The sequence below is a fragment of the Planktothricoides raciborskii GIHE-MW2 genome, assembly GCF_040564635.1.
Lineage (GTDB): Bacteria > Cyanobacteriota > Cyanobacteriia > Cyanobacteriales > Laspinemataceae > Planktothricoides > Planktothricoides raciborskii.
Genome location: NZ_CP159837.1, coordinates 1,953,775 through 2,069,117 on the forward strand (window position 1 = coordinate 1,953,775; position 115,343 = coordinate 2,069,117).

At 42.8% G+C, this 115,343-nt stretch carries 94 protein-coding genes (2 of these 94 only partly in view); 55 read left to right on the forward strand and 39 right to left on the reverse strand.

Going from position 1 to position 115,343, the window contains the following annotated elements; genetic code table 11:
* Window positions 1-145 carry the 5' portion of a serine/threonine-protein kinase gene (locus ABWT76_RS08220; protein ID WP_054464538.1) on the reverse strand. It extends 1,115 nt beyond the left edge of the window, so only the first 145 of its 1,260 coding nucleotides appear in the window; its start codon is at window positions 143-145; the stop codon falls past the left edge of the window.
* Between the two features lie 424 nt (window positions 146-569).
* On the opposite strand from ABWT76_RS08220, the gene ABWT76_RS08225 reads away from it, so the two are divergent.
* Window positions 570-2,279: an ABC transporter ATP-binding protein/permease gene (locus ABWT76_RS08225; RefSeq protein WP_354635921.1), complete on the forward strand. Its 1,710-nt coding sequence runs from the start codon at window positions 570-572 to the stop codon at window positions 2,277-2,279.
* 56 nt (window positions 2,280-2,335) lie between these two features.
* Here the strand turns inward: ABWT76_RS08225 and ABWT76_RS08230 are convergent, their stop codons facing one another.
* Window positions 2,336-2,536 (reverse strand): hypothetical protein, encoded by a 201-nt coding sequence (locus tag ABWT76_RS08230; protein ID WP_156331479.1) that lies wholly within the window; start codon window positions 2,534-2,536, stop codon window positions 2,336-2,338.
* Between the two features lie 1,263 nt (window positions 2,537-3,799).
* Here ABWT76_RS08230 and ABWT76_RS08235 point away from each other — a divergent pair.
* The 5 genes from ABWT76_RS08235 (at window position 3,800) to ABWT76_RS08255 (ending at window position 9,742) form a co-directional block, all read left to right on the forward strand.
* Window positions 3,800-4,648 (forward strand): cyanophycinase, encoded by an 849-nt coding sequence (locus ABWT76_RS08235; protein ID WP_054464541.1) that lies wholly within the window; start codon window positions 3,800-3,802, stop codon window positions 4,646-4,648.
* Between the two features lie 184 nt (window positions 4,649-4,832).
* Window positions 4,833-7,484 (forward strand): cyanophycin synthetase, encoded by a 2,652-nt coding sequence (cphA, locus tag ABWT76_RS08240; RefSeq protein WP_054464542.1) that lies wholly within the window; start codon window positions 4,833-4,835, stop codon window positions 7,482-7,484.
* A 195-nt stretch (window positions 7,485-7,679) separates the two neighbouring features.
* Window positions 7,680-8,420, forward strand: coding sequence for a phycocyanobilin:ferredoxin oxidoreductase (locus tag ABWT76_RS08245; protein ID WP_054464543.1), 741 nt, complete (start codon window positions 7,680-7,682; stop codon window positions 8,418-8,420).
* Window positions 8,421-8,533: 113 nt separating this feature from the next.
* Window positions 8,534-8,839 (forward strand): acylphosphatase, encoded by a 306-nt coding sequence (locus ABWT76_RS08250; protein WP_054464544.1) that lies wholly within the window; start codon window positions 8,534-8,536, stop codon window positions 8,837-8,839.
* 189 nt (window positions 8,840-9,028) lie between these two features.
* A complete protein-coding gene (locus ABWT76_RS08255) occupies window positions 9,029-9,742 on the forward strand; it encodes a Uma2 family endonuclease (protein ID WP_054464545.1) in 714 nt (237 codons plus the stop codon).
* A gap of 111 nt (window positions 9,743-9,853) precedes the next feature.
* Here the strand turns inward: ABWT76_RS08255 and ABWT76_RS08260 are convergent, their stop codons facing one another.
* On the reverse strand, window positions 9,854-12,226 hold the full coding sequence (locus tag ABWT76_RS08260; RefSeq protein WP_354635922.1) for a hypothetical protein: 2,373 nt from the start codon (window positions 12,224-12,226) through the stop codon (window positions 9,854-9,856).
* 506 nt (window positions 12,227-12,732) lie between these two features.
* On the opposite strand from ABWT76_RS08260, the gene ABWT76_RS08265 reads away from it, so the two are divergent.
* Window positions 12,733-12,900, forward strand: a complete 168-nt coding sequence (locus ABWT76_RS08265; RefSeq protein WP_156331480.1) for a hypothetical protein — start codon at window positions 12,733-12,735, stop codon at window positions 12,898-12,900.
* 82 nt (window positions 12,901-12,982) lie between these two features.
* On the opposite strand, the gene ABWT76_RS08270 is transcribed toward ABWT76_RS08265, so the two are convergent.
* Complete coding sequence (locus ABWT76_RS08270) at window positions 12,983-14,155, reverse strand: esterase-like activity of phytase family protein (RefSeq protein WP_231636557.1); 1,173 nt, start codon at window positions 14,153-14,155, stop codon at window positions 12,983-12,985.
* Window positions 14,156-14,401: 246 nt separating this feature from the next.
* Between ABWT76_RS08270 and ABWT76_RS08275 the strand changes: the two genes are divergently transcribed.
* Entirely contained in the window at window positions 14,402-15,661 is a 1,260-nt protein-coding gene (locus ABWT76_RS08275; RefSeq protein ID WP_354635923.1) for a tetratricopeptide repeat protein, read from the forward strand.
* Between the two features lie 205 nt (window positions 15,662-15,866).
* Here ABWT76_RS08275 and ABWT76_RS08280 read toward each other — a convergent pair whose 3' ends face one another.
* From ABWT76_RS08280 to btpA, 3 genes are all read right to left on the reverse strand, one after another.
* Complete coding sequence (locus ABWT76_RS08280; protein WP_354635924.1) at window positions 15,867-18,104, reverse strand: CHASE2 domain-containing protein; 2,238 nt, start codon at window positions 18,102-18,104, stop codon at window positions 15,867-15,869.
* Between the two features lie 206 nt (window positions 18,105-18,310).
* Window positions 18,311-19,267, reverse strand: coding sequence for a vitamin K epoxide reductase family protein (locus ABWT76_RS08285; RefSeq protein WP_054464547.1), 957 nt, complete (start codon window positions 19,265-19,267; stop codon window positions 18,311-18,313).
* 264 nt (window positions 19,268-19,531) lie between these two features.
* A complete protein-coding gene (gene btpA / locus ABWT76_RS08290; protein ID WP_054464548.1) occupies window positions 19,532-20,347 on the reverse strand; it encodes a photosystem I biogenesis protein BtpA in 816 nt (271 codons plus the stop codon).
* A gap of 309 nt (window positions 20,348-20,656) precedes the next feature.
* On the opposite strand from btpA, the gene ABWT76_RS08295 reads away from it, so the two are divergent.
* Window positions 20,657-21,598, forward strand: coding sequence for an SGNH/GDSL hydrolase family protein (locus ABWT76_RS08295; RefSeq protein WP_354635925.1), 942 nt, complete (start codon window positions 20,657-20,659; stop codon window positions 21,596-21,598).
* Window positions 21,599-21,936: 338 nt separating this feature from the next.
* Here the strand turns inward: ABWT76_RS08295 and ABWT76_RS08300 are convergent, their stop codons facing one another.
* The 6 genes from ABWT76_RS08300 to ABWT76_RS08325 all read right to left on the reverse strand — a co-directional run bounded on the left by ABWT76_RS08300 (window position 21,937) and on the right by ABWT76_RS08325 (window position 27,023).
* Entirely contained in the window at window positions 21,937-23,064 is a 1,128-nt protein-coding gene (locus tag ABWT76_RS08300) for a Gfo/Idh/MocA family oxidoreductase (protein ID WP_354635926.1), read from the reverse strand.
* A gap of 710 nt (window positions 23,065-23,774) precedes the next feature.
* Window positions 23,775-24,125, reverse strand: coding sequence for a phenylpyruvate tautomerase MIF-related protein (locus ABWT76_RS08305; RefSeq protein ID WP_054464551.1), 351 nt, complete (start codon window positions 24,123-24,125; stop codon window positions 23,775-23,777).
* A gap of 88 nt (window positions 24,126-24,213) precedes the next feature.
* Window positions 24,214-24,693: a flavin reductase family protein gene (locus ABWT76_RS08310; RefSeq protein WP_054464697.1), complete on the reverse strand. Its 480-nt coding sequence runs from the start codon at window positions 24,691-24,693 to the stop codon at window positions 24,214-24,216.
* Between the two features lie 320 nt (window positions 24,694-25,013).
* On the reverse strand, window positions 25,014-25,169 hold the full coding sequence (locus tag ABWT76_RS08315) for a zf-TFIIB domain-containing protein (RefSeq protein ID WP_231636561.1): 156 nt from the start codon (window positions 25,167-25,169) through the stop codon (window positions 25,014-25,016).
* Complete coding sequence (locus tag ABWT76_RS08320; protein WP_354635927.1) at window positions 25,136-25,339, reverse strand: zf-TFIIB domain-containing protein; 204 nt, start codon at window positions 25,337-25,339, stop codon at window positions 25,136-25,138. Before ABWT76_RS08320 ends, ABWT76_RS08315 begins: the two co-directional genes overlap by 34 nt.
* 205 nt (window positions 25,340-25,544) lie before the next feature.
* Entirely contained in the window at window positions 25,545-27,023 is a 1,479-nt protein-coding gene (locus ABWT76_RS08325; protein ID WP_354635928.1) for an NB-ARC domain-containing protein, read from the reverse strand.
* Between the two features lie 961 nt (window positions 27,024-27,984).
* On the opposite strand from ABWT76_RS08325, the gene ABWT76_RS08330 reads away from it, so the two are divergent.
* The 11 genes from ABWT76_RS08330 to ABWT76_RS08380 all read left to right on the forward strand — a co-directional run bounded on the left by ABWT76_RS08330 (window position 27,985) and on the right by ABWT76_RS08380 (window position 38,196).
* Window positions 27,985-28,938 carry a hypothetical protein gene (locus ABWT76_RS08330; RefSeq protein WP_354635929.1) on the forward strand — a complete coding sequence of 318 codons (954 nt, stop codon included), beginning with the start codon at window positions 27,985-27,987 and terminating at the stop codon, window positions 28,936-28,938.
* Between the two features lie 8 nt (window positions 28,939-28,946).
* Complete coding sequence (locus tag ABWT76_RS08335; RefSeq protein ID WP_354635930.1) at window positions 28,947-31,667, forward strand: helicase HerA domain-containing protein; 2,721 nt, start codon at window positions 28,947-28,949, stop codon at window positions 31,665-31,667.
* A gap of 2 nt (window positions 31,668-31,669) precedes the next feature.
* Window positions 31,670-32,530 (forward strand): hypothetical protein, encoded by an 861-nt coding sequence (locus ABWT76_RS08340; RefSeq protein ID WP_354635931.1) that lies wholly within the window; start codon window positions 31,670-31,672, stop codon window positions 32,528-32,530.
* 275 nt (window positions 32,531-32,805) lie between these two features.
* On the forward strand, window positions 32,806-33,444 hold the full coding sequence (locus ABWT76_RS08345; protein ID WP_354635932.1) for an ARC6/PARC6 family protein: 639 nt from the start codon (window positions 32,806-32,808) through the stop codon (window positions 33,442-33,444).
* A 377-nt stretch (window positions 33,445-33,821) separates the two neighbouring features.
* Window positions 33,822-34,169: an STAS-like domain-containing protein gene (locus ABWT76_RS08350; protein ID WP_354635933.1), complete on the forward strand. Its 348-nt coding sequence runs from the start codon at window positions 33,822-33,824 to the stop codon at window positions 34,167-34,169.
* Window positions 34,169-34,774, forward strand: coding sequence for a hypothetical protein (locus ABWT76_RS08355; RefSeq protein ID WP_354635934.1), 606 nt, complete (start codon window positions 34,169-34,171; stop codon window positions 34,772-34,774). Before ABWT76_RS08350 ends, ABWT76_RS08355 begins: the two co-directional genes overlap by 1 nt.
* Window positions 34,775-35,021: 247 nt before the next feature.
* Window positions 35,022-35,207, forward strand: coding sequence for a hypothetical protein (locus ABWT76_RS08360; RefSeq protein WP_354635935.1), 186 nt, complete (start codon window positions 35,022-35,024; stop codon window positions 35,205-35,207).
* Window positions 35,208-35,289: 82 nt separating this feature from the next.
* Window positions 35,290-37,212 carry an ATP-binding protein gene (locus tag ABWT76_RS08365; RefSeq protein ID WP_354635936.1) on the forward strand — a complete coding sequence of 641 codons (1,923 nt, stop codon included), beginning with the start codon at window positions 35,290-35,292 and terminating at the stop codon, window positions 37,210-37,212.
* Window positions 37,213-37,222: 10 nt separating this feature from the next.
* On the forward strand, window positions 37,223-37,309 hold the full coding sequence (locus ABWT76_RS08370; protein WP_231636582.1) for a hypothetical protein: 87 nt from the start codon (window positions 37,223-37,225) through the stop codon (window positions 37,307-37,309).
* Window positions 37,310-37,556: 247 nt separating this feature from the next.
* The gene (locus ABWT76_RS08375; RefSeq protein ID WP_054464558.1) at window positions 37,557-37,847 is read left to right on the forward strand and encodes a nucleotidyltransferase family protein; all 291 of its coding nucleotides are present in this window, start codon (window positions 37,557-37,559) and stop codon (window positions 37,845-37,847) included.
* Complete coding sequence (locus ABWT76_RS08380) at window positions 37,840-38,196, forward strand: DUF86 domain-containing protein (RefSeq protein WP_054464559.1); 357 nt, start codon at window positions 37,840-37,842, stop codon at window positions 38,194-38,196. Before ABWT76_RS08375 ends, ABWT76_RS08380 begins: the two co-directional genes overlap by 8 nt.
* 206 nt (window positions 38,197-38,402) lie before the next feature.
* Here the strand turns inward: ABWT76_RS08380 and cobM are convergent, their stop codons facing one another.
* Both cobM and lgt read right to left on the reverse strand, forming a co-directional pair.
* On the reverse strand, window positions 38,403-39,260 hold the full coding sequence (gene cobM / locus ABWT76_RS08385; protein WP_242052964.1) for a precorrin-4 C(11)-methyltransferase: 858 nt from the start codon (window positions 39,258-39,260) through the stop codon (window positions 38,403-38,405).
* Window positions 39,261-39,300: 40 nt separating this feature from the next.
* Window positions 39,301-40,194 carry a prolipoprotein diacylglyceryl transferase gene (gene lgt / locus ABWT76_RS08390; protein ID WP_199317216.1) on the reverse strand — a complete coding sequence of 298 codons (894 nt, stop codon included), beginning with the start codon at window positions 40,192-40,194 and terminating at the stop codon, window positions 39,301-39,303.
* 445 nt (window positions 40,195-40,639) lie between these two features.
* Between lgt and rlmN the strand changes: the two genes are divergently transcribed.
* Complete coding sequence (gene rlmN, locus ABWT76_RS08395) at window positions 40,640-41,689, forward strand: 23S rRNA (adenine(2503)-C(2))-methyltransferase RlmN (RefSeq protein ID WP_354636392.1); 1,050 nt, start codon at window positions 40,640-40,642, stop codon at window positions 41,687-41,689.
* Between the two features lie 69 nt (window positions 41,690-41,758).
* On the opposite strand, the gene ABWT76_RS08400 is transcribed toward rlmN, so the two are convergent.
* The gene (locus ABWT76_RS08400; protein WP_054464561.1) at window positions 41,759-42,919 is read right to left on the reverse strand and encodes a PP2C family protein-serine/threonine phosphatase; all 1,161 of its coding nucleotides are present in this window, start codon (window positions 42,917-42,919) and stop codon (window positions 41,759-41,761) included.
* A gap of 428 nt (window positions 42,920-43,347) precedes the next feature.
* Here ABWT76_RS08400 and ABWT76_RS08405 point away from each other — a divergent pair, with 428 nt between their 5' ends.
* The gene (locus ABWT76_RS08405) at window positions 43,348-43,785 is read left to right on the forward strand and encodes an ATP-binding protein (protein WP_231636565.1); all 438 of its coding nucleotides are present in this window, start codon (window positions 43,348-43,350) and stop codon (window positions 43,783-43,785) included.
* 152 nt (window positions 43,786-43,937) lie between these two features.
* Here ABWT76_RS08405 and ABWT76_RS08410 read toward each other — a convergent pair whose 3' ends face one another.
* Window positions 43,938-44,120: a hypothetical protein gene (locus ABWT76_RS08410; protein ID WP_054464563.1), complete on the reverse strand. Its 183-nt coding sequence runs from the start codon at window positions 44,118-44,120 to the stop codon at window positions 43,938-43,940.
* Between the two features lie 1,226 nt (window positions 44,121-45,346).
* Here ABWT76_RS08410 and ABWT76_RS08415 point away from each other — a divergent pair.
* The gene (locus ABWT76_RS08415; protein WP_054464564.1) at window positions 45,347-46,054 is read left to right on the forward strand and encodes a PEP-CTERM sorting domain-containing protein; all 708 of its coding nucleotides are present in this window, start codon (window positions 45,347-45,349) and stop codon (window positions 46,052-46,054) included.
* A 174-nt stretch (window positions 46,055-46,228) separates the two neighbouring features.
* Here ABWT76_RS08415 and ABWT76_RS08420 read toward each other — a convergent pair whose 3' ends face one another.
* Together ABWT76_RS08420 and ABWT76_RS08425 are read right to left on the reverse strand one after the other, a co-directional pair.
* Window positions 46,229-48,478: a polysaccharide biosynthesis tyrosine autokinase gene (locus ABWT76_RS08420; protein WP_354635937.1), complete on the reverse strand. Its 2,250-nt coding sequence runs from the start codon at window positions 48,476-48,478 to the stop codon at window positions 46,229-46,231.
* Between the two features lie 185 nt (window positions 48,479-48,663).
* A complete protein-coding gene (locus ABWT76_RS08425) occupies window positions 48,664-50,262 on the reverse strand; it encodes an SLBB domain-containing protein (protein WP_072160621.1) in 1,599 nt (532 codons plus the stop codon).
* 613 nt (window positions 50,263-50,875) lie between these two features.
* On the opposite strand from ABWT76_RS08425, the gene ABWT76_RS08430 reads away from it, so the two are divergent.
* The 8 genes from ABWT76_RS08430 to ABWT76_RS08465 all read left to right on the forward strand — a co-directional run bounded on the left by ABWT76_RS08430 (window position 50,876) and on the right by ABWT76_RS08465 (window position 60,416).
* Complete coding sequence (locus ABWT76_RS08430) at window positions 50,876-52,282, forward strand: O-antigen ligase family protein (protein WP_354635938.1); 1,407 nt, start codon at window positions 50,876-50,878, stop codon at window positions 52,280-52,282.
* A 312-nt stretch (window positions 52,283-52,594) separates the two neighbouring features.
* On the forward strand, window positions 52,595-53,947 hold the full coding sequence (locus tag ABWT76_RS08435) for a flippase (protein ID WP_354635939.1): 1,353 nt from the start codon (window positions 52,595-52,597) through the stop codon (window positions 53,945-53,947).
* Between the two features lie 59 nt (window positions 53,948-54,006).
* Window positions 54,007-55,455 carry a hypothetical protein gene (locus ABWT76_RS08440; RefSeq protein WP_354635940.1) on the forward strand — a complete coding sequence of 483 codons (1,449 nt, stop codon included), beginning with the start codon at window positions 54,007-54,009 and terminating at the stop codon, window positions 55,453-55,455.
* Window positions 55,456-55,611: 156 nt separating this feature from the next.
* Window positions 55,612-56,787 (forward strand): glycosyltransferase, encoded by a 1,176-nt coding sequence (locus ABWT76_RS08445; RefSeq protein ID WP_354635941.1) that lies wholly within the window; start codon window positions 55,612-55,614, stop codon window positions 56,785-56,787.
* A gap of 1 nt (window position 56,788) precedes the next feature.
* Complete coding sequence (locus ABWT76_RS08450) at window positions 56,789-57,913, forward strand: glycosyltransferase family 1 protein (RefSeq protein ID WP_354635942.1); 1,125 nt, start codon at window positions 56,789-56,791, stop codon at window positions 57,911-57,913.
* Window positions 57,914-58,000: 87 nt separating this feature from the next.
* On the forward strand, window positions 58,001-58,885 hold the full coding sequence (locus ABWT76_RS08455; RefSeq protein ID WP_054464572.1) for a glycosyltransferase family 2 protein: 885 nt from the start codon (window positions 58,001-58,003) through the stop codon (window positions 58,883-58,885).
* Window positions 58,886-59,274: 389 nt separating this feature from the next.
* Window positions 59,275-59,559: a hypothetical protein gene (locus tag ABWT76_RS08460; protein WP_190876946.1), complete on the forward strand. Its 285-nt coding sequence runs from the start codon at window positions 59,275-59,277 to the stop codon at window positions 59,557-59,559.
* Window positions 59,556-60,416 (forward strand): PIN domain-containing protein, encoded by an 861-nt coding sequence (locus tag ABWT76_RS08465; RefSeq protein WP_354635943.1) that lies wholly within the window; start codon window positions 59,556-59,558, stop codon window positions 60,414-60,416. Before ABWT76_RS08460 ends, ABWT76_RS08465 begins: the two co-directional genes overlap by 4 nt.
* A gap of 14 nt (window positions 60,417-60,430) precedes the next feature.
* Here the strand turns inward: ABWT76_RS08465 and ABWT76_RS08470 are convergent, their stop codons facing one another.
* The 4 genes from ABWT76_RS08470 to ABWT76_RS08485 form a co-directional block, all read right to left on the reverse strand.
* Complete coding sequence (locus tag ABWT76_RS08470) at window positions 60,431-60,721, reverse strand: hypothetical protein (RefSeq protein ID WP_354635944.1); 291 nt, start codon at window positions 60,719-60,721, stop codon at window positions 60,431-60,433.
* Window positions 60,681-61,043 (reverse strand): DUF6972 family protein, encoded by a 363-nt coding sequence (locus ABWT76_RS08475; RefSeq protein WP_354635945.1) that lies wholly within the window; start codon window positions 61,041-61,043, stop codon window positions 60,681-60,683. Before ABWT76_RS08475 ends, ABWT76_RS08470 begins: the two co-directional genes overlap by 41 nt.
* A 123-nt stretch (window positions 61,044-61,166) precedes the next feature.
* Window positions 61,167-61,337, reverse strand: a complete 171-nt coding sequence (locus ABWT76_RS08480; protein ID WP_354635946.1) for a hypothetical protein — start codon at window positions 61,335-61,337, stop codon at window positions 61,167-61,169.
* Between the two features lie 165 nt (window positions 61,338-61,502).
* Complete coding sequence (locus ABWT76_RS08485; protein ID WP_054464574.1) at window positions 61,503-62,177, reverse strand: formyltransferase family protein; 675 nt, start codon at window positions 62,175-62,177, stop codon at window positions 61,503-61,505.
* 397 nt (window positions 62,178-62,574) lie between these two features.
* Between ABWT76_RS08485 and ABWT76_RS08490 the strand changes: the two genes are divergently transcribed.
* From ABWT76_RS08490 to ABWT76_RS08515, 6 genes are all read left to right on the forward strand, one after another.
* Entirely contained in the window at window positions 62,575-63,987 is a 1,413-nt protein-coding gene (locus ABWT76_RS08490; RefSeq protein WP_054464575.1) for an NB-ARC domain-containing protein, read from the forward strand.
* Window positions 63,988-64,546: 559 nt separating this feature from the next.
* Window positions 64,547-67,180, forward strand: a complete 2,634-nt coding sequence (alaS, locus tag ABWT76_RS08495; RefSeq protein WP_354635947.1) for an alanine--tRNA ligase — start codon at window positions 64,547-64,549, stop codon at window positions 67,178-67,180.
* A gap of 235 nt (window positions 67,181-67,415) precedes the next feature.
* On the forward strand, window positions 67,416-67,757 hold the full coding sequence (locus ABWT76_RS08500) for a DUF433 domain-containing protein (RefSeq protein ID WP_190876956.1): 342 nt from the start codon (window positions 67,416-67,418) through the stop codon (window positions 67,755-67,757).
* Between the two features lie 100 nt (window positions 67,758-67,857).
* Window positions 67,858-68,079, forward strand: coding sequence for an antitoxin TumA (gene tumA, locus ABWT76_RS08505; RefSeq protein ID WP_190876958.1), 222 nt, complete (start codon window positions 67,858-67,860; stop codon window positions 68,077-68,079).
* 6 nt (window positions 68,080-68,085) lie between these two features.
* On the forward strand, window positions 68,086-68,463 hold the full coding sequence (gene tumE / locus ABWT76_RS08510) for a toxin TumE (protein ID WP_190877035.1): 378 nt from the start codon (window positions 68,086-68,088) through the stop codon (window positions 68,461-68,463).
* 17 nt (window positions 68,464-68,480) lie between these two features.
* Window positions 68,481-68,621: a hypothetical protein gene (locus tag ABWT76_RS08515; RefSeq protein ID WP_354635948.1), complete on the forward strand. Its 141-nt coding sequence runs from the start codon at window positions 68,481-68,483 to the stop codon at window positions 68,619-68,621.
* Between the two features lie 50 nt (window positions 68,622-68,671).
* Here ABWT76_RS08515 and ABWT76_RS08520 read toward each other — a convergent pair whose 3' ends face one another.
* A complete protein-coding gene (locus tag ABWT76_RS08520) occupies window positions 68,672-69,184 on the reverse strand; it encodes a sterol desaturase family protein (RefSeq protein ID WP_054464580.1) in 513 nt (170 codons plus the stop codon).
* 300 nt (window positions 69,185-69,484) lie between these two features.
* On the opposite strand from ABWT76_RS08520, the gene ABWT76_RS08525 reads away from it, so the two are divergent.
* Window positions 69,485-71,320, forward strand: a complete 1,836-nt coding sequence (locus tag ABWT76_RS08525; RefSeq protein WP_354635949.1) for a fatty acyl-AMP ligase — start codon at window positions 69,485-69,487, stop codon at window positions 71,318-71,320.
* 86 nt (window positions 71,321-71,406) lie between these two features.
* Here the strand turns inward: ABWT76_RS08525 and ABWT76_RS08530 are convergent, their stop codons facing one another.
* Window positions 71,407-72,366 carry a M28 family peptidase gene (locus ABWT76_RS08530; protein WP_322096594.1) on the reverse strand — a complete coding sequence of 320 codons (960 nt, stop codon included), beginning with the start codon at window positions 72,364-72,366 and terminating at the stop codon, window positions 71,407-71,409.
* Between the two features lie 746 nt (window positions 72,367-73,112).
* Between ABWT76_RS08530 and ABWT76_RS08535 the strand changes: the two genes are divergently transcribed.
* Window positions 73,113-73,835 carry a COP23 domain-containing protein gene (locus ABWT76_RS08535; protein ID WP_054464583.1) on the forward strand — a complete coding sequence of 241 codons (723 nt, stop codon included), beginning with the start codon at window positions 73,113-73,115 and terminating at the stop codon, window positions 73,833-73,835.
* 563 nt (window positions 73,836-74,398) lie between these two features.
* Here the strand turns inward: ABWT76_RS08535 and ABWT76_RS08540 are convergent.
* The 3 genes from ABWT76_RS08540 to ABWT76_RS08550 form a co-directional block, all read right to left on the reverse strand.
* The gene (locus tag ABWT76_RS08540; protein ID WP_072160622.1) at window positions 74,399-75,838 is read right to left on the reverse strand and encodes an LCP family protein; all 1,440 of its coding nucleotides are present in this window, start codon (window positions 75,836-75,838) and stop codon (window positions 74,399-74,401) included.
* Window positions 75,839-76,178: 340 nt separating this feature from the next.
* Entirely contained in the window at window positions 76,179-76,709 is a 531-nt protein-coding gene (locus tag ABWT76_RS08545) for a hypothetical protein (RefSeq protein ID WP_313890566.1), read from the reverse strand.
* Entirely contained in the window at window positions 76,706-78,388 is a 1,683-nt protein-coding gene (locus tag ABWT76_RS08550; protein ID WP_197285201.1) for a S8 family serine peptidase, read from the reverse strand. The genes ABWT76_RS08545 and ABWT76_RS08550 overlap by 4 nt, the downstream gene beginning before the upstream one ends.
* Before the next feature lie 101 nt (window positions 78,389-78,489).
* Here ABWT76_RS08550 and rpe point away from each other — a divergent pair, with 101 nt between their 5' ends.
* Window positions 78,490-79,197 carry a ribulose-phosphate 3-epimerase gene (gene rpe, locus ABWT76_RS08555; protein ID WP_054464584.1) on the forward strand — a complete coding sequence of 236 codons (708 nt, stop codon included), beginning with the start codon at window positions 78,490-78,492 and terminating at the stop codon, window positions 79,195-79,197.
* Between the two features lie 138 nt (window positions 79,198-79,335).
* Here the strand turns inward: rpe and ABWT76_RS08560 are convergent, their stop codons facing one another.
* Together ABWT76_RS08560 and ABWT76_RS08565 are read right to left on the reverse strand one after the other, a co-directional pair.
* A complete protein-coding gene (locus ABWT76_RS08560) occupies window positions 79,336-80,085 on the reverse strand; it encodes a DsbA family protein (RefSeq protein WP_054464585.1) in 750 nt (249 codons plus the stop codon).
* A 133-nt stretch (window positions 80,086-80,218) separates the two neighbouring features.
* Window positions 80,219-83,968 (reverse strand): ATP-binding protein, encoded by a 3,750-nt coding sequence (locus ABWT76_RS08565; protein WP_054464586.1) that lies wholly within the window; start codon window positions 83,966-83,968, stop codon window positions 80,219-80,221.
* Window positions 83,969-84,364: 396 nt separating this feature from the next.
* Here ABWT76_RS08565 and ABWT76_RS08570 point away from each other — a divergent pair, with 396 nt between their 5' ends.
* From ABWT76_RS08570 to ABWT76_RS08590, 5 genes are all read left to right on the forward strand, one after another.
* Entirely contained in the window at window positions 84,365-85,312 is a 948-nt protein-coding gene (locus ABWT76_RS08570; RefSeq protein ID WP_082348718.1) for a circadian clock protein KaiA, read from the forward strand.
* An 86-nt stretch (window positions 85,313-85,398) separates the two neighbouring features.
* Window positions 85,399-85,713 (forward strand): circadian clock protein KaiB, encoded by a 315-nt coding sequence (gene kaiB, locus ABWT76_RS08575; RefSeq protein ID WP_054464588.1) that lies wholly within the window; start codon window positions 85,399-85,401, stop codon window positions 85,711-85,713.
* Window positions 85,714-85,843: 130 nt separating this feature from the next.
* Complete coding sequence (kaiC, locus tag ABWT76_RS08580; protein ID WP_054464589.1) at window positions 85,844-87,409, forward strand: circadian clock protein KaiC; 1,566 nt, start codon at window positions 85,844-85,846, stop codon at window positions 87,407-87,409.
* A gap of 713 nt (window positions 87,410-88,122) precedes the next feature.
* Window positions 88,123-89,565 carry a DUF697 domain-containing protein gene (locus ABWT76_RS08585; RefSeq protein ID WP_354635950.1) on the forward strand — a complete coding sequence of 481 codons (1,443 nt, stop codon included), beginning with the start codon at window positions 88,123-88,125 and terminating at the stop codon, window positions 89,563-89,565.
* Window positions 89,566-89,638: 73 nt separating this feature from the next.
* Entirely contained in the window at window positions 89,639-90,214 is a 576-nt protein-coding gene (locus ABWT76_RS08590) for a Uma2 family endonuclease (protein WP_190876967.1), read from the forward strand.
* An 80-nt stretch (window positions 90,215-90,294) separates the two neighbouring features.
* Here ABWT76_RS08590 and ABWT76_RS08595 read toward each other — a convergent pair whose 3' ends face one another.
* The 4 genes from ABWT76_RS08595 to ABWT76_RS08610 form a co-directional block, all read right to left on the reverse strand.
* Window positions 90,295-90,924, reverse strand: a complete 630-nt coding sequence (locus ABWT76_RS08595; protein WP_354635951.1) for a Uma2 family endonuclease — start codon at window positions 90,922-90,924, stop codon at window positions 90,295-90,297.
* Window positions 90,925-91,289: 365 nt separating this feature from the next.
* Complete coding sequence (locus tag ABWT76_RS08600) at window positions 91,290-91,844, reverse strand: hypothetical protein (RefSeq protein ID WP_354635952.1); 555 nt, start codon at window positions 91,842-91,844, stop codon at window positions 91,290-91,292.
* 292 nt (window positions 91,845-92,136) lie between these two features.
* Window positions 92,137-93,285, reverse strand: coding sequence for a DUF4407 domain-containing protein (locus tag ABWT76_RS08605; RefSeq protein ID WP_354635953.1), 1,149 nt, complete (start codon window positions 93,283-93,285; stop codon window positions 92,137-92,139).
* A gap of 299 nt (window positions 93,286-93,584) precedes the next feature.
* Window positions 93,585-93,839, reverse strand: a complete 255-nt coding sequence (locus tag ABWT76_RS08610; protein ID WP_354635954.1) for a hypothetical protein — start codon at window positions 93,837-93,839, stop codon at window positions 93,585-93,587.
* Window positions 93,840-93,934: 95 nt separating this feature from the next.
* Here ABWT76_RS08610 and ABWT76_RS08615 point away from each other — a divergent pair, with 95 nt between their 5' ends.
* Window positions 93,935-94,798 (forward strand): DUF4384 domain-containing protein, encoded by an 864-nt coding sequence (locus tag ABWT76_RS08615; RefSeq protein ID WP_354635955.1) that lies wholly within the window; start codon window positions 93,935-93,937, stop codon window positions 94,796-94,798.
* Window positions 94,799-94,917: 119 nt separating this feature from the next.
* Window positions 94,918-98,688 carry a CHAT domain-containing tetratricopeptide repeat protein gene (locus ABWT76_RS08620; RefSeq protein ID WP_354635956.1) on the forward strand — a complete coding sequence of 1,257 codons (3,771 nt, stop codon included), beginning with the start codon at window positions 94,918-94,920 and terminating at the stop codon, window positions 98,686-98,688.
* A gap of 120 nt (window positions 98,689-98,808) precedes the next feature.
* Here ABWT76_RS08620 and ABWT76_RS08625 read toward each other — a convergent pair whose 3' ends face one another.
* Window positions 98,809-99,306, reverse strand: coding sequence for a DUF29 domain-containing protein (locus tag ABWT76_RS08625; RefSeq protein ID WP_354635957.1), 498 nt, complete (start codon window positions 99,304-99,306; stop codon window positions 98,809-98,811).
* Window positions 99,307-99,575: 269 nt separating this feature from the next.
* Here ABWT76_RS08625 and ABWT76_RS08630 point away from each other — a divergent pair, with 269 nt between their 5' ends.
* Window positions 99,576-99,812 (forward strand): type II toxin-antitoxin system Phd/YefM family antitoxin, encoded by a 237-nt coding sequence (locus tag ABWT76_RS08630; RefSeq protein ID WP_054464600.1) that lies wholly within the window; start codon window positions 99,576-99,578, stop codon window positions 99,810-99,812.
* Between the two features lie 146 nt (window positions 99,813-99,958).
* Here the strand turns inward: ABWT76_RS08630 and ABWT76_RS08635 are convergent, their stop codons facing one another.
* Window positions 99,959-100,159: a hypothetical protein gene (locus ABWT76_RS08635; protein ID WP_054464601.1), complete on the reverse strand. Its 201-nt coding sequence runs from the start codon at window positions 100,157-100,159 to the stop codon at window positions 99,959-99,961.
* Between the two features lie 256 nt (window positions 100,160-100,415).
* Between ABWT76_RS08635 and ABWT76_RS08640 the strand changes: the two genes are divergently transcribed.
* Complete coding sequence (locus ABWT76_RS08640) at window positions 100,416-102,473, forward strand: ATP-binding protein (RefSeq protein ID WP_197285202.1); 2,058 nt, start codon at window positions 100,416-100,418, stop codon at window positions 102,471-102,473.
* Between the two features lie 106 nt (window positions 102,474-102,579).
* On the opposite strand, the gene ABWT76_RS08645 is transcribed toward ABWT76_RS08640, so the two are convergent.
* Window positions 102,580-103,065, reverse strand: coding sequence for a DUF29 domain-containing protein (locus ABWT76_RS08645; RefSeq protein ID WP_054464602.1), 486 nt, complete (start codon window positions 103,063-103,065; stop codon window positions 102,580-102,582).
* A gap of 447 nt (window positions 103,066-103,512) precedes the next feature.
* On the opposite strand from ABWT76_RS08645, the gene ABWT76_RS08650 reads away from it, so the two are divergent.
* On the forward strand, window positions 103,513-104,928 hold the full coding sequence (locus ABWT76_RS08650; RefSeq protein WP_054464707.1) for a GTP-binding protein: 1,416 nt from the start codon (window positions 103,513-103,515) through the stop codon (window positions 104,926-104,928).
* A 126-nt stretch (window positions 104,929-105,054) separates the two neighbouring features.
* Window positions 105,055-108,099: a hypothetical protein gene (locus ABWT76_RS08655; protein WP_354635958.1), complete on the forward strand. Its 3,045-nt coding sequence runs from the start codon at window positions 105,055-105,057 to the stop codon at window positions 108,097-108,099.
* Window positions 108,100-108,195: 96 nt separating this feature from the next.
* On the opposite strand, the gene ABWT76_RS08660 is transcribed toward ABWT76_RS08655, so the two are convergent.
* Both ABWT76_RS08660 and ABWT76_RS08665 read right to left on the reverse strand, forming a co-directional pair.
* Window positions 108,196-108,630 carry an HNH endonuclease gene (locus ABWT76_RS08660; protein ID WP_054464603.1) on the reverse strand — a complete coding sequence of 145 codons (435 nt, stop codon included), beginning with the start codon at window positions 108,628-108,630 and terminating at the stop codon, window positions 108,196-108,198.
* The gene (locus ABWT76_RS08665; RefSeq protein ID WP_054464604.1) at window positions 108,623-109,024 is read right to left on the reverse strand and encodes a hypothetical protein; all 402 of its coding nucleotides are present in this window, start codon (window positions 109,022-109,024) and stop codon (window positions 108,623-108,625) included. Before ABWT76_RS08665 ends, ABWT76_RS08660 begins: the two co-directional genes overlap by 8 nt.
* Window positions 109,025-109,262: 238 nt before the next feature.
* Between ABWT76_RS08665 and ABWT76_RS08670 the strand changes: the two genes are divergently transcribed.
* The 4 genes from ABWT76_RS08670 to ABWT76_RS08685 form a co-directional block, all read left to right on the forward strand.
* Window positions 109,263-113,225 carry a helicase gene (locus ABWT76_RS08670; RefSeq protein ID WP_190876975.1) on the forward strand — a complete coding sequence of 1,321 codons (3,963 nt, stop codon included), beginning with the start codon at window positions 109,263-109,265 and terminating at the stop codon, window positions 113,223-113,225.
* A gap of 240 nt (window positions 113,226-113,465) precedes the next feature.
* Window positions 113,466-115,085: a CTP synthase gene (locus ABWT76_RS08675; RefSeq protein ID WP_054464606.1), complete on the forward strand. Its 1,620-nt coding sequence runs from the start codon at window positions 113,466-113,468 to the stop codon at window positions 115,083-115,085.
* 57 nt (window positions 115,086-115,142) lie between these two features.
* Window positions 115,143-115,316, forward strand: a complete 174-nt coding sequence (locus ABWT76_RS08680) for a hypothetical protein (protein WP_156331489.1) — start codon at window positions 115,143-115,145, stop codon at window positions 115,314-115,316.
* A protein-coding gene (locus ABWT76_RS08685) for a hypothetical protein (protein WP_054464607.1) crosses the window boundary here: on the forward strand, window positions 115,267-115,343 show its 5' end (the start). It continues 349 nt past the right edge of the window; the window shows 77 of its 426 coding nt (coding positions 1-77); its start codon is at window positions 115,267-115,269; its stop codon lies beyond the right edge, outside the window. Before ABWT76_RS08680 ends, ABWT76_RS08685 begins: the two co-directional genes overlap by 50 nt.

Here is a 115,343-nt window from a genome sequence, read left to right on the forward strand (position 1 = left end):
ATGTACGACCAAAACCTCCCGCACCAATGAGTTTAATGGCACGATATCGCTCTTTGAGTAATAACGGGGATCCGCAATTTAAACAAAATTTGGTATCAGGGGGATTTTCGGGACGTTGACACTGAGGATGAAGACAATAGGTCATGGTGGTTACTGAGTTGTAAATTTTCCGATCGCCAGAGAATAGCTATTATCTGTCTGACTTGTGCAGAAATCTTGTGCAGAAATATTTAAGGATTCATTCGATCTACTGACCAATAGGCTATTTGATTAAAATAGATTTCACATTAGGAGGTTAAAGGCTAAAACATATCGGCTAACGCGACAGATCGATCGCTGTTTCACTTGAATCATCTTCTATTATATATCGGATTGTTGCTTAAATAACAGATAATCTTGATTTTTTTTCAATTGGTTGCCTATTCCTGGCGATCGGCTTATATGGTTACCTTAAAATGCGATTATCAAAGACTATTTTTTTAATTTTTTTTATTTATATAGGGTTTAAGCAATAAGAGTATAATCGCTATTTTTTATGTTAATTGATTGATGATTTAGGTTTCAAAGCAATGAATAAAATTAAAAAATTTTTCCAAGAATTAGCTAATATTGTTTTACCTTATTTTATGTCGGAGAAAAAATGGCAAGCATGGCGAATTTTTAGCCTAATGATGATTTTGATGTTAGGATTTAGAGGCTTGTCCGTGGTGAACAGCTATGCAATGAGAGACTTAATGACTGCGGTGGCGGACAAAAACTCTTTAGAGTTTCCTCAAGCCTGTTTAAAGGTTTTCGCGGTCTTTACGACGTTGGCTGTTTTCATGGTATTTTGGCAATATACCCAAGATTTACTGCAAATAAACTGGCGAAAATGGCTGACTAATGATATTTTGAAAAAATATTTTGCTCAACAAAATTATTACAAAATACAATCCGAGCATACAATTGACAACCCCGATCAACGAATTTCTCAAGATGTGAATAATCTGATTCGCTTAACCATTGACATTATTGGATTAATAGTTGGAGAAATTTTAGAAATTGGCGCTTTTGTGACAATTTTGTTGACTTTAGATATATTTTTAGCCAAATTAGCAATTATCATTGCGATCGCCCGCACAGTAATTACTTTAATAATTGGCAAAAAATTCAGTTTTCTTAAATTTAGAGAGTTGCAATTAGAGGCGGATTTTCGTTATGGGCTGGTGCATACGAGAGATCATAGCGAGTCGATCGCCTTCTATCACGGTGAGGAGTACGAATATAATAAGATTAGTCAAAGATTTGTCTATGTAGTCAAAAATTTTTATCAGCTAATCGGGGTCAAAAGAAATTTAAACTTATTTACCAGAACTTCCGGATTTTTCGTCAGTAATTTACCGATAGTATTTTTGGCTCCCCGATTCTTTGCTGGGGAAATAGAATTTGGTGAGATTACTCAAGCATCTGGAGCTTTTATGTCAATTTATGGCTCTTTGTCACTGATTGTAGACCAATTCGATCGCCTAACTGACTATAAAGCAGAAGTAGATCGTTTAGGCACCTTGGTCGAGGTGCTCTCGAAGCCACCGAAACTCGAACAGTCGGAATTCCCAACGATTAAAACAGTAGAAAAAAATTGTATAAATCTCAAAAATGTTACGTTACAAACTCCTGATTACCAAAGAACCTTGGTGACAGATTTATCCGTGGAAGTTCCACCGGGTCAAGGCTTATTAGTGGTGGGACATTCGGGAGTTGGGAAAAGTTCGTTAATGCGATCAATCGCCGGGTTATGGAATTCTGGAACGGGATGTATTATGCGACCAAAACCAGAAGAAACTTTGTTTTTACCTCAACTTCCTTACATGGTTATCGGCGATCTCCGCAGTCAGTTGTTATATCCGAAAACGGATAAGATAGTGAGCGATACCCAACTGCAAGAAGCCCTGGAAAAAGTCAACCTGGCCGATTTAACCGAAAGAGTTGGGGGCTTTAATGCTGAATTAAACTGGCCCGATGTTTTATCCTTGGGAGAGCAACAGAGATTAGCATTTGCTCGGTTACTGATTGCTCAACCTCCCTATGCAATTTTAGATGAATCAACCAGTGCTTTGGATGTCGAAAACGAGAAACGTCTTTATCATCTACTCAAACAAAAAAATACCACTTTTATCAGTGTGGGTCACCGACCTACTTTAGTTCAGTACCATCAATTAGTATTGAAGTTAATCGGAAATGCTAATTGGCAGCTTATTTCTGCTCAAGAATATCATCCCGATGAGATTGATTTTGGCTAAAGGTTACTACGCGATCGCCCGGTGCGGTATCGGTTCAGGGACATGAATAATTGTCACTAATTGCCTGAATTACCATCGGCAGTCAACCAGGACGGATCGGATTCGCCAGCAATGCTTAACTCACCCGATGAATCAAATTTTTGGCAGACTGATGGTAAACATTCCCAGGCGCGATCGCCAGATAGGGTCTGGGAATTGCCCTGACCTAGGAAACCTCTGAAGATTCTCCTCTGTTTCCCAGAGGCAACTTCTACCATTTACAAAAAATTATGCAACAGTAAGTATTTATATTGTAGGGTGGGCAGGAATTCAAGCATCATATATGGTAGGGTGGGTAAAATATGCCTGCCCACCCGAAGAATGTTAAAGGTTGTTGGATGAATTTTTGTAAATGGTATTCCTTTGATAACTCTAAAAAACTGCCGAAAGGTAGTCCTAGAGTCAGGAAGTCATCACTCATGGTCACGGCGAAAGTTTATCAGTCATTGTTGACCAAGTTAACGAATCTTCATGTTGAGGCCGAAAGAATTTGGGGAAAGAATGCTACATGAGTGATTTCAGAACCGATGGCTTTCCTGATTTCAAATTCAGAGAAACTTAAAAATTGAAGCCAAAGTTAAGAATTGAAGATTCTGTGCTTGATGTGACGATTGATCGGCGCACTTGGTGGTAAAATACCCTCAAAGTTACTCCTAAAATTATTGAAAAAGCGCTATGCACCCGTCACCAACTGTTTTTTGGCCAGTTCAATGGCTGGGAAAACGCCGGAAATAAGCCAGAGTACCTGCTGAAATTTCAGCGAGTGGATTTTCGGTAAATGCCACCGGGACGGGATTGTAAACGCTTAAGCTAATTATATAGTTCTGGAGCAATTAGAGGAGCCGCACAATGGCAAAGTGTCTGCAAGAGTGCTGAAATCAATCGGCTAACTCCAACTGAGTATCGGAACAAAATCAATGATAGTGAGGGGATTTACCGTTCGGTAAAAATATGCTCGCGGAAAATCTTGATTTCGTTTCGGCGAGTCATGGCGCCCATAAGAGTGGTTGAACAGGGCTGAGAATTCTGAACAGCTAGAGTCCCGTGTGGGGTTTAATTCTTCTGTCCGATCGCCTGCGAAACCCATTCGCGCCATTCTAGTCAACCGCCCCGATGATAGTTTCGGTAAGATGAGAGTTTCGGTAAAGCGTCACGTTTTATTGTATGATTTTCATCCCACTAATAAAGCGTAAACCGGGCTTTGATTCAGATATCCCTTTGTTTGACCTGAATAGGTAGAGTTATTAATCATTCTCGCGCCCCTATTATATTTTGAACAGGCCAATCTTGGAGTGGAAATATCTCGATTCCGCCAAAGGCGGATCGCTACCGCGAATCGCATCTGTGGGTTCCATTGATCCGGACTCCAAACAGACATTACGGTGAGCCACTGGAAATCACGAAAACAATCTTTCCTCGTAAAAAAATTTCGGGGTTCTGTAACCGAAGAGCAATTGAAAAGGCCAATAGCAGTATCATCCATGCAGCAGTTAGAATTAAACTCCCTTACACAAAAAATGCCCCCACCACTTAAAAACACGGTCATGGTGATTGGGGGGGCAGAAGACAAGGTTCATGGCCGAGAAATCTTGCATACATTTTTTATGCGTTCAGGCGGTACAGAGGCAAAGCTGGCAATTATTCCCTGTGCATCCAGAGAACCAGAAGCAATCGGTAGTCGCTACCGGGAAATCTTTCAGGATATGGGGGCGCAACGCATAGAGGTGCTCGATATCCGCGAACGCACTGAAGGGGAAGATCCTCGTTGGCAAGAGTACCTGGAACAATCTACAGGGGTGTTTATGACCGGCGGGGATCAACTGAGGCTTTGTGCTTTGGTGGCGGATACACCGTTAATGGAAAAGTTGCGGATGAAAGTACGAGAGGGTAGCATTGTCCTCGCGGGGACCAGTGCCGGAGCAGCAGTCATGGGTCATCACATGATCGCTGGTGGGGGTTCCGGAGAATCTCCTAATCGTTCTTTGGTGGATATGGCCACCGGCTTAGGAATTATTCCTGAAGTGATTGTGGATCAACACTTTCAGAACCGAAATCGGATGGCTCGCTTATTGAGTGCGATCGCCTCTCATCCCAACCGCATCGGCGTAGGCATTGATGAAGATACTTGTGCCATGTTTGAAGCTGATGGCATCGTCGAAATTATGGGCAAAGGCACGGTGACAATCATCGATCCAGGCCCAGCGTTATACACCAATGAGGGTCATATCGGACCGAATGATCCTCTGAGTTTGTATAACCTACGGGTGCATATCCTTTGCCACGGCGATCGCTTCAATATAGCTACAAGAGAAGTGATTCAACGATCATAGGACGGATAAAAAAATAACTCCCTTGGGCTGTTTGGGGACATAGCTTTCCCCAGCCCTAGTGGTTTATCTCCCAATCAGAGATAAATGTTCCTAGTGAACAGTTATGCAACTCAAAAACACCCCACACTCGATTACAGCCAAGCTTTCGCTTGCTCAAAAAAGCGCATCACCCTCTGGGACAGCGATGAAAATACTTAAAATCCAAACATTACGTGGTCCGAACTATTGGAGTATTAGACGCCACAAACTTATTCTCATGCGTCTTGATTTAGAGGACTTGGCAGACAAACCAAGTTCAGAAATTCCTGGCTTTTATGACGGACTGACTGAGACTCTCCCCAGTTTAATCGAACACTACTGCTCTCCTGGCTGTCGCGGTGGATTTCTCAGCCGAGTCAAAGAGGGCACCTATATGGGTCATGTGATCGAACACATTGCCCTGGAACTGCAAGAACTAGCCGGAATGAATGTTGGCTTTGGTCGAACTCGCGAGACTTCTACTCCTGGTATCTACCAAGTCGTCTTTGAATACATCGACGAACAAGCCGGTCGGTATGCCGCCAGAGCCGCCGTTCGGATGTGTCGGAGTATCGTGGATACCGGCAAGTATCCCGCCTCAGAACTGGAACAGGATTTACAAGACCTGAAAGAAATCTATGAGAAAGCTTCCCTGGGGCCAAGTACAGAAGCACTTGTGAAAGAAGCCCACTATAGAGGGATTCCCTGGATGCCCTTAAGTGCTAGGGCGATGATCCAGTTAGGATATGGCGTCTACCAAAAACGGATTCAAGCTACCCTGACGGATTTTAGTAGCATTCTGGGGGTAGAACTCGCCTGTGATAAAGAAGGCACCAAAAGAATTCTCCGGGATGCGGCTATTCCCGTCCCCAGAGGAACGGTGATCCATTACCTAGATGAACTGGAAGACGCGATCGATGAAGTCGGAGGCTATCCTATCGTCCTCAAACCCCTAGACGGCAATCACGGACGGGGGATTAGTATTAATGTCAAGTCCTGGGAGGAGGCGGAAGAAGCCTACGATGCGGCCAGCAATGCGTCAAAAACGAAATCAGTGATTATCGAACGCTACTACACGGGTCGAGACCATCGCCTCTTAGTGATCAACGGGAAACTGGTTGCGGTCGCCGAACGGGTGCCCGCCCATGTGGTAGGAGATGGGTCGTCAACGATTCAAGAACTGATCGAGCGAACCAATCAGGATCCCCGCCGAGGCGTCGGCCATGATAACGTGCTCACCCGCATTACCGTTGACCGAAACAGTGAAATTCTCCTGGAACGCCAAGGCTGTCGCCTAGACACGGTGTTAGACAAAGGCGAAATTTGCTATTTACGGGCTACGGCGAACCTGAGCACGGGGGGAATTGCGATCGATCGCACCGATGAAATTCATCCGGAAAATGTCTGGATTGCCGAACGAGTTTCTCGACTGATTGGCCTAGATATTTGTGGCATTGATCTAGTGACACCAGATATCAGCAAGCCCATGGGAGAAAACGATGCGGTGATCGTCGAAGTCAATGCCGCCCCAGGATTTCGGATGCACGTTTGCCCCAGTGAGGGTCTGCCGCGAAATGTAGCCGCAGCGGTGATGGATATGCTATTTCCCCCAGGCACTCCCAGCCGCGTGCCGATTTTAGCGGTGACGGGGACAAACGGCAAAACCACCACCACGCGATTGCTGGCTCATATCGTCAAGCAAACCGGGTCTGTGGTCGGCTACACCACCACCGATGGCACTTATATCGGCGATTATCTCCTGGAAGCTGGGGACAATACCGGCCCCCAAAGTGCCGAACTGATTCTCCGCGACCCCACCGTAGAAGTGGCGGTGTTAGAAACAGCCCGTGGCGGGATTCTCCGCTCTGGATTAGCCTTTGACGCTTGCGAAGTGGGGGTGATTCTGAATGTCTCCGCTGACCATTTGGGATTGGGCGATATCAATACCATCGAAGAAATGGCCAAAGTCAAGGCGGTGCTGGCAGAAACCGTTATTGCTTCCGGTTATGCAGTCCTGAATGCCGACGATCCCCTGGTGGCAGCAATGGCTCGCCAGATCAAAGCCCAGGTCGCTTATTTCTCGATGAATCCAGACAATGAGCTACTGCGGAGCCACACCCGGGCTGGCGGTTTAGGCGCATTGTATGAGAACGGCTATCTGTCAATTCTGAATGGGGATTGGACAATTCGCCTTGAAGAGGCGGTAAATGTGCCCCTGACAATGGGTGGTCGGGCGCCGTTTATGATTGCCAATGCGTTGGCGGCTTGTTTGGCAGCCTTTGCTCATGGGGTGGAAATAGAAGCCATTCGCGCTGGTTTGGCCACCTTTGAAGCCTCCAGTAAACAAACCCCCGGTCGGATGAATTTGTTTAATTTGGGCGATTATCATGCCCTGATTGACTATGCCCATAATCCCGCTGGCTATCAAGCGGTGGGTGAGTTTGTCCGCAATTGGCCAGGGGAACGGATTGGGGTCATCGGGGGTCCAGGCGATCGCCGCGATGAAGACTTGATCGAACTCGGTAAACTCTCAGCGGAAATCTTTGACTGGATTATCGTTAAAGAAGACAACGATAACCGAGGTCGCCCACGGGGGGATACCGCCCGCTGTATTATGGCAGGCATCGAGCAAGTCAGCACCAAAGCTCGGTATGAAACCATCCTGGATGAAACCAAAGCCATTAACACGGCCTTGGATCAAGCGCCCAAAGGCAGTCTCGTAGTAATTTTTCCCGAAAGTGTTAGCCGCTCCTTAAAAATGATTTCGGAACGTCAACCAATCGAGCAAGAAGCAGCGCCGTCTACGCAGAATAGCTGAAAAGTGCGTTTCCAGATCGAAATCCAGCCCGAAGAAGCTTTTCAGTTTATGTCCGTTTAAAATCTAACTGCTATAATAGACCGGCTTTAGGCCGGTCTTTTTGATCGTGGCAGTCACCATAGCATATATGATCGTTCTTGTGCGGGAAGTTTTTCCCCTTTTTTTCCAGCATGATTATTTTAAGTGGCAAAAACTGTGACAATCACTTCTATTTCTTCAATTCGGACAGAACAACACCCTCTGATCCGCAAATTAGCAGACTGCATTGAAGGAGTCTGGCAACGTTATTTAGATTTATCTCCCTACGATTTGCCTGGGGATTTAGGCTATGTGGAAGGGCGATTGGAAGGAGAAAAACTGAGAATTGAAAATCGCTGTTATCAAACCCCGCAGTTTCGCAAGCTGCATTTGGAATTGGCAAAAGTGGGGACGCAATTAGATATTTTGCATTGTGTAATGTTCCCCAATCCTAACTATCCTTTGCCCATGTTTGGCACAGATTTGGTCGGTGGTCGGGGCAAAATTAGTGCCGCGATCGCTGATTTATCTCCCACCAGTCCCACCCTGACTTTGCCCCCCCCTTACATTCAACTATTAAAAGCTTTACCAGAAATTCATTTCTCCCAACCCCGCGATTTACCAGAATGGGGAGATATTTTCTCAGAATTTTGTCTATTTGTCCGACCCAATAGTGAGGGGGAAGAAGAATTATTTCTCTCTCGTGTGGAGTCTTATTTAGAAATTCACTGTCAGATGGCTTTAGCTATGCAACCCGTCGCCGACGAAGAAAGGTTACAGATTATCGCCGGACAAAGAAATTATTGCAGTAAACAGCGTCAGAATGATAAAACTCGGCGGGTTCTGGAAAAAGCTTTTGGGGAAGAATGGGCAGAATCTTATATGACGAATGTACTGTTCGATCTTCCCGAAGATTAGTTGTTATTTTACGGTTTTTCTGTCAGAAAATTAGCTTTTAGGTTTTAGGTTTTTAAGGTTTAATCTGCCTAAGATTTGATCGATAATTTTTTTCGTTTATTTTCTTTATATCAATGGAAAATCTATCACCTCGTCAGCGAAAAATTGCCGCGCGTGTTTTAATTTCTGGCAGAGTTCAGGGGGTTTTTTATCGCGCATCCACCCAAGAAGCTGCACAACTTAAAGCGGTGCATGGTTGGGTGCGAAATCTCCCTGATGGCCGGGTAGAAGCCTTTTTTGAAGGAACAACAGAAGCGGTTGAAGCGATGATTCAATGGTGTCACCAAGGCCCACCGGGAGCGCGAGTTACTAAAGTGGTTGTGGAATATCAGGAATCTCAAGATTTGCCCGGATTTGAAATTCAATATTATCCCCGTTAGGGTAGTGAATGGTTAGCCTAAAAGCTATCATTAAAAGAGTTGGTTAACAATGGAAATAATTAACCACCACCATTCAATAGGTATTATAGCAAGGTTCAGAGATGAGTCGGTGTAGAAGGCGATCCGAATTTCGGTCGGATCGCCTACAATAAACTAAATTCCCGCTCAACGATTCTATGAGGTTGCATAATGACTGTCCTACCTCAGACCTCAGTTGCTGAGATAAAAATTACCTGGCCGAAACTTCCAGAAGACTTTGTACTCCCTGACGACCCAGTGGAAAATTTAGAACATCCTTTATTAGCGAATGCCCTCCGTCAATCTTTGACTCCAGAGTTATGCCAAGACGCCCTAATTACCGCTAACTTTGCATTGTGTGCTGCTATTGATAATCGCCCTATTTGCAAAGCCCCCGATTGGATGTATGTTCGTCCCGTTGCCCCTTGGTCAAATCCTGAACCTCGTCGCAGCTATACTCCTCAGACTGAAGGACCAGTGCCATTAATCGTGATAGAATTCTTATCAGATACTTATGGGGAAGAATATTCCGTAGAATTTCAAAAGCGCATTGGCAAATGGTACTTTTATGAACAAATTATTAAAGTACCCTTTTATGGGATATTTCACCCCCAAAGCGCCGATCTAGAATTGTACGCTTTAGAATCCAACGGATATCAAATTCAGATTCCTGGTGCTAATGGTTTATATTGGATTCCCGGACTAGAGTTATTTTTAGGAGTCTGGCAGGGAACCCGTGACAACCGTACAGGCAATTGGTTGCGCTGGTGGGATGCTGATGGTGAACTGCTTCTATGGCCCGAAGAACGGGCTGAAAAAGAGCGCCAGCGGGCGGAAAAACTAGCGCAACGGTTGCGTGAGTTGGGCGTAGATCCGGATAGTTGATATCATAGATTCGGAAAATTCACCGATAAAATTTACCACAAAGACACAAAGGACACAAAGGGAGATTTCCCTATGTGTCCGCTGTTGTTAAATATGGAAATTAATGGATGCTTAACCTGGGGAATATTGTTGACCCAGTTCTCGGAGTAATTTAGTCAAACTATCCTGCTCTGATTCATTGCTTAACATTTTGACTAAATCTGCCATCTTGAATAAGTCCTGCTTAAATTGCTCATCAGATAGCTGTGACACTAATTTTTCTGGGAAAAAACGGACTAAATCAGGATTATTAGACCATAGTTCCAGGACATTCTTTAATTGGGGAAATTTCTGAATTGACTGATTGTTAGTTAAAACAACTAGAGCATCTTTTAGCTTAGACAATTGATCTTTTTTGATTTGATCGGAAACCAAATCGCCTAACTTCGGTTGAGCATCGGTAATCTTGACTAATTTTTGGATCTGGCGTAAATTACTTTTGTAATTATCGTCAGATAAAATGTCAATTACCTGGCTCAACTGAGACAATTCTTCTTGTTGTTGTTTGTCAGCAAACAGAACACCTAATTGTTTTTCTGTCTTGACAAATGTGGCTAAATCCTGGTAATTAATAGAGTTATTGTTCCAAATAATTCTGTCATCAGCAAACGCAATTCCTCCTTGATAAAACCCAGCACTGGTATCTATCAAAGCAATAACTTTTTCGTTATCGTTGACAGGCAACCATTTTTCTAAAGCCTTTGAGAGCTTATCCAAGGGAATATTAGGAGCAGAGAAAGCATTGGTAAAGCTGTATTTTCCCTGTACCTGATTTTGCAGAAATTGTTTGATATCACCGGGTATTTCTTCTTCCGTATAGGTGTAGGTTCGAGTTTCTACCTCGGAAAGCACTGATTGATCCCGTTTCTTGGCATTTTTGAGGAATGACCAAACTAAAAATGCTGTACCGGATGCAACCGCTGCCGCACCGCCAGTAATTGCAGTAATTCCACCAAGAGCGGCGATCGTCGCAGTCGTTGCCGCCGCACCGGATAAAGTTCCGGCTACGCCCAAAGCACTCGCCGCAGTCCAAGCGGCCAAAACACTTGTAGCGCCAGTAATTGTTCCTGTTCCGATCGCAATTCCCAGGTTTTTTTGGTCTTCACCATCCATTTTTGAGACTAATGCGATCGACAGCATTCCGGCGGCTCCGATCAGGGCGGCTCCTCCGGTAGCTACAGCTAACCCACCGAGCATTCCCAAACCCCCGGCAGCCACAGAACCACCACCCAAAGCAGCTAACGTGGCATTGGTCGCCGCCCCTCCAGATAATGTGCTAATTAGAGTACCCGTACCGGCTGACGCTCCACCTGCACTGAGCAAATTTGTCGATACCGGGACGATCGCTCCTCCGATCTTTCCAGCGTTTTGCACTTGGTTTTTGACCTTTTCACTTTTCTGGACAAGCACCTGAACTTTTTGCTTCAAGTCTTCTTGATTATCTAAATTCTGCTCCTTGGCGATCGCATAAACCGCTTTAGCATTATCTGGAATATCCGCTTGAGCGATAAATGAGTTTAAGGCTTTTAAGGTTTCTGTATCTTCTACCGTCTTGCCGTCGCGTACCTGCTCATAAATTAACAGGTAATTGACTTTTTGTTCGTCGGTTAGTTTTGGACTTTGCGAAATCTCGTTGACTAAAATAAGATCGACGGTTAAAGCCCTTGATGTAGCACTGGCTAACTGATAAGTTCCCTTAATTTCTGATGGCAAGTTTGAATCAGCAACAATTGTATCTAAAGCCGTGAGAGCGTTAAAGTCAGGAACAGGTTCATCCGCACGCACATAAGCAAAAGTTGCTCGAATTAGTTTCTTCTCTTCTGGACTCAGTGTAAAGTTTTCTAAGGTAGAGTCAATGGTTTTCTGAATTCCCACTAAACGCGAATTGGTACTAGCAAGTTGATAGCGCTCTTGAATCTTGCTGTCCAGTTTAGAAGAAGCGATCGCATAATCCAACAAATATAAAGCGCTCAGATCGCTAACATACTCACCATCCTCAATTTGCTCATAGACTGATTTACATTTTTCTTGGCTTGATTCTGGGCGAATAAATTGAATATTTTTCTCAATTTCCTGATAAATTTTATCGTCTATTTTTGTTTTTTTGTCATACAATGTATGCAACAGAAGCGTAATATCTTTACCCTCTGAACCACGCCCCTTGATAGCCATCTCTTGGCCATCTTTGATTTTGGCGGGAATTTTCACCGATAAGTCATCTCCCGATCTCAGAGTCACGCTCTGCTGTCCTCCGCTTCGGGCTATTATATACGGAACAAAAATATGATAAGTTTCTGATGAACTGTTGCTGTTGCCTAATCCTTTGCTATCCGCTTGAGCACTCAGGGGATTAATTAGGTCTTTTGTCAGCAAACCCAAAGTTCCTAAAGCGATATAGCTGAGAAAATCACGACGATTTAGAGGAGAACTATTTTGTTTCAGCATAACTAATATCTGAAGAAGTATGACGGTTAATTCTAGTTAAGCATCTGGATTTATAACATTGTTTCCCTGAACCGTGACCAAGCAGGAATCAAACCTAAATTTTTTAGCTAGATTTCAACGATTGGATCGAGGCTATTCTTACCGCTGACTGGCAAACAGACCATAGAAACCGGGCTTTTAGCAAGTCTTACCGGATGAAAGCCTATATTTTGCGTTGATTTACTCGATTTTTCAGTTAGTTCCCGGATCCAAATGACTAAACCCATCCATAGCTATGTTCTCATAAAAAGTGACATAAATTTTAACAACCTATTAAGTTAGCAAATTCTATGGATAAATTCTACAATAGGACTTACAGCGTTTTTCAGACTAATAAACCACGGTAGGGCGAATGGCCATTCGCCCTTGTACGGGCGAGCAAGCGAATCGCCCCTACGGAATGCTTCGCCCCTACAGGTGTTTGTGGTTTATTCAATAGAAAATTGCTGTAGGCAACGACTCTATATATGGGGTATTGGTGTGTCACCGTCTGGGAACAACACCCTACAGATAGCTATGGGCAAATTCTCTCAGGAAAAATCGTGGTTCTAGGAACGCAAGCATTGCGGGCGCAAGCATTGCGGGTGCAAGCCGAAGCGCCCCTACGGATGCAAAACAACCTTATGGCGCTATGAATATGTTAATGAGGAAGGCTTTGCCATGACCGGAAAGAAAATTTTTACTAATGATGATGAGATGTTTGCTTGTCAACTACCCCTAATTTTTCTTTAAACGAAATAGCAAAAATTGCGTCATTTGATCGGCATTAAAATTATCATCGCTGACCAAAATTAAACTTTGACTGCCATCGGGCAAACGCGGCCCCAGAGTCATCGCCTCTAAGTTATCTAAAGTAATTCCTAAATCCTCCAGATTTAACAGCAAGCTTTTCTGGATGGGTTGGACTTTATTTTCTAAGCCAATAAAACTGGGAATACTACTGGTATCTGTTGCCCCACCCAGATTTATTTGAAAAATTTGCGCGTTGTACCCTAAAAATCCAAAAGATCGCTCCAAACTCAATAAATGACCCCCCGGATCTAAAGCTAATAATTCCGATAAGCTATGAATTAAACTCCAACGGGGGTCTTGGCTCATGGGGTAAGCGTATTCGCCAATTAATAACGGTGGCCCATCACTAATTAAGTAATGCAATAGACGGTTAATCACTGGTTGTTCGGGATTAGTGGCGTCTTGGTCTTGTTGTAGGGGTGATTCCGTGGCGGTAAAGATGCGGAACGGATCCACGGTGGCATCCCCAAACCCTCTGGGATTGATGGTCAAAGATTCAAACCCAAGATTATCTTGAACTCCGAGGGTTTGTTCTGAACCTTTCGCATCTGGGATATAACTTTGGGGAATGGGCAAGGCAGAGACAAACTGCCCAGTTTCCCGGTTGAACTCATGGATAAATGGGGGAATGCCCCGATCGCTCACTCCTTCGCTGGAAATAAATAGACTATTGGGCGCAGCAAAGGCAATCCCTTCTGGGTTAATTTCTCCCCTGGGATAGGGTTCCCCGTCTTCTTTAGTGAGAAATGTCACCGCTTCCACTTCCAGATTTTCGATCCGGGGGGCGGTAGGGATCTCTGAGTTTAGATTCAACTTTAAAGTGTAAAAACGGGCTGGGGCATAGTCTCCGCGATCGTCAGAAATAGCGTAGAAGCGATCGCGCTGCCGGTCGTAGGTAATTCCCGACAAACCCCCCACGGGAGTTTTGGCAAATGATTGTTTCGGGAGTTGGTAGGCGTCGAGAAATTCTAAAGACCAATCCAAAAACATTCTTTCTTGGGCAGAAACTTGCGGAATACTACAGCCGACAAGGAATATTAAGCAGGTCAGTATGCCTGTGAATACCCCAGAAATTAGTTGACGATTTTCTCGCTTCACCGAAATCCTCCCAAAATTGTTGCATGCATCAGAATCTATGTCAGACTGACGCGAAATCGCGAAATACTTAGATATTGTATATTGTGGATTGCTAGGTAATGACCACGTAGCTTTTATGTTACCTTTTAAATACCACTAGCGCCAAAATTCACCCAAAACTAAGCCAAAACTAAGCCAAAACTAAGCCAATATTCAGCCAATATTCAGCCAAAACTAAATTTTGTACATAAGGATTAATCGCCCTGGATGAACCATAAAACGCTGCGATTCCGCGCAGCGGATCCCTTACGGGAATCGCTGACGGCTTTAAGTTTGAGTTTAACTTTAACTCAAACGATCTTGCTGTTTGGATTGCTCACACCGTTGATGGCAGTCGCTCGTCAACCGTCCCAATTAATTGAGAGTAATCCCCTCTTATCCACAGAACCGGATCCACTATTGCCCAATCCGCCGAAAAATGGAGAACTGGTATCCCCGGAAAGAGAAATTTTAGCTCAGGCTTTGGATCAATTAAATCTGGAAGCAACCGCTCAGTTAGCAGCGGGAAATACTCCCGTAGCTTTTGCGATTTGGAATCGAGAATTAAGATTGCGACGCTATTTAGGTCCGATGGATGAGTTAGCAGCTTTGAGTCGGGTAGGTGCGATCGCTTGGCAACAAGAGGACAGTACCCAGTTACGCATCATTACACGACGATTAGAAAACCTGGAGGTGGATCATTGTCCACCAGCCAAAAATTCCTGTGGACTGGAATTTTTAACCGCCTTGGTTCAGGGTTATGAATCAGTAAAAGCGCGAGATTTGGCCATTAAAGTTTATCAAACTATGTTGGCGGATGCCCAAAATCGGCAGGATATTGAGACTACTAAAAATTTATGGAGTGCGATCGCCCGTCTTGCTTTGGAAAAGCTGGATTATGTAGCCGGAGCAATGGCTTATGAGCAGTTATTAGCGATCGCGGAAACTGAGGGAAATCAGCCCCAAATAATTAACTATGTAGAGCAACTGAGTTATATATACTCCCAAGCCAAACAATACCCACAGGCGATCGCCATGCGGCAGCGGTTAGTACAGTTTTATCTCAATGTTCAAGACTTAAGATTAATCCCCGAATTAAAACTCGTGATCGGGCAGGACTATCAAATCTTAAATCAGCTAAACTTAGCCATCAACAATTATCAAGAAAGCTATACTTTAGCCTGGACATTGCAACAGTTTGCCGTCGCCAGAGAAGCCTTAATTAAAATTGCCAATATTTATCAACAAGCTGCGGAATTAGAAAAAGCAATCCAAGTCTATGAAGCCTTAGTAATTGTCGATCAACGCGCCACTAATTTTTATGGGTTAATGACGACCTATTGGCAACTGGGTAAACTCTATAGAATGCGGGAAAATTACCCCCAGGCGATCGCGGCTTTTCAAAAAGGCTTACAAATTTCTCAGCAATTTCAGTTCACCGATCTTCAATCGGACTTTCAACAAAATCTAGAAGAACTGCAACGGTAATGTTATTGGTTGATGGTTGTTGGTTGGTTGTTGTTGGTTGATGGTTGTTGGTTGTTTGTTGGCAAACCGCGAACAACAATCAACAAAAGAATCCCTACCCAAGAACCAAGAACAAAAGAATCCCTACCCAAGAACAAAAGAATCCCTACCCAACAAACAACAACCATCAACCAACAACAATCAACAATCAACAATCAACAAATCCTTATTTTTCCATTTGATCAATTTCCATCAGCTTAGACTTAGAAATGCTTGAGTAAAATTTGTACTGATTTTTACCGAGTTCTTTTGCTGCATACATTGCTTGATCCGCCGCCTTAACCAAATCATCGGGAAGCTGACTATCTTCCGGGTATAAACTAACCCCAATACTGGCTGTAACTTTAGCGGTATTGTTTCCATCAACTAAAATCGGTTCTGTCACCATCGCTAATATTTTTTCCGCCACGATCGCCACATTACTGGTCTGAGCAATTGCGGGTAAAATCACCGTAAATTCATCCCCCGCTAAACGAGCAACCGTATCAGTTCCCCGCAAGCAATTTTTCAATCTCTGAGCCACGGTTTTGAGCAGGACATCACCGGCATCATGGCCATAGCGATCGTTAATCAGTTTAAACCCATCTAAATCTAAAAACATCAACGCCACTGACTGCTGATTAAATTCCGCCCATTCTAAACTTTGCATCAACCGTTCGTAAAAGAGTTTCCGATTAGGTAAGCCAGTTAGGGCATCGTGATAGGCAATATAACGCAGACGATTATGGGATGTTTGTAATTCTTCATTAGAACGAGTTAATTCTGCCGCAGTTCGCCGCAGTTCTTCTTCCATTTGTTTTCTTTCAGTGATATCTCGCAGCACCCCGACTAAAAATAAATTTCCCGCCGCATCTTTATGCAGCGATCGCTTCGTAGCCATGAAATAAGTATTGCCTAGAGAATCGGTAAATGTCTCTTCATGTTCGCTGGATTTCCCACTCAGAAAAACCAACTCAGCTTGTTCCCAAAAAATATCCGCTTCTTTTTCTGGGAAAAACTTTTCCTGCGACCCATTAATTAAAGTATCAATCGAATGGCCAAGTAAATTGGCAAATGCTTGATTAAGCACAATCCATTTATGATTTCTATCTTTAACAAAAATCGGATCAGCCACCGTGTTAATAATCCCTTGTAAAAAATCTTTAGAACGTTTCAGTTCTTCCTCCAGGTGAGCCAAATATCCGGTAATTACAATTGCTGAACCGGCTAAAGTTAGACTGGCAGGAATCAAAGGCAACCACCAATTTACCAGAAACGCTAGATAGCAAATCAACAATAAACCGATTTCTAACAACAGAATCCCCGCCAAGTTGAGATAGGGCGATCGCCAGCGCCAACTCAGATAAGCGCCGATCGATGACCAAGCAAAAATCCAGATCCATTCCACTGGGTCTGGCCAGAATTTAAGCAATAAACTCTGGCCATCGATCGCCGCATTAAGCAACTGACTCAGAAAATTTGCATGGAGTTCAACTCCAGCCATTTTATCCGGTTTTTTAAAAATATTTGCACTATAAGGTGTTGAGAAAAAATCTTTCAAACTTTTAGCCGTATTCCCAATCAGAACAATACGACCTTTAATTTCCTCTGGTGGAACTTTATCTTCTAAAACATCGCTAAAAGACCAAGTAGGAAAACCCCCCTCAATTCGGTAAAAATTCACCAACAGTTGATATCCGCCATTATCCGCTCTAACATAAGCGCCATCGTTAGGTTTAAAAGGACGCAACACGGTTTTTCCTAACTGTAGCTCCCACGGATTGTTAGCGGATTGTATCAGTTCAATGCCTTCCTGTTCGAGATATTTAAAAGCTAACTGAAAAGCAAAACTTCTATGGGCTTTGTTATCGGAAGTCCACCAATAAATTAAGTTTTTCCGCAAGATACCATCCGAATCAGTCTGAGTATTATTAAAACCGATTTGTTCGAGGGGAAGACCAGGGGGCGGTGAAACTTCAAAGTTATACTCATCTTGAGCCGCAACTTGTCGAATCCCGATAATATTGGGCATACGGGCAAATACTTCTTGTAATTCAGCATTACCCGGTTCTACCGGCAGATCCCGAAAAATATCCAGACCAATTAATCTAGCACCTTGGGCATTTAATTTCTTTAGTAATGCTGCCATAATTTCATCGGGAATTGGATACTTACCAATCTTGCGTAAATCTTCCTCATCAACTCCAATAATCACAACCCGATTCTCTTGGGACTCTGCGGGTTTCCAGCGAAACAACTGATCCAGGGCGGCTAATTCCCACCCTTGCAATATACCCGTTAATCTGATCAGGACAATACAAGTAGCCACCCCAAATGAAGTTAGCAGAACTCGACTCTGTGGCTTAATGAACTGCTTCAGAGTTGACCAGATATGTTTTGGAGATTTCTTTTCCTTGACGATCATTGAAAACCCAATTAATAATTCGGCATTGAGCAATTTGTTTTATAGGCGGCATTCGATTCAGGCAAGCCCAAGAATGCTTTTTCTGGTGAATAGTTGTGAAATCAGCTCAAGAAATCCGCTCAAAATCGATTGAGAGGAACCCCAATGATTCAGAGCGAACAACATAGATGCCCTGAGTCATTAAAACCAGCCAGTTGGTTGTTGGTCTACTGATAAGGAAAAGGATGGATAAATCCGCGATCGCCCTGATAATTAGATAAATCCGCTAGAGTTTCTAAACGTTGCACCCCTGCATATACTTGACCATTAATCTGCCAGCTAGGATATCCTGCAAGTCCAGCCGCTTTGCACATTTGCGGACGAGCATTTTTGCCCTTGGGATCGCATTCCACATAATCGATTAGGGCAAAAGCTTGCTGACCAAAAAGTTCTTTTTGTTCATGACAATGGGGACACCAATAAGCCCCATAATTTTTGGCTCCAATTGCAGTCAAATGCCGAGCTAAATCCATTTCTGCTTTTCCCGATTTATTAGTAATTGGCAGCCCAATTTCCCCTGGGATATTCACCGCTTCACTGGATGAAGCGGTTGAAGAATCTGCCGTTGGCGTTACATTGGCGTAAATTCCGGTGACTCCAACCAGTGTCACCATGCCAATGACGCAGCCGGTCATAAATAGTTGCCCTGGATCCAGCCAATTCCGACCAATGATGGTCAAGGTAAACAGGGTCACGGAAAAGATAGCTGAAGCGATACAGTATGGACATAATGCCTGAATTTTAAACAGCATCACATACATGAGATAGCTGCTAAATACCAGCATGGCGACACCGAGACTAAACATCAGCAACCAAGTGGTTTCTTGGACTTTAGACTGAAAAGATTTATCGGTTTTTTGCCGCAACAACCAGGGCAAGAAAGCTAAGAATGCCATCGCGATATAGGCTAATAACCCATAGAGGGTTAAAGGCAGACCAAAGACTGTGGCATAGTCACTTTGCAAAACTTCTTTACACCCACTGGTGGGACAAACATCCGCAGCAGTTCCCGATAACTCAGCCGCTGTTAGCCATGCGGTTTCTAGGCAACCCACTAAGGCGATCGCCCCAATTAAATGACGCGACCATTGATGAATCCAAGGAATAGATTTTCGACTTGTCATTCTCCCCCCAAATTAAATAATCGATACTGGGCGTGACATCTTTCTCGATTCTGACATATCTCACATATAGAAGTAGAGAGCGCGGTGAATGGTTCCAGATTTGAGATGAACAGACTGCACATCTAAATCGGACATTTTACCGGCTCTCTAGGATTTCTTTTGCTCTGTGGTTGCGGGAAATGCTGCTGGAAATGGTTCAAATTTTATTTCCAGGGGCAGCAGGGGGCTATGAACGGCTATCTAACTTAATTTGCCCTGCTTAAACTAACATCCGCTCGGTTTGATCGATCGCGCTGCTTCCACAAACTGACTCACCCGTAAGGGGTCGATCGGTTGGTCGATTTGACCGTGGCGTTTGAGCGAATTAGCGACAATCACACCATCGGCAGAGGGTAGCAGAGTGGCAATATTGTCCCAATTGGCGCCACTGCCAATGAAAACCGGAGTCTCTGCGGCGGCTATCTTAGCAATTTCTAGGTCTTCGAGTACAGGAGGGCTACCTGTAGCCCAGCCAGAAATAATGACGGCATCAGCTAAACCTCGCTCAATAGTATCTTTGACGGCATGAGTGAGATTAGTCGATTCTAATGCTTGAGCGTGTTTGACGAGAACATCGGCGAAGATTTTCACCTCGGATCCGAGTTCCCGTCGGTAACGAAGCAGTTGATGAGCTTGTCCTTCAATTAAGCCTTGGTCAGTAGCCATGACACCTGTAAGAACATTCACCCGGATGAATTGGGCGCCCACACAAGAGGCGATCGCCAAACCACTGTGAGCGTCATTTCGCAGGACATTAATCCCAATTGGCAGAGTAACTAAATTCATTAGCTTTTCTACCAAGATCGTCATCGCACTGACAACGGCTGGGTCTACAGTACCTTTGGTAAAAGGAGCGTCGAAAAAATTTTCGACGATAATCCCATCGACTCCACCAGCGGCTAAAGCGGTCGCTTCGCGCTCCGCTCGCTCGATCACTGTTTTGAGATTGCCACTCCATCTAGGAGAAGTGGGCAGTGGCAATAAATGGACAACACCAATGATTGGCTTGGGGGTTTTGAATATCTGCTGAATTAAGTCCACGTGCTTTCCATTCGGACTCGGCTTTTCAATAAATTAACCCGTTAAATACGAGTTAACACCTAAACTTTTTTAGAGTTTAAATCGATAAATGATTATATTGGTACTATAACCCTAGATGGATCAACCTATTTCTACTTCAGTCCGAGAAAAAGCTGAAATCCGCTTTGATTGGCCGATTTATCTGGGAATCGCCAAATTTTTTTCTGCTACCCAATTCCATCGGTGTAACCGAGCCAGCATTCCGAGGGAAGATCAGTGAATATTCCACTTATTATTTGCACAATTTTTTTGATAATTTTGGGGTTTTTTTTGGCAGGCGAAGTCCTCTTACGACTGAGATTTGGCTTGGGAACCCCTTTGATTTACTTGCCTGACCCGGAAATTGGCTATATTCTCGCGCCCAATCAACAAGTCCGTCGGTTAGGCAATTTAATTGCAATTAACCAGTATTCGATGCGGAGTCCGGTCATGGAAAAATCTCCCCCAGAAGGAACATGGCGGATTTTACTCCTGGGGGATTCGGTGGCCAATGGCGCCTGGTGGACCGACCAAGGTCAGACGATTTCCGCACTTATGACCAATCAGTTACAAGCAACTTGTTCAGCAACTTTATCCGCAGGGTCAACGGAGAGAACATCATCAAATGTCAAAAATATCCAGGTGGAAGTCCTCAACGCTTCTGCAAATTCTTGGGGGCCAAGGAATGAGTTAGCCTTTTTACGCCGGATGGGGAGTTTTGGCGCGAAGGTGGTGGTTTTACTGATTAATACCGATGATTTATTTGCGGCAGCCCCTAGTTCTCTCCCGGTTGGGCGCGATCGCAACTACCCAGACAAAAAACCTGCCCTAGCCTGGTTTGAACTATTCACTCGTTACATATTACCCGCCCCCAAAGTTCCCACCGCCCCCAAAGAACCGGGGGATCCGGTCGATCGCAACCTAGAAGCCATTCGACAAATCAAACTCTTAACCCAAGAAAGCAATAGTCATCTACTGGTGGCCATGACGCCACTCTTGAGAGAAACCGGCAACCCAACCACCCCACGGGACTATGAACAGAAAGCCAGGGCTAGGATACGGTCGTTCACCCAAGCCGAAAAAATTTTCTACCTGGATTTTTTACCAATTTTCAACCGCCAAGAACAACCAGCCAGCTTATACCGGGATCACATTCACCTCAGTCCCACCGGCAACCAGCTTGTCAGCCAAACCCTCTGCCAAATAATTCAACGAGAAACCGGGTTTCTATAACAATTTTGGTGGCCTCACCTACGATTTTTTAAAGTATCGTAGGGTGCGTTAGCGACAGCGTAACGCACCATATTCTATGTCTTACGCAGTAGCGAAGTATCGTAGGGTGCGTTAGCGACAGCGTAACGCTTATTTCTATAAAAGAAAGCGCAAAGTATCGTAGGGTGCGTTAGCGACAGCGTAACGCTTATTTCTATAAAAGAAAGCGCAAAGTATCGTAGGGTGCGTTAGCGACAGCGTAACGCACCATATTCTATGTGCAGCATTTAACCTTCTCAAATCTGTTCATAGTATCGTAGGGTGCGTTAGCGACAGCGTAACGCACCATATTCCATATCTTACGCAGGCACCGCCACGGGGTTAACACACTCCAGATTTGGCGAACTCCAGGCTTGGCCATCCAAAGCCATCTGCTCAATCACACTAGCCAAACGCAAAGCTTTAAGGGCTTGTTGACCGCCCACCGAAGGTTGCTGTCCACCCCGGACGCAATTCACAAAATGCTCTAACTCAGCGTGCAGGGGTTCTATATTGCTGGTGTAAACTTTTTCAATCAAACCATCTTGGCGATAAAGCACTTGACCATAGTCCGTCATATAGTCCGCCGTAGTCTGCCGATGAATCAGAATTTCATTATTCAGAAAATCCGCCTCAGTCAGGGAGTTGTGGCAATGAGCCATCAAACGGCGAATTTTGCGATGAGTCACCTTGCTGGCAGTTAGAGTGGCGACAACTCCATTGGCAAACCCCAGGGTGGCAGTGACATAATCCACGGGTGGGGCAGACTGTGCTTGCCTAATGGGCCAATGAGGGGTTTTCTTTTCGGCTTGATTGTGGTAAACCCGCGAACCGCTGGCCGTTAAGCGAATCACTGGAGAACCCACTAATTCCAACAGCAAATCAATATCGTGAATCATTAAATCCAAAACCACGGAGACATCGTTAGCGCGATGAGAATATGGACTCATGCGATGGGCTTCTACAGCCAGTAACTCCTCGGTTTTCAGGACTTTACTGAGTTCTTGGAAAGCTGGGTTGAAGCGTTCAATGTGACCCACTTGCAGGATACAGCCCGAATCCGCAGCGGCATTAACTAAAGATTCGGCTTCCGCAATACTAGAGGCAATTGGCTTTTCAATTAAAACGTGAACCCCTGATTGTAGACAGGTCATGCCGACGGAGTGATGCAAGCGAGTGGGGACGGCAATACAGACCGCTTCTACATGGGGCAGCAAGTCCTGATAGTCTTCAAAAAACCGAATGCGATATTTGCTGGCGATGTCTAGACCTCTTTCCACATTGATATCCGCCACACCGACTAATTCAATATCTTTCAGCAGACTCAGAACACGAGTGTGATGTTGTCCCATGTTGCCCACCCCAATTACGCCAACTCTCAGGGGTTGAGGTTGACTGCGTACATGAGAATTGATCGGTCGGGTTAAAATGTAATTATTGTTTTGCATTTTTGGTTTTTACTCCTCACACCATAAACAATTTGCCTGTCACGAGGCATTCGGGATCTCACACCACTTGTGATAGTAACACAATGTATCTCTTTGTAAAGAATTTCAAAGTTACCTGGAAGTTCCTTAAGCAAAGGGAGAATAGATGGACAAAATTAATCGTAGTTATTTCTGAGCGATCGCTCTGATTAATTTTTTTTGGTATCAACTGACACTTCTATCTGTACCTTTGGACTTGAGAGAGAATCCGGAAAATTCATGCGGTGCCGGAAAATTAATTTTTTGTATCCTAGTTATCAGTGAGATAGTTGGGAGAGCTTGGTTGCGGTTTAAGGGGGCGCGATCGCGCCCCCTGCCAGAGGCATATCCCTGTATTTCTTATTGGCTTGACCATCCCATTTACTCGGTTATCAATCAATCAGATGAATCAATCAGCGGATTTTTAATTTTTTTACTTATTTTATGGATTTTTCTCAATTACTAGGTTTATTTCGGCGCAAGTAGGGGCAGTTCGCGAACCGCCCATAATGCTTTTTTTATTAAAACCGGTATAATTTATAATTTATTCTTTTTGCCATAAAAAAATAGAGATTTGCGGCAACAAATCTCTATTTTTTATGTTTAATAATTCATCCCCAAAAAGAAACCGGGTTTCTAAAATAACTTTTGCCGGAAATCGGAAATCTGATCAATAAATCCGGTTTCTGTAGTTAGAAAGTAGAACCATTCCAGCCCCACATCGAACCTTTGGCGTCATTAAACTCAATATAAATGCGATTTTGGGGAACCCCCAGAGATTGATTAATTTTTTGGCAAAAATCCTCACTCATACTTTGAGTTTGAGTCGAAGTCATACTGCCAATACTTTTAATTTCTATGTAACAAACTGGGTCGGTTGTTCCCGCAAAGGTCATCGGCACATCTGAGTCAAAAGCAGTCATTACATAAGACTCTGGCTTACCCAGATGTTTGGCTAAACTCGCGGAAAGGGTTTTAAGTAAACTTTCCACCTCTGTTTTTGGCGGAGTCGAAACCGTGGTTTTTACTGCGATCAAAGGCATAAATCAAACAAGCAATGATGGACTAAGGAAAATTCAGAATCGCGAGGTAGCCGCGCTGAATGGATTTAATTAAAATACTCGGATTTTTTTATCCACCGTAATTCCATCCGGTACTTTCCAGCAAGAGGGGCTCACCCTCTCGGTGAACTCCGGCAGCAATCACTTCTCCGACATAAACGGTATGATCGCCATGTTCCACGGAACCCACGACTTTGCACTCTACATAGCCCAAAGAGTCGGAGATAATAGGACAGCCAGTTTCTCCTATGTAGGATTCCACGTCTTCAAACTTATTGCCCACCAGACGCTGAGGCTTAAAGAATTTTTGCGCCACATCTTTTTGACCAGCTTCGAGGACGCTGAGGGAAAAAACCCCACTGGCTTTGATCATGGCGTGAGAAATCGAGTCACTTTTGACGCAGTTGACGACCAGAGGGGGCTGAAAGGAAGCCTGCATCACCCAACTGGCGGTAAACCCGTTGACATTTTCCCCGTCACAGACTCCACAGATGTAAAGCCCGTGGGGGATTTTCCGCAGAATTGTTTTTTTGGCTTGTTCGTCTAGCAAGGGATTCAGTAGCTCCAAGGATATGACATTGCACAGTTTACCAAAATTATTATCTCCAGATGCGACTCTTGGGCGATCGGGCCCGGTGCCGAGATATCGCAATCAAGTTCCCGCTACCCAACTAAGTAGACGGGCAGAAATAAATGCATCACAGACCAGATCAGAAGAAAAACTGTCATTCCCGCGCAGGCGGGAATCCAAAGCCTATCGGCGGAGAACGAAAAGTGCAATTGATTATGTTCACCTACTTATAAACATCACCCACCGATATCGGTGGGCATTTTCCGAGGAATTCGATAAATCGCCAGAGTATCATTAAGTTAGCTAAAGAAATTTTTAATGGTTTCAAATACCGTTTCTTCTTTGTAATCTTTGAATTCTCCCGCATCAAACCACATCCCATAGCAAACGGGACATTTTTCATAAAAAATATGGGATTGTTTCAAGTCCGTATTTTGGTCATCTTGGTTTGACATTTGGGACAGTTAATTTCTCTGGTTTGATTAAATTTTTGGCCGGTTTGCGGATCTCCTACATCGATACTTTCAGCCCCTTTGATTTCCTTGAGTTCTTGGGCTTCGAGAGAATCAAACCAAATTCCCTGACATTCCGTACAACGGTCTACAGTAATGCTGGCATAGACCACTTCGGATAAAGTTCCTTGGCATTTCGGGCTTCGGAAGTTGAGTCATTATTTTTGCCTAATTTTTAGCTTCATTATTCCCACTATCTTAACATATATATTGCTGGATATCACCCCCACCACCGGGAAATTAAATCTGCTGGATCCCAATTCGAGCCTTTTAGGATTAAATCCACAGTATCATTCACCATTTCTGGGTTTATTAACATTACTCAATAAATTGATAAATTTTGTTATATTTCCGATTAAAATACTGCCGCATTACGGGTTGAAGGGTAAATCGAGTAATTTTTTGGGCTGTTTCTTTGGTAATCAAGGAACGACGGATTAAGGATTGCATGGCATCAGGAAGATTAGCAGGGGAAATGGGGAGTATGTCTCGCAATTTAGCCAAAGAAAGCGATTCCGACTCTGCGGCTAAAGCAGAAATAACCTGTTGTTCTAATTCCGATAAGCGATCGCACTGCTGTTGTAACCTAAATTGCAAATCTTCCGGTAAAAATAACGGGTCATAATCAAATAATTCCTCCACGTTGCCGCCAAACAAATCGGTAATCATGGTAGCAACTATTTTTAACCAAAGGGGGTTTCCTTGGTACTGATGAATCAATTTGTCCCAGTGGCGATCGGGGATTAAACCTTGTTGGCTTAAAAGTTCTCTAGCGGGTGCAATACTTAACCCATTTAATTGTAATGAATGACAATATTGATTCGTGGATTCTACGTCAGCAATTTCTTTAGGTGGTTCTGAACTAATCAGCAACAAGCAAGATGAGTGAGAGAGTTCAGCCACTTGTTTAAATAGGCAGCCATAATCCTCATAACCAGTTCGGTAATAACCCGCGAATTTTCCCCTATCGAAAAGCATTTCTACATCATCGAGAATCACCAAACAGCGAAACTTGCGGAAGAATTCTAGCAGTTCCGATATCGATTCCTTCCGGTGCGATTCTGTTACGGAGATTCGCGGGTTTCCCAATAAAGAGTAAGTAGGATAATTTGAGCAAAATTGCCGGATACTTTGCTGAAGTAATTCTAGGGTTGGGGCAGAACGCAAACTGCGCCAAATTACATAATCAAATTTATCTTTAATTTGCTCGATTAACTTCACTGCCAGGGTAGTTTTGCCGATGCCACTAATACCCAAAAGTTCTACCAAGCGCGATCGCTCTTTTACTATCCAATTTTCTAATAAACTGAGTTCATCTTGCCGTCCGTAGCAAGCAAAAATTTCCGGGGCTTCACTTAAATCTTGACAGGGGATATTCTCAGGGGAAGGCAGGAGAGAAAGGGAAGAGATATTTAACTGAGTTTCCAATTCATGCAATAAATCGCGATCGCTGGGCTGAGATATTTCTAAAGATTCCCAATCATTTGCCACCTCATTTCTCTGTGCAAAAGCTTTACCAAACTGTAAGACAAAAGAAAATCGCCATCGTCTTTCTAATGCCGAGCGAAAATTGCCTTTATTAACAGCTTCACCCAAGATATCAGAGAGTGCCTGCCACAACTTAAACCCCACTTCTTTCACATACACTTCAGAACGGTGGTGTGCCTCGGCAATTTCCCGATATTTATGATTATCCCAAGCCCCGCGCAAAATAGCCTGTTGCAAACTATCCAGGTGTTTTCCCGTCATTGCAAATATCAGATGGTCAGCAAATTCCAAGACTTCTTCGATATCCATTTCCCTGGTATATGTCAATAGTTTGGCGTATAGCAATTCTCTCTCCTGATGAAGTACAGATTAAAAACCTGTCATTCCCGCGCAGGCGGGAATCCATCTTTTTATGTAGACAGAGAATTTATCTATTATAACCAACTAAATCCACCTTTTTCCACCCCACCCAGCTAAATCCACCTTTTTCCACCCTATTTTGGGTCTAAAATTCCCTACTTTATCCAGCTTGATCCATCTAGACAAATTTTCTAGATTTATCGGATAATAAGTATCCATACTATTCTTAGGATTTGTAACTGTTGCCGGGAAAATCCCAGTTTAATCGTAGGGGCGAAGCATTCCGGCAGAAGTTCGATGGTTAAAAGCAAAAATTTATTCCCGGAATGCTTCGCCCTTAGATGCTGAAAAACCGAGATGAATTACAGTCAATATCACGCCCTTATATGCTGAACAACTAATAATTTATCTCCCAGACTTCGTAGGTTGGGTTGAGGAACGAAACCCAACATTGCTAAGTAGGTGAACATAATTAATTGCACTTTTCGTTCCCCGCCGATAGGCTGTGGATTCCCGCATTCGCGGGAATGACAGTTTTTTTTCTCATGGGGTCTGCGGTGCATTTATTTCGGCTCGTCTACTTATTAGGGTTGAGTTGGGTTTCCTGGCGTCAACCCAACCTACAATTTTACAGTGGAGTGACGCATGACCGTAATAAATTGCTGCTTTTAACCACAAATATCTCCCAGAATGTATCCCCGGATTAAGGGCGAAGCATGACCGTAATAAATTTCTGCTTTTAACCACAAATATCTGCGGTCATGCTTCGCCCCTACAACAAAAAAAGCCCCCATTATTAAGGTGCTTTGGGGCGATCGAACAAAATTTTATCCGCAAAAAAAGCCCCCCTTATTAAGGGCGGTTGGGGCGATCGAACCAATTATCTAATTAACTCATTCAGGATTTAACCATGATGACATCAGACGATTACGACAAAATCATCAAACAAAAAATTGCCAAGGGAGAAATCGTGAAAGTGCCTCCCAAGACGCCGCCAATTCTGATTGAAAATTGGGTCGTCTGGGAATATACCGCCTGTCTCTATACCAATGGAATTATCCTCACAACTGCTGAGTTACACAATTGGTTGAAAGCGGAAATGGAACATCAGCAAATTCCCGTAAATATCTTTTTTGCTAACAACGCTTGCTGGGTCATAGAAGGGGCAAGAGGTCGAGCAAAAGTGGATGAAGATTTCCGCCCCAGAGTGGTCGCGAGTCTGACCAATTCTCCTTATACAGATATCCAATTTATTGCCGGACTTGATTATTTTGGCGACTACTGGGTTAACTTCCAAATGATGTTAATTGTCCAGCCAGAAGAAATTGAAGACCCACCTCGTCCCGTTCCTCCACTCCGTCCTCAACCGCCTAAAGCACCCAATGTGACTTCTCCAATTCCTAATGCGGCGTTAGTAGTTATGGCATTCGTCGCTGTGGGCTTAACATTTTCGGGAAATCAAGGGTTAGGATTTCTGGGATTTCTGGGAATTGTCGGAACAGGAATTATTTGGTTTATCAGTAAAATTTCCAGGGAAGCCGCTGCTGAGTATGAGAGAAAGCTCGCTCAGTACAATCGAGAAGAAAAAGACTGGAAAGAGCAAAAAGAACAAGCCGAGAAAGATTGGCACCGAGAATTAGACAAAATTGCCATCGAAAGAGAAGAACTGAAGAAAAATCGGCTGTCTCGCAGTTTTAAATGGGATGACTTGAGAGTATTTCACGAAGTAATGTCGCTCTCCGTGGCCAGAGTTATTCACAAAAATCTGCTGCAAAAAGGCGCCACGGTGAAAGAAACCCAAGAACTGAATAAAAATGAGGAAATTATTCCGAAAAGCAAAAAAGATATTTTTGATGATTTCTAGGAAACATTATGCTCAGTTTAACCCCTATATCTTCTGGAGTTCGCTATTGGCGTGGGTCGGCAGTCAGCAAAGGACAGCCGCAAGAAATTGATGAATATCGCAGCCATGAAATTAATGTTTATCGGCTAAAGGCGATTCCTGATTTTGCTTCCGGTCGCTTTAAACTGATGGAACATTTAGACCCATCGGCACGAGTAGGCTTTGTGGTGAGTTGGCAAAAAAACTTGCTCAAAAGTTTGGCCTATTTTAGTTATTTGCAATCTGCTGATATTCAGCAACAGGATATTTCCTGCGGTTATAGTTTGAGAATTATTTATCAACCGAGTCGGGAGATATCTGGAACGAGTACGGAGATTTATTTGTTGGCTAGAGTTGCCAGTAATGACCCCAGTCTCACCGCTAGGGTTCAACGTCAACAAGCGGAGTATTTCAATAGTAGTCTGCGATCGCCCCTATACCAATTTGAATACATTGAGAGCGATCGCGACCTGCCTTGGTTGAAAAACCAGGACGCGGTATCTTGTTATGAAATTATCAAATCTGAAGAAGTTTTTCAGTGGCTAGAAGCAGATAAAAAATATTTTTATTCTCCGGGTAATTTCTCAGTGAATAAGGGCAATAATATGATGGCTTTATTCGAGCAAATCCAAGGATATCGCCATCAAGTTTGCATTGACCTGACCCTAGTTCCTACGCAATTAGAAGCCTACGAGAAAAAGGTGGTTTCCCGATATCTAGAAGCGTTATCCGAGGCCGGACGAGGCATCCGCGAGGAAGAAGTTGACCCCGATAGCAATACTCAGAAAGCGAAGACCGTCTATGAGGAAATTAAAAAAAAATATTATTCGGGAATTATCTTTCTTTCTAGCTTTAGAGTTTTCTCTCCGAGTCGAGAAACCTGCCAAAATGTTGCCAGTCAATTAGCGGCTTCTTGTACCGCAAACACTGTCAGTCCCAGAATCATTGAAGTCAACGATACGAGATATGCGGTGCAAACAGCTTTACAAGTGAATATTAATGACGAAATCGCTGTTTCTGGGATTTGGAATGTGAGGGGAAATAGACCGGATGGTTTCCCCGGTGGGCCAGAAACCATGAAGCGATTTCATCGCATTGTAGACTTAGATGAAGCCTCGGCTTTTTTCCGGTTGCCAGTGCCCATTAATCAACCCTGTCCGGGGGTGCGCTACGATAGCGGTTCGGCATTTGTAGCCGAAAAATCTAAAGGGCAAACGATTAATATCGGTCATTACTATCGCAATGTCAAAACCAATGAAATTTGCGATTTTGATATTGAACAATTAAAAACTCATCTGTTAGTGGTGGGTGGTTCTGGCAGTGGGAAGACTACCACAACTTTTAATTTACTCACCCAGCTTTGGGGTAAACATGGGATTCCCTTTATGGTGTTCGATCCCAAGGTGACACCGGAGTATCGCTATTTAAAACGACTCCCAGAATTTGAGAAAGATTTGCTGATTTTTACTCCCGGTCAAGAGTTTATTACCCCTTTGCGGATGAACCCTTTTGATGTGATTCCCGGAATTCCGGTACAGGAGCATATTTCTCGGATATTTGACTGTTTTATGGGGGCATTGCCTCTAGAAAATCCTCTCCCGGCTTTTATTCAGGAAGCGATCGATTATCTGTATGAAAAAAAACGATGGCAGCTTGCTTACAGTCAGGGAGGAGATTTGGACAAAAATGGGCAATCTTTAGAAGTTCCTACGATGCCAGAATTCTATGACAAAGTTTTGGATTTAGCCCAAAAAAATTATGGCAGCGACAAGGAGGTGGGCGATCGCATTAAAGGAGCACTGAAAGCCAGACTTTATCGACTGGTTGCCAACAGTGGCATCGGGTTAATGTTTCAAGCAAGTCGCCCTCTGCCATTAGCGGATTTGATGAGTAAACCAGTAATTTTTGAACTCGGCGGACTGAACAAACAAGAACAATCGTTATTTTCCTTATTTATTTTAGTGTTTGTATTCGAGTATGTCCGCGCCGTCCGGGTGGGTCAGTTTCAGCCACAACGAGAAGGGGAACGAGCCACAGACCTCGATTTACGTCATGTTTTGCTAGTAGAAGAAGCCCACAATCTTTTGGGTCAAATGTCCGCTTCCGGTTCCGGTGAAGAGGGCAATTCCAAAAATGAAGTGATTGATAAGTTTGCTCAAATTATGCGAGAAATGCGGGCAGGGGGGGAAGGGGTCATTGTGGTTGACCAGTCTCCCGCAGCTTTGGCGCAGTCGATTGTGGATGCGACAAATTTAAAGTTAATGCACCGTTTGCCCTCGCCGGGCGATCGCGAATATCTCGGCAGTGCCATGTGTTTAACCGAAGGAGAAGCACAATTATCCGGCATTTTTTCTCCGGGAGAATGTTTTTACTATGTGCCTGGTTGGGATGCGGCAAAAAGAGTGGCCACCGATAACTTTAAGGCGAAACCGGGAGTGCAAGAAAAATTAGCACGGCCTTTTAAAGATGAAGAAGTGATTCAGGCAATGGATGACTTTATGCAGCAGGACAGAGCATCTTTAATTTCGGGCTTGAAAGCGATCGTTAACCAGCTATCGGCAAATATTTCTGGATTAAAGGAAATATTAAACAGTAGCCAGGTAGAAGCGGTCAAAGAAGGGTATAAAGCGCAGATTAAACAAAAACAAAAACTACGGGACAGCTTTGAAAAACAACTTGATATATTATCCCAAACCCAGAGGAAACAATAACCATGAGTGATTTCAAGAAATCTAAAAAATCCGCTGACTCAAAGCGCTCTCACTCAGACAGTTCTGGGACAGACCTTGATGCTTTGTGTGAGGAAATTGAGGAGGCAGACCGAGAGGCTACGGAGCAAATTGAAATTCTAGAAATTAAGATTCAAGAAATTGAAGGTCTGGAGGAGAAGCTAAACTCTGTATCAGAAAAATTGAGTGGAATTGAAGGAGATGCATTGGAAAAGGCCAGAGAAGAAATTCTGAGAGAAATAAGCGAAAAAAGAGCGGCGGCGGATGAGTGTGAAAGGAAACTAAAAGAAATTCAGGATGATCTGGTTGAAAAACGGTCGGAAATTGCCAAAGAAATCGGGCACCGCGATGAAGCACTATTGGACATTGAAAGTGCCCAAGAAAAGTGCGATGCGGATCTCAGCGATGCTAAAGATGCCGTGAATGAAGAAAAGGAGAAATTTGAAGAGGCTCAGAACAAAATAGGGGAAGTCCTTGAAAAAATTGATGAAGCGCTTGCGGGTTATCAAACAAAAAAGTTTGAAATGTTGGCTTCTCAAGCGAACAGATTCTTGAATTCATCAATTGACAATATTTCTCAAACCGCCAAAAATTCTGTGGCAGGATTTATGCTATTTACTGGTCTGGTTAGCGCAATATTAGATGTGAATAACCGTGTATTTGCTGCGATATTTCCTGATTCAACTTTTTCGACGATTAAAGAAATGTCTAATAAAAATGAAGAATGGGCAAGCATCTCTAGTTCAGAATGGTTAGATATAGACTCGGTAATGGAAACAAAACGAGAAAAAAGACGCGATGCTGCTAATAAAAATCGTAAAGCAAACTCAATTAGTAGCAAATAAGTGTTGTCGATCCCCCCTAACCCCCCTGAAAAAGGGGGGAACCGGAGAAAAACCCCTTAAAAATGGGGAGAATCGGAAAATTATTGTCAACTGAATTATTCCTCATTTTGACACGAGGCAGAGCCTCACTCTGGGGCATTCCCACGCAGAGCGTAGGAACGAGAGATATGAAGTAAAAATTTATGCCTCTGGCTCTCCCCTTTTTAAGGGGGGCGGGGGGATCAAAGAGGTAGAGGGAAATCAAAACTAAGCTGAATCTTAATCAATGTAAAACTATGAACAACGAACAAGAAGAAAAGCGTAAACTTTGGAAAATATACGGCATTTTAATGGGCGTAATGGTCGGTGGTGCGGTGTTAATTTTGGGCACCCAAGCCGCTTGGAATGCCATCCAACGGCATTCGGCAAAATCTACAGAAGCAGAAACATCCGCCGAACCAGAAACTCCCTCAAATTCATCGACTTTACCCAACCCTCCGGTCAGTAGCCAATATAATAGTCAGCCGACTCAGCCGACTATTCCTAGTGGTTTAAGTCAGCAAGAAGCAGTGAATTTAATTAATCAATGGTTACAAGCTAAGGGGAAAATTTTTGCTCCCCCGTTCGATCGCCAGCTACTTGCCCAATATACGCATACTCAAGGAAAGCTTTACCAAGATATTGTTAAACTACAAGGGCCTATGGATTGGCTGAGAAGCACAGGTTCTTATTATACTTTTAACCAATCTCAAATTATAGAGGTTATTGAGTTTTCTACTTCGGGTGAATTGCCTGTGTTAAAAGTGAAAATTTCTGAAAATATGGTTTTTTATAATGGCGAACAAAATAAGCGGGAGACCAAAGCTTCTACTAATAGTTATACTTATACTTTTCGTCAACAGCAAGGAAGTTGGAAAATTGAGGATTATCAGTAAGGCTAGTTGAACAGAGTAATCATTAGCGCGATCGCTCTTTTTATTTCTCCTAAATAAATCGATAAATTCACCACAGAACTCTGTCGGACACAAAGATTAGTCTGAGTCAGGAGGCGCGATCGCTTATAAGATCAACCATGCTATATTTATCATTGGTGAAGACTAACATCGAAATCATTGTGCCGCCACACAACAGACAGGAACCCTTTGCACGGTTATTTCTCCGAATTATCGAGATGTGGCATCTGTCACCAAAATCGAGATACTTTTTTTCAGGAAACACTGGTGAACATCACACTCCAATGTGACGAAGCTCGTTACATCCTAGCGTCTGAGACCGATGACCAAGAGCTATTTTTCTAATGGGAACCCAAAATATGAGACACCAGATCCACGACCTAATAGGATTTGCTTGCATGACCCCCGATGAAGGCCAGAAGGTCTATGATTTGATTTACCCAGAACTTTTGGCCGATCGCCCGGTAGAACTTGATTTTGCTGGAGTGGAAATTTTTGCCTCTCCCTTTTTCAACTTTGCCATTGGGCAGCTACTCAGAGATATTTCCCCAGATACCTTAAACCGTCTGCTGAAATTTTCTCACCTGAATGCGATCGGTAAACAGGTACTCAAGCGAGTCATTGAAAACTCAAAGCAATATTATGCTAATGAAAAGACTCGCAAGACAGTAGACCAAGTTTTGAGCGAACAAGCAAATAGTCTCTAATGGCAGTTAACTATACAGTTCAAGCGGAAGTCGTTGATATTCGGTCTGACACACCGAAAGAAGATGATATTTTTCTAGTAGACACTAATGTTTGGTACTGGCTGACTTATACTCAAGCCAGTCGGTCAGCATTGCCTTACCAAATTACCGACTATCCGAATTATATATCAAAAGCTCTTAGTAGGAAATCACTACTGTTATATTGTGGTCTTTCTTTATCGGAGTTAGCCCACAATATTGAGCAAACAGAAAGAGAAATATTTAATTCTAATTTAAGACCCAAGGAATATCGTCATAATTATCCCACCGAAAGAGCGAATGTTGTGGCTGAAATTCAAGCCTCTTGGAGCCAAGTTACATCGATCGCTGTCTCCACAGATATCACGATTAATGAAGCAACGACTAAAACCGCTTTAACTAGATTTTCCACCCAACCACTTGATGGTTATGATTTGCTGATTTTAGAAGCAATGGAAAAAGCCGGGATTATTCAAGTTATTACTGATGATGGTGACTATATAACTGTTCCTGGTATTAGGGTATTTACAGCTAATCAAAATGCGATCGCAGCGGCAAGTAACCAAAACAAGCTTTTAATTCGCTAACTGTTAAATAGTTGCGCGATCGCTCTTTTTATTTCCCCTCAATAAATCGATAAATTAACCACAGAGACACAGAGGACACAAAGATTAGTCTGAGTCAAGAGGCGCGATCGCTTATAAGATCAACCATGCTATATTTATATCTGGTGAAGACTAAGATCGAAATCACTGTGCTGCCGCACAACAGACAGGAACCCTTTGCACGGTTATTTCTCCGAATTATCGAGATGTGGCAAAAGGGAAAATTGTTGTGATTACAGACATGATCCGCTCTTTGTGGGAGTCGGCTGGTTATGTTCTTTATGATAAAGCTTACTCAAGTCGCCGAATTCAGCAAAATCAAACTCCTCAAATGGCTAGAATGAATAATCAGGCTAAAGCTAATCAAATTATGCTGACTGACATTACAGAAATTTTGACATTTCGCAGGCTTTGATTTGGTGAATATCATGGCCAATTCCAGGCAGATATTGATGCAATGATTAACAATAAATTTAATCAAAGGTTTAGCGAATCGTATGAAAGGATTGAGTTTCAGTGAAATTTGGGAAAAATTATCAAGCAATGACGAATCAGTTTTAATAGAGGCTAAACGTGCATCTGACATTGGAAAAAGTGTGATGGAAACCGTTTCGGCCTTTGCTAATGAACCAGGACGCGGTGGCGGATATCTCATCCTGGGAGTAGAAAAATCGGAAGATGAATCCCCTGAAGATTACAAGATAACTGGAATTTCTAACTCCGATCAAATTCAATCCAATCTTGCTAATCAATGCCGCGAAATGTTTAATGTGGCGATTCGCCCACAGATTGAGGTAATTAGTCACAACGGCACAAACGTCATCTTGGTTTTCATCCCAGAAGCTCAACCCCATGAAAAGCCTGTTTATATAAAAAATAAAGGTCTTCCTAGGGGTGCTTTTCGCCGTATCGGATCGACAGACCAACATTGTACGGATGAGGATATTGCTCTTTTCTATCAGTTACGTCAGCACCGTACTTTCGATGAAACTCCTGTACCTGAGTCTAGTTTAGATGATTTTGACCCGCAGGCGATCGCCGAGTATAGACGGATCAGAAGTAATATCAATCCTAACGCTGCTGAATTAAACTACAACGACTCTGATTTGCTCTACTCTATAACTGCCACAACTAAACATCAAGGACAAATATGTGCAACTATTGGAGGAATTCTTTTATTTGGAAAGGTAGCAGCTTTAAGGCGGTATTTTCCCATGAGCCGTATTGACTATATCATAGTTGAAGGACGTGAGTGGGTTCCTGACCCAAATAATCGATATCAAACCGTTGAGATTCTTGAGCCGTTATTACTATCGATACCAAGGCTAATCAGCCTTGTTTTAAACGATATTCCCAAAGCATTTACCCTGGGAGATAACAACATTTATCGCCAAGAAGTACCAGTAATTCCGCGAACAGTTATTCGGGAAGCGATAGTCAATTCTCTGATGCACCGTAACTATCGTACACGCCAACCCGTACAGGTAATTAGATTTTCCAATCGCCTGGAAATTCATAATCCAGGTTATTCCCTAAAGTCTTTCGATTCGCTGGGAGAACCTGGTTCCATTACTCGTAACGAAAAAATAGCTGCTGTTTTGCATGACGTAGGTATTGCGGAGACAAAAGGTACAGGGATCCGCGTTATGATTGATGAAATGCATAGGGCAAATCTAACCATTCCTTTATTTGAATCAATTTCAGAGAAAGATTGTTTCACGGTGAAACTCTTAGTTCATCATCTATTAAGCTCTGAAGATGTAGAATGGTTAGCACAATTTAAGGATTATTCTCTTAACGACGATGACGCAAGAGCACTAATTATAGCCAGGGAAATTGGCGTAATAAATAACTTTATATACCGCTCTATCAATTGCGTGGACACCCTAACGGCTAGTGGACGCTTAAGACATCTGCGGGATTCGGGCTTGCTAGAACAGAAGGGAAAAGGCTCTGCAACTTACTATATCCTTAGACCCAATCTGTCAGGGGAAGGCTTACCTGGCACCATCGTGGCACAAGATAGTCCTTATCTAGCGAGTAGCCCTGTAGATAACAGCTTATCTAGCGGGTTAGCAGTCCAAGACAACCCTAATCTAGCGGGTAGCCCTATACATAAGGGTAATGAGCAAAATTACTTGGATCGGATGCCAGACAATCTGAGGGACGCTGTTGAGCAACTGGGAGAACGAGCGGATCCGCAAAAAGTAGATTCTGTAATTCTGATGCTTTGCGAGTGGCGTGATTTGTCTTCTTCTGACCTGGCTGGGATTCTTGGGCGCAGTCAAGTTTACCTGCGAAGTAACTATCTCAACCGTCTGATCGGTACGGGTCAGCTTGAATATATTCGGCCTGAAAGTCCCAGCGATCCGCATCAAGCCTACCGAACTCGGAACTTTTGGCCGCCCGGTAGAACTTGATTTTGCTGGAGTGGAAATTTTTGCCTCTCCCTTTTTCAACTTTGCCATTGGGCAGCTACTCAGAGATATTTCCCCAGATATTTACCCCGTCTGCTGAAATTTTCTCACCTGAATGCGATCGCTCTTTTTATTTCTCCTAAATAAATCGATAAATTCACCACAGAACTCTGTCGGACACAAAGATTAGTCTGAGTCAGGAGGAGCGATCGCTTATAAGATCAACCATGCTATATTTATCATTGATGAAGACTAACATCGAAATCCGCTAGAGTTACATCACCTAACTGGAAAAAATAGCTGACATTTAATCAATATCACAGCAGAAAAATTTGACAAAAAATATAATGAAAAAACAACAAGCGATCGAACTCCTTAGCAAGAGTAAAACTCTACTCCAAGAAAAATACGGAGTCACTACCCTAGCTTTATTTGGTTCTACTGCGAGAGATACCGCCACTGAAAATAGTGATATCGACATCCTAATAGCCTTTGAAGGAAAAGCAGACTCTAAACGCTATTTTGGCTCTTTATTTTATCTCGAAGACTTGCTCAAATGCCCTGTAGATTTGATTACAGAACCAGCCCTACGCCAGGAACTAAAACCTTATATCGAGGCAGAAATAATTTATGTCTAATACATCACAAAGAGAATGGCGATTTTATATTGATGATATGATTTGTTTCGCAGAAAAGGTTTTACGTTATACCAAAAACCTCGATCAAGAAACCTTTATTAACAACGAACCTTACTACGATGCAACCCTGAGAAACTTAGAACTTATTGGGGAAGCCGCCACCCACATTCCCCAAGAGATTAGAGTCAATCACCCAGAAATACCCTGGCGACAAATTATTGCCACCCGTAACCGCATTATTCATGGCTATTTAGGTATTGACAATGATATTATTTGGAGTATTATTACTGACGAAATTCCCGATATAATTAAAAAATTGCCAAAGGTAAAAGAAGAAAATTCAATTTAGCGAAATTCAAGGATTTTTCCATTCGCTCAAAATCCTCGAATATCTTTTTATTTCCCCTCGATAACTCGATAAATTAACCACAGAGACACAGAGGACACAAAGATTAGTCTGAGTCAGGAGGAGCGATCGCCTATAATCCGCGATCGCTCTTTTTATTTCCCCGAAATCAATCGACACATTTACCACAGAGACACAGAGGACACACATCACTGATGACTAGAGACAGGCCGAAATATATGGCTATGTTCGGGATGGTAGAGGCGCGATCGCACTTCGGAAAATTGTGCAGAACATTGCCTATTTTCTAGCCATTTTAACGCGGGACTAACTACATACAACGTAGTTTTAATTAAATTTTCTGCGATCGTCACAGTTGCCATTTCTGCCAAAGGCACCACCACGATTTTTTCATCAGGCCATCCCAGACGATAACAAATCGCCACAGGGGTATCTTCTGGATAATGTTGTAACAGCTTTTCCTGAGAATCTTCTACATGGCGAGCACTCAGATACAAACAAAGACTCGCTTGGTGAGCCGCTAAAGAAGCTAATTCTTCTGTATCAGGCACCGATGAAGCCCGCCCAGATACACGAGTCAAAATAATAGTTTGCACCAGACCGGGAACAGTCAATTCTACATTTAATTTCGCGGCAGCAGCTTGAAACGCACTAATTCCAGGGATAATTTCAAAGGGAATTTCTGCCTCAGCCAAAGCTTGCATTTGTTCGCCGATCGCACTATACAAACTGGGATCGCCAGAATGTAAACGAATCACCGATTTACCTGCTTTCACCCGTGAAATCATCATGGGCAAAATATCTTCCAGGGTTTTATTTGCCGTGGGAATTTTTTCCGCATCTGCCCGACAAAATTGTAAAACTTGCGTGGGGACTAAGGAGTTGGCGAATAAAATCACATCTGCTGCCATGAGTAATTTTTGGGCTTTGACCGTGAGTAAATCCGGATCTCCTGGCCCAGCGCCGACAATATACACCGCTGGTTTGAGCCCAGCTACAGATGGAATAGACTTAGATTTCTGAGATTCAGACATTGATTCAGACATTCGATGCTAATTTTTATGGTTGATAAAGATTTCTCAGTAGTTATTTTTGCGGCGACTCGCGGGAAATATCCCATGTTTGCCGATCGGGGGAAACCACATCGGGCAAAGGACGATTTAATTTGTAAAGCCAGATTAATCCCGCTAACCCCAAGGTAATGCCGAACAGACTAACCATTTGCGCCATTTTCAGCGGCCCAAACATTAAACTATCTGTGCGTAAGCCTTCAATCCAGAATCGCCCCAGGCTATAAGCGGCTAGATAGACTAAAAATAAGGTGCCCGCTTTTAAGGGTTTTTTGCCGGGAAACTTTCTAAAGAATAAGGACAACAGTAGGGCAAATACCATCAAATTCCACAGCGACTCATAAAGAAAGGTGGGATGGAAGTAGTCAAACTGTCTCATTTCCAGGGGTAGATGAAACCGATTTTCTGGGGGAATATAGAGTTTCCAGGGTAAGTTGGTGGGATCGCCGAAGGCTTCGGAGTTAAAGAAATTGCCCCACCGCCCGATCGCCTGTCCCAGAATTACCGAAGGGGCGACTAAATCGGTCAGTTGCCAGAAAGATATTTTTTGCAGACGGGCAAATATTAAAGCGGCTAGGATGCCTCCCAACATAGCGCCGTGAATGGCAATCCCACCTTTCCAAATGGCGATGATATCTCCTGGGTTTTGGGCATATTGTGGCCATTCAAATAGCACATAGTACAGTCGGGCAGCGGGAATAGCGCCGACTACCAGCCAAATGGCTAAATCACCAATTAAGTCTGGGTTAACCTGGCGTCGCTGGGCTAAATATTGGGAAAGGGTGACACCAATTAACACCGCTGAGGCGATTAAAAGGCCATACCAACGAATGGTTAATGGCCCAAGGTGAAAGATAATCGGCCCTGGGGAGGTGAATTGAAATCCGATGGGAAGAGAGTATATATCCATAATGATATTGAATTTAATCTTTAGCCAAGGCAGAGTGACGCCCTTGTTCAGCATAAAATATTAATGCCACCTAGCATGGTGATTAAATATGACCAAACGCGCGATCGCTCATAAAAACTCTGTCTCGAAAAGTCCCGTGATTAAAAAGTCCGTGGCTAAAAGTCCTGTCCCGAAAAGTCCCGTGACAAAGAAGTCCGTGGCTAACAGTCCAGTGCCGAAAAGTCCCGTGCGGAGGGGCAAAGGTGCAGAGGGGCAGGGAAGCGGAGGAGCAGAGGGGCAACGGAAAACTCCGGTTGCTAAAACTCCGGTGCCGAAAACTCCTGTTGCTAAAATCTCCCTGCGGAAAAAGTCCGTGCTGAAAAAGTCCGCCTCAAACGCAGAAACCCCCAAAAATCAAAAACGGCATCATTTCCGAGGTGCCAAGTCCAGCCACGACCAGCCAAAAATTCAACCCAGACCACTACCCCAGACCAAATATGAGAACAACATACCGCTTTTAGGATTATCTTTATCCCAGTTGACCGAGTGGGTACAACAACAAGATCAACCCGCTTATCGGGGTAAGCAGCTACATCAATGGATTTATCAACAAGGGGCAAAAACCCTCGAAGACATCACGGTGTTTCCCAAACAGTGGCGGGAAAATCACCAGGATGTAGCGATTGGGCGATCGCAAATTTTGCATCGTTCTGTGGCTTTAGACCAAACCGTTAAATATTTGCTGCAATTAGCCGATGGGCAAATTATCGAAACCGTGGGCATTCCCACACAAAAGCGGTTAACCGTTTGCGTCAGTTCCCAGGTGGGTTGTCCTATGGCTTGTGATTTTTGCGCCACCGGCAAAGGAGGCTTTACCCGGAATTTAGCCGTCCATGAAATCGTGGATCAGGTGTTAACGGTGCAAGAAGATTTTGGCCGTCGCGTCAGCCACATCGTATTTATGGGCATGGGTGAACCCTTACTCAATACCGAGAATGTTTTAGCGGCAGTACGCTGTCTTAATGAAGATGTCGGAATTGGACAGCGCCATCTGACTATTTCTACCGTGGGAGTGCGCGATCGCATTCGCAAACTCGCTCAATATCAAGGCCAATTTACCCTAGCGGTAAGCTTGCACGCTTCCAATCAAGCCATACGGGAAAAACTGATCCCCTCGGCCAAACATTCTCCTTTAGATCAGCTAATGGCAGAATGTCGGGAATATGTCAACATCACCGGACGACGGTTGAGTATTGAATACATTTTGTTAGCCGGTTTAAACGACGCCCATGCCCACGCCATAGAACTGGCCAATCTCTTACGCGGGTTCCAATGCCACGTTAACCTAATTCCCTATAATCCGGTAAAAGAAGCTGACTATCAACGTCCCAGTCCCCAAGAAATCCAAGCTTTTGTGGACGGGTTACAACAGCGACATATCGCCGTCAGCGTCCGCTACTCGCGAGGCTTAGAAGCTGACGCCGCTTGTGGACAACTGCGAGCCTCTCGTCGTTAAAAGTTCGGTAATCGGCGGTGATGTGTCTCTTGAAAATTGGTAGAGTCATCCCTGAGTCTCTGGATCTAGTTAGGTAAACATTACCTGTAAAACTGATAAGTCGTCATCAAAAATCCGCTTGGGATTGAGATTCCTTAAATAATCCAAAAGATGATCCAGTTCCGTCTGATTTGTTTCTCGATAGTGACTGAGTATCTGCACAAATTCCTCTAAAGTCCACAGATTGCCGTCGCGTTGAGTAATTTCATAAGCGCCATCGCTATAAATATATAAGGTACTCAACGGAGGCACTTGACAAGATTTCTGCATATACTCAATATCTGGAAACATCCCAACGGGCATTCCCGGAGTTTTCAGTTGCTCAACGGTTAACGGGGTATTCCGGCCACCAGACAGCAAAATTGCCGGGGGATGACCGGCGCAAGAATAGGACAACTCGCGAGTGGAGAGATGATACACGCCGTACCAGATGGTAAAGTATTTGTCCTGGTGCATATCCATCTGGAAGGCTTCATTTAAAGCCGTGAGCACGCGAGCGGGTTCAGAAAAAGCCACTCCAGGCAAAGAACGGGTACGCAGTAAGTGCGACATAGCCACCGAAGGCAGGGTAGAACCCAGACCATGACCAGAAACATCCAGTAAATACATCACCAAATGCTCATCATCTAACCAATAGTAGTCAAAACAATCTCCTCCTAGTTGCCGGGAAGGAATAAACCGACTGTTAATGGTGACAGCAGCGGTTTTCATCGGTGGGGGTAGCTGCGATCGCACATATTCTGCCCCCTCTGCCAACTGTGCCTCCAAACGATGATTAGAATCTGCCAACATCTGGTTAGAAGAACGCAAATCTGCCGTGAGTTGATAGATTCTCAACCCCGCTCTCACTCTGGCATTGAGTTCATCGGGACGAATGGGTTTAGAGAGAAATTCATCCGCCCCAGTATCCAAACCCATCACGCGATCTTCCGTTCCCCCACGGGAAGTCAACAAAATAAAAAAAGTGGTCGAGAGATCGGGATTAGCCTTAACTTGGCGACAAACTTCTAGTCCGTCCATGATCGGCATCATCCAATCACAGATAATCAGAGCCGGACGGACTTCTTCCGCTCGCTCGACTCCTTCTTTACCATTTTCGGCTACGGTGACGCCATAACCCTGCTTTTGTAAAGCTCTGGTTAACACCACCCGAATCGTCGGGTCATCATCAATCACTAAAATCTGAGTCATGGGGCAGGGAAATTAGGATCATTCGCTTAAAATTGGATCTAACGTTAAACATAGCAATAGATACTACATTCCACAGCATCTAGTTCAACCAGTCGATTAAGATGAGGGTGGATCGGTCTGGTCATGGTAATTTCTGTTTAATCGGGGGAAACCCCTGGGTAAAATAGCGTCTCAACGCTTGGATTAAAAGCTTTTGAGCAACGTCCCTTCTATACCAGACCGACAAGGATTTAATCGCTGTTTAAAGAAAAATCAGGCCGGGATGAGAATTTATTTTCACCAAAATATAAATTATCGTGCCATTCTAAGAAGAGGGATAAAATTTAGACGATGTTCTATTGTATGATATCTAATAATTAATTTTGAAATCACGTAGCAAAAACTCTCAAAAATAGGGGGGTCATCAAATCATCGTGGATTATAAAGATGTGAAAAAACTACCAGTACCCCAAAAATTCACCCTGCATCTCACAACAGAAATTCAGTTACTCAACGAAGTTTTGTCATGGTTTGATCAGTTTGATTGTCCCCCTGTACCGAATAGAACTTGGATGCAATGTCAGTTAGCCTTAGCTGAGGCATTTACGAATGCTGTGCGTCATGCTCACGCAGAAATGCCAAGCAATACGCCAATTGATCTTGAAGTCTCTATTTTACCTGAGTCTTTGGAAATCCGGATTTGGGATTGGGGTCCAGGATTAGATTTAGCCGCAAAACTGAAAGCCCTGAGTCAGAACAGAGATAAAGATGCTGAAGGGGGACGGGGTTTGCTCTTAATCCAACTCATTGCGGATCATATGAGTTATACAAAAACTCAAGATAATCGGAATTGTTTCTTGATTGTTAAGCACTACGATAATAGTTAATCGTGAATCCGTATCTGACGCGAACCATCCTGAAACTTATGAAAAAAATAAGAGACAGCCTGATGGCGTCTCTTATTTTGGTGATGGTTTGTTTTAAAGAAATCGTCTTATTATAAAATCGGCGATCGCTCTGCCCTAACTAATGAAAATTTTTAGTGGCTATGGTCATAAATTCCTGGAGCATGAGCTTCGAGCACCTTGCCAGTGCGAACACTACTCAGCATAAAGTAATCACAGAAAGGACATTGGGTTTGGCTTTCTTCGCGCTTAATAAAGTAGTAGCGTTCGGCGAGATTTCCACAGTTTGGGCAGCGAATAGCTTGTAATGTTTGCATTTCAAAACCTCGGTTTTCTTTGATTCCAAATTTGAGTCCAAAAAGTGCTAATCAACTCAGGAAATAGAAACCATCAGGATGCTTGGGTCATCAAGCAGATAATCCCAAGGGTTTTTATGGGTTTATGGCGGCGGTTTCTATTTTTGATTGACAATCTGAAAAGTCTTGACCAATCTATGTGTGAAATCTATGTGTGAAATCTATGTGTTCAAGGTCAGAGAATTTTCAGTTTCCCAAAATCATCAAAAAAAAAATTAAATAAATTTTTGCCCATTAAGGCGAATCTCTGACAGAAGAAAAATTTAATGTTATTAGTCCTGTCGAGAGACTGGTGTTCGGAAAATTAAACAGATTTTTTGGTTTTGCTAGATTTACTGGTTTCGCCAAAGGACTCAACCGTTGGGAGTTTATACGTGGTCAAAGGTGTAATTTCTTGACAAACTCTTTTCGACTGGTGAACCTTTGGACAGACTGATTATCTCAGATATTTGACAATCCTGTCAACCTTAATTATTATTTGGGATCAATCGAAAAACAGCGATAACGGTTACATTCGTTAATGATTTTTATCACATAACTGTGATTTTTTTCATGTTTTCCTCATATATAAGGCAATTTTTGCTGGAAAATTTTAGGCTATTTAATAAAAATTCATAAAAAGTTACACAGTCGTCCCACTAAACCTGATTACCTTGCAGAAATCTTAAGGAAAATTTTAGATTTCTCAGGGGCAGAAATTTAGAAGTAGCAACATATGATTGATTCCTGATTCTATGATTCCCGATCCTAGTTTAGCCCCAATTAAATTACTGAATGGTAATTACCCGATGACTCAACTCGGATCGATCTCTGCAACGATGGGACGAACCCCCTAGTGCCGTTGACACCTCTAACTCTAAAGGGTCAATTGCCTCACACCATACTAAATAGCTCACTAAATATTGCTTTCCCGTTGATTCAGTTCTCAGGACTTTCGGTAAATTCCGTATATTTACGGAGATGTTCCATTATTTTTAAAGAGTATATAAACTCTGGCAAAATCCCTTGTCACTTAGGGAAAGTTAGTGCATTAATAGATATAGAAGCAAAAAATCTCAAGAATCCAATCTAATCTTGGGATGTAACCAGTTATCTTCAAATAAGCTTATAGAGCCTTAGCGGCACTGCATCTATATCAGTCCTAGATCAAGAACCAAGTCCTAGAAAAACAACGGAGAGTGACAAACATGAAATCACAAACAAAATTTTTTACCACTGCCGCAGCCACCGCGATCGCTGGTCTAGTCTCCGCAGCCCCAGCACAGGCTTTTAGTTTTAACAACAGCGGCATTTCATTTAACGAAGATACCACCGTCAACTTTGATTTTTTGGAATCCCACGGTTGGTTCAAGTCCAATTTTGGCGTGATCGATTCCACCGGCAAACAAACCGTGCTATTTGCTGAAACCAAACGAAGTGATGGATCTGGACCAGACAACCAAGGAACCGTTGGAAACACTGTGCTCAACGCCTCTGCAAAATTCAAGTTTGAAGCGGGCAAGCAGTACGCTTTCTTTTTGGACAGTGGCACAGATGTTTGGCGTGACTATGATGTTTACTCCACCGACTCCAAGAATGCCAGTTTTCTCGGGTTTGCCAACCAGTTCAAGTTTTTACAAGGGACATCCGTACTCAGCGATCTCAATTACAAGTATTACAGCACCAGCGTGAATAGCGCCCTTGGTCAAACGGCTGGAATTCAGAATGCGAACCCCTTTGCCGGGCCTGTTCTAATTGCTGTTGAGGATTCCGGTGTAAACGGCCACAGAGACTTCAATGACTTCATGGTGACCGCTCAGGTGGCGGTGCCAGAACCTGCGACATTAGCAGGCTTGGGACTGGTAGCAGGTGCAATGGCGATGTCTCGCCGTCGCAAAACCAATCACAGTGCTTAAATCAGGATTTCACCCTGAGATGATACTGGGATAGTGGTATCACTCCACCAAGTTATCACCATCTCAGTATAGCTCCGGGATAGAGTAAATTCTTTGAGGATGCCACAACTGCAAAAAAGTGGCATCCTCTTTTTTTGGGGGCTCTCGCTCAAAATCAAGCGCCTTTGTGGTAGTTTACCCTTTGACCCCATTGGCTACTACACCCAAGACCCTGGCACCAGAAATTTTTAATCCTTCTTGTGCTTTCTTTACCAGAGAACGGTCTGTCTTGGCGAGTCGAGTAACCAAAACGAGGCCATCAGTTTGTGCGGCGAGGAAGTTGCCGTCGGCCAAGCCTACCAGGGGTGGGGTATCGTAGATTACCAAGTCGAAAAAGTCCTGAAATTGCTCCATCAGAGATTGCATCTTTTTGGAAGAGAGCAGTTTGATCGGGTCTTCTGGAACCGGACCTGCGGTTAAAACAAATAAGTTATCATCATTGGGCGATCGCTGGATCACATCATTCAGGCTAATGTCAGTAGCGATCGCATCGCTGAGTCCCTGCACATTCGGCACACCAAACTTATTATGAATCTTGGGAGAACGCAGATCCGCGTCTACCAGTAAAACCCGCTGACCGATCGCGGCGGCGGTTTTCGCTATATGCACTGCCACCGTAGACTTACCCTCCCCAGCGGTAGCCGCCCCAATGACTAAAGATTGGATGGGGTTCTGATAACTGAGCAACCGAATATTGGTATAAAGAGAACGGAACGCTTCCAGTATGGGAGAAGTGCTGTAGGTCTGAATTTGCGCCTTAGTCGCCAGCAGCAAACTGAGACTTGCCTGATTTTTTTCCAAAGCCAGACCAGTTACAGGGGCAAGTTGCTTCCGGCGATCTGAGGATCTTTTCTTCAGGTCTTTAGCGAAAGGAATGATCCCCAGCAGGGGTAGTTTAGTGGCGCCTCTGAGTTCTTCCGGTGTATGGAAGACCGAAATCAGCACCTCTACCAGAAAACCCCCCCCGACCCCAAGCAACATACTGACAATCACTGCCACGATTAACTGGCGCTTCGTTTGCGTCACCGTGATCGATATCGGTTGGCCATTTTGATCCCTGGGTACAGCAGGTTCCTCAATCACTTGCCACCCGACGCTCTCTTTTTGTCTGGCTAAATCAATCTCCAAGGCTTCTCGTTTGGCCAAAAATTCTTTCAGGTTTTTCGTACTAACTTCTAGCTCACGCTGCAAATCATCATACTCGCGGGCAACGGCTGGCAGTTGTCTAAGTTGTCGGGTTAGCTCAAGCTCAGTTTCAGCCAGCTTTCGTTCGTTAGCCTCTAGTTCCTGGATTTGACCAGCCACGATTTTTAGATAACCTTGGGCTTGTTCGCGAGCCAACTCTTGCAAATTTTGCTGTTTTTCCCGTATTTGCTGCATTGGTTCGCTATCTTCAAAAAATAGCGCTGACTGTACAGCGATGTCGCTTTCTATTTTCTGAAGCTGTCCAATGACAACTTCGTATGCTTTAGGATCTATGGCCAAAATTGAGATTAAATTACCTTCAGCAAACTGTTTTTCCAGGTTAGCGAGTTGTATTTGCGCCAGAGCTAGGTTTCTTTGGGCATCGACTCGCTGTCTCTGAATACTAAGCACCTGATCGGTGAGGGCGCGACTGGCAGTTTCTGGGATCAGCACGTTGTAATTTTCCCGCAGTCTTTGCATTTCTTCTTGCAAAATATCCACTTGAGATTTTAGCTCAGGCAGCTTTTTATCAATAAATTCAATATTATTGCGGATGTCTTTCATCCGCTCTTCTTGGCTGTAGTCTAAATAAGCTTCTTTGAGATGTTCTAAAACGGTTTCAATCCTTTTCGGATCTTGATCGTTATAGCGAACTACCAAAATTTTAGTCCCTTGTTCCTGGGAACCTTTTTTCACGCTAATTCTAGTTAGAGACAGTCTAGATGCCAGCGTTCCGTAGCTCAGTTTGGGATACTGTTCTTGAAGCTTTTCCACCACTGGTTGGAGTATTTTTGGACTTTGGAAAACACGAATTAAGCTTTCGTAGTCCACCAAGCTATTATCTTCGATTTTAATTCTTTGAATATCGGAACTGGCATCTGAGGTTTGAGCCATTAAGTACATTTGTGACAACATTCCTTCCGCCGTAATGGGTTCCACCAAAATCCGAAACGCGCCGGAATACTCTGGAACAATCTGACGAGAACTCTTGACCAGCAATGCCCCAGCTAGCACGCTCAAGGTGATGCCTACACCAGCCATAATAATTGCTCGGCGACGCACAACGGCAAAAACCCAGCCTAAATCCAAGGAATCCCCATTACTCTCTTCAGCGTTGGCTGAGTAACTCTGAGGCAATGAGGAATACCTGCTGATATTGCGATTTTCGGAAAACTGTTGATAATTAGTTTCGTAATCCATGTTTGCTCCTTAAAAAAAGACTGTCTGTTGGCTTTGAGTACCTGGAGAGCCGATGTTATTGCGATCGCCATCATCTCAAGTGAAATAACCACCCCATTAATCGGCAGTTAAAGCCGGAAGCCTTAGCAGCATTATGGATAAATAGCTTGACTAATGCTTGAGAAGGTTTCTCCACCGGATCGGGCTTAAGGAACGGTCAAATATTTGAGAATGCCCAAGAATTCTAGAACCCTGAGAAACCCGCCCGTGCTAGTAGTTGCCGAGAAGATATTGTTGAGATTATCTCCGAAGGCGGTTATACCAGAGGGGTTAACCACAACAATGTCGTTATTACGGAGTATGGGATTGGTTTGTTCGTTGATGCTGGCAGCTAAATCAACAGAAACAGTTTGTCGAGAAACTGTGCCATTTGGGTTGAGGCGAATTAGCTCCACCGCACCGCGAGCGGCTCGACTATTGCGGAATCCACCCGCAGCCAGCAGGGCTTGATTCAACGGGGTATTTGGCTGCACCCTGATCGTTCCAGGTATTGTGACTTCTCCGACCACCCTCACATTAATTGTCTCGGGAGCAAAGCTGGCTGTAGCGATTTGTTCGGCTTCAGCCGGATTGACTTCGGCGGTTGCGGGAACGATAATAATATCTCCATCTTGCACGATTGGGTCTTGATTGATGTCTCCGGTCTGCAACAGTTGCCAGAGATTGACCGAAATAATTTGTGCGGCTCCTTCTCTTGTGGGTCGCTGCAATTGGATTTCCCGCAGATTCGCTAGTGGTTTAATTCCTCCGGCGATCTGAATCGCCCGGGTCACGGTTGGTAGCCCCCCTAGGTTAAAATCTGCTCCGGTGTCCCCTCCTAGGACAATATAAGGACCCGGACGCGCCACTTCTCCCACTACTGTAACATTCCTAGCTTGAGCCATAGGAATCGCAAAGCTCGTATTTGCCAGTTGTCGGATTTCTCCAAGGTCTACGGTAGTCGCTGTGGGAATGAAAATGGAGTCTCCATCAAGTAGTGTGATGTCCCATCGGCGATCGCCGGTCTGAAGCATTTGCCAAAGGTTAATATCGATCGTCCGCTGCGAGCCATCTCTTTGGGGACGACGTAGCTCGATCCGCCGCAAATCTGCTGTGAGCTTAATTCCTCCAGCTTGTTCAATCACCTGGGTTATGGTCGGGTACTGAGTGCCCGGACGCTGGCCGACTCCACCTTTGAGCGACACCGAGTAGGAACCGGGGCGATTGATCTCCCCGGCGATCCAAATATTTAGGGGACGCGGGGCTTGGAGATTGACTGAGATCACCGGACGTTTCAGAATATTCGCGTAAGCCTGGGAAATTGCATCAGCGGCCTCTTCAAGGGTTAAGCCCTGAACTGATATGCTTCCAGCCAGGGGCAGAATCAACCTACCATCGATGGGAATCTGGTAATCCCCACTGTATTGCTCAACCCCCAATATATCGATCCGAATCGTGTCCCCTCCACCTAATATGTAAGCTGAAACCGGCAGTTCTGCACTTGCTGGAGCGGGAATTTCTGGAATGCTTGGGGCAGGAACTTGTGGAATGGTGACAGATGTTTCTGGCATAGTCTGCGGGGATTCTGGGGGCGGTGCAGGGCGAACCGGAGTCCCCCCAGTTGCGTCTGGTTGCGATCGCTCCAGCAGTGGCAATTGCCCCAAGCAAGGATCGGAAGTGCCTAAGCTGGGAACAACCGATAGGGTCAGACCCAAAACTGCCTGACTTATTGTCTTCACTACATTAGTGTGGTTTTTTGATGACATATATATAAGGTGACATATAATTATTCAAGATGTCTTGAATTCATTTTACCCGCCTTCTCTCTTGAGCTAATCGCTAGAAGCCATCTAGCACCTGGGCAATCCAATCTGTTTCCACGGCCAAACACGGACAAATCAAATTTTGCGGCGGATTTACCCAACCAAAATTCTCAATTAGGTAGATTTTCATTATGTGAACGTTAGCCTCTTGGCCTGGGTAAGCTGACTCCCAGCCCATGAAAAACTTAGCACTGAATTTTTTTCCCCAGAAGTTATCAAAGGATGTGTTTTTACCGGAATATTTCTGGTTTGGTCAAAAGTCCAATGTTGACAGTTGAACCCTAATTAGTCTATCTTCTTTCACAAGGGAGCATTTACTTACGCAAAACTTACGCACAGAAACCATCAATAGGGTATATTCCGTGGCGGTGGCCAATATTGCACAAAATATAGCAAAGGTGCCTAAGTCCTATTACAGTTACACTGTTTCACAAAAAATCTGATCCATCGTCATCTTAAGCTTCTGAGCAAAAAAACCATAGATAGCGCTGAAATTTCAGGATGAAGAAGTTTGCTTGGGGGTTTTTGGCGGTTCACTATAAAATCAAGAAATATTATGAAAGCGCTGCTTGCCAATCCCGTAATTCTCCTGCTGATTCTAGGTTGCGGTGTCATCTATATTCTCTTGGCATTTCAAGTGGTTAGTAAACATCCCCGACTGGGGGCATTAGCAGAAAAAATAATAATTGGATTATATTTATTTATGATGCCAGGAGTTGGCATCAGTCCATTTCCAAATTTTCATCCCACCAGTCTGGCAACTCGGGAAAAAAGTTTTGCGGGTGCCTTTGTTCAATTGTCTGTATATGGCGTGCTTCTGTTTATTTTGTCTCCTCGCCTCAAATACACTTTAAAATACTCCGTTGAAGTATTAGCAGTATTGCTCAAAAGCAATCCAGGTTTATTTTTGTATTTGTTTCTACTATCTCTATCATTTTCTTGGTCGGATACCCCAATTCATACTCTAAAATATAGTATGGTATGGCTGGGAACTACTGTAGTAAATAGCTATATTATTAAACAATTTAGTTTTTCTGAAATTGCCAATTTATTAAAATATGTTCTAGCAATCACAGCGGCTTTGAGTACATATTATAGTATGTTACGCCCTGGCATAGGAATCAATCCCGTAAAAAATAGCTGGCAAGGAATTCTAGCTCACCCGAATCCCCTGGCATCTCTGATGGCTTTTAGTGCAATATTGTGGGGGATAGAGGCTATTGAAAATCCCAAAAAACGCGTGATAGCAGTCACAATGACTTTTTTCTCTCTTTACGTTATGCAAATGTGTGAATCTGGCGGAGGAAAAGTGCAATTTATCCTAGGCGTTTTAATGGTACTTTCCGTTTCATTTTTGAAAAAACTGCCTTTTCAATGGGCGTATTTTTTTGTGATAATTTTTATGATTTTTTCTATAGCAGGATTTATTATTGTCACAGATAACCTGGAGGCGATTGTGGTGGATGGACTGGGTAAAGACATGACTTTGACCGGACGGACACCAGTTTGGGAATTTTTGTTCTCTGAGAAGATCCCAAAACGTCCTGTATTAGGTTATGGTTTCCATGGGTTTTGGCAGCCTTGGCGAGGGGCTGACAACCCGGCTGCTAATGACATTAGCGGACTACTTATTATGCCCGGGGGTTGGGCTCCCCCCCATTCTCATAATAGTTTTATAGAGATCATTTTGGATCTAGGTTATGTAGGATTCGCCTGCTTTGCGCTATCATTTTTTACGGCACTTGCCGATGCGGTGCGTTATCTAACCCGCCCTCAGCCACCTGGGACTCCGATGATTGAATCGATTTTACCCATGTTATTGTTGGTTTTTATTCTTTTTCCGAATTTGACCGAAATTCCCCTGGTTGAAAATAACCATAATTGGTACTACTATGTCTTTGTAGTGGTTGGATTGAGTATCAGAAACTCCGGTAAGAACCTCAAGGGAGATATAAGATATTAGACAGTGGATTGGCATTAAGGCTGCTGCGGAAACAGACGATTGGTCAATAGTACCTGGAAATGCAGGAAGGAGGAAAACGAGGATTATCGATCCATGTCGATCAATTTAGTATCCATGCCTGTATAACTCTCGAATGTTTTGATATCTGTATGCTCAGAAAATAGTGGATATTTGAGATAGTTATGGTCGAGGAAAAAGTCACAGATAATCAACTCAATGCTCAAAAAAACCGTGATAATCGTCTAGTCTCAAAGCATAATTCATTGGTGACTAAGTATTTGTGGGTGAACCCTATAAAAATATCATTTATTGATGAAAAATAAACTGGTCTTATTAATTCAACAACTCAGTCCGACTTTCCGCAAAGTAGTTGCCAATATGGCTTGGCTGTTTGCGGATAGATTTATGCAGATGGGTCTGGGACTGCTGATCGGGATCTGGGTTGCTCGTTACCTCGGACCAGAGCAGTTAGGTGTGTTTAACTACGCGATCGCCTTTGTATCGCTGTTTAATCCGCTCACTACCTTGGGACTCGACAGCATCGTCGTCCGAGATTTGGCTCAAGATTCTTCCCGCAAGCACGAAATCCTGGGCACTGCTTGGCTCCTAAAATTATTGAGCGGTCTGTTAACCCTGCTATTGACAACGGCAATAATTTCCTTGCTTCGCCCCGACGATCGCCTCACCCATTGGCTGGTGGGGATTATCGCTGCGGGAACGATTTTTCAGTCTTTTGAAACCATAGATTTCTGGTTTCGCTCTCAAATTGAGTCAAAATATACAGTTTTTGCCAAGAATATTGCTTATATCATTGCCGCCATTATCAAAATTGCGCTGATTCAAATGCAATCTCCACTCGTGGGTTTTGCTTGTATCAAGGCTGGGGATATCGCTTTGAGTGCATTGGCTTTGCTGTTTGTCTATCATCGCCAAGGACAATTGATCACTTTGTGGCGAGTTAACTTACCAATCGCGCAAAAGTTATTGAAAGACAGTTGGCCAGTGATTTTCAGTGGCATTAGTATTTATATTTACGCCCAGATAGATCAAGTCATGCTAGGTCAAATGGCAGCACCAAGCTCCTTGGGGATATACTCTGTATCTGTCAAATTATCAGAAGTATTTAATATTATTCCCACAGTGATATATAGTTCCCTGTTACCCGCGCTGGTGAAAAAATACCAAGAAGGAGAAAATGTATTCTTAGAGACGATGCAGGGAGTTTACGATCTGATGGCAGTGCTATGGTTTTTAATAGCAATAGCAATCTCTCCATTATCTGATTGGATAGTTGATATATTGTATGGAGAAGCTTATGCCGATGCCGGAAATGTCTTAGCGGTTTACATTTGGTCTCAGTTTGGTTCAAATTTTGGGACTGCACGAGCTCTATATATTAATGTGAAAAATTTATTTAAAATCTCGCTGATCATTAGCATTGTTGGAGCAGTTATTAATATTCTTCTCAACCTCTGGCTGATTCCGCAATATCAAGCTATGGGTGCAACAGTGGCTACGCTAATTACCTACTTTATAGCCACAATTTTTATGAACCTGTTTTTTGCCGATCTGAGAAAATTAGTTCCGTTAATCTTGAAGTCACTGGTGATTCCGCAATCGTTATTTAGGCTGAAGAAAATGTTCATGGCCAGAAAATTAAGTTAAAAATTACAATAATTTATTCAATTTAAAGAATTACTCGATTTAGACATGGAGAAATTATTATGGATACAAGACTGCAAGAATATATCAGACAAGTAAAACCAGAAATAGATATGGACGGGTGGGCCCCTCAGTGTCCCAAATGTTCTGGCAGCATCAATGTCGATTTGACAAGTTATTTTGTTTTTGCCCAAAAGCATTGGTGTTATGGGACTTGTGATTATTGTAAAACAAGGTTTTTATTAGACGTACCGACTTTACTTTATAATTTTTGGCTGCCACAAATTTTAGATATATGTACGGGTAAAATCTATGGAAAACCGGGTTTTTGGCAAAGTAATACGCTGGATATATATTTCTCAGCAGTGGAACCAAAAGCAGACTTAAGGATAGAGAAACTAGAATATCAATCAAGAGTTTCTGAGGGTTTGCTGGACAAACTTAAGGAAAATATTGATTTACTTAAACGGGGCGATCGCCGTCTAGTCTCTAACAAAATTAAAAAGGTGTTAGCTAGTAAATTTCAAAAGGCAAAAGCAGTTTCCCCGACCGCGAAACCCAGGCTGGAAATCAAAATCAAGAACGGAAGGGAATCCCAGCCAATCTTGCTATTTAACGCCCTAGATGAATTCTACGGACACAGTGCCCGGTTTATTCAATTTATCTACAATGTTTACGATGAATTTGGCGATCTGCTCCGTAAAGAAGGCATTGCCACGGCGATGTTAGTTCGCGACTATTTGCAATTTTATGTGCCGGACTTTATCGATCAAATCTGGACAGTGGCTCATCTACCTGCTACTTTTAGACGGGACACTTTCAGAGATGTTGAATTGAACCGCAAGCTAAATGAGGAAATCCGCAAGCGAACCGTATTCATCCCTAAGAAACAGACGAACATCACCGCTGGGGTGGATGCCCGTGACTACTTTCATTTGGATCTGGTAGAGCGAGAGGCCAAGTTATCCTTGGAGCAATATTCTCCAATTTTTGTTTTTTATAACCGGGAGGATTATCGATGTTGGGGCGGACATCCGCAACAAGAACTGAAAAACTATTACCGATTAACAAACTTGCTCAAAAAAACTTATCCCTCCGCTGGCATCTATATGGTGGGGATGAGCCGCGATTATCCAATCAATCATCCTCACATTATTGACTTTCGGACTAATGGCATTCCCGAAAATTATCGCTCCCAACAAATTGACTATATCTATCTACTCTCTAAGACTGACTGTGCTGTCGGAATACATGGTTCTCATATGCTAGACATCACCGGATTAGCCAAAACTTTGGTAATGCTGCAACCGCTCACGCGCTACAAAAACTACAGCGACGATATGTTTATGATTAAGTCTGGCAATTTTGTCCCTGATTATTGTCGATTTTATCCGGTGTTTGGGAAGAACGAAACTCTTACCGATGTGACCCCGGAACAGGTACGGGATCTGATTTCAGCCGCACTATGGAATTATCAGAAGAAGTTCCTTCAGCTTATGGGAGACTACTGAGGAGATCCAAATTGATCGAGCCTAGTTTCATGGCAGCTAGGTTTTTGAGAGATTCGTGAGTCAAGTAGCGGTGAATTATTGGCACAATAAACAGAGCCGAAAAATTGCTCTAATTGAGTTGGAGTAGTGTTAATAGGCAAATCGGATAATGAGTTTATGAGTCATCTGTTATTTTTCAGAGTGGGCGCGATCGCCAATGAGAGTGCATTCGAGGCAATGAGTTTGATATATCAGTGCCTCCAAGAAAAGTATGGCTATCAAATCACTATCGTCAAATCAGAGCATGATAACTATCAGAATGAAGCCTTTAAGATTGTTTCTATTTCCGAGAAAGCATGGAAAGTAAATAAATATCTATCGTTATTTCTGATGCCAGGGTTACAGGACAGTTCCCTCAAAAGGATGTTTGCTGAGGCTGATGGAATTGTGACGGTGGATCCAACGGTCTATTCGCAAGGGCTGCTCGGTATTAATGAAGCACAGCGGGCAGGGAAGCCAGTATGGTTTGATACTTCCATCACCGTGCCGGAAACCCGTCGAGACTTAATGTGGAAATTGCAACGACGGGGGATCCTCAAAGCACTGGCTCAAACAACGGGGATAATTGCAACGGGGCCAAAGTGCCTGGAACGTTTTCGAGATTTGGATCTGTTGGATGAGGCGATCGCCTCTAAATTTACCATCATGGGGCATCCAGCAGATACTCAGCGCTTTGTGCCACAACCGAAACTTTCAGCGCAAGATGGGATTTTGCGGGTCTTGGTTGTCTCTAGACTGGTTACCGAAAAGGGACTGCTGTACATTTTGGAAGCCATGACTCCACTGTTGCGCGAACGCAACAACCTGCAACTGCAATTAATCGGCACTGGTCCGCTCAAATCTTTGTTGTCAAGAGAGGTTTCAGAACGCGCTCTTGAGGACAAAGTATTATTCCGAAATCCCGTTCCCCACGCGCAACTGGCCGAAATCATCGGCTCCGCAGACTTATTTGTCAGTCATGCGGTCAGTACATCTGGATGGGAAGAATATTTTGGGGCCTGCAATATTGAAGCCATGTCCTGTGGTCTACCCTGCGTCCTCACATCCAGTGGCGGTACTCCCTATACGGTTAGAGAAAAAGAGGTGGCGGTAATGGTAGAAGATCGTCACATTATTCAATTGCGGACAGTGATTGCCCAGCTACTCGATTCTGAGTCGGAGCGTCTGGAAATGGGACAAAGAGCCCGCAATTATGTAGAACGTTACTATGCAGTTGCCACAATTGCTGAGAAATATCATCGAATGTTGCAACGGGGCATGGCATTAGGCATAACTAGAACAGGATCTATATAAAATGATTAAAATCGTTTACGATCACCAGATATTTTGGTGGCAACGATACGGCGGAATTTCTCGATACATATATGAACTGGCAACCAGAATCTCTGATATGGACGATTTTGATGTGAGTATCGAGGCTCTGGCTTATGTGAATGAGTATTTGAAGCAGTGTAAACCGGGTTTGGTGACAGGATTTCCTGTGCCTAAATCTTCCCGGCTCCAGATTCAAAAAATGGTCGGTAGGTTTAATGACAATTTAGCTAAAATTAGGCTGAAAAGTAATCCTCCTGATATTGTGCATGAAACTTATTATCATGGTGAAAAATTGTCTCATAAAAAGACTAAGGTAGTGGTGACAGTCCATGACATGATCCATGAAAAGTTTAACCAATTTTTAACCAGAGATATTTTTAAAAAATTGGATCCTACAGCGGAAGTTAAAAAGGAATCTGTCAAGAGAGCCGATCGCATTATCTGTGTTTCTGAGAATACCAAAAAAGACTTAATCGAACTATTAGAGGTCGATCGGAATAAGATATCGGTTGTCTATCATGGCACCAGTGTCAAATTAACAGAACACTATCAGACTGAACCCAGAAAATATCCACCATATATTCTCTATGTTGGCGATCGCATCAGTAAATATAAAAACTTTCAGGGTCTATTGCAAGCTTATGGGAATTCCAGCCAACTGAAAAATAACTTTAATCTCGTGTTATTTGGGGGAGGTTCACTATCTCGTGAGGAAATCACTTTAATCCAAAATCTGGGATTACCTGAAGGTAAGGTTTTACAAGTGGCTGGTGATGATGCCGCTCTAGCAAATTTATATCGAGAAGCTTCAGTTTTCGTTTATCCTTCCCTTTATGAAGGTTTTGGCATTCCTCTCCTAGAAGCGATGTCCTTGAATTGCCCGATCGCTTGCAGTAATACCAGTTCTCTGCCAGAAGTTGTCGGCAATGCAGCGGAATTTTTTGACCCCGATCAAACGGAAAGTATTGCTGCGGCTTTGGAAAAAGTGCTATTTTCAACGGAAAAAGCAAAAAACTTAATCAATTTGGGTGCAGAGAGAATCAAAAATTTTTCATGGGAAGCTTGTGCAGAGCAAACAAGGCAAGTTTACCTATCTTTGCTTTGACTTGTGGTTATATTCACGACGACGTTAATATAACCACAAGTCTCAGAATTTTTTATATATTCCTGTCAAAATCATAATTATCGGAACATGGAACCCAAAACGATCGCAGTGTTAATGACTTGCCATAATCGTAAAGATAAAACCTTGGCAAGTCTTGATTCTCTATTTCAGCAAAAAATGCCAGCGGACTTCCGGTTGGAGGTTTACCTCGTAGATGATGCGAGCACCGACGGCACTGCTGAGGCCGTCACACAAAAATACCCTGAAGTCAAGATCATTCAAGGAAATGGGGGGCTGTTTTGGAATGGGGGAACGCGAACCGCTTTTGGTGAAGCACTAAAATCGGATCGTGATTACTATCTGTGGCTCAACGACGATACTAACCTCTACCCAGAGGCGATCGCAAAATTACTTTCAACCGCGAGTCACATTGCCGAAACCGAAGTCCTAAATGCTGTAATTGTCGGCTCAACTTGTGATACTAAAACCGGCAACCTGACCTACGGTGGGATGGTAAGAAGTTCTTGGTGGCATCCGCTCAAATTTAAGTTAGTACAGCCAACAGAGGAGCCCCAAATTTGTCACACCATGAACGGCAATTGCGTACTGATACCCCGTTTTGTGGCTGAAAAAGTGGGCAATCTCGACCCTAACTTTGTTCACAGTACCGGAGACATTGATTACGGTTTACGAGTGAGAAATCAAGGGTGTTCTGTTTGGTTAGCACCGGGTTATGTGGGGGAATGTACCACAAATCCTATCGAGGAAGATATTTGGGGCAGTCCAAATTTAACTCTTGCTCAAAGGTTAAAAAAAATTAGGCAACCTAAAGGTTTGCCCGTGGAAGAGTGGAAAGTGTTTGCCCGACGTCATGCGGGTCCTTTATGGATGTTTTATTGGGGACTGCCTTATGTGAGATTGTTATTGGCGGCGCTATTCGGTGGGAAAATGCAGAGTCGGGTTAATTATTAAGCGCTTTGTGTTCATAAAAAACAGAAACCGGGTTTCTTTTTTGGCTGCCTACAGGTGATATTTACAACAGAAATCCGGTTTCTTTCTTGAGTCAAAAACCAGGGACTCAGAAACCTGGTTTCTTTTTTTACTACCACAGTAGGGGCGAATGGCCATTCGCCCCTACATATTCACAACAGAAACCCGGTTTCTTTTTGGGCTTCTTGATCGGGTCAAAAAAGCGGTAAGCGGAGCTATGCCGTCAGGCTTATCGCCTTCTCTAGAATTAAAGAGGGTGCTTCTCATGGGGAGAAACGCCAGATTATTTGTGTTAGTATAGAAGAAAATGCCAGTTGTCAGTCATATTACATTGATAGTGGCTGTTTAAGAAAGGTTCTTGAGGCGCAGATATGGTTTCAAACAAATTATTAGAACTAGAAGATTCTATCCAGACCTTATCTTTAGAAGAAAAGCTATGGTTACTAGATAAAATCGTGCAACAAATGCGAGCAATTACTGAAGATGCTAATCTCAAACTGGGCGGACAAGATATCAAGGAGGATAATGCAGTAAAACCCATCTGGGAAATAGCTGTAGAGATCGGATCTCAAATTCCTGAGTCAGAATGGGAAAAAGTACCAAGAGATTTGTCCAAAAATTTTGATCTGTATCAAGGTTTTCCAGGAGACAAATGAGACGAGTTTTTGCGGATACTGGTTACTGGGTGGCTTTACTTAATCCTAGAGACGAATTACATCAAACAGCGCGAGATTTATCGCAAAAAATGGGAGCGATCTATATTTTTACAAGCGAAATGGTTTTAGCAGAGGTTTTGAATGATTTTTCTAAACGGGGCGAGTTTTTTCGTGGGGCGGCGATCGAGTTAATTGAAAGTCTCTATAGTCATCCGAATGTGACAGTGGTTAAACAAAGTAGCAGTCAGTTTCAAGATGGGTTATTGTTGTACAAACAAAGGCCAGATAAAGAATGGAGCATCACTGATTGTGTTTCTTTTAAGATCATGGAAGCTTATGGAATAACAGAAGCTTTTGCCTACGATAAACAGAGCAGGCAGGTTTTGTTGCTCTATTGCGGGATTGAGTCACCGCCGATCGCACCCTATATAAATCCAGTCACCAGAAACCCGGTTTCTTTTTTGGGGCAAAAACCAGGGACTCAGAAACCGGGTTTCTTTTTTTACTGCCACAGTAGGGGCGAATGGCCATTCGCCCCTACATATTCACAACAGAAACCCGGTTTCTTTTTCGGGGCAAAAACCAGGAACTCAGAAACCGGGTTTCTTTTTTGCCTACCACAGTTAACTGTTATATTCACAATAGAAACCCGGTTTCTTTTTCGGGGCAAAAACCAGGAACTCAGAAACCGGGTTTCTTTTTTTACTGCCACAGTTAACTGTGATATCCACAACAGAAACCCGGTTTCTTTTTCGGGCAAAAACCAGGAAATCAGAAACCGGGTTTCTTTTTTGCCTACCACAGTTAACTGTTATATTCACAATAGAAACCCGGTTTCTTTTTCGGGGTCAAAATAGCGATCGCCTATCTTTTACTCTGGTTGGCAAAAGCGACCTGTGACTCGCTCGTATTCATCCTCCAGCAACCACATAAGACTTTCTTCGTAAGTATCGCTGGTAAAGATAGATTGATAGTTTTGTGCGGGATTTTGAATCGAGAATTTACCGGATTGTTCTTTAACTAACATCAGAATATAGGGGGGTGAAAGCCAAGGATCTACCCAGATTTCGGCAAATTCCCATTGTGTTTCTTCGGTTGGCGTAATTTGCGTTTTTGCGTTTTCAGGATTTTGTGGTGCGCGGTCTGGTGCGAGGTATGACATGATATTTTCCTGTGCTTTTTTTTATTTTTATTTCTCCATAGTGGAGAGGGATTCTCGTTCCATCTAATTTTAGGATATACCCAATTGGTTCGGCAAAAAATAATCCATAGCGTTCGTATTTGTCTTCTGAATCTGCTGCTCCCGTTCTCTCTCCTCTTTGCTTAATTTCCGCTGCCACTCTCTCCATTGTCTGGCGATTGTTAAACAAATAGACCATTCCTTCGGTTTCCAGTTCTCTTTGGGATTTTTCGGTTTCGGGTAAATGTTTGTCAATCAGACTGGTTCGGGTTTCCAGATATATTTCTCTGTCAATACCACTCATGTGATTTGTTTAACTAGCTATCTTAATATAACAAAAAGCGGTAAGCGGAGCTATGCCGTCAGGCTTATCGCCTATTTTATTTTAAAATAGCGATCGCCTATCTGGGAATAAAATAGCGATCGCCTATCTTAAAATCAAATAGCGATCGCTTCTTGGGGCAAAAACCAGGGACTCAGAAACCGGGTTTCTTTTTTTACTGCCACAGTTAACTGTTATATTCACAACAGAAACCCGGTTTCTTTCTTGGGGCAAAAACCAGGAACTCAGAAACCGGGTTTCTTTTTTTACTCCCACAGTTAACTGTTATATTCACAACAGAAACCCGGTTTCTTTCTTGGGGCAAAAAGGAGATCGCCTATCTTAAAATAAAATAGTGATAATCCTAAACTCATTGAGTTTCGTCTATCGGTCACGATGGATCGCAGCATCATTGCCGTTATTTAGCGCGAATATTTAGCTTTATTTTAGAGTTTTAATTTCAAAAATATGACCAGCAATCTCAATAGTAGGCTTAAACAATCCATAACTTGTTGCTCTTACACGCCTTGTTACTTCTTCATCGGTCATCGAGAGATTGATTATACCCAGTTGATTGAATTGTTTCCTTGTAAAAGGCTTTTTACTCCAACTTTCTTCAGATGATGGCAAAGGCTCATTTTTTATTATTTTGCTCATAATTTCATAGAAAAGAACTAATTGGAAATCGTAAGTCCGCAGTATCAGTGAAGCTACATCATCACTCATAAAAATAGGAAAGCGCTTGACCGCAATAATTTTTCCTGTGTCAACCTTGTTGGCCATATAATGACAAGTAACACCGTATTCATTTGCCTCTTCATACAAGGCAAAATTATAGCAACCGATCCCTGGATAATCTGGAGAAGCAGGATGAAAATTTATGGCAGCAACTTTGGCTTTCCTAATTAAATATTCAGGAACTACCCAGCGCGAGAGATAAGAAATTATGTAATCACCGTCCCACCAACTAATATCTTCCGGTAACGGATCCCCCCATTCGCCAAGATATACTGATACATCGTAAAAATTTCTTTTAATAAAATCGACTGCTTTGGTGCAGTATTTATCTTTTTTCTTTCCCAAAAATAAAATTGAATTATTTGATTTTGTCGTCATGGGTTGTAGTGGTAATGTGTTCGAGTGGTCTTTGACGGCTATTGAAAATAAATAGTTACGTCTTGTATGCTGACAGACTTATATGCTTTTATAAAGAAATATGTGCAATTCGTAAAGTCTAAAAAAGTCTAGTTTGGTATAGATTTTTAGCAATATTTCTGAACCCCGATCGCTCACAAAAAGTATAGTTAAGGTGCAAAAGGGTGCCAAAGGGTGCAAAAAGTAGCAAAAAGTAGCAAAATTGCCTCAGATTAGTTAAGATATGTTTAGATCGCACTTTCCCCTCTTCCTTTGTCGCCCTTATAGGTGACAAAAAGTAAAATTTAGGTGCAAAAGGGTGCAAAAAGGTGCAAAAGGTAGTAAAATAGCCTAAAAATTACTAAGATATGTATCGCCGATGGATGTTAACGAAGTCCTCGCATGGGCTGATAAATTAGTATTTGCCAAAACTGGAGCACACTTAAATAATTTGCAACAAGCAATATTAGCAGAGGCGTGGGATAGCCAAAAATATCAAGAAATCGCGGAGGATTATCGCTGTACTGAAGCGAATGTCAAAAGAGTTGCGGGCGGTTTATGGAAACTGATATCAGATGAGTTAGGCGAAAAAGTAAATAAAAAAAACTTCCGCGCTACAATGGAACGTTTTTTTATTTATAATTCAACTGTTAGTAATAGTAATAATAAGTTTCTAAATAATAAATTTATCGGAAAAAGCATCACTGTGTGTGGAGAAAGTTGGCACTCGGAAGAAGCAGCAAAAAAGCGATCGCCCACTTCTACTTCTTCCACCTCTTCCAGCGACCAACCAGAACAATGCCATGATTTAACCGAAGCGCCCTACACTTTTCCTTTCAATAATCGCACGGCAGAAATCAGCCAGTTAAAACAGTGGATATTGTCAGAAAATACCCAAATAGTGACTATCTTTGGTTGGCCGGGAATTGGCAAAAGTACCCTAGCCAAAAAACTGGTAGAAGAAATTAAAGATAATTTTGACTATATCCTCTGGCGTCAATGTAATGATAGCCTAAATCAGACATCTCTAGAAACCCATTTAATAGAGTTTTTCTGCCAAAATAAAGATAGTAAAGATAGTAAAGATAGTAAACAGCGATCGCGCAGTTCTATCCTGGACTATCTGCGTTTAAGTCGTTGCCTAATTATTCTTGACGACTTCCAAGAAAGCTTTACCCCTGGGGAATTAGCGGGAACTTACCGACCGGAATTAGAAAATTATGGCAAATTCTTAAAAGAAATGGCGCGATCGCCCCACAACAGTTGTGTCCTATTGCTGAGTTGGGAAAAGCCCACAGAAATTGCCACCTTAGAAGGACAAAAATGCCCCTGCCGCAGCCTACAACTGGGCGGTTTGGGAGAATTAGCGACGGAAATATTAGCGGAAAAAGAGCTAAAGGATCGGCATAAATGGTCGCAACTAATCCAACTTTATGGGGGCAACCCGTCCTGGTTAAATATCACTGCTGCTACCATTGACGACTTATTTAATGGCAGCGTCGATCGCTTCTTATCCTATCCCAGTTTATTTCTGGGAGACTTAGAACCCATCTTAGACGAATATTATCAACGCTTATCTCCATCGGAGAAAATGGTAATTCTTTGGTTAGCCAATCAAGAGGCAGCGGATATGTTCCAGAAACCGGCGGAATTCACTTTATCAGATGCGGACTTTTTGAAGGCGGTACAGTCTTTAAGAAAGCGGGGTTTACTGGAAAAAATTAGCGATAATAATGGAGCGTCCCTTTTCGCCGTTCCTGCTTTAATTAAAAACTATGTAAAAAATCGCTAAATTTTTTCTCAGCATTCAGCAGCTTACAGCAGGTGTCATTCCCGCGAATGCGGGAATCTTCATGGGTTTTAAGGGATTGTAGGGGCGAAGCATGACCGCAGATATTTGTCGGTGAAAAGCATAAATTTATTACCGGAATGCTTCGCCGCCCTTTAATGGCAGATTAAGGGATTGTAGGGGCGAAGCATTCCGGCAGATATTTGTCGGTGAAAAGCATAAATTTATTACCGGAATGCTTCGCCCTCCCCCGTACAGGGCGACGTTGCATGACCGTATATAGGTTATCGTTTTAAACCATAAATTTAGGGCCGGAATGCTTCGCCCCTACAGTCCGATCGCCTGATATAGAGAGTCGGTTTTAACCGACTTGCGCTATGAGACGGGGAATTCATTCCCCGGCGGTTTTTGGGCGGATTTCAAATGGTGCAAAATGTCCGATCGCCCCATTTCCAGCAATGGCACCTCGTCTTCCCCACCGCAAAAGGTCAGTAGCTACCCATAAACCGATAAAATTGATCGGGAAATTACTATAACGACTGCAATTAGTCACGAAATCCTTATGTCTTCTCAGCTTAAATTCCTCTCTGGTAGCGATATCCGGCAAAAATTCCTCGATTTTTATGCCCAAAACGGCCATCAAATATTGCCGAGTGCTTCCCTGGTGCCCGAAGATCCCACGGTCTTGTTAACGATCGCCGGGATGTTGCCGTTTAAACCCATTTTCCTGGGACAGCGCGATCGCGACTTTCCCCGCGCTACCACTTCCCAAAAGTGCGTGCGAACTAACGATATTGAAAATGTCGGACGTACCGCTAGACACCATACCTTTTTTGAAATGCTGGGTAATTTCAGCTTTGGGGACTATTTCAAAAAAGAAGCGATCGCCTGGGGTTGGCAAATTTCCACGGAAGTTTTTGGCTTGCCCCCAGAACGCTTAGTGGTCAGTGTTTTCCGAGAAGATGACGAAGCTTTTGCGATTTGGCGCGATCAAATCGGTATTCCTGCCCATCGGATTATGCGAATGGGAGAAGCCGATAACTTTTGGGCGTCGGGTCCGACCGGTCCTTGTGGCCCTTGTTCGGAAATTTATTATGATTTTCACCCGGAACGGGGCGACGAAAATATTGACTTAGAAGACGATACCCGGTTTATCGAATTCTATAATTTAGTGTTTATGGAATATAACCGGGATAGTGACGGCAACCTCACTCCGTTAAAAAATAAGAATATTGACACGGGGATGGGTTTGGAACGAATGGCCCAAATTCTCCAACAAGTGCCAAATAATTATGAAACTGACCTGATTTTTCCGATTATTCAAACAGCGGCAAATATTGCGGGAATTGATTACGCCCAAAGTGACGAAAAAACCAAAACATCCTTAAAGGTGATTGGCGATCATGTGCGGTCAGTAGTTCACCTAATTGCCGATGGTATTACCGCGTCTAATATTGGTCGGGGTTATATTTTACGGCGGTTAATTCGTCGGGTGGTGCGTCATGGTCGGTTGATTGGTATTGCTGGGGAATTTACTACCCAAGTCGCCGAAACTGCGATCGCTCTTTCCGAGGCAGTTTATGCCAATGTGCGGGAACGGGAAACCCAAATTAAAGCGGAATTACAACGGGAAGAGTCTCGCTTCTTGGAAACCTTAGAACGGGGCGAAAAACTATTAGGAGAAATTCTGGCCAAACAGCCGCAACAAATTTCCGGTAAAGATGCGTTTACTCTCTACGATACATTCGGTTTCCCCTTAGAACTGACCCAAGAAATTGCGGAAGAACAAGGTTTAACCGTTGATATTGCCGGTTTTGAAGCGGAAATGGAGGAACAACGGAAGCGATCGCAAGATGCCCATGAAACCATTGACCTCACCGTTCAAGGCAGTTTAGATCAGTTGGCAGAACATATTCATGCCACGGAATTCTTAGGTTATACCGAACCCAAATCAATCGCCAAAATTGAGGCTTTATTAGTAGCAGGTAAACCCGTTGATTCTGCCTCTGCAGGTGCAGAAGTTCAGGTAATTTTAGATCAAACTCCTTTCTATGCGGAGTCAGGGGGACAAATCGGCGATCGCGGCTATTTAACCGGCGATGATTTGGTCATTCGCATTGAAGATGTGCAAAAAGAATCCGCCATGTTCGTGCATTTTGGCAAAGTCGAACGGGGCATATTAAAAGTAGGAGAAACCGTCACCGCGCAAATTGATCGCGCTTGTCGGCGTCGGGCGCAAGCTAATCATACCGCCACCCATTTGTTGCAAGCGGCTTTGAAGAAAATTGTCGATGATTCTATTTCTCAAGCGGGGTCTTTAGTGGCATTCGATCGCCTGCGATTTGACTTTAATTGTCCCCGTCCTGTCACCGCTGATGAATTGCAACAAATTGAAGATTTAATCAATACTTGGATTGCCGAAGCCCACGATACTCAGGTGGACGTAATGCCCATTGCGGAAGCCAAAGCACGCGGGGCTGTAGCCATGTTTGGGGAAAAATATGGGGCGGAAGTTCGAGTAATAGATGTTCCTGGGGTTTCGATGGAACTTTGCGGCGGTACTCATGTGAATAATACTGCCGAAATTGGCCTATTTAAAATAGTAGCAGAAACGGGCATTGCTTCCGGTGTCCGGCGCATTGAAGCGGTGGCAGGTCCCGCAGTTTTAGAGTATCTCAATGTGCGCGATCGTGTGGTGCGGGATTTAAGCGATCGCTTTAAAGTGAAGCCCGAAGAAATCTGCGATCGCATTACCGGGTTACAGTCAGAATTAAAAGCCACCCAAAAACAATTAGATGGGGTAAAAGCGGAATTAGCGATCGCCAAATCTGACCAACTAATTGCCCAAGCGGAAACCGTGGGTGAGTTCAAAATATTGGTCGCAAATTTAGGAGAAGGAGTCGATCCTGATGCCCTGAAAACAGCGGCGGAACGGCTACAAAATAAACTCGGTAATAGTGCGGTATTCCTCGCTTCTGTATCCAGTCCAGACAAAGTTTCTTTAGTCGCAGCCTTCAGTCCAGAAGTGAATAAAAAAGGCTTACAAGCGGGTAAATTTATCGGCGGCATAGCGAAACTTTGCGGTGGTGGTGGGGGCGGTCGTCCCAACCTTGCCCAAGCGGGGGGACGAGATGCCAGTAAGTTATCTGAAGCCTTAGAAACGGCGAAAAATCAGTTAGTTGCTGGGTTGAAATAAATTGGGCATAGCTTTCTTGCCTTAAGAAAAGAAACCGGGTTTCTGTTATGTAAATGTAGGGGCGAATGCGAGAACGCCCCTACTGTGAAATGCTTTCAAAAAAACCCGGTTTCTGGGGTTGTGGCGAGATAACGGAAGCAACCGGGTTTTTCAACTGCGATCGGGCAAGCCCACCCAACTAATTAAGGAATACCTTAAAATAAAATAAGAAACCACAAATGAATGGGAGAAAACCTTGGCAACTCTTGCCGACATTAGCACACTCATTACCATTGACCCTAACCATGATGGGGGTCGTGCAGTGATTACGGGAACTCGCACATCGGTTCGTCGAATTGCTGGCTTATATAATCAAGGCAACAACGCCGAAGAAATCGCGAGACGGTTAAGTCATTTAACCATCGCTCAAATTTATGCTGCCTTAACCTATTATCATGCTAACCGAGAGGAAATAGACCAAGATATCGCCGCCGAACAAATTGCTTATGAACAACTAGCCAAACAACATTACCAGTCAGCCAAAAAAATGACTAAAATCCGTCTTTATTTAGATGAAGATACAATGGATAGCAAATAGCGATTCCCAAAAAGAAACCCGGTTTCTGGGGTGGAGGCGTGAAGCGAAGCTAACGGATCAATTATGTTATTATTATATTGAGCGGGTTCCGAATAAAAAAATGCGTAAACAGACGATTCAATATACATCCCCATTAGATGCATTAGTCGCAGTTGCCAAGAGACTGAGCGTGTATGAACAGGAGCAAAAAATGGATTCTGAAGAATTTTTTGACAAATATAATCGAGGGTTGTTAGCAGATGATGCTCGATTTATAGAATGGGCAAATGACTATCGTCATTACTTAGCACTGCATCAAGAACTAGAGCAACGACTAAATTAGGCAGCAATAAATGTTTTATTTGATTACCTGGAGAGAGTGGAACAAGCAATTCAACAGTGTAGCAATGTTTATGTTGAACGCTATGAAGAGGAAATTTTAACCCCAAAAAGGGTTAATCTGAAAATTAGACTGCGCTTTAATCAGACTCATTTATTAGAAATCAATGAAGCCATCGTTGTTGCAGATAATCAATTAGATTTTCTCGATTATCGCTATCATTTTCAAGACGAAAATAATTGTTTAGTTTTTCGCTACGATAGCACCCCTCATTTTCCAAATTTACCTAATTTTCCGCATCACAAACACTTGCCGGATGATACGATATCTTCTGAAAAGCCTGAAATTCCCGAAGTATTGAAAGAAGCAATTGAGTTACTTGGATAAGATGGGCGATCGCTTTCTTGCCCCCAAAAAAAGAAACCGGGTTTCTGTGGTGTAGATTAAATTTAACTGTGGAATGCCAAAAAGAAACCCGGTTTCTAAGTTCCCAGCGATCGCGCTTTCTTGCCCCCAATAAAAGAAACCGGGTTTCTGTGGTGTAAATTAAATTTAACTGTGAAATGCGAAAAAAACCCGGTTTCTGAATTATCAACTACCACCAACGCACTTGAAAGATTCCCCGTTCTGGTTGACTAAGTTCTTTTTCTGTCAACCATTCTACTTCTTTATAAGTGCCAAACATTATATCCCACCAATCAACCCCTAAACCAAAATTATATTTCCATTGATTGTACTTGTGATGGACATAGTGGACGGGCATTTTCATCCAAAAACATTTGGTAGGATTTTCATGTTGCAATTGATGGGCATAAGCGGCAAAAATCCCATAAGTGAGCCCTCCCAGAAACCAACTCAGTCCCACTGACCAAGAATATAAGAATAGGGGTAATAACAGAATAACTCCCCCCTTGAAATAATCGCGAAACTCACCCAGCACTCCTTGACCTTCATTGTTTTTATGATGGTTAGTATGAAAAGCAAAAGTTTTCGGGTACTTATGCATTAATCGATGCGCCCAATACTCCACAAAGCTACCAAAAATAAAACAAGTGACAAAAATGGCGGCATCAACTGCTAAATCAATTGTTAGAGAATTTACAGACATACTCACTCCTCTTGGACTCTATTCTCTAAGGGAAACCCAGAGATTTTTCCCTCACTATAGCAAAAATTATCTCGCGATTCACCCGCCGCGATCGCCATAGCGTTGCGGAGCAATTTCGCTTCCCTTCAACCCTGAATATTGACCGGGACTTATTGACAGTAATTTTCAGTTATTTGTCAGTTATTTGTCAATCGGGAGACGGTTTTGCTTTGTTTTTACTCAGTCAGAACAATTTAGCATTGCATCAGATACAATAACTCAGAAAATGAATCATCCACTATCACCGGCTGCAATTTAATCATGTTAGAGACCAGTTCAGAATTTGCCAAATTTGCCAATCAATCTGCCACGTTACTAGACCTGGTACAAGAAAGGGCTTTAAATCAACCCGATGAAGTCGTCTATCGATTTTTGGGCGACGGCGAAAGGGAATCCGGCAGTCTGACTTATCAGCAGTTGGATACTATGGCCCGGGCGATCGCTGCTGAACTTCAGAGCTTGGGTGCCACTGGTGAGCGAGCGTTACTGATTTACTCTTTCTCCGATACTTTGGAATTTATCGTCGCTTTCTTTGGTTGTGTCTATGCGGGAACGATCGCCGTCACCACCTATCCCCCCAGACCCAACCAGTCTTTAGCGGGTTTTCAGTCGCGGGTATCGTCTTCTGAAGCGCGTTTTATCCTCACCACCGCCGCGCTATTCAACCTAGCCAAAAAACAACTAGGAGAATATCCCGAATTAGCCAATTGCACCAAGGTACTGACGGATCAAATTACCAGCGATAGCGCATCCGCGCCGCTTCGCGAACGCGCCTCAAAGTGGGTCAAACCGGATCTCACCCCAGAGTCGTTAGTCTTTCTCCAGTACACTTCGGGCTCCACCGGCAACCCCAAAGGGGTAATGGTGACGCATAAAAATATGCTCTACAACTCGGAGATGATTTATCGCGGATTTGGGCATAGTCGCCGCAGCGCGGGAGTGATTTGGCTGCCCCTTTACCATGACATGGGACTCATTGGCGGCGTCATCCAGCCCCTTTACGGCGGTTTTCCCGTCGTCCTCATGTCCCCCATGACCTTTTTACAAAAACCTTTTTTATGGTTACAAGCGGTTTCTCGCTATCAAGCCACCACCAGTGGCGGCCCAAATTTTGCTTATGACCTTTGTTTAAGGAGGGTTACAGACAAACAACTGGCCACCCTTGACCTGAGTCATTGGGAAGTGGCTTTTTCTGGGGCCGAACCCGTCCGGGCAGAAACCTTAGAAAAATTTGCCCAAAAGTTTGCCCCTTGCGGCTTTCGCCCAGAGGCTTTTTACCCCTGTTATGGCATGGCAGAAACCACCTTATTAGTGTCTGGGGGTGAGAAAACTGCCCCGCCGACCATTCGCTATTTAGACGGCGCCGGGTTGGAAGAAAATCGCATTGTCCCAGTGGCAAAAGATGCTCCAGGGTCAAGGGCGATCGTCAGTTGCGGTCATGCTTGGTTAGATCAGAAAATTTTGATTGTTGACACGGAAACTTTGACCGAATGTCCCCCAGACCAGGTGGGAGAAATTTGGGTGTCTGGGTCAGGGGTCGGCATGGGTTATTGGAACCGCCCGGAAGAAACGGAAAAAACTTTTAATGCTTATTTGGCAGATAGCGGAGAAGGGCCATTTTTACGGACTGGAGATTTAGGACATCTCCATAATGGTGAACTTTTTGTAGCCGGTCGCTTTAAGGAAATGATGATTATTTGGGGTCGCAACCAATATCCCCAAAATATTGAAGCGACGGTCGAAGCTTGTCATCCCTCTTTGCGTCCCGGTTGTGGGGCGGCGTTTTCCGTGGAAGCGGACGGAGAGGAAAGGTTGGTCATTGCTTATGAGGTGGAACGGACTTTTCTGCGTCAGTTGCCAGTCGAGGAAATTGTTACGGCGATCCGACAGGCGATCGCGGCTGAATATGTGGCAGAAGTATATGCGATCGCGCTGTTAAAAACTGCCAGTCTGCCCAAAACTTCCAGTGGCAAAATTCAGCGCTATTTGACCAAGCAACAGTTTCTCGAAGGCACCCTGAATGTAGTTGCCCAGTGGCAACTGCCCAAAGATGAGCAAGGGGATATTCTTGACGTGCTCTCCAGTACGGGAGGTTAACAGGGGTTGGGGCGAAAAGCCCCCCTTTTTCAGGGGGGTTGGGGGGATCTCTACGGCATGAAAGCAACAGGTCTATTTCTTAAATATCACTGACTTAGCGAAACTAGGTGGTGAATCACTCGTTCAATTCCTGCCACTACCCGCGCTAGGCGATCGCCATCCACTTTATCTGGGGTATCTTCCATCGTGTGATAGTGAGGATAACGAAACGGTGCCGTATCTGTCACCATCAATGCGGGATAACCCATTTGCCAAAAAGCCCAATGGTCTGACCAACCAGCCCCAGGAACGTTACTCGGAAGGGCAGTCCCTTCGGAAGGGAACTGGGTATGACTGCGAAAATTTCCCACTACTTCACGCACCAAATTCCCGGATGAAATATTGCCAATAAACGCAATAAAATTGCCCGTAATCGGATAAATCGTATCCAATAAACCCAGAGGATATTGTTGGCTGCCCGGTGCATCAGAGTAATAACCCATTGTTTCTAAACTTAGCATCGCCACAATATTTTCCTGGCGTTCATAACAGCCTTTGGCATAAACCAAACTGCCCATATTTTCCGTCCAAAAAAATGGCGGTTCTTCATTCACAAACTCGACAAATCGCAAAGTGCGATCGGGAAGCGGCGCGGATGCGCTATCGGGTTTTTCGACCGCAAAAGCCCGCGCTAAAGCCAAGACTGCCGCCGCCCCACTGCCGTTATCATTCGCTCCTGGACTGCCCACCACTGAATCATAGTGCGCCCCAATTACCACAATTTCATCGGGCTTTTTGCTGCCTTTAATTTCCACTTCTAAATTGTGGAATTCTTGGCCATCGACCCGATAAGTTTGCCGATTGACTTGATAGCCAGCTTCGCTTAACGAACGAGATAAAAATTGTTCGCTGGCTGCTAACTGCTTGGGAAAAGCATAGTTATGTTCGCCAATTTCCCCGGCAAGTGTTTGGATATCTTGGAGTAATTCTTTTTTTAGTAATTGTTCGGCTGGGGTTAGCGGCGGCAATTCACCGGCATAACTTTTTCCTGGCATAAAAATAACCATTGACCACCCCCAAATAGATAAAAGTCCAATCAAACTTAGCAAAACTGTTAAACGGATTAGGGCTGATTTTGTCAGCAATTTAATTTTTATTTTTCTTTTAGGCATTGGCACCCTTCCTTAATTATGAAGCTATTAGCTATTATGTTTTAGGGTGTAGGGTGTAGGGTGTGGGGTGTGGGGTGTGGGGGAAGAGGATGCATAGGATGCATAGGAAAGAGGAAAGAGGATGCATAGGAAAATTCTCTATTCTCTTTTCTCTATTCTCTTTTCTCTCTTCCCCCCACACCCTACACCGATGGCGGCCCTCTCTTCTCCCTACACCCTACACCCCACACCCTTATTTAAGGAAAAAATTTTAAAATAATTTTAGAATAATTTCAGGCGATCGCGCTCTACCAATTGTCATGGATTAAAATGTTATCAAAAGAAATCATCTTCCTCAAATACAGTAAAAGCGCGATCGCCTAGAAATCTTTGAAAATCGTAGATTGCGACTTTATTTGTACTAAAATTGTCCTAGAGGCCATCTTGATTCTTCCCTAAACGCAAATACTTAAATAATTAAACCAAGATCGCGGAATCTTTTTCCCGGCGGATTACGTCCGCATAAAATAGGTGTGGGTCAAACAGTCTGATTGATAATCATTTAGAGAAAAAATTGAGGAGTAGCGGGCAACAGAATATGCGTCTCCCAGAAATCAATTAACCATCAAATCTAAATATAAGAATATTAGGAGCGAGTTTCTATGTCTTCACCAAAGCTAAAACCACAGAATCATCCAACCATGTTAGCAGTCAAAGCGATGAGTATGTCCCTGGGAGTCGCGCTGCTGCTCGGAGGTGGAATTGCACAATCCCAAATCAGACCGAACAATGTGCGAATTCCTGACCCCCAACCAGAAGCGGAAGGACCCGCAGAACCGGGACAACAAAACGCTGATGCCCGGTTTACCTGTGAAGTCGTGGATAACGCCTACACCGTGATGTATCATCCCCAAAGCCAGCCCGATCGCTCTTATGAATGGGCGCAACCAAGAGCAATGGGCGGTGGTTGGTCAGAAGATCGCCGTTGTGGGGAAATTGCCCGTCGCTTAGAATTCTATCGCCCCGATGGTTTACAAGAATTGGCCGTAGGAGTGGAAAATGGCTACAACGTCATTTGTGTCACCACACAGAAAAACGCCGATTGTCGGATTGTCCTGACTGTACCCCCAGGAGAAGATCCCACCCTGATGCGCGATCGGGTCTTTGAGAACTTAACCGTCGCCGACAGTGGTCAACAAACCGATGCCGTCAATGCCATAGTCGGCAACGAGGACAGCAACGTACTCGGTGAAATCGAAAATATTCTCGGCATCCCCATGCCTGGGCAACAAAATAATGCTCCCACGCAGACAACTCGCGGTGGCATCAATCTTCAACCATTCTTAGATCCTGCTGATGGTGGCACCGGCAGCCAACTCAATTAAGACCATTATGAGAGATAAAAGAGAAGAGAGAAGAGAGAAAAGTGAAAAGTGAAAAGTGAAGAAGTGAAAAGTGAAAAGTGAAGAAGTGAAAAGTTATTTACAGCGGTTTTCTGCTGAGTAAACCACACCCGTCGGGGAATTTATTCCCCGCCTCATAGCGCAAGCCTGCCCCCGCGAAGGCCGCCATCGTCGGTTAAAACCGACTAATCATGCTTGGTAGGGGTCAACGGCCGTTGTACGGGTCAACGGCCGTTGACCCGTACAGAATTTTAGTCGGGTTTAACCGACTTGCGCTCTCTAGCGGCGGGAAGACGATTCCCTGGCGGTTAATTGACAGGCGATTAATTCCCTGGCGGTTAATTGGCGGAAGGCTGTGGTTTATTAATTTAAAAACCGCTGTAAATGAAATATCACTATTCACTATTCACTATTCACTATTCACTTTTCACTATTCACTATTAACTTTTCCTTCTTTCCTCTTTTCTCTTTCCTCTTTCCTCTCTTCTCAGAAATATAAAGGGTTGACCGTGAATTTAACGCCGGTCAACCCTTGATTTTTTTGATCAATTATTCCACGGTTTTTCTTTCTGGAGTTCTTGCGCTTCTGCCGCTTGAACGTTCAACCAATCCTGACCCAATTGAATCGTAATATCTGATTGCAAAGATCCGGTACTTTCCACCACCACTTCGCCAAAACCCAGGTCATCCCGAATTGCCTGGGCACTAGCAACATCACCATTTTGAGCAATAATTCGCGTCACCTGTAATGGCACTGTCCAACCTTGAGAGTTATAAACATTCCCATAACCCTTGCTACCCAAGTTGCTGATGAATTCATCCACCGCACTCTCATCCTCTGTACTGTCTTGGATGGCCACTCTTAAAGCCTTGGGATCAACCTCTTGATAGTCCTCACTATGCTGATCGTAGTCAAAATGTTGCGCCATCATCGTATCAATAGCTTGATAATTTGGCATCCAATAGCTGGCTTGATACTGTTTCGGGTCACTAAAATCACCCGGAAGCATTAACATATTGACATCACTATGAGAAATCTGAGCGGCAAATCCAGCCAAAGCACCAATTTCTTCCAGGCTTAAATTGGTATCAATGTGATCTTTCACCACTGATAACAGTTTGGGTAAACGGGTAAGAGTATTTAAATTTAGGTTTTGATCGACCAACGCTCGCAGCAAAATTTGCTGCCGTTGAATCCGACCAATATCCCCTAATTGATCGTTGCGAAACCGGAGGAATTGTAATGCTTGTTCGCCGTTTAGATGCTGCTGCCCTTGCTGGAGATTGATATACAAGTGCTGACTATCATCTTGGTATTTCATATCGTGAGGTACATACAGATTCACCCCACCCAAAGCATCTACTAATTTTTCGACGCCGAATACATTAATTCTGATATAGCGATCGATCTGAATGTCTCCGAGGAGTTCGCTGACGGTTTTCGCCGCCATAGCAGGGCCGCCATAGCGGTTGGCATCGTTAATTTTTCGGTATCCATACCCTTCAATTAACGTTCGGGTATCCCTAGGAATGGAAAGGGGAATTAACTGATTTGTGTCTGGGTTAAACCGGAGTAAGAGGATCACATCGGAAAGACCTTCAACGGAATTCACCGTTTCCAGATAGGAAGGGTCTGTCGTCCCTTCTTGTTCTTCTTCTAGGTCTGAGGTCAGCACTTTTGTGCCTAACACTAAGATATTTACGGGTCGGGTTAACTTTGGCAATCTAAGATTACTGTCCGCTAAATTCCCTTCAGAAAATATTGACGCTTCAGCATCGCTAAGTCGGCTTTGCATTAAAGGGGTTGTAGAAAGGGAAACCGCGAGTAAAGCGCCTGCGGTGGCCGAGAGCAAGGCCACTCCCGATAAGCCAAAACCTAACCATAGCAAACGTCCTGGATGCTTGATTTTCTGAGGTTTTTGATATTTCACTTGAGCGGTTGATTTTGGTCGAGATTTTTGTTTGGATAAGTTTTTAGTGGGCACAGATTTCCTCACACACACACACAATAAACATCGGTATTTGCTTCCCAGTTGACGGTTGGTTGTTGGTTGTTGTTTGTTATTTGTTGTTTGTTATTTGTTGTTTGTTATTTGTTGTTTGTTATTTGTTGTTTGTTATTTGTTATTTGTTATTTGTTATTTTTTCTAGGTTGACTGTTGACCGTTGGCGGTTGACGGTTGTTGACGGTTGATGGTTCTGTCTACGATCGCCAGCGGCGATCGCGACTCGCTCCTCGTCCGATGGTGGGTGATTGCCAAATCAAGATGCTCCCATATATTTGGACATATATTTGGACATTTATTTGGACATATATTTGGACATTTATATATGTCGCCCCACCACTTGCTCGGCAACATGACTAATTCCGGGTATTTTGATTGAGCGACGTTGCCAGAGACGAATCATTAACCAAACACTTACCACAAAATAGCTAGAGGTCAACAGGCTACTGATTAATAACAGGGGTAACTTCATCGATTCCGTAGCGTGGACGCCTGTTTCTAACAACAAGTGTCCCAAGAGCCAAGCTAAAGCGAGAGTGACAGATAAGCGACTAACGGTCATCTGTTCTTTGGTTCCCTGGCGTCGATACAAAGTCCACAGGGACGGAAAAAAGCCGAATACGGGAATTAGATAATAAAATAGCACCGAACGATGAAAGTGGTGGGTTGATTCCGAGTCTGGCTCCTCATCAACCTCTGGTGAAGGGTTGGACAATTCAGGGGGTTGATCCATCCCCCATATGCCATATTTAGAACGGACTCGATGTTCACTGGCACTGAGGGAATTCCGGCGCGATGACTCTGAGGCAGTGGGATGTTTGCTAGAGCTAGAATTAGAGTATTGCTTCATTCTGACCTCCGGGAGTTGGCGGGAACAGTCCACCAGGCGATCGCATAATCCTGGGTATTTTCATGCACCCGTTGCTTGTAATAAACGCGGATTTTGTAACGACCTGTTTTGGGAATTTGATAAAAAATATGTTCCAAGCTATCCACATCACTGACTGAAGACCAAATCGCCTTTCTCGCCACATCTTGCTCAGAAAGACGACTGAGATCCTCATCGGCATTCAACAGATATAGATCGAGATTATTTAACCCTTTATCGCTAAAAGTCTCACCGAGATCGTATAGACCATTATTATTCCCATCGTTGAGTTCTACCAAACGGTTCCAGTTGAGGGTAATCGAGACATAACTCCCAGCGACTAACTCTTGGTCTAAAACGTAGTCATCAAAAGATTTTTCCGAAATGGTGCGGTAATTCCAACCGATCGCCGGGACTGGGGCATCGGGCTGCCATTGACCGGCACTAAACTGTTGATAAGCGCGGTAAGCATTGAGTTGACCACTACCCATTTCCCCGTCAAGAGGCAGTTTTTGGTCTCGGTAAGCTGGGGAACTCAGCCAGTCTTGTTTGCTATTGGCAAAAATAGTGCGGGTCATTCCCAAAGTTTTGCCGTCTCCATTATCTTTAATTTTATCGGTGGAGTTGACCAAAACCGCCTTCATCACTTGGGGATTACGAGCATCTAAAGTCCAATTGGGGATGTTTTCCTGGACAAGCAACTGGCGGAGTTGGCGATCGCTATATTCTTGCAACAAAGCCACCGTTGCCGTCACATGAGGCGCCGCAAAACTGGTGCCACTGGTTTGGGTAACTTGCCCATCCATCGTCATAATTTCCAGATTACTTCCTGGCGCGGCCAGAGTAATTAACCGACGATTATCCACATTTGACTCGAACCCGGTTAAACGACTAAAAACCCCAGTAAAATTCGTGCCTAAATTAGCCAAGTCAATTTTACTAAACACCCCGTTATACAGGGTCGTAAATGCCACATTCACCCCATTGTAATTATCCGTGGGAATCGGAATGCCGCCCATACCTTGGTTTCCGGCAATCACATACAGCACATCGTGTACTCGCGAAGACCAGTCCACACACAAAGTCAGCAACGCTTTACCATCGAGCCTCGCATTCGGTCGCGGATCTTCTTGTAAGGTTTCCCCAAAACTAAAATTAATCGCTCGGACATCGCCGCTATTTTGTAGGGCTAAATGTTGCGCTGCCAAACATTCCTCGGGCTGGGCGCTGCGCTGAAGCATTCCCACCGCTGTGGCATAGAGATTTGCATCAGGCGCCACCCCCCTCAAACGTTTGTCGGAACTAATCATCACCGACGCCACTTGTTCAGCGTGTTGCTCCGCTTGTTGTTTATTCGGTTCATTGATCGCATCAGCTTGATCATTGGGCGATTTATCTTGAAAAAACACTCGCGTCACGGGAATTTCCCGATGACGGTTCACGGATTTATCAATGCCGAACTGTCGGGGTCTGCCAATATCGACCGCCCCAATGGAAATTTTTCGCCCCGTCAAGTTATAGGGCGGATTGTGCAGTCTGCGAGCGTCAATCCCCGCTTCTCCCACAGAAGTTTGTAAGGCCAAAGCCGGAATCCCTAATAACGCCAAGGCGATCCCACCCGTAATGAATCCAATTTTTTTCGATACCAGTGGCTTAGACAACGATTCAACTCCCTCAAATCTCAAACAGTTATGGACTTTCGTCAATTTTTGTTAATATTTTTAGAATAGAGGCTTGAGAACACCACTACACTCCTTAAACCATGACCCAGACCAAATCAGAAAAACCAATTGTAATTTCCCCTTCTATTCTATCAGCGGATTTTAGCCGCTTGGGTGAGGAAATTCGCGCCGTAGATGAGGCGGGCGCTGACTGGATCCATGTTGATGTGATGGACGGTCGGTTTGTCCCGAATATTACCATCGGGCCATTAATTGTTGATGCCATTCGCCCGGTGACGAAAAAACCCCTAGATGTCCACTTGATGATTGTGGAACCGGAAAAGTATGTGGCAGATTTTGCCAAAGCTGGGGCAGATATTATTTCCGTCCATGCCGAACATAATGCTTCTCCCCACCTGCATCGTACCCTTTGCCAGATTAAAGAACTCGGCAAGCAGTCTGGAGTGGTCCTTAATCCTTCTACTCCCTTAGACTTGATCGAATATGTCCTGGAAGTTTGCGATCTGGTGTTGATTATGAGCGTCAACCCTGGGTTCGGCGGCCAAAGCTTTATTCCTGAAGTGGTGCCCAAGATCCGCAAGTTGCGGCAAATCTGCGCGGAAAAAGGTCTCGATCCCTGGATTGAGGTTGACGGCGGATTGAAAGCCAATAATACCTGGCAAGTTCTGGAAGCTGGTGCTAATGCAATTGTTGCCGGTTCTGCGGTGTTTAACGCTAAAGACTATAAAGCAGCGATTGAAGGTATTCGCCATAGTAAGCGACCAGAACGGGAATTAGTCACAGCATAAAAAGTAAATAAAAAGTAATGGGTCGGGGAAAGTTGGGGATTGGGTATATCCTAAGTCCCCCGCCCCATTACCCATTACTAAGCTGAGATGATAGCTGAGATGATAAGTGAGAATTGCCACTTTTCTCAGATCGCAAGTCTAAGATTGTTTCACTTTTGCCAAGATTTGCTCGATTTCCGGGAGTTCTAAGGCACCGGAAAAGGCTTCTTCATTCAGGAAAAAGAAGGGAGTGCCGTTAATTCCTAGCTGACGGGCTAATTGAACGTCTTGATTAATGGCGGCTTCCGCTTCTTTGCTCTGGCGATCGCGATTAAATTTATCTAAATCCAGATTTAAATTTTCGGCGATCGCCACATACAAATTTTCTCCTAGATCCTTTTGCTGTTCAAACAAAGCATCGTAATATTCCCAGAATTTTCCTTGTTGTTGGGCAGACCAAGCCGCTTTCGCCGCAGGCATTGCTTGGGGATGAATTGAAGCCAAAGGTAAATGTTTATAAGTTAAAGTCACTTCACCTTTATATTTCTCCATGAACCCTTTGATGGTCTGATGCGCCCGGGCACAAAATGGACATTGAAAGTCGGAAAACTCCACTAAGACTATTTTTTGTTCAGCAGCCCCAACGGTGGGAGAATTGCCAATCACTGCCGCCGGATTTGTCAGCATTTGTTGTAAAAATGCTTGTCGGGCTGCCCGCATCTGATTTTCTTCTTGTTGCTGATAAGCTTGCACGGACTCGATAATCACTTGTGGATTATCACGAATAATCTGTAATACCTGTTCTTCTAGTTTTTGATTGTCCGTCGTTCCTGTGGTACACCCGGTCAAAGCGATGCAACCGATTAAAAAACTGGTGACAAGAAAACTGATTAAGCGAAACCGCTTCATAGATCACCTCATGGGTTAGATTTCTAATTATTTAGCCATTCTATATTAAGGGTTAGCTCCAGAAAACAACATAAAACAGGATGAAAAAGCCGATTTTTATAGCAAATCGGCGCGATCGCGAAATGATGAACAATTATGACTGGAGCCAACGATGTTTTCCCCCCAGTTGCTGGCTGGAATCAGCGGATTTCAAAATTTGCTGAATCTCTTGAAGTAACTCTTCCTTGGATAGTGAATTGGGTAAAACTTTCGTGGCAATTTCTTTGAGAAAAGACAAAAATTCCCGCGAAATCAGCTGCTGATGACTGTCCGAATTGCCCCGTAAATCCGATCTATGATGATGCCACAGGGTTTCCCGGTCATACATAATTAAAATTTGCGGTTTATGAGCCAGATTTGCGATCGCTTTTAAACCATTAACCATTGGCTCGACCAAGTGATCTAGCGGAATATAGATCAACAGTAAATCCACACTTTGTTGTTGAATAAGCTGCCACACTTCAGACCAAGAACGACCGAGCGCCGCATTTAAATTTGCCGATTGCAGATCCAAAATTATTTCTAGCAAATTTTGAATTTGTGATGAAATTTTTTCCCCTTCACTTTCCTCATAATTCCTATCAAAGCTTAAACCGTTAAACCGAGTTTGATAAAATTCTGGTAACGCCGAAATATCGAGCGCTAAAATATTAGGCTTTTTCTGAATTTGCGCCGCCAGATTAAGTACCTGTGATAAGTATTGAGCCGATGGCATCCTCCAATGGGCTGACGCATTTTGTCCAGCATCAGAATGACTATCAGAATAATTACCCTGAGCATAATTACCCTGAGCATAATTACTCTGAGCATAATTATTCTGAGCATAATTACTCTGAGCATAATTACTCTGAGCATAATTACCCTGAGCATAATTACCCTGAGCATAATTACCCTGAGCATAATTACTCTGAGCATAATTACTCTGAGCATAATTACTCTGAGCATAATTACTCTGAGCATAATTACCCTGAGCATAATTACTCTGAGCATAATTACCCGCTGAGGTAACCATGTTAACAGAATCTTCAAGGATTCCCGACTCATAGTCTCCGGTATTTTCTGGGTTGATTGGTGCATCAACTAAACAAGGAAAGACAATCAAGCCCGGAACTTGATTCGCCCCCTCAGTTGTAGCCAAATCCATTGTCACAATTGGCAATTTACCCAAGAGTCTAGACTGACTTAATTCTTGGAAAAAGACTCTAGGTTCTGGCAGGGCGGCTGCCGCTTCAATTAAGATCACTTGCGGCTGCCAAATTTCTGCCAACAGTTCTGCTTGTTCTAAATCATCCGCTTCTAAAATTTGGTAAGCTTTTCCAGACTGAATCTTTAATCCTTGAATTAAAGCCGCATTGGTACTATCCACATTCGCCGTTAACCGCAGAATTGTCAGTTTGCTAGTGTGAAGATTTTGGACTTCGGGTAATTCCACTGGCACTAAATTCCGTAGCTGATCTTGTAATTCTGATGCCGTCAGTGGCAGACTCAAGCAGCCATCAGCGCGATATTTTTTGGCTCGTTTTTTATCCACCACCGTAGCGGTTAAAATAACTGGAATATGACCCGTTTGTGGATCGGATTTCAGCAAGGTCAGTAAATCCCAACCGGAAAGTAAAGGCAACAAAGGATTGACAAAAATAACACAAGGTTGTAAACGGCGAGCTTTTTCCAACGCATCAATCCCACATCGAGAAATTGCCACCCGATAGCCGAGCCGGATCAACTGCTCATGCAACTCTTCCACGTATTGAGGTGCGGCCTCAACAATTAAAATTAATAGCTGATCTCGGACGGGAAATTTCTTGATTGTCCCGGATTCTGGGGGAGAAGGTGGCAGCAAAATGGTAAACTGACTGCCTTTTTCTTCCTTGGAGATAAAGGTGACATCTCCACCGTGCGATCGCGCTAATCCCTGGGTGATCACTAACCCTAAACCCGTCCCTTCAAATCGACGAGTCAAGGGATTTTCTAGTTGCTGGAATCTTTGAAAGATTAAATGCTGTTTATCCGCCGGAATGCCAATTCCCGTATCCCAAACCGTAAAAGCAATCCAACCTTGCCAGCGGTTGACTTTTAAGCCAATTTCTCCTTCTGGAGGGGTAAACTTGAGAGCATTTGACAGCAGATTGTAAAGCATCTGACGCAGGCGCAAATGATCGGTGAGGATCGTGTTTAAACCTGGTTCAATTTCCAGAGTGAACTTAGGGGAAGACTCAACACTGTGGTGGCCTGCGGCCAATTCCATTTGCTGAGTTTCCTGGGCTTGTTGCAAGGCGTACTCACACACTTGTGCAATCTGAACTGGTTCCCAATTCAGTTGAAGCTGACCCGTTTCAATCCGGGTCAAATCCAAAATATCATTGACGACTCTCATTAGATGTTGCCCGCTCTGATAAATCATTTTGGCATAACGAGCTTGACGTTCGTTCAGCGGACCGAGGGCTTGATCTTTTAGGAGAGTAGACAATCCTAAGACTGCGGTGAGAGGAGTTTTGAGTTCATGGCTAATACAGGCTAAAAATTCATCTTTGAGTCGATTTAGTTGGACTAAATCCGCGTTTTTGGCCACGAGTTCTTGGGCCACTTGCTGCTGTTCAGTGACATTTTCCGCCAAAATTAGCCATAAAGAAATGGGGGATTCTGACGGGCTATCCCGCTCCGGTTCTGGGGATGATATTTGGCTGATGGTGAACTCAGATGCCCGCTCGTCGCTCTCTAGGGTCAATTTTCGGGAAATCATCCCAGATTTTAGGGGCGCAAAGGCTTGATGTGACGTTGGCGATGATGATTCTCTGGCTTGGACAACCCCTTTGATGGGATGTTCCGGCGGCGATCGCAGTTTTTTCGACTGAGATGGTTCACCAGAATCGTTGCTATATTTGGCAGGCCAAAATTCTTGGGAACCGAGGGGCAAGAGGATCTCAAACATTGATAAATCAATCTCTAGCGGAATTTTGAAAAATTTCCAAGCTTGTTCGGATCCATTGGTCAAAGAACACATTAAAGTCGCTTCTGACTCACTATCGCTGAATAAATGGCTCACACGGGTTGCCAAAGGTTCGGCTAATTCTGTCTCCTGGGGGATGGACTCTGCGGTGGTCGTGGGGAAGACTTGACCGACTGAGAGGTTGCCCAATTCTTGACGCCAAGCCAAATTTTCCACGATCATCTGACCCTCCTGGGTTTGCACCTTAACCGGAAACGGCAGAGGCGAAATCACTTGTTGAATGGCAGCGATCTCCAGAGGATCCAGAAAATCCCTGGCCTCAACAGTTTTTTGGCCTGGTTCAACCTCATGTTCAGGTTCATTTCCAGAATAGACGCTGATTCGGCTGGTATTTTTGGGATTTTCTGGTTGGTGGCGGCGATTATTTTGGCAGATAATTTCTTGTAGCTGGTAGTGATGGGCTAAAAATTGGAGTAAGCCCTTCATATCCAGCAACCCCAATAATTTGCCCTCTGGGTTGACCACTCCCCAATCTTCATTATTAATATTACAGGTTGTTAATTTATTTAATTTCATCCAGAATTCTCTCACGGAGAGGTTTCCTGGTACAATTTTGATGGGCTGGATCAGCTCGTGTACCATTGCTGAATGTGGATGCGGTAGGATAGAAGATTGTCGCTCAGAAAATTGTTCGCCAGAATTCAAATAGGGGATTAAACTGTGTAAGTAGAGGACTCCAATAGGTAATTCTTCTGGGTTGACCACGGCAATGCGATCGCCCGTGACCCAGAGTTCTTGACGACTTAAGCTAGACCACAAATCTCTAGAACAAGTGGTTAAACTACAAGTCGGTACAGGAACAATAAATTCTTGAATCAGACAATTTGGGCTTAACATCGCAAAACTTCGTGAAAAATTACATCAGTGGTTAGTTGAGGGTGTACCATGAGCGCTTTGACTCTCTCCTGGTGACTCAGCCTTCAGCAAATCCCAGCTAGTTGATCGTGAAGTTACCGGGGGAAAGATTTGGTGCCGTCAATATGGGCGGGGATCAACTTTCCAGTTCTAGTCAACGAGGAGATAGCACCTTGCCAATCCCTGAACAATACTTATGGATCAGGGCTACCACTTAATTATCGATCTAGGAGGGAACTTACAGCATTGCCATTACAATTAGTTACAGTTATTCTAAAAAGGTAAAAGTCCCCCACCAACTTGTGATTGGGCAATTCTTTTTTTTTTCTTTTATTTTTGATTGATAGTGAACATAAGGTATTTTGAGGGATTACTGTTTTGCCTCCCCAACTTTCTCTTTGTACGTTTGCCAGTTCTGAATCCCTGTCTAATTCGCTGAAGCAGTCTTTAGGCAGCGGTCGCTATCTGGTGAATCACTTCCACTCTGAGTCAACTTTCTTGGAGTTTTTGGATTTGGAAAAACAGCAGATCGACTGTCTGATCTTACAAGCACAATCCTCTCTAGGCAAATTAAGCAACGAGTTGCATCAGCGATCGACCGTGCTCCCCGCCGTGATCGTCTATGAAACTTTCCCCGAAAAAGCTGATCGGCCACTCACTCCATTGTCCTTCCCCACCAAGGAGGATCCGCTCCGTGCAGTTCCCGATCGAGAGGAAACAGAAATAGAAACAGGGTATCCCACAGTTTTTTATCATACGGCTGAGGTTCACATTTCCTTTCTTCAGGTGCCTGACATCTCTCGCTATATTGAGCAAGCGATTAGTCAATTCCTGAATTTGTCTCCCAGCTTTCGCAAAAGCAATTCTGTTAATCCTATTGAGCAAAGTTCCGAGAATTCCGTGCAAAAATTTCTCGTCCAACACCAAAATCGGTTGGCGGAAAAATTGAGGGAACGATTAGGATACTTAGGTGTGTATTATAAACGAAACCCTCAACGCTTTCTGCGTAACTTACCCTCCGTAGAGCGAAAACAATTTTTAGAAAATCTTAAGTCCGATTATCGTGACATTGTTCTGAATTACTTTTCCGATCAACCGAGAATCTTAAATCAGCAGATTGATGAATTTGTCAATAATGCTTTCTTTGCTGATGTTTCCGTGACTCAAATTGTCGAAATTCACATGAATTTGATGGATGAATTTTCTAAGCAGCTAAAATTAGAAGGCCGCAGTGAGGAAATTCTGCTAGACTACCGTTTGACTCTAATTGATATCATTGCACATTTATGTGAAATGTATCGACGTTCTATCCCGCGAGACTCTTAGAAGAATTTTTCGGGCAGACTCACTCGTGATGCTAAGGCGTCGAGCGGTCAAAATTCTCAAGAATTAATTATTTCACTTTTCGATCCATGAATAATCCTAAAAAAACTTATGTTCTCAAGCTCTATGTGGCAGGAAACACCCCGAATTCAGTTCGGGCTTTAAAAACCCTGAAAAATATTCTGGAAGAGGAATTTCAAGGCGTCTATGCCCTGAAAGTGATTGATGTCCTCAAAAATCCGCAATTAGCTGAAGAAGACAAAATTTTAGCCACGCCCACTTTATCCAAAATATTGCCACCCCCCGTGAGAAAAATCATTGGGGATCTTTCAGACCGGGAAAAAGTATTAGTTGGTTTAGATTTACTCTATGAAGAATTGTCTGAAGAAAATTCAGGAATATAGATGCAAATGCCTCGGCTCTCTGAATTACCGGGAATCAGGGAGTCATTGAGCGGTCTTGACTTTTGACGATTTTTTTTATGGTAGACTCCAGAGACAGTAAAATTATTGGTTAGGTTAGATAACTAAAGCTATGATTCGTAATCAGCCAAATCAGGTGGAAGACTTGCCAAAAGGCGTTCAAAAAATTCGCACTGTGATTGAAGGATTTGATGATATCAGTCATGGAGGAATGCCGGCAAGTCGGACGACTTTAGTCAGTGGTACTTCCGGCACAGGTAAAACTTTGTTTGCGATTCAGTTTCTCTATAATGGAATTATTAATTTTGATGAACCGGGCGTGTTTGTCACTTTTGAGGAATCGCCTACAGATATCATTAAAAATGCGTATAGTTTTGGTTGGGATTTAGGCAAACTGGTTAATGAAGGCAAGTTGTTTATTCTCGATGCCTCTCCGGATCCCGAAGGACAAGATGTGGTTGGCAGTTTTGATTTATCGGCGCTGATTGAAAGAATCCAATACGCTATTCGTAAGTACAAAGCTAAACGGGTTTCTATCGATTCGGTGACGGCGGTTTTTCAACAATATGATGCGGTTTCGGTGGTCAGACGGGAAATCTTTCGCTTGGTGGCTCGACTCAAGCAAATGAGTGTGACGACGGTGATGACGACAGAACGGGTGGAAGAGTACGGCCCGGTGGCCCGATTTGGCGTGGAAGAGTTTGTGTCAGATAATGTGGTGATTCTGCGGAACGTTTTGGAAGGTGAACGCCGTCGCCGCACTTGTGAAATTTTAAAGCTGCGAGGGACAACTCACATGAAAGGGGAGTACCCGTTTACGATTACCAGTGATGGGATTAATATTTTCCCCTTGGGGGCGATGCGCTTAACCCAGCGTTCGTCTAATGCTCGCGTTTCTTCTGGGGTGAATACCCTGGATGAAATGTGTGGCGGTGGATTTTTCAAAGATTCGATTATTTTGGCGACTGGGGCAACCGGGACGGGTAAGACTCTGTTGGTGAGTAAGTTTTTGGAAGATGCTTGTACGAATGGGGAACGAGCGATTTTATTTGCTTATGAGGAGTCCCGCGCTCAACTCTTGAGAAATGCCTATTCTTGGGGGATTGATTTTGAAGAGATGGAGAAAAAGGGTTTGTTGAAAATCCTTTGTGCTTATCCAGAGTCAGCAGGTTTGGAAGATCATTTGCAGATTATTAAGACTGAGTTGGTGGAGTTTAAGCCTTCTCGGATGGCGATCGATTCTTTGTCGGCTTTGGAACGTGGGGTGACGAATAATGCTTTCCGCCAGTTTGTGATTGGCGTTACCGGGTATGCGAAGCAGGAAGAAATCACGGGTTTCTTTACGAATACTACGGATCAATTTATGGGGGCGCATTCGATTACGGAATCTCATATTTCGACGATTACGGATACGATTTTGATGTTGCAATATGTGGAAATTCGCGGGGAAATGTCTCGGGCGCTGAATGTGTTTAAGATGCGTGGGTCTTGGCATGATAAGGGGATTCGAGAATATACGATTAGTGAGAAAGGCCCGGATATTCGCGATTCTTTCCGCAATTATGAACGGATTATTAGTGGTTCTCCGAGTCGAATTTCTGTGGATGAGAAGACTGAGTTATCTCGCATTGTTAAGGGGGTGCAAAATAAGTTAACGGATGATTTGAACGATGAATGATGGGATGAGTGATGGGATGAGTGATGGGATGAATGATGGGATGATTTAGTGGGTTGTTTGCCGAGCCGATCGCATTAAGGGCGATCGCGGCTTTAGGCCAGCATATTTGGCTCTGACATATTGATCTATTGATGACCTTAATCATCCGAATCTTAGGGGCAATTGATCGAGGCCCCCTAGGTTTCGGATGAAGTTTTTATTAAATAAATGTGGATTAAATAAATGTGGATTAAATAAATGTGCCTGAGTTCTGTGCTAGAAAATGGTAGCCCTAGCTTTATTGGGCAATTTTGTTAGTACCACCGCAGTGAGTGAAATTTGAGTGAGATGATATTACGGCGATTATTGATAAAAAACCCGATCGGCCTTAGCCTATGAGGATCTAAATTAAATCAGGATGATAGGTTCAAATCCGCTTCCTGCCAGCAAATTATCGCAAAACCCTGTGACCAAAATTGGTTGCAGGGTTTGGTTTTGTTTAGGGGCGAACCATTCTGGCAGATAGTTTTTCCGTGGAGATGGCCGTTTGCGCCGCTGTTGCTTCGCCCAGCCTGATGACAGAATGGAGATGCTCTCTGTTGTTTTATGTCTGTAGCTCTGAGCATTAGAATAGAGTTGACGCAAGAGTCAAAATTTAGAGGGAATTATTGGACTCGGTTTGACTCTTCTGTGTCAACATCATTTAAACAAAATTCTTATAGTGGGTGGTGACTATGAAGTTACAGCGGCCTATTTTATGGGGCGGAGTTAGCCTATCTTTGGGTTTGTGGCTGTTTGATAGTTTTTCGCATTCCCTGGAAGGGGTGGGAGAAGTTGGGGTGTTGGGCGCGATCGCCCTGGGGACTGGTTTGTGGTGGTATAAACAGCGATCGCCTCTACCGGCTAAGGTTTCCGCCCCTGTGGATCGAGAAACCTTGTCCAAGGCTATTGCTGGGGTGAAAGAGGCGATCGCTCAGTTGGCAACGGAGGCAGAAAATTGTGAGGCGATCGGTGAACTCCGCTCCCAACAAGAACAGCTATCGGCCCAATTGGATCGCCAAGAGTTGCGGTTGTTGGTGACAGGTGGCAAAGCGGTGGGCAAAACTAAGTTGATGCAGCTTTTGCAAGCAAGTAGTCAGCAGTTTGGAAAATTAACTTTCACGGAAACCGAGGCTTTATTTAGCAAAACTGACAGCGATCGACAGGTTAAACCGAACCTGACTCTAGAAGATTTGGTAATTTTTGTCACGACTGGGGATTTAACCAGTTCTGAACTGAATCATTTACAGCAATTGGCTATAGCTAATGTGCGGATTTTGGTGGTGGTGAACAAACAAGACCAATATCTAGAAACTCAAAAAGCGACGATTTTACAACAAGTTCGTAATTGCTTAGAAGGCATTTTAAATAAGGATGATGTGGTGGGGGTTTGCGCGGCTCCGGCGCCGGTGAAGGTGCGACAATATCAAGCGGATGGTTCGGTGCAAGAAAAAATGGAACAACCAATGGCGAATATTACTGGGTTGTGCGATCGCCTTAGTCATATTTTAGCCACGGAAAAATCAGCTTTGGTTTTTGCTAGTACCTTGCGGGCTGCCAATGGCTTAAAAGCAGAGATAAAAACTTTGCTGAACCAGGTCAGACGCGATCGGGCGATGCCCATGATTGAACAATCTCAATGGGTGGCTGCGGCTGCGGCTTTTGCTAACCCCGTCCCCGCTTTGGACTTGCTTTCTACGGGGGCTGTGACCGGGCAATTAGTGGTAGATTTGGGCAAAATTTATCAACAGAAATTTTCCCTGGAACAAGGACAAGCGATCGCTCGTACTCTAGCGGAACAAATGGTTAAATTAGGGTTAGTAGAACTTTCTACCCAAGCCATTACCTCAATTCTGAAAAGTAACGCGATCACTTTTGTGGCGGGTGGTGCGGTACAGGGAATTAGTGCGGCTTATTTAACTCGGTTAGCTGGTTTAAGTTTGTTGGAATATTTCCAAGCCCAAGAACTAACTAGCGATTTATCTTCTGGGGATAAATTGGCACAATTAAGCCAAACTATTAAGCAGGTTTTTGAGCAAAATCAGCGGATGGCTTTTCTACAATCTTTTGTCCAAAAAGCAAGCGATCGTCTGATGTCATCAGTCAATGCCAAAATCCCTGTTAATACTCAGGCTTAATCTATGTAGGGTGGGCAATGCCCACCGCCCACCCACCCCACCAAAATTATTAAATTTTCCCAGTAATAAAACTATGAATTTAACGTTAAATTTACCCCAAACATGGAAAATGAGTCAAGAACAATTTGCCGAATTAGCGCAAATTAATCAGGATGTCCGATTAGAATTAACCGCAAAAGGAGAGTTAATTATTATGCCACCAACCGGAGGAGAAACGGGAAATCGAAATTTTGATTTAACCGGACAGATTTGGTTATGGAATCGCCAAAAACCCCTCGGTAAAGCTTTTGATTCTTCTACGGGTTTTGTTTTACCCAATGGGGCTAATCGTTCTCCTGATGCCAGTTGGATTAGAATGGAACGGTGGGAAGCATTAACCCCCGAACAGCGGAAAAAATTATTACCTTTATGTCCTGATTTTGCCGTTGAATTAGTTTCGGAAAGCGATCGCCTTTCCAAAACCCAAGAAAAAATGCAGGAATATTTAGAAAATGGCTTACGTTTGGGTTGGTTAATTGAACCAAAAAATAAAATTGTCGAAATTTATCGGCCAAATCAAGCGGTGGAAGTCTTAGAGTTTCCTTTAACATTATCTGGGGAAGATGTGTTGCCAAATTTTACTTTAAGTTTAGCAGAAATTTGGGATTAATGTAAAAAACCCGGTTTTTTCAAGAAAGTAAAAACCCCGGTTTTTTCAAGAAACCGAGGTTTTTTTCTGGGTCGGTTAAGTTAGTCTTCAATTTCCGTATCTTCAATTTCCGTATCTTCAATTTCCGAAAAATCTACTTGTTCGTAAAGTTCGCTTAAAGTAAATTGAAACTCAACGGAAGCCAGGGATATGACATCTTGTTCTGAGTCATATTCAGTAAACTGCCATTGTTTTTCCCCAGTTTTTGAATAGATTTCTATATGATAACAATTTTGGTCAATTAAAATATACTCTTGGAACGTGGAAATGGAGCGATAAAAGCGAAATTTATCGGTTTTATCATAACCTTCTGTTGATTTTGATAAAACTTCGACGATGATGGTCGGGTTAGTGACAGTCGTGGTATTTTTTCCTTGGTAAATAGGTTTTCCTTGGATTACCATTACATCAGGATAAACATAGCGTCTCGTGGCTGGTATCCAGAGACGAACGTCTGCCGCAAATACTCGATATTTTTGTTCTTTAATCGTATATGGGAATTTACGGCAAACATTGAGAGTGATTTGGTTGTGGTTGGTGGTGCCGCCAGTCATGGGTATAATTTCTCCATCGTGATATTCGCTTTTATATTCTGCGGTTTCCTCTAGGGCGAGGTATTCTTCCGGGGTGTAAGTGCGTTTTTGGGTTTTGTTAGCTTCGAGTAGTTGCATGATATATACCTCATTAATGAGTTTATTGTATTGTAAAAATATGGTGATGGGTAGGGGCGAAGCATTCGGGCGACAATTTATCGACTATAACCGAAGATTTTTGACCAGAATGCGATCGCCCTTATCTCTGGGATGATGATTATATCCGGGTAGGGGCGAAGCATTCGGGCGACAATTTATCGATTTAAACAGAACATTTTTGACCCGAATGCTTCGCCCTTATTTCTGGGATGATTATATCAGGAATAGGGCGAAGCAAGAGCGAATAAATATCTGGGATAAACCGATAAATTTTCTGCGCTCTTGCGAAAGCCCCTACTTACACAAAAAACCCGGTTTCTTCAAGAAGCCGGGTTTCTGCTATTCTAGACACCTTCAGAAACGATGCGTTGGAATTGATCGACCAAGCGATTTTGTAAATCGCCAAAATCTTCAACGGATTTTTCTAGCTGGTTTTGTCGCACCCGCTTTAAGGTGGGGTTAGCAATTAATTCAGCTTGAGCCATTTGCACTTCCATTCGGGCGATAAACTCCTCAAAGAGATAATTAATTTTCTTTTCTAGCTCCATTTTTTTATCTAGTAAAAAGGCAGCGGTTTCACTGCGAATTGCAGCCTTTTCTCGGACTAAGTATTGGTTGCAATGTTCGGTAAGCGATTGGATTTGGGTTTCCCGCACTTTTTCTAGGGCACGTTTACGAAACTCAAACTCATCTTTAACTAGGGCTAATTCTCCCCGAATGACCTCACGGGTAGCAGCATCAGGAAAAAATCGCTGTAAAAATCCTTCCCGTTTTGCCATGACATTATCAATAGCAGATTGAGCCTGATTTGTCAGGTGAACAATTGGAGCAGCGACTACTTCTAGCTCTTGGGTTTGTCGCACTAATTCCATAGGTTTTCTTTTTTCAATATTAGACATTTATTGAGCCTCGAATCAACCTTGATATTTACAGTTTATTTGACGACGCTCGATTTGTCTGTCGAGCAATATCGATTTTTGTGAAAAACCCGGTTTGGTGAATCCCGTTTTTGTCTTCACCAAACCGGGTTTTTGTTTTTTGGTCAAATTAGAATTTTATTGATATAGTCCTTGATGGTTTCAGTTGCATAATTGACAAATAAACCAACTTTATTCTGAAACCGGATACTTTTAGCTCTAAGGTGTTCTACTTGTTCTGTAGTTCTTTTGAGCAGATCGGAAACATCCCAGTCTAGCTGGTGAAAAAAAAAGGAAAGGGACTGACTTTTTTTCTGGGGATATATTTTTTTCTCGTTCGATTGGTAATTTCCTCAATAAGTTCTTCTTGGACTTTTTTCATTGGCTCACTCTTATAGGCTTCTCCCAGGGTATCATCGTAAAATTTTCTCTCTTTTTCCTGATCGTTTTTGAGTTGGATAGGAAAATACTTCCGATCTTCATCTGCTCTCTGAATTTGTTCATACTCCTTTTGTTGTAACATCGCATCGTAGGAGCCGCGTTTGGCGATTAATTTAGCAAATATTGGGGCAGTATCCACTACAATGAACAACCAGGAAATCGCGTGACTTGCATGGGCGATCGCCGGATTTTTTTGGGCGATTTTCTCCAAAGTATTTAACTGAGTCATAATGTCATCAGCTTGTTTTCTGGCGGTGGTGACAGTTTTTACCTCCTGATCTTTTTGGGCTTGCAGTTGCATAATCCGTTGCCGGTTTTGCACTAAAATCGGTTCAGTTTTGGCTTTTAATGTTTCTAATTCTCTCCCCTGTTGTTGACACAGGAGTTGTTTTTCTTCATACACTGGGCCTTTTCCTTCTTTGCCAGTGCCACTGATTCCTTCAGCTTCTTTCATAGCTCGATCGCACAATAAATCTCGGTTTTTCTCTTTGTCTGACAAATCTTGCTCTAATTTTTGATTCGCTGCTTTTAATTCAGCAATTTCTGGCATTCCTTGATTGATTTGTTGTTGTACTGCCAGGGCTATCTGAGCATTTTCTTGGGCAAGTTCAGCTAAAATGGGCTTTTCAAAGATTTTTAACTCTAGGGGTTTTGCCACAACCACGGCAATTAAAACCGCCACAATAATCCGCGTGATGGCCATGCCTAATTGTTGCCAGCTAAATTTGTCTTCTTTATGGGTAGTGATGATAATTAAGCGATCCATATTGAAAACAAATAATCCCCAAAATACCCCTAAAAGCAGAGCATGAATCGGGTTTTTGAAGATGGTATAAAAGGCATAACCTCCTGACAAAATCGCACAGGCTGTGGTTAGGAGAATTGCCAGCCCGATCGCGTCATATTTATGCTGTTCTTTCTGGGATCGGCAATTTTGCAGTAATTCAGCATCAACCCCGGCACACCACCATAATAATTTCATAAATTCTCCGGTTTATTTTTTAATAGTGATAGGTATCCAATCGCCCTGATATTTAATACCCTAACATTAAAATCATAAAATCCCGCCAATCGTGTGTCGATTTTTAGATGAAATTGTCGATGTCGATTTTTGTCTTTTTTTGTAAACAATGCTGGTTTTTTGGTAAGTTTGTTGCTATAAATAAATTAATGGGCGAAGCATTTGCGCCAATATCTGTGGGAAAAACCGGCCAATCAACGCCGCAAATGCTTCGCCCATATTCGGGATTTATCATCCCAAATTGGCTGACCCGAATGAGGTCAGGGCGGCGTTGCATTTGCGCCAATATCTGTGGGAAAAACCGGCCAATATTCTTGTAGGGGCGTTGCATTTGCGCCAATATCTGTGGGAAAAACCGGCCAATCAACGCCGCAAATGCTTCGCCCATATTCGGGATTTATCATCCCAAATTGGCTGACCCGAATCAGGTCAGGGCGGCGTTGCATTCGGGCAGGTAAATCATTTGTTATAATCCCAAATTGGCTGACCCGAATCAGGTCAGGGCGGCGTTGCATTCGGGCAGGTAAATCATTTGTTATAATCCCAAATTGGCTAACCCGAATGCTTCGTCCCTACAAAGGCTATAAATCATCACAAGGAGTTGAAAATTATGAAAACGTTACAGCAATTGTATGATGAGTATGAAGGCGATTTTATCGATGCCATGATTAATCGCTTTAAATTTTCGGGAAAAAAAGAATTAGTTTTTCGTAATCGCTTTATTAAAGATAATGATGGCTGTCTTCATCAAAAACTAGCCCAGGATTATAAAAAACATCTAATTGATGATGAATCCCAAGATGCCGGTCAAATTTTCCGGCAAACCTTAGCCGCAATTTGTGACAAGCTGGAAGAAATGGGATGTCAACCCAGTAAAGGTGCGGATCGCTGGAAAAATTGCCGCTACTGGTTGCGCGAGGTAATGTTTAAAGAATGGGCAAAAGAACAGGGTTTAATTGGACCTGGCCCGGAACCGCCGGATACTGAACAATGTTGGCAGGAATTAAAGGAAAAAGTTAATACAACAACCGGCTTAACGGTGGAAATACCCGCCCTGTCGAATATGGGTGCAAGACCGAACCGCCAACGCCAAGAAATTCCGTTTAAAAGTAATTTAATTTATCGGGTTGATTCTCCGAAAACGGGACATTTAATATTATTTGAACGGGAACCTAACGGCACGATCGTTTGTTTATGTCCCTCGGAATTTGCCCCGTCATCCTACCATGCAGGGAAAGAGACGGTGTTACCCCATCCCGACTCCGAGTATCAATATTTTGGCTCCGATGAGCTAGGATGGGAACAACTGGTTGCAGTGATTACTCCTGAATTACCGCATTTTCAGTGGTTGGAAGATAGTCGCAAGGAAGCGTTAGAAGTGAATCAAGACCATTTAGCCGGACTGTTGGACTATGTGAATGGTCAACCTAACGCTGAGGTATTATATACGGAATATTTGGTTGTTAATGCTTAATTTTTTACGCAAAGAAACCGGGTTTCTCTGAAAAATCTAAGATTCTCAACTAAGTATCTAGGTCGAAACCCGGTTTCTCGAATAAACCCCGTTTTAATCAATAATTAAGGAAAAGGGAAATGGATTTTTTTAATCAATTGGCTAAAGGTTTAAGTCAGGGTTGGAATACCTTTTCGCAAGAAATGGAGTGGTTGGCGCTTAATCAACAAGTTAATCAGCTTTATCATCAGGGTAATTTCAATGAAGCCATAGTCATTGCTAAACAAGCATTAACTTTAGCGAAATCCCTTCACCCAGGCGACCATCCTGATGTGGCAACCAGTTTGAATAACTTGGGAGAACTCTACAACTCCCAGGGACGCTACACGGAAGCTGAACCTCTCTACAAACAGGCATTAGAGATGACAAAACGCCTATTTACAGGCGACCATCCTAATGTAGCAACCAGTCTGAATAACTTGGCAGCACTCTACAACTCCCAAGCACGCTACGCGGAAGCTGAACCTCTCTGTCTACATGCATTAACAATGAGAAAACGCCTATTTAATGGCGATCATCCTGATGTGGCACAAAGTCTGAATAACTTGGCATATCTCTACCACTCCCAAGCACGCGACTCTGAAGCTGAACCTCTCTACAAACAGGCATTACAGATGAGAAAACGCCTATTTAATGGCGATCATCCTGATGTGGCACAAAGTCTGAATAACTTGGCAACACTCTACAAATCCCAAGGACGCTACTCTGAGGCTGAACCTCTCCACAAACAGGCATTAGAGATGAGAAAACGCCTATTTACAGGCGACCATCCTAATGTGGCAACCAGTCTGAATAACTTGGCAGAAATCTACCATTCCCAAGGACACTACTCTAAGGCTGAACCTCTCTACAAACAGGCATTAGAGATGACAAAACGCCTATTTAATGGCGACCATCCCTATGTGGCAACCAGTCTGAATAACTTGGCATATCTCTACAAATCCCAAGGACGCTACGCCGAAGCTGAACCTCTTTACAAGCAGGCATTAGAGATGACAAAACGCCTATTTAATGGCGACCATCCTGATGTGGCAATCAGTCTGAATAACTTGGCATATCTCTACAAATCCCAAGCACGCTACGCCGAAGCTGAACCTCTCTGCATACAGGCATTAGAGATGACAAAACGCCTATTTCAAGGCGATCATGCTGATGTGGCACTCAGTCTGAATAACTTGGCAGCACTCTATGATTCTCAAGGACGCTACACAGAAGCTGAACCTCTCTACAAACAGGCTTTAGAGATGAGAAAACGTCTCTTTAAAGGCCAGCATTCTTATCTAGCAGACAGTCTAAATAACTTGGCATTCCTCTACAAGTCCCAAGGACGCTATTCTGAAGCTGAACCTCTCTACAAACAGGCATTACAGATGAGAAAACGCCTATTTAATGGCGACCATCCTGATGTGGCAATCAGTCTGAATAACTTGGCAGAACTTTACTACTCCCAAGGACGCTACGCGGAAGCTGAACCTCTCTACAAACAGGCGTTAGAGATGACAAAACGCCTATTTAATGGCGACCATCCCTATGTAGGAACCAGTCTGAATAACTTGGCAGAACTTTACAGAACCCAAGGACGCTACGCGGATGCTGAACCTCTGCACAAACAGGCGTTAGAGATGAGAAAACGCCTATTTTCTAGCGACCATCCTGATGTGGCAGGCAGTCTGAATAACTTGGCATTACTCTTAATTGCTACAAACCAGCCCCAAGAAGCATTTGATAAAATGCAAGAAGCCATTGAAATGGAGACTCGCTTGATCCGTCGTAATTTTGCTTTTAGTTCAGAACAAGAACGACTGCAATCAATTAAAAATAATCGACCAAGTTTTGATGCTTTCCTCTCCTTAGTTTCTCAATATTTCTCCGACTCTCCCGAACAAGTCCAAAAAGCCTTAGATGTCGTTCTCAACCGTAAATCTCTCACCGCAGCCGCGTTAGCCGCCTTTAATTTTGCCATCCATAGTCAACGCTATGCTCACCTCAAACCCCTATTTAATGATCTCCAGTCAAAGCAACAACAACTTTATCACCGTCGATATAACCCACCCCTTCCCGAACCGGAACAACCCATAGAACTTTATCGCATTCGTTTGCGAAACTATCAAAAAGATATTGCCGAATTAGAACAACAATGTCAACAGTTAGAAAAGCAGCTTTCCGCCGAAGTTCCCGAAATTCGACTCGACCATCAAACCCTCGATCGCCGCGCCGTTGCCTTAGAATTACCCCCTAATACGGTATTAGTAGAATATGTGCGGTTTGATCGCTATAATTTTACAGCCCCCAAAGGTGAAAAGTGGCAATCTGCCGAATATTGGGCGTTTATTTTACCTGCCCAAAAACCCGATGCGGTGCAGATGATTCCATTAGGACCAGCGCAACCGATTGATAATTTAATTGAAAAAGTGCGAAAAGTTTTATCCTTAGAAAATCCACCATCCACAATGGCAAGAGGAGGCGCGAAAAAAGGAAGTCAAACCCAATTAAACCCTTATGAATATCATCCCCAAGAACCCAACGCATTACGCGAAAAAATCTTTAGTCCTCTCGTTTATATCCTACAAAATTATCAAAACATTCTGATAGCTCCCGATTCCGAATTAAGCCTAATTCCCTTTGGAGTTTTGCCCGTCGATGAAACCGGCCAACAATTATTAAGAGATAAGTATCAAATCAGTTATCTCAGTAGTGGGCGAGATGTCTTAAGATGGAAACTGGAGACAGACCGTAAAGCTTCGGAATCCTTAATTATTGCCAATCCTAATTTTGACTATCCCAATCCTCCTAGTTTAACGAAATCTCCAACGGAAGGTTTAACGAAATCGGGAGTTTATCACAGCACCAAACCCGTTTTAAAAAGCCTATCTGCCGAGGGATTTGATCCCCTTCCCGAAACAGAACCCCTAGCCCAAACCATCGCCAAAAAATTAAACATTCCCAACTTATATTTAGGCGATAAAGCTCTCGAAACCCTGTTTTCTCAAACCTCCTGTCCGCGCTTTTTATTAATCGCGACTCATGGAGATTATGAAGCAGAAGATCCCTATTTTAAATTAACCTATCAATTGCTCAACTGTCCATCAGAAGAAGAAGCTAACAATCAGATATCACAAAATCGGGATTTAGTCAATCCCCAACTGCTGCTAGTGATGGAAACACAAGCCGAAACTTTTGTCAAACAAGGGAAACAAGACCACGCCCAATGGTTAAGAAACTTTGCCGAAAAAGTGTCAGAAGAATATAAAATATCCCGCGCACCCAATCCTATAGAAAACCCTTTTAATCGCTTTGCCGTTGCACCTGGTAATAATGCCATGATTCGGGGTTATTTAGCCTTTGCGGGGGCAAATACTTGGCGAAAAGGGCAGTCATTACCCCTCGAAGCAGGCAAAGGCAGACTATTAGCTCAGGATATCGCGGGCATTGATTTATGGGAAAATGAATTAACCATTTTAATTGCTTGTCAAACCGGCTTAGGAGATGTGCAATCAGGGGAGGGTGTTTTCGGGTTACGGCGGGCTTTTGCGGTAGCGGGATGTAAGGCTTTAATTATGAGTTTGTGGTCAGTTCCTACCCGTGTATCGCTGTTATTAATGGATGAATTTTTAAATCACGTTCAGCAGGGTTTAGGCAAGCGAGAATCTCTGGTTAAAGCCCAAAATTATATCCGCAATCTCACCATTCACAAGTTACAAGAGTTAAACTTAACGGGCGATCGCGATATTTTGGGTGAGTTTAAGGATAAAAGAATGCTTTCCCAGGAGTTTATGGACAATAACCCCGATTATAAATTATTATCTCATCCCTATTTTTGGGGTGCCTGGATTTCTCAGGGGGAATTGTAATTAAAAAACCTCAAGGGAGACGATATATTGTGTCTAGGGGAATAGAAACCGGGTTTTTGCATAGATATCTAGTTTGACACCAAAAATTTTGATAATAAACCCGGTTTCTTTTATATGTCATTACTCCTTATTTTCGCCATTTTCGGCAGGCTCATTATCAGCCGGTAAAAATTCAGGGTTAAGCACTTCTTCTTTAGTAAAGGGAGACTCTGGAGGAAATATCTGGATGGATAAACCAGTTTCAGCGGCGGCTAGTTCTCTCGCATCTTGATAGGATTCATTAAAAATATCTTCAAAAAACCGATATAAACTCGGACTGGTTTTGAAGGTATCTTCGAGGCGAATACGATGTTCTCGAATGGTGTAATTCCAACTATTTGTTAGTTTTTCATGCTGATATTTATACTTGAGTAAGTGCATGAGAAGTATCCGCAGATTACTTTTTAAAGCATTTTTATCGCTTCTACCCATACTTTCCAATTCCTCAAGTAAGTTTTCTAAATCGATTTCGGCAAAATTTCCCTCTTTTAATAAGTTGATATTTGTCTGTAACCACAGATAAAAATCCTGTTCATAAAGGGATGTTGTTGCCGTTGTGATTGATTGGATAGCTGTCATTTTGTTTGACTCCCTTTCTTTTCTATATATAAGTCTAACAGATTTTATGATTTATGCATATATCGGTGAAATCAACCGGGTTTCTGTTATAATTAAGGCAGACTCACCCAGCGTTAACTAAGAAACCAGATCGATAAATGTAATTTTTTTGATTGGCGATCGCTGTTTGGTAAATATGGTTGTTGTATAATATTGTATATCAGTATATAATATTATTGAGCGATCGCCAGTTCAATCGATATATAAAATTATTTTATTCCGGTAAAATTATGAAATATCTAAACCTAGAGGAACCCGATATCACCCTAACAGCAATTGTTGATGAAATAGCTGTTAACCAGTCTGAAGTTATTATTACTCGCAACGGTTTACCAGTTGCTCGGATTGTTCCCTATTCGCTTCCTGATGCAACGGGGAAAAATTATCCCCTGCGAGGAATGCCAATCAAAATTGCCGCCGATTTTGATGAACCAATGCCTGAAGGGACGCTTTGGGAGAATGAATGATTTTACTCGATACTCATGTTTGGTTATGGCTACTTGACGAGCCGCGTCAATTGTCGGATGCTGCACGCACAGCCAACAGCGCAACAAAAATCAGGTATCGCGTTGGGTTTCGCTCGGCTCAACCCAATCGACATGAAAAAAAATTACTACTCAATACTTTGAATGAGTTTAATGTTATTTCTCAGCCATTCATTGACTAAAACTTGCACCTCAATCTTTTTCTGTTCAGCAATTTTTGTCACAAACTGCTCGACATCGGGATCGAGATAAATGGGATAATGAAGTTTAGCATCAGGATGGTAAAATTTACCTTCTTCTGCTTTGGAAAAGTCATACTCTGATTTCATAATTGCCTTTTTCGGGAAATGTTGTAGTTATTTTTGATATCATTTTAGCTTGTCGGTGCTTCCTCTTGTAAAATTTTATAAAAAAATAAACATTTTTTTGCTATCAAATAATGTGGCTAATCAACAACAATAAAATTAAATAGTAAATATCGATATTTTTTCTATTAAGTTTTTGATAACGGCTTTCTTCAGACCAGTCTTTGAGCATCAACAATGTATCTAAACTTCTGACTTATTTATTTTTGATTTGCCAGCCTTGACAAATATACTGATTCATGCTAAAATATTTACTCAAGTAATAAATAAAAATGTGAGGTTATTTAGTATGGCAGAAAATAATCGTATAATTTCTTGCCGTGTTAGTTACAAACATATTTTGCGTGAATTATCTGTTAACAGAAAAGATCCCTGTGAAGTAATTCGCGAACTAATTTCCAACTCTTATGATGCTTTAGCATCTGTTATTGAAATATATCCTTTACTTCAATATGATGGGTTTATCTTTATTGATAATGGGACTGGGATAAGCTCTGAAGAAGAAGTTAATGGAGTAACGCCAATGGATGCTTTCTTCTCAATAGGTCTTTCAACCAAAACTCTTGGGAAATCTATAGGCTACAAATGTCAAGGATCAAAACTTTGCTTTGCTTCACGAAAATTTGCACTTATTACCCGATGCCAAGAGGACAATGAATCTTGCTGGCGTTCTGTAATTATAGATAATCCAAAAGATACTTTAGATTCTGAACAGCACAACATTACAGATCAAGACGATACAAAACCTTGGTTAACATTAAGAAAACTACTACCTCAACCAGATGCTCGAACAGTTGCTATTATTCAACATTTAGATGAGACATATTTTAAATCAAATTTAAAAACCGGAACCATAATTATTGTAATAGGTTTAGAAGTAGATAACTTTTCCAGCTATTACGGTACAGATAAAGACTATCCCTATATAAAAAGTTATATTAGATTTTCTACTAGACATGGGGATGTCAGAATTTTAGATTCTGAGAGAACAGGATTTAGTGAGCAAGAAGCTGAACATTTTAAAAAATCATCTCCTACATATAATGATAAATGCCAACTTTTTATTTGGAATTGCAATAAAGAACAATTAGAAGAGATCCCTCCTGGATATCCATACATTGACAAACCGAAATTTCTTCCCGGTATGGAAGATTATATCTGGAAAACGCCAGCCGAAATAAAGCAACTCAGGTCAGGTAGATTTTATTATCGTAAAGCTCAGGTGTTTAAATTTAGCGGAACTATGTATTCTCTGGTGTTCGCTATTGATGGAAACCGAAGAGCTTTAGACCACTATGAAGAATTAGATCGTCAAGGAAAAAAGAGGTCTGGTATTGGGTTTAGTTCACAAAGAGGAACGTTTGTTTGTTCTGAAGGACTAAAAATATGTCCTTATAATGAAATTTTTAGTCATAGTTTATTGCAGGATTATCGGGTTTTAAGTGATAGTAAAGCTATGACACATTATGTATTTATGATTAATGGTAGCTTCCCGCTAGTCACCGACCGAAATTCCTTAAGTGAATCATCAATTAAAACTCTAAAAAGTGAACAATTTTTAGAAAATATCAAAAAATTTTTAGATCAAGCTTGGAATGAAAGCAAGGTTTTCAGCGAGTTGATACAAAGCCTAAGAAATAAAATTAGTGAAGCCAAAATCGACGTTCAAGTCAAACAATTTAATGACGCAAAAAAATTAATCCGTCAAAGAGATAATTTTTATATTTTAGATGTTGAAGTTTTAAAAGGTAAAAAGTTTTTTGTTCCTAGTGTCGGAGAAGAACATGGAGTAGGTGCATTATATACACTATTAGCTCATTTTGTTCCTGCTCATTCTCCCTACTCTAAGTTTTGGTTAAGACCTTTAAATTTTTCCGGTCAAGGAATTGACAGTTTAGCAGCAGAATTTAATGATGATGAATTAAAAGAAGAACTTAAAGGCTTGGAATATAAATATACATTTTCAACCGATGAGTTATTTAACCATCCATTAGTAGTGACCGATCAAATTGTATGTTGGGAACTGGATCAATATGTAGAAGAGAATAATAATGTAGTTGCTGATGGAGATTATGTGGGAGAAATTTCATTTTCTGATGAGTTAAAGGATATAGGATGTGAAATTACTAATATACAAAATAAAGCGGGTTCATGTCATAATTCTAATATTAAAGTCATTTGCTTAAAAAATTTAATAACTAAAACTTTCCAGTGTGAATGGAGAAAAGGTTTTAGCATTTTAGCTTCACAATCATCATCGAGGAAACGATCCAGATAGTTATCTATAAATTGAGAATCTAGGTTGGATTGAGGTACAAAAACCAACTCATTTGAACCTTTTATATTTCCCTGGGTTTAGCGTAGGGATACGATATATCGTGTCCCTACTCATTATTTTTAGGCTCATTATCAGCCGGTAAAAAGTCAGGGTTAAGCACTTCTTCTCTAGTAAAGGGAGACTCTGGGGGAAATATCTGGATGGATAAACCCGTTTCATCGGCGGCCAGTTCTCTCGCATCTTGATAAGATTCATTAAAAATCTCTTCAAAAAACCGATATAAACTCGGACTGGTTTTGAAAGTATCTTCGAGGCGAATACGATGTTCTCGAATGGTGTAATTCCAACTATTTGTTAGTTTTTTATGCTGATATTTATACTTGAGTAATTGCATGATAAGTATCCGCAGATTACTTTTTAAAGCATTTTTATCGTTTTTCCCCATGCTTTCTAATTCCTCAAGTAAGTTGTCTAAATCGATTTCGGCAAAATTTCCCTCTTTTAATAATTTGATATTCGTCTGTAACCACAGATAAAAATCTTGTTCATAAAGGGATGTTGTTGCCGTTGTGATTGATTGGATCGCTGTCATTTTGTTTGACTCTCTTTTTTTTCTCTATATAAGTGTAACAGTATTTATATTGTAGGGTGGGCTATTTTATTTTTGGATAGTGGTTGGCAGCGGATGGGTTGACTATTTTCTGCATAAGATAATTCTTTTATCCGCTGCCAATATCCGCTGCCAATTAGAGATAATTTCACCACAAAGACACAAAGGACACAAAGAGAAGAAACCGGGTTTCTTTTATGTCACCCACCGATAACCGTTATTTTCACCACAGAAACCCGGTTTCTCGGTTATCTGCGAGGACTTAGAAACCGGGTTTCTTTTATGCTGAAAACAGATAACTTTTGATATTCACGACAGAAACCCGGTTTCTGAACCCCCACCAAGGACAGAGAAAAATTGCGCCATGTTTGCGTTATGATAAGGTCGATAAAAATCTTTAACCTAAAAAAAAGGTGAAATTCTGTGTCTATTGGATCGAATTCTCAAAGTCGTCATTTGAATAGTGCGCGGGCGACGATTCGTCGATCGCTTTCTTGGTATTCTTATATTCGTCGCCACCCGCAACCGTTTACGGAAATTGAACATCAAGCGGCAATGCAAGCCCAGTTAGATGGCTTAAAAGCAAGTTTAGAAAAGTTAGACCAAGAAATTCTTCGTATCGCTGCTTTTGGTTTAGTCAGTCGAGGAAAATCAGCGTTATTAAATGCGTTGTTAGGTCAGAAACTTTTGACAACGGGGCCAATTCATGGGGTGACTCAATGGCCGCGATCGCTACAGTGGAAACTTGATGAGATCCCGATCGCGAACCCTTCCTTAAAAAAGAATAATGATGGGGATCAAAAAATAATTATTGAGTTAATCGATACCCCTGGTTTGGATGAGGTGGAAGGGCAAGCCCGATCGCAGATGGCGCGAGATGTGGCCCAACAAGCGGATTTAATTTTATTTGTGGTCGCTGGGGATATTACCCGAACTGAATATGATGCTTTGTGCGATTTACGGCAAGCAGGAAAGCCCATGATTTTGGTGTTTAACAAGATTGATTTATATCCCGACCAAGACCGAGAAGCGATTTATCAACAGTTGTTATCTTTGGGGGGAAGTCGTGGGGTGAATCGTTTACTTTCGGCCAATGATATTGTCATGGTTTCCGCCGAACCTGCGCCGTTACAAGTGCGGGTAGAATGGCCCGATGGTCGGGTGAGTTATGAGTTAGAAACTCCAGGGCCACAAGTTGAAGAATTGAAACAGAAAATTTTTAGCATTGTCCAGAAAGAAGGGCGATCGCTGATTGCTTTGAATGCCTTAACTCAAGTGCGAGATGCAGAGTCAAAAATGGCTAAAATTGCCTTAGCCGCCAGAACGGAACAAGCAGAAAATTTAATTCAAAAGTTTTCTCAATATAAAGCTTTGGCAGTAGCTTTAAATCCGATTCCGATTATTGATTTGTTGGGCGGTTCTGTGGCAGATTTATTGTTGATTCGTTCTTTAGCCCGGTTATATGGTTTGCCCATGACCAGTTATGAAGCCGGGAATTTGTTAAAGCAAATTCTGTTTAGTAGCGGCGGTTTATTATTAAGTGAATTGCTGAGTGGGGTATTTTTAGGTTTGAGTAAAACTGGCGCGGCAATTGGTGGCGGAATGGGTGATGGTTCTGGGATTACTGCTTATGCGGGGGCAGCGATCGCCCAGGCAACTATGGCCGGGTTTGGTACTTATAAAGTGGGACAAGCAGCACAAGTTTATTTAGAACAAGGTTGCACTTGGGGACAAATGGGGCCGAGTACAGTAATTCAGGAAATTTTAAGTCAGTTAGACCATGATTCGGTGTGCGATCGCCTGCGGGAAGATTTGCAACAACAACTGAAAAAATCGGCAGTTTAGAAATTTTTTACCACAGAGACACAGAGAACACGAAGATAAGTTGACTTATTTGCTCCCAAATAGTATCTTATTCTAAGATAACCTCCCCTGGGAGGTATCTTGCCAGCCCTGATTTGAGTGATTACTATGGTTAATGACCTCACACAAAGTAGTAATAATTTAGCCCCGGTTAATTATAGCAGTTTTCTGCAACAAATCCTGAGAAAATTGCCCGATTATCCTCTGTTTCAATTATCCAGCGATCGTCAACGTTTAGTGATCCAGATTGACCCTTTGGCCAAGGCTTTAGCTACTACTTCTGGGGTGGAAAATCCCCTGATTTCTACTCAAGGAGTGCGTAGTGCTACCGTTAATTTTGCCAGAGGTTTTGAGGAACAATTTCCTGATAAAATTCAGCAAATTCGTTTTTTATTACAGCAACAGTTAGCCGGGGCGATTTCACCGTCAGAAACTATCCAGGAATTGCGCGATCGCTTAATCCTGAATAGCTTATCAGAGTTGCCAAAAAAAGACGAAAAAGACAAACAACCTTTAACCTTATGGCAAGATTTTGCCAAACCATATCCCAACCAGCAAACCCAACAACTGCGGATAGAAACCAACCGTCCGGGCGGTGATTCTGCATTAAAATTCCACAAACTCACCATCAACGTTCACAACATCAACCAAGTTCAAGACCAACTCAAACAAGGCATCGAAAACTATATTCTCACTGAGGTAGACAGTGAAGAAAAACAACAAGACCTTTATGACAATCTCCAAGACGAAATAGAGGATGAATTATCAGATTTTCAAGAACTGCAAAGAATTGTGGACACCGAAACCCTCGGTAAACTGAAAAAATACGCCAAAATCGTCTATTTAGAGCATCTATTATATCACATTCAAACCGCAGACTCCGTAGGGCGAATTTATTTGCAAGATTTAATTCGGCGTCTGAAGTTACTTGAACAATATATCAACGATACCAGTAAAACCAACGCTGATTATGAAGTCAGCTATGCTGGCTACACCATTAACTACAGGGATGTTTTTTCCCGCGCCGAAGCTTTTGACCCCCTGCCTATTATTCCCATTGTTGCCGGAAACTTAGGCGAATACACCGATACAAATAAAGGAGAAACTCAGTTTATCTGTGGTTTCAAAATGAAACTTAATGGCGCAGTTCAAGCCTACGGTGGTCAACCATCTTTTGACTATCATCTGAATCTAATCGATCCCGATAATCTCGAACATAAAGAAAATCTGGCTAACCCCGAAAAAGCTAAATCTTTTGCCGAAAAAGTGTTACGACGGGTTTTACTATACTATTTCATCTTTGCCTCTCGCTGCAACCCCCTAGACCCTAACTATGACCCTAACTCCGAACTAGAATACCCAGCCCTAGAAATCTTTCAAACCAGAGTTTTGCCTATTCTCCAAGGGAATAACGAGGAGCAAAAAAAGACTCTATTTTATGGCATGGTTAAAGGATTCAAGGAATTCAATTTCCGGGAAAAAATTAAACGCTTGGGAGAATTGCTAAAAAACGGTCTGAAACAACAGACAATTTTACCCACAGGCACTTATCCCATTCAAATTACTGTCAGAAAAGGCATCCTCTCGGACACTGACAGTATGCCAAACGGAGTCTTTTTTAATGAAGACATCATTAATCCCAAAAAATGCCTGAGATATATTTCCGTTGGGGAAGCAAAGGTAGACCCAGAAGCCCTTTGTCAAATTCCGGGGACGATTAAAATAGAGGATATCCGTTATTTTACCGCTGAAAGCCGGGAAGAGTTTACCTGGAAATATCAGATTTCCGGGATCAAAGTTCTGCCGGTACTCTGGACACCTAGTGATACTAAATGTCGCGAAGCATATCGTCATCCAGGATTTCCCAATTCTTTGGTAGTCTTTGCTTACAATAAAGATATTTTAGGACCGGCAAAGGCAGATCAGAAAGAGAAACCATTAACCGAAAGCCAGGGATTTACTTATCGATTTGTTTGGACATTGTTGTCTTATATCTGCTTCGATATATTGCTAGAAAATGCGCCCAATAACTTATTTATTCCCCAAATTCGTCTGCACCTAGGAAACCAAAACAATCCATTCCACGCGGAAAAGTTTATCGCCCATTTGTCTAAAAGCTTATCTCACTTGTTGCGGGAAAAATATCGCTCTAATTCTCAAGGTTTTCGGATTAATAATCTGAGTAAATTTACTATTAATAATGGTTTAGCCTCCTTGTACTCGGTATTGCCCAAAAAGTTTCGCTTTAGCCAAAATTCAGCCCCGCCAACTCTAGATAAATTAGCCATTATCGTAGTTTCTAGTCGGGAAAGCGACGCTAAGTACGATAACAGAAACCGCCAAAGTCGCAAGGCGAATGTAATCGGAGAAGTCATCACCGTACAACGAACACCAAATGACATTATTGTTCTCACTCCTCTGCTGACTTTTTCTGAGAATTATTCTCTGAAAGATTTGTATGGTGAACCGCCAATTTTAATTGATACGGTGAGCAATTTATATCGCCAAGGATACCGGCACTTTTTATATATTGCCCAAGCCCCTCATACGAGTACCCTGCATATTACTAAGACCGAACAAGATGAGGGACTGTATTTTATGTCTCCTAGTATCATTAATGCTTTGGGGAAAAATCATGGGGATATCAAAATATATCCGGTATTTTTCAATAAGTATTATGTGCGAAAAGTGAAAGACATGAAGCAGCAGCAATCTTTGTATGTGCAAGAGACTGCTGAACTGACCCGCTTATCCCAAGACCCCCAACAGCAAGCGGTGGTATTTTTTAACTTGTTTAATGGCATTTCCGTGAAGGGCAAAGATGCAGACGATCGCTTTTATAATGGGGTAATGTCTTATTCCACTTTACTAGGCAAGTTCTATCCGGGAGTATTGGATGACCAAAATATCCGCCAGGATTTAATTTATCAAAGTCCGCTGAAAAATGATATTTTGCAATACCTGACTCTTTTTCACTTTTCCCGCTTTGAGAAAAATCAGAATATGTGCATCAAGTTAGACCCTTATGATAATTTAATTGGGGAAGAGTCAGTGGGCGCTTTGTCTATTTTTCCCCAAATGTCCCCTGGAGTTGACTTTAATTCTTTGGCGTTTTTAACGGAAGTGAAGAAAGTGCTAAATGTGCGGGTTTAGCCAATTTTGAAATTTTAGACACTACCCCCGCGAATTCGGGGGTAGTTCTAGGAAAAGAAAACAAACATTTGCTGGAAAAATATTTAGTTTCTATAATCATTTGGACTCTGATGGAGGATGTTCGCCCATTTTATATAAGATACGTCGCAAATTTACTAAACCTTCTCGATTTAAACGTAGAGATTCAACGGTGCTGCGTCCGGTGGCTGTTAAACCCAAAATTAAAGTATAATCTTCATTCCAGGCAAAGTGATCTAACCATCGTTGCTCTCTGGGATTAAACAAGGGAAATATTTTTCCTGTAACAGGATCTAGCGCTTCTGTTTTATTATATTTGTGATTATTACAACCTTGGCAAGCTAAAGCCAAGTTATCTAATGTACTTTGACCTTCTTTACTCGTTGGTTGGATATGTTCCACGGAAAATCCTTGGGTAGCAAAACGGGCTTGACTGCGACAATATTCACAGCAACCTTTAGCGCGTTCTATAACTGCCTGTTTTTGTTGAACTGTAACTTGTTGCTTAGGCATAATCTTGCGTTTTTATCCCTAATTGTTCCATCAAAGCAGTTATGGAAATTTTCCGATGAATTGCTAATTCCGCCAGAGATTCTACTCTTTTTGCTTCTAGAGATTCTACCGTGTCGGTAAGGCGCAATAATTCGCTATATTCATCACTGGTCAGAGTCTCGCTGCGCCGTTTGACAATTAAGTCTTGATAGCGTTGTTGAATGTCAGGAGGTAAACCTTGATTAATTTGTAGTAATAGTTCAGCTTCATTTTTGGACAGCCTTGGCGCTTTTTTTTGGGACTGTACCGCGATCGCCCGCGAGACAAATTGTTCCAATTCAGGTAAACTTAACTGTTCGATCGCATTGAGTAATTCCTCGAAGGATAACTCGGCGGCTACTTTCACTGTTGACATATATTGCTAGATTTGAAAATTGCTTGGATCTTATTTTAATATTAATACTTATTATAGCATAGCTTTGACTGATTTTTGCTCTGTAGCAGATATTTCTTACAGGAAAAGCATGATTGGCAGTTAACTTTCGTTTGTTTACCAAATATTTAACCATTTAACCAATTTTTTTATATGCTTTGGCTCTATACATTTATGGGATATAATGAATAAAAATTAACCACTAATTTATCATAAAACGATGACGATCGCAGAAAATCTCGGACGATTATTTGAAGTAGGCTTTAATCTGGGGATTCTGGCTTATATAGAACACCAGCAAATCCCGCACCATTTTGGCGATTTATATCGCCACGATCTAGAACAGCTTAAGTTACCGAAAATAGTGCAGAAGATGATTGACTCTGATAGTCTGATTAGTGACTTGAATATTCAAATTGTGGAAAAATGGAGTCAGTATTTTCTCAAAAAAGGTTTTTTAGGTGGTTTAAATTTTTTCCGAGAATATTTGCAAGCGACGGGATGGAGTCCCCAAGGGCGCCGCAAAACCCAAGATTTAGAAATTCTATATTATCAGTGTAGCTTTTGCAATAATAACAGTATGCAAAGCTATGAAAAGAGCGATCGCCAAGAATTTACCGATCTATTATCTCAGTTTGGTGAATTAGAAAATATCGATGCTTTAATTAGCCAATATTCCGGGAAAGGAGAATTTTTGCAAGGGGATACTTTGCTGCTGTTGCGTTATAAAAATCAATACCGGATTCTCTGTGTGGATTTATCTACATTTTCCGTAAAATCTGCCGCTGATTTAGCCCCCCTTGATGATGTGGAAGTGTTACGGCGAATGTTGATGACCGAAATTAAGTATATTCGCTCAAAAAGTGTGTTTTCTAAGCTGCGAATTGATACGGGAAATTCTGAATATCTCAGAGGTGATTTTTCTAAAGATTTAGCCCAATATTTTACCGCTTTTAAACGCAAGGATAAGGAAACTGCTAAGTTGATTCAAGCGGGTTCATATATCCATAGTTTTTATGGCTTTTTACAGAAACAGGGACAAAAACATCAGATATTGCCCGATGATGCGGATGTGGTGTTTAATGTGGTGGGATACAGCGATCGCCACCTAAGTACCCTATCCCTTCGCCCTGAAAATTTGGATATTTTGGCCACCTTTGCCCAGATTTATAAACATGAACCAAAACACCAAGAAATTCAAAATGCCCGTCGGAAAGTTTTGCAGTTAATTCAACGCAATGCCGCTAAGAGTTTTATCGATGGCAAACAGTTGATTCAGGAGTTATCCACTAAACCCCTGGAAGCGTCAATTAATTCTATTACTAAGATAACTCATACAGAAAAAATTGATAATTTTTTTAATTCTTTGGGTATTATACCCGATGAGTTAGCTACTCAGCTAAATGTCACCCCAGGGGCAACTCTGAGAAATGCCCATGCTGAACTAATTCAACAAGCTTTATTATCTGACAATACTTATATTTTTTTAACCGGAAATCCGGGGATTGGCAAGACAACCGCGATCGCCAATTTCTTGAAAAGCCGTAAAGACCAAGACGGTGACGATGGTTACTTATTCCTTTATGTCAGTCCCCGGAAACAAGTTAACCTAGATTTGATTGAAAAGTTTAAAAGCGATCGCCGCGATTCCATTTCCGGATCCGCTGCGCGGAATCGCCCCACAGAAAATCCGGGCAAATTATCAGATTCTCGGATATTTGCGATTAACAGTAACTCAGCAATAATCAAGGATAACTTAGGTCGTCCCACGGTGCAATATTATTCTGATGCACGTCAAGATAATTTTCGCCTTAAACAAGTTGATTTTATCAACGCTGCGGCTATTTCTTCTGAAGATAGCCGTTTAAGCGATCGCCGTTCTCAGAAACGCTTACACCAAATTGCCGATGACCAAATTCGCGATCGCGGGGAAAAGAAAGCCGGAGTTTTGTTTAGTCTTTGCGAAGGCATTCATAGCTTAATCAATGAACAGATATCCAACCAAATCGTCGCCACGGTTTCCATTCAATCATTGCGAGTAAATCCCCCAAGAGAACCAGGGCAGCAAAACTTCACTCCAGCGGTGGATACTTTACGCCATTTGGACAATATTTTTAAAGGGGCATACAACTCACGGGATAAGAAAGTAATTCCCGAAAAGATGCGGGAAATTGCCCAGCGAATTAAGCATATATTTATAATGATTGATGAAATCACCGGGGATGATAGCGGGGCTAATTTTCTTAAAGGCATCAGCCAATTTTTAACCAAATTTAAATTAACTGAATATGGGTTTAATGTTAAAATAATTGTGGCCGATGCGTCGATTGTGGAAAAGGAAGTAATTACCCAACATCTTGCCCAAACTACCCCAGAACCGGATAAGATTTATTTTCGGATGGCCAAACAAGCGGCAGCCCCTTTATCGGTGCAGAATTTTGTGTTTAATAAGCGACAAGCGAAAGTGCTCCGCACCGCTGACGCGATCGCAATTAATGCCAACTCTTACCCCGCTAGTTGCTTAAACATTACTTATCAATTATTTATCCAATGTGTCAAATTCGATCCCAACCCATTAAAAGATAAAACTAATCAACTCGGTCAAGCCGTCCAAAGTCAGATTAATGCCGACATTCAACGGTTATTAGATGACGCCAACTGCGGCCAAATATTAGTCTATATTCAAGACAAAAAACGCTTAGAAGAACTGATTGATAAAATTCGCCAAAATCGGGGAGAATTTACCCATGTAGGGGCGAAGCATTCGGGCAAAGAATTTCTTAAAGAAGCAAGCAAAGTTAGCCCCGAATGCTTCGCCCCTACTGCCAAAATTCGCCAAAATCGGGGAGAATTTACCCCGAATACGGATTACCTAGAAATTCACGCTAACCTATCAGAAGCGGATAAGCAGAAAATTAGCCAATATAAGCAAGATGCCAAGGTTGTTTTTATGACTTCTTCGGCTAGTCGCGGCTTATCTTTTCCCAAGGCAACTCATATCCTGGTAGAAATTCCTCGGTTTCAAATTGAACGTAATTTAATGGAAGTAATTCAGGTAATTTATCGGGCAAGAGGTGAATATTTAGAAAATGGTGTAAAGCAAACTATTGACACTCAAGAAAAACAGCTAATATTTTATTTATCAGAAACAGCAGTTTATTATCCTGATGCTAACGATATTTCCGACTTAATAATACCCATTCAGGAAAGTATCTTAAATTTGTTGAATATTTTGATTATTCTCAAGCTATCGATTATGACTCGAATTGTCGGGGCGGGAATATTGGGTCGAAAACAGGTAATGATGATTCCCATTGGCGGAAAATCTGTCACCGCAGCGGGCGCTACTTTTACCAGTATTATGACTAATTTAATCCGGGAAATGAAGAACGAACACCGTCGCAAACCCAGTCATAAAAACCTAGAAGAAGTTTATCACAGCTTGCAACAAATTCTCAGTCGGGCTGAGTTTGTGTTGCATCACGATCGCGATCTGGTTGACCCAGTGAAAAACCAGGTATCTTCTTATTTACAATTGCGAGAAAAGTTTAACAGTAATTTTGCTAAGTTATGCCAACGACTAGATAATTTATTGGCCTTGGGTAATATAGAACCCGGTATCCTCACGGGTAATTTATTGGTGGTACAAATTAACCAAAAACTTGAAGAAACTTATCAAATTCGTCTGGAAGAACAGATTAGACGATATGCCACTAAAGACCTGGTAGAAAAAATGTGGGCAATTAGCAAAAGTAACCAGTATCCCGATAATTTGCGATCGCAGATTCGGGATGGGGCAATGGAGTTAGTAAATTTACTGCGCGGGGATATTAATAAAACCCAATGGTTTGAACTGACCAGCCAGAATTCCGATCAATATTATGCCCTGCCCCTGTTTGTGTTCATTAGTGGGGAAACCCTCCGGGAATATTTTAAAAGTCAGCCAGAAGAGGAAGCAGAACGCGAGTTTCGCAGCCTACTTTCTCGCTACGTCCATTCTCTTTATCCCGCTTATAATACTCTACCCATTGGTCGGCAATATGCAGAGTTCCCTTTTTTGATTTTTCGCAGTTATAGTTTAGCGGAAATGCGGGTGAATATGTTCAGCGATCGCTATTTGTTAAATTCCCATGAATTAAACGCGGTCAATTTAATTTTATCCAAAGATGAGGCCAACAGTTAATCAAGCAAATAAACGTCGCCCTTAACCACCACAGAACCCTGGTTGCGGTCAATTATTAAAAATGAAAATTCAGCATAAATGGTGAAAAAATCATAAAACCCTGAAAAAATGGCGATCGCGATCGGATATTATAAGGTAAAAGTCGAAATTTTATGCGCTATGCTCACCAGTCCCAGGCGATCGAAGCTGGATCTCTGAACATGAGCAGGCGCCGCATTCTAAAACTGAGGCGGTTTTTTTATGAGTAAATTTGTATTTGTCACTGGTGGGGTGGTTTCTAGTATTGGCAAAGGAATTGTCGCTGCCAGCTTGGGGCGGTTGCTGAAGTCACGAGATTATTCAGTGTCGATTTTAAAGCTTGACCCCTACATCAACGTAGACCCCGGAACCATGAGTCCTTTTCAGCATGGGGAAGTTTTCGTGACAGAAGATGGGGCTGAGACAGACCTAGACCTGGGACATTATGAACGCTTCACCGATACCTCCATGTCCCGACTTAACAGTGTGACTCAAGGCTTAATTTATCAGGCAGTGATCAATAAAGAAAGACGAGGAGATTATCAAGGAGGTACAGTCCAGGTTATTCCTCATATTACCAATGAAATTAAAGAACGAATTCATCGCGTAGCCAAAAATACTAATCCCGATGTGGTGATTACAGAAATCGGCGGAACTGTGGGTGATATTGAATCCCAACCCTTTTTAGAAGCAATTCGCCAGTTTCGCAAAGATGTGGGACGAAATAATGTGTTATATATTCATGTAACTCTGGTGCCTTGGATTCCTTCCGCTGGAGAAATGAAGACTAAACCGACTCAACATTCTGTTAAAGAATTGCGGTCAATTGGCATTCAACCCGATATTTTAGTCTGTCGTTGCGATCGCCCTTTATCCGAGGGAATTAAGCATAAAGTTTCCGAATTTTGTGATGTACCCGTGGAATGCGTGATTACTTCTCCAGACGCCAAGAGTATTTATGAAGTACCGCTGATTTTAGAAAAAGAAGGATTAGCCATTCAAGCGATTAACTTGCTGAAAATTGAACACCGTCAACCAGATTTAAGCAAGTGGCAAACCCTAGTCGATCGCCTTTATCAGGGGGGTCAACCCCTCAACATTGCTATTGTTGGCAAATATGTCCGTTTAAGTGATGCTTATTTATCCGTAGTCGAAGCCCTCCGACATGGGGCGATCGCCAATGGTTGTCACCTGGAACTGACTTGGGTGAACTCAGAAGATATTGAAGCGGAAGGCCCAGAAAAATATCTGGCTAATATCCAAGGAATCGTAGTTCCCGGAGGTTTTGGCATTCGCGGAGTTGATGGTAAAATATCGGCCATTCAATATGCCCGCGAACAAAAAATCCCGTTTTTGGGGTTATGTTTGGGGATGCAATGTGCCGTGATTGAATGGGGGCGTCATATTGCCAATTTACCCAATGCTAATAGTGCCGAATTTAATGCAAACACAGATAATCCAGTGATTAACTTATTGCCAGAACAACAAGATGTGGTGGACTTAGGGGGAACCATGCGACTAGGGTTATATCCTTGTCGGATAACACCGAATACTTTGACGGAAAAACTTTATCAACAAGAAGTAGTTTATGAACGACACCGCCATCGTTATGAGTTTAACAATGCCTATCGTAACCTATTCCTAGAAAGTGGTTATATTGTAAGTGGAACTTCCCCCGATGGTCGGTTAGTGGAAATTATTGAATTGCCCAATCACCCGTTCTTTATTGCCACCCAATTCCACCCTGAGTTTCACTCTCGTCCTAACACCCCCCATCCATTATTTCATGGTTTTACTAAAGCGGCATCTTATCAAGTTATGGGAGACGAAAACGAGGGGTAAAATCCGCATACAAATCCGCATACAAATCCTCAGAAAAATCAGCATAAAACAGAGGATTTGCAGGCAGATAATGTCAGCGATCGCCTGCATGAACTAGAGGATTCTTCCGTAGGATTAATTCCTACAACAGGCAGTTATAAAAATCACCCAAATCCAGGGGAAGTGCGAGTGAGGAGGCTTTGTGGCGTACTGGGTCAAAATTATCTACGATCGGGAGACTTATGTGATTGATCTCGATCGGATTGGCGCTTTTTCTGT

Coding starts and splice junctions, on each gene's coding strand:
- ABWT76_RS08430 (WP_354635938.1), top strand. CDS start 50,876: ATGAAAGCGCTGCTTGCCAATCCCGTAATTCTCCTGCTGATTCTAGGT.
- ABWT76_RS08300 (WP_354635926.1), bottom strand. CDS start 23,064: ATGCAAAACAATAATTACATTTTAACCCGACCGATCAATTCTCATGTA.
- cobM (WP_242052964.1), bottom strand. CDS start 39,260: ATGTCTGAATCAATGTCTGAATCTCAGAAATCTAAGTCTATTCCATCT.
- ABWT76_RS08535 (WP_054464583.1), top strand. CDS start 73,113: ATGTCTTCACCAAAGCTAAAACCACAGAATCATCCAACCATGTTAGCA.
- ABWT76_RS08350 (WP_354635933.1), top strand. CDS start 33,822: ATGAGACACCAGATCCACGACCTAATAGGATTTGCTTGCATGACCCCC.
- ABWT76_RS08675 (WP_054464606.1), top strand. CDS start 113,466: ATGAGTAAATTTGTATTTGTCACTGGTGGGGTGGTTTCTAGTATTGGC.
- ABWT76_RS08315 (WP_231636561.1), bottom strand. CDS start 25,169: ATGTCAAACCAAGATGACCAAAATACGGACTTGAAACAATCCCATATT.
- ABWT76_RS08460 (WP_190876946.1), top strand. CDS start 59,275: ATGGTTTCAAACAAATTATTAGAACTAGAAGATTCTATCCAGACCTTA.
- ABWT76_RS08630 (WP_054464600.1), top strand. CDS start 99,576: ATGAAATATCTAAACCTAGAGGAACCCGATATCACCCTAACAGCAATT.
- ABWT76_RS08435 (WP_354635939.1), top strand. CDS start 52,595: ATGAAAAATAAACTGGTCTTATTAATTCAACAACTCAGTCCGACTTTC.
- rpe (WP_054464584.1), top strand. CDS start 78,490: ATGACCCAGACCAAATCAGAAAAACCAATTGTAATTTCCCCTTCTATT.
- ABWT76_RS08595 (WP_354635951.1), bottom strand. CDS start 90,924: ATGCAACTACTCGAAGCTAACAAAACCCAAAAACGCACTTACACCCCG.
- cphA (WP_054464542.1), top strand. CDS start 4,833: ATGAAAATACTTAAAATCCAAACATTACGTGGTCCGAACTATTGGAGT.
- ABWT76_RS08530 (WP_322096594.1), bottom strand. CDS start 72,366: ATGGTTATTTTTATGCCAGGAAAAAGTTATGCCGGTGAATTGCCGCCG.
- ABWT76_RS08475 (WP_354635945.1), bottom strand. CDS start 61,043: ATGAGTGGTATTGACAGAGAAATATATCTGGAAACCCGAACCAGTCTG.
- ABWT76_RS08420 (WP_354635937.1), bottom strand. CDS start 48,478: ATGGATTACGAAACTAATTATCAACAGTTTTCCGAAAATCGCAATATC.
- ABWT76_RS08490 (WP_054464575.1), top strand. CDS start 62,575: ATGGATGTTAACGAAGTCCTCGCATGGGCTGATAAATTAGTATTTGCC.
- ABWT76_RS08645 (WP_054464602.1), bottom strand. CDS start 103,065: ATGACAGCGATCCAATCAATCACAACGGCAACAACATCCCTTTATGAA.
- ABWT76_RS08620 (WP_354635956.1), top strand. CDS start 94,918: ATGGATTTTTTTAATCAATTGGCTAAAGGTTTAAGTCAGGGTTGGAAT.
- alaS (WP_354635947.1), top strand. CDS start 64,547: ATGTCTTCTCAGCTTAAATTCCTCTCTGGTAGCGATATCCGGCAAAAA.
- ABWT76_RS08375 (WP_054464558.1), top strand. CDS start 37,557: ATGAAAAAACAACAAGCGATCGAACTCCTTAGCAAGAGTAAAACTCTA.
- ABWT76_RS08445 (WP_354635941.1), top strand. CDS start 55,612: ATGAGTCATCTGTTATTTTTCAGAGTGGGCGCGATCGCCAATGAGAGT.
- ABWT76_RS08235 (WP_054464541.1), top strand. CDS start 3,800: ATGCAGCAGTTAGAATTAAACTCCCTTACACAAAAAATGCCCCCACCA.
- ABWT76_RS08545 (WP_313890566.1), bottom strand. CDS start 76,709: ATGAAGCAATACTCTAATTCTAGCTCTAGCAAACATCCCACTGCCTCA.
- ABWT76_RS08470 (WP_354635944.1), bottom strand. CDS start 60,721: ATGTCATACCTCGCACCAGACCGCGCACCACAAAATCCTGAAAACGCA.
- ABWT76_RS08565 (WP_054464586.1), bottom strand. CDS start 83,968: ATGTTAAGCCCAAATTGTCTGATTCAAGAATTTATTGTTCCTGTACCG.
- ABWT76_RS08230 (WP_156331479.1), bottom strand. CDS start 2,536: ATGGTAGAAGTTGCCTCTGGGAAACAGAGGAGAATCTTCAGAGGTTTC.
- ABWT76_RS08340 (WP_354635931.1), top strand. CDS start 31,670: ATGAGTGATTTCAAGAAATCTAAAAAATCCGCTGACTCAAAGCGCTCT.
- ABWT76_RS08585 (WP_354635950.1), top strand. CDS start 88,123: ATGAAGTTACAGCGGCCTATTTTATGGGGCGGAGTTAGCCTATCTTTG.
- ABWT76_RS08255 (WP_054464545.1), top strand. CDS start 9,029: ATGACTGTCCTACCTCAGACCTCAGTTGCTGAGATAAAAATTACCTGG.
- ABWT76_RS08265 (WP_156331480.1), top strand. CDS start 12,733: ATGGGGTATTGGTGTGTCACCGTCTGGGAACAACACCCTACAGATAGC.
- tumA (WP_190876958.1), top strand. CDS start 67,858: ATGCGTAAACAGACGATTCAATATACATCCCCATTAGATGCATTAGTC.
- ABWT76_RS08250 (WP_054464544.1), top strand. CDS start 8,534: ATGGAAAATCTATCACCTCGTCAGCGAAAAATTGCCGCGCGTGTTTTA.
- ABWT76_RS08660 (WP_054464603.1), bottom strand. CDS start 108,630: ATGCCTAAGCAACAAGTTACAGTTCAACAAAAACAGGCAGTTATAGAA.
- ABWT76_RS08330 (WP_354635929.1), top strand. CDS start 27,985: ATGATGACATCAGACGATTACGACAAAATCATCAAACAAAAAATTGCC.
- ABWT76_RS08465 (WP_354635943.1), top strand. CDS start 59,556: ATGAGACGAGTTTTTGCGGATACTGGTTACTGGGTGGCTTTACTTAAT.
- ABWT76_RS08450 (WP_354635942.1), top strand. CDS start 56,789: ATGATTAAAATCGTTTACGATCACCAGATATTTTGGTGGCAACGATAC.
- ABWT76_RS08525 (WP_354635949.1), top strand. CDS start 69,485: ATGTTAGAGACCAGTTCAGAATTTGCCAAATTTGCCAATCAATCTGCC.
- ABWT76_RS08275 (WP_354635923.1), top strand. CDS start 14,402: ATGAACCATAAAACGCTGCGATTCCGCGCAGCGGATCCCTTACGGGAA.
- ABWT76_RS08365 (WP_354635936.1), top strand. CDS start 35,290: ATGAAAGGATTGAGTTTCAGTGAAATTTGGGAAAAATTATCAAGCAAT.
- ABWT76_RS08655 (WP_354635958.1), top strand. CDS start 105,055: ATGGTTAATGACCTCACACAAAGTAGTAATAATTTAGCCCCGGTTAAT.
- ABWT76_RS08285 (WP_054464547.1), bottom strand. CDS start 19,267: ATGACAAGTCGAAAATCTATTCCTTGGATTCATCAATGGTCGCGTCAT.
- kaiB (WP_054464588.1), top strand. CDS start 85,399: ATGAATAATCCTAAAAAAACTTATGTTCTCAAGCTCTATGTGGCAGGA.
- ABWT76_RS08410 (WP_054464563.1), bottom strand. CDS start 44,120: ATGCAAACATTACAAGCTATTCGCTGCCCAAACTGTGGAAATCTCGCC.
- ABWT76_RS08590 (WP_190876967.1), top strand. CDS start 89,639: ATGAATTTAACGTTAAATTTACCCCAAACATGGAAAATGAGTCAAGAA.
- kaiC (WP_054464589.1), top strand. CDS start 85,844: ATGATTCGTAATCAGCCAAATCAGGTGGAAGACTTGCCAAAAGGCGTT.
- ABWT76_RS08610 (WP_354635954.1), bottom strand. CDS start 93,839: ATGCAACGCCGCCCTGACCTGATTCGGGTCAGCCAATTTGGGATTATA.
- ABWT76_RS08280 (WP_354635924.1), bottom strand. CDS start 18,104: ATGATCGTCAAGGAAAAGAAATCTCCAAAACATATCTGGTCAACTCTG.
- ABWT76_RS08355 (WP_354635934.1), top strand. CDS start 34,169: ATGGCAGTTAACTATACAGTTCAAGCGGAAGTCGTTGATATTCGGTCT.
- ABWT76_RS08380 (WP_054464559.1), top strand. CDS start 37,840: ATGTCTAATACATCACAAAGAGAATGGCGATTTTATATTGATGATATG.
- ABWT76_RS08485 (WP_054464574.1), bottom strand. CDS start 62,177: ATGACGACAAAATCAAATAATTCAATTTTATTTTTGGGAAAGAAAAAA.
- ABWT76_RS08440 (WP_354635940.1), top strand. CDS start 54,007: ATGGATACAAGACTGCAAGAATATATCAGACAAGTAAAACCAGAAATA.
- ABWT76_RS08225 (WP_354635921.1), top strand. CDS start 570: ATGAATAAAATTAAAAAATTTTTCCAAGAATTAGCTAATATTGTTTTA.
- ABWT76_RS08625 (WP_354635957.1), bottom strand. CDS start 99,306: ATGACAGCTATCCAATCAATCACAACGGCAACAACATCCCTTTATGAA.
- ABWT76_RS08665 (WP_054464604.1), bottom strand. CDS start 109,024: ATGTCAACAGTGAAAGTAGCCGCCGAGTTATCCTTCGAGGAATTACTC.
- ABWT76_RS08260 (WP_354635922.1), bottom strand. CDS start 12,226: ATGCTGAAACAAAATAGTTCTCCTCTAAATCGTCGTGATTTTCTCAGC.
- ABWT76_RS08345 (WP_354635932.1), top strand. CDS start 32,806: ATGAACAACGAACAAGAAGAAAAGCGTAAACTTTGGAAAATATACGGC.
- ABWT76_RS08560 (WP_054464585.1), bottom strand. CDS start 80,085: ATGAAGCGGTTTCGCTTAATCAGTTTTCTTGTCACCAGTTTTTTAATC.
- ABWT76_RS08305 (WP_054464551.1), bottom strand. CDS start 24,125: ATGCCTTTGATCGCAGTAAAAACCACGGTTTCGACTCCGCCAAAAACA.
- ABWT76_RS08400 (WP_054464561.1), bottom strand. CDS start 42,919: ATGACTCAGATTTTAGTGATTGATGATGACCCGACGATTCGGGTGGTG.
- ABWT76_RS08415 (WP_054464564.1), top strand. CDS start 45,347: ATGAAATCACAAACAAAATTTTTTACCACTGCCGCAGCCACCGCGATC.
- ABWT76_RS08520 (WP_054464580.1), bottom strand. CDS start 69,184: ATGTCTGTAAATTCTCTAACAATTGATTTAGCAGTTGATGCCGCCATT.
- ABWT76_RS08325 (WP_354635928.1), bottom strand. CDS start 27,023: ATGGATATCGAAGAAGTCTTGGAATTTGCTGACCATCTGATATTTGCA.
- ABWT76_RS08425 (WP_072160621.1), bottom strand. CDS start 50,262: ATGTCATCAAAAAACCACACTAATGTAGTGAAGACAATAAGTCAGGCA.
- ABWT76_RS08635 (WP_054464601.1), bottom strand. CDS start 100,159: ATGAAATCAGAGTATGACTTTTCCAAAGCAGAAGAAGGTAAATTTTAC.
- ABWT76_RS08615 (WP_354635955.1), top strand. CDS start 93,935: ATGAAAACGTTACAGCAATTGTATGATGAGTATGAAGGCGATTTTATC.
- lgt (WP_199317216.1), bottom strand. CDS start 40,194: ATGGATATATACTCTCTTCCCATCGGATTTCAATTCACCTCCCCAGGG.
- ABWT76_RS08335 (WP_354635930.1), top strand. CDS start 28,947: ATGCTCAGTTTAACCCCTATATCTTCTGGAGTTCGCTATTGGCGTGGG.
- ABWT76_RS08670 (WP_190876975.1), top strand. CDS start 109,263: ATGACGATCGCAGAAAATCTCGGACGATTATTTGAAGTAGGCTTTAAT.
- ABWT76_RS08600 (WP_354635952.1), bottom strand. CDS start 91,844: ATGTCTAATATTGAAAAAAGAAAACCTATGGAATTAGTGCGACAAACC.
- ABWT76_RS08605 (WP_354635953.1), bottom strand. CDS start 93,285: ATGAAATTATTATGGTGGTGTGCCGGGGTTGATGCTGAATTACTGCAA.
- ABWT76_RS08455 (WP_054464572.1), top strand. CDS start 58,001: ATGGAACCCAAAACGATCGCAGTGTTAATGACTTGCCATAATCGTAAA.